The sequence below is a fragment of the Sulfolobus islandicus Y.N.15.51 genome (genome assembly GCF_000022485.1).
Classification (GTDB): domain Archaea; phylum Thermoproteota; class Thermoprotei_A; order Sulfolobales; family Sulfolobaceae; genus Saccharolobus; species Saccharolobus islandicus.
Map to the genome: position 1 here is coordinate 1 of NC_012623.1, position 114,641 is coordinate 114,641.

Below are 114,641 nucleotides of genomic sequence, written 5' to 3' on the forward strand. Positions count from 1 at the left end.
ACAGTAAATTTCCTACGTTTCTGCATCATTATTATACCCTAATTCCCCTCCTTTAATTTGTCTCTCTGTGAATTTCCTACGTTTCCAATGACAATCATTCCATTTTACGTTTTATCTAAATTATACAAACGTTTTTCTTTCTTTATGGCCTAAACTAATTTTTCAGATGAAATTAGCAGTGTGTCACTTTAAAACTAGTATTACTTTATGCAAGCGTATTACTTTGGGTGGAATATAGGGTATTTTAAGTAGAAAAACATTAGAAATTTACTGTATAACTGGGGAGTTAATTATTACCTATAATTAAAATTTTCCTGAAAAATGACCATATGACTATACTAAATCATTTCTATACGGTCACGTCACCTACTGATAATGGCAAATTATTTTTAGAGTCTATACTGTTAAGATTCTAACAGTTTTGAAAAAGATTAATAAGTAACTTTTTTAGCTTAAATATGTGTCAATGGTAATCAGACGTATGTTTATAAAGTCTACCTTAGCCGTCTCTTTTTCAATATCGTATTTATTGTATATTATTGCTAAGATATCTTTCGGATCTGGTAAACTCGCCTTTATTATAGCATTGTTACAATTATATCCTTATTTCCTAATCGATTATTTGCCTACAGTACAAGTTGTTTCGTTGTTCTTCCAATCTCTTTTATTACTTCTTTTCGCTATTTTCATTTTATTGATTACTTACATGTTATTTTTATTCTACAAATTATACAAAATGGTAAAAACTTCAATTTTGAAGTAATATTGATATAACCTGTGGTCTAGATATTACCAATACAGTCATAGGAAACAGGTTTAACAGTAGAAACATTAGAAATGAATGTGATAAGGGAAACATTGAAAGGTGGTAAAGGTGAAGTTATAAAAAACCCTAAGGTCTTTATTGATCCGTTATCTGTATTTAAGGAGATTCCGTTCAGAGAGGATATACTAAGGGATGCTGCAATAGCTATTAGGTATTTTGTTAAGAATGAGGTCAAGTTTTCGAACTTGTTTCTTGGATTAACTGGTACTGGGAAGACTTTCGTAAGTAAATACATCTATAACGAGATTGAGGAGGTTAAGAATGAGGATGAGGAATATAAGGATGTAAAACAAGCTTATGTTAATTGTAGAGAAGTTGGTGGAACACCACAAGCAGTATTATCATCCTTAGCTGGTAAGCTGACTGGTTTTTCAGTGCCTAAGCATGGTATTAATCTAGGTGAGTACATTGATAAGATAAAGAATGGTACTAGGAACATAAAGGCCATAATATATCTTGACGAGGTTGACACATTAGTTAAGAGGAGAGGGGGAGATATAGTACTTTATCAACTGCTAAGGTCAGATGCTAATATATCAGTTATTATGATTAGTAATGACATAAATGTTCGTGACTATATGGAGCCTAGAGTTTTATCATCCTTAGGTCCTTCAGTTATCTTTAAACCTTACGACGCAGAACAACTGAAATTTATCCTTTCAAAGTACGCAGAATACGGTTTAATAAAAGGTACCTATGATGGTGATATACTGGGTTATATTGCAGCTATCTCTGCTAAAGAACATGGTGATGCAAGAAAGGCAGTCAATTTGCTTTTCAGAGCAGCTCAGCTAGCTTCTGGTGGGGGGATGATTAAAAAGGAGCACGTAGATAAGGCGATCGTAGATTATGAACAAGAGAGGCTTATAGAGGCCGTAAAAGCCCTTCCTTTTCACTATAAATTAGCTTTAAGAAGTCTAATAGAGTCAGAAGATGTGATGTCTGCTCACAAAATGTATACTGATCTTTGTAATAAGTTCAAACAAAAGCCTTTATCGTATAGAAGATTTTCAGACATAATATCGGAGTTGGATATGTTTGGGATAGTTAAGATAAGGATAGTTAATAGGGGTAGAGCTGGTGGAGTTAAGAAGTATGCTTTAGTGGAAGATAAGGAGAAGGTGTTAAGGGCACTTAATGAGACTTTTGAAGATAGTATTGGTATTGGTGATTTTGTTGATGATGTGGGAGAAAATTAAGAGGCTAGAAGAAAGATTGTATGAACTAAGAAAGGAAATTGAGGAAGTTGAAAAAGAATTAGAAGAATTACCAAGCGGACATCTTGAGGTAAAGACGATTAACGGAAATGTCTACTATTACTTAAGGTATTGGGAGGATGGTAGACTAAGAAGCAAATATATTGGCAAGTTCGCTAGTGATATTAAGGAAAAACTTTTAAAGAGCGAGCAATTAAGAAGAAGATTAACACAATTAAAAGAGGAAGAAAAGAAGTTATCCAATATTATTGACAAAATAGAAAAGATTATTACTGATTATTAAATATGTCCTTTTATGTACGTTTTACTTTAAGATAATCTTAAATAAACTGTTCTCTATATATATATATAGAATAGTGATACCTGTGATAATAGCATCAGCTCAGACATCGGTTTCCCAAGCGTTATCTGGGATAGCGACTAGTATTATTGACGCAATACCTTCTATAATAGTGTTTATAATAATACTAATAATAGGTTATATAATAGCTAATATAGTATCGTATTCCATTAGGGCATTTTTAGGTAGGATCTTCAGAGAAGAACACGTTAGAGCTAGTGTTGACATTATAGCAGGTACGATAAAGGCGTTAATCATATTAATTGCACTATCAATAGCTCTTTCTTTTCTACAGCTAGGAGCAGCTTCTGGATATGTTCAACAGATAGCTAATTATTTGCCTAAGTTAGCTGGGGCTATAGTACTCCTTACCATAGGCTTAACTCTAGTTAATATTTTAGTTGATTACATGCAGAGGCAAATAGGAGCTAGATCTCAAGATGATTTAATAACTGCGATATTTAACGTTCTGAGGTTTGGTCTATATGCTGCAATAATAACTGTTGCTGCAGCCTTAGCAATTTTTAGTGTTATACCGTATGTCGATCCTTATGTATTTTATGCAGTAATATTAGGTGCAGTAATATTATACGCAGCATATGCTTTGATTGATAAAGTGCTAGTTCCCTTTGCGAACTCTAATCCAGACCTAGCCTATGTAGCAAATTATGGTAGACTGATATTGTATATAATTGTACTACTAATTGCAATTGCTATAATAGTTGAACCCTTCGGAAACGTTACATCGATAATATACGCTTTATCATGGGGTCTGGCGATAGCTTTTGCCATAGCATTAATTCCTCTAGTTATAGCTTTAGTAAAGAAATTCTTAGCAGAAATTAAGTGATTCTTTATAACAAGCTATTTTTTAACTCTCGTTTACTTATATTTTTTATGAGTGGAATTTTCTCGAAGGGACTAGAGGAACTTAAAAATAACGGTTGGTTAATATTAGAGGATGGGAAGAAGATTAAGAAGGAATTTAAGTTTAAGGATTTTAAGCAATCAATAGATTTCTTGAAAGATATACAACCATCAGCTGATGCTTTAGATCATCATCCTGATGTTTGTATCTATTATAATAGAGTAATAGTGGAGTTAACAACCCATGATATGGGAGGATTAACAGATCTTGACTATAAATTGGCTATAAAAATTGATGAACTTTATAAAATGAAAACTAGTAATTTATAGTAAGAATTGACGTGTAAAATGACAATAGTGTTTTTGTACATTAATCCTTGCACTATTTATCAAAATTTTAAGAAGTTAGAAAGAACTCAATACGTTCTCTTCCACCAACTTTAACTCCTTTATTTACTTTTATCTTTAGGAAGTTTTCTAATATACTTATTTGACCTTTCATTTTAACGTTTAGTATTTTTCCAGGAAATCTCCATATTGCCTCATATGGATATTCCGTGATCTCCTCCTCATAGAAGTTTTCGTACACGTTTAATCCTTTCCTTAATTTTCCCCTAAATGTTATTATAAACTCAATAACGGGATGGGTTATATCTAAAAGGAAAATGTCTGTACTAACTACTTTAGCCCTTGTTGATCTATCGTTTATTATTATTTTTTCGACATCTAAAAAACTCTGCATGTTTCCCTTAACTACCTCTATCTCTTTATCCAGCATTTCCCTTGTTAGACTTGCGTAATAATTTTCAGGATCGTAATAGTAGAAAAAAGTGTATTGCGTTACGTTACCTAACTTATCCATAACGAAATTTCCTAAGCTGAATATCGGAGTTATTTTTTCGCTCATCTTTTCCTCCTTTTCCGCCCTATCTCTACTTGCAAATAGGGCTGTAAAACTTCTTTTAGTGCTGGACATTCATTTAACTTTCGTTTTAACTCAGTTAGGAAACAGCATAGCGCTCCTAATCTCTCCATACTTGTAAACTTTATCGAGTTCTGTGGTCTCTCAGTGGATATTGTTAAGAATTTGGCTTGTCCAGATAATGCCTTTAAGTAGAGTTTTCCCGTAGAAGCTAATTCCGTAGTTGTCCATTTTCCCTCAGTGGATTCTGGTAATTTTATTTCATTCCAAGAAATGTTATTGCACTCAGTTTGACATTCAAATTCCTCATCTGTACTAATTAAGTCTACAACCTCTGCCTCTGCAATCTGTGCTGTGGGTGATAAGAAGTTTGATGTAGCAGTTTTCAATTCCTCTTTTTGATATGCACAACATGCCAGAGTTTGTAATTCATCCACCATTTCGAAATCTCTTAGATTTATGTTATTTGTCCCTCTTACAGTGGATATTGTGAGTAATGTAATTGATTTAGGAAGCATGAGTACTTCGAATTTAAAATAATTTGAATCAGCTATTCTTATAATATAGGTTTTGTTTTCTTCATTAGATAACTTTCTAAAACTTTCAAATTTCTCTCGAAGGAGGGTAGAATCACAGTTAGGTACAAGAAATGAGAAACCTCTTATTTCTCTTATCGACTTCGTTGAACACTTCATCGTGTATATTATACACTATTAAGGTATTTAACTTTAAGAGCTATCCAGTTCGTTAGCTTTTCGAATATCAGCATATGCTTCATCTTCTCTTCCTAATTTCATTAGAGATTTAGCTCTCCTTACGTACGCACTTCTATATAATGGATTGATATTGATCGTTTTCGAGTACATATCCACTGCTTCTTGTAATAATCCCCTACTTTCCTTTAATTCTCCTAAACTAAAGTATACTTCTGCATAGTATGGGTTTAGATTAATTGCCATTTCCAAATCACTTTCAGCCTCCTTATAGTTTCCTAATCCTCTTTGAGCCAAAGCCCTATAAAAGTACAATTCAGCGTCAGTAGGATATTTCTCAATTGCAAAACTTAAGTCAATTATAGCATCATTATATCTGCCTAATTTAAGTTCCGAGATTCCCCTTATCTTATATATTAAAGGATCCTCATCTTCTATAGTCTTAGTCTCATCTAGGGCTTTTTCATAGTTTTCCAATTTTAAATAAATTAGTCCTCTTAGTTTACTAGACTCCTTCGAGTTATCATCTAAATATGTTAGTGCATCTCTATAAAGTCCTTGAGCTATAAGTACTTTTGCCATTCCAATTTTATCTTCAGCCTTCTGAAAATTCTCGTAAGCTTCTTGTAGTTTCCCTAGTTCAAAGAGTATTTTCCCTTTTAGGGAGTAGGCTTCCTTTAGATCTGGATCCTGGGTGATTAACTCATCTAATAATTTTAATGCGTAATTTAAGTTCCTGTTTTTATATTGGGTATAAGCTTCCTTTAGGCTCATACTCTCACTTAATATATCAATTAATCTTTTTGGTAAAATAAGCATTTTATACGATCTTGCACACTTCATTACGGTTAAACAGTTACAAATACAAAAATCGTGTAATGAGGCAAAGGTTTGATACGTTCTTAACCTAAAATTGAATTTACTTTTAGGTTACGTCAGAATGAGAATCAGAAGTATTAAGAATATTCTCTATTTAGATACGTATTGTACTTAAGAAGTTAAATTAAAAAGACAACAAATCATTAGTGATTTGTAGAAGGAGTTTTAGGGACGTTATAATTAGTCCAATATCGTAGATTTCTGTATTGAATTCAACATTAACCGGCACATGAAAATGTTTTTGAATTCACGTATTCTTTCACGACATGCATTAAACGAAGCAATAAGATTATTCATGTATAACATGTCTGTATATTCATATAAGATTTCGAAGAAAAGTATTTTAGCATGTTATGTTTTATGGGCATCTACTCTTGTCAACTGTGATGTGAGTCGATAGGAGAGATTCTTTAGCTTGAAAGTAATCATCAGAACCGAGTTCGTTCTTCATCAGTCAAGATATGCCAGCTTCATCATATAATCCAGTGCTAACGCACTCATTTCCCCATCCTCTCATTAGCCCTTCTCTAATCATTTTTAGGTACTCTTCGCTTGGTTTCTCTCTATCATCTTTGTGGCTTGAGACGTAGGCATATGCAAAATACTCCTTACCATTTCTATCGTAAACTTTCACAACTTCTCTAATATACTTTATTAGGTGTTGTTCGGCTTTATCTAAGGAGTTTAAAGTATGAAGAAACACCTTTTGCAAATATCCACATATTATGCCGTTTTCGTCTTCTAGTAGGTTTGCGCAATAACCGTATTTGCAAGGTACGTTAAATATCAGCCTATAGCCTTTCATATAGGCTGGAATTTCACTTAACATTATGTCAACTCCACGCTGACGTAAAATCTTCTCATTAGTATTTTCAGCATACGCAAAATAGTTCACAATTATGGGCATTCCGCTCCACGCTGAGTAATCACCGTCTTCTATTTTCTCCATATCGTTTGCTATTTCTCTGTTGTATCTGTAAAAATATACATTATCTAAGTAATATTTTCTTTTCTGATCAAAATATACCCTAGCTTTTTCTCTTACATATAAGTCATCTGGGGATCCTTTATAATCCTCTACTTCATCAAGTAATTTAATTAAATTTTCATCTATCTCATAAACTTCTCCCCAAACTATACCATCACCTTTAATTATACCTGGGTAATTTCCTAAATCGTACATTTCATAACCTTCTATATAACCTAAGCCTATAAACCTTGATTTAGCTACTAGATGATTTAGCTCGAAACCATATCTTAAACTTCCATATACGAATAGGTACATAACTATTCACCTAAAAATGACTCTAACCAAAGTTCAACTTCATCTATGTTTAAAACTTTTATGGGTTTATCGTTTTCCATGAGCGTTGTAGAATCGTAGTATGCTAATCCATTTCTTATCTTAAACTTTATAACATAGTATCGTTGATTTGGAATCTCTCCTTCTCCTCCTGCTTCTTCTATCGTTGGTGGGTAAAATATTGCTAGCAATTCTTCTCCGTTTTCCCTAACGTCAAAACCTCTTCTAGTAAGCATATCTATCAATTTTTTATACTCTGCTGGTTTCAATATCACTCACCTTCTTTCTTACCATCAGTTTCATCCCCTCTCTTTTCACTACTACTATATCTTCGTTTTTCTTTATATCCTCTAGAGCTAAGGCTCGCCAATACTCACCCTCTACTATTACATACCCTTCTTGTCCAGATTTTATATCATCAACTGCTTTTCCAATTTTTCCCTCATAGGAGTATAAGTTTCTTCCTCTAGTTTTTATAACAACATTAATAACTCGATATGTTAAGAAACCTAGTAGGGCCAACGTGGGAATATCTATTATAGGGTCGGATATGTAACCAGTAATGACTAAAATTGCGATTAAAACTGCGATAATTATCAAGGTGATTGCTACTGGGTGTGCCACAGATTTTTTATTAGCTTAATTGGTATATATTTGTGATGTATAAGGTTCTGCTCATAATAATTCTATTGTTGCCATTATCAATGCCCTTAACAATACATACCATTTCACAACCTTCTTCGCTGGCTTTTCCTTCTGGAGTAACCAGTTATCCTTTGAATACAGTAATCTATACAGATTTCGTTATGGGTAAGATCAATATTTCATATTTAAATATAGGTAGCTCATATTTACCTGGAGGAGAATATTTCACTACTGGGAATGCATCTCTTCAGTTAAATGCTATGGTATTAGGAAAGTATTGGGCACAAAATGTAATCCTATTTCATCAAATATCAAATAATACCTTTTATGCCACACCAATAGTAAATCTTTGGAATCTTTCCGGTCCCTTTAGTAATACAACAGGAAATTCGTTAGTATATCAAGGCCTTGGTGTAATTTGTTATCAAGGTCCAACGTTCAAGGTAAATTTACCCCTTTCCATAAGTCTATTTATGGAAATAGTTAATTCTACATTAGACTTTGGATATAATATAAATGAAGAAAGGGGGATTTACTTCAGATATCCCCTAATAGGCTTATTCCAGTTAGGTGGTCTTTCATTACTAGGGTTGCCAAATGATCTAGAGTTAGTTTGGGGAGGACCAGGTGGTGGAAGTGTGGTTTTTATGAACGTGAGTAGTGTAGCCAATTTGTATTATTTCAATGGCAATGGTTTAAGTATTGTACCCAACGCTTACTCTATTGGATTTGATACCGCAGAGGCGGCATTTGGGGTTAAGATATACTCCACTTTTCCTAGTCTATTCTCGCCTATAGCAATTGAGACAAGTGGGCTTAACGTTCCTTCAGTATTATGGCCAATCCCTCCCCACGTTTTGGTTAATCAGACTAGTGATAGAATCACTGTGAAATTGTCAATAAGTAATAAGTCATTGTCTGGGCAAGCGGTTTATTTGGAAACTGGATTCCCTCCTTCAGTAGTATCTTCTACACTAACAAACTCTTCTGGAATTGCGGTATTTCCTAATAACAATTACTCGTTTTACGTAGTTTATTTTCCGGGTAACTTTACGCTATCTTCGGCATATTATTTTTCCTCGCCAATCCTTAATTCGCTTTCTAGCAAGTTTCATTCATACTACCAAGATTTATTGAATTTCCTTAACTCTGCCCAAAATTCCTTTAAGAAGGGTATAAAGTCTATATTGTCAAAGCAGGAGACTTCCATAACTACTACCACGTTAACTTCCACTACTTCAAGCTCTCCCCAATTTGGGGTCAACTTGTATATTATACTTTACATCTTAGCTTTTGTAATAGGTATGGTTATTTCAGCAATATTAATAAGGTTCAAATTATAGTTATATATTTGGAGGTAGTAGGATTTGGCAATTAATGTAGGAGACATAGTAGGCATAGTATTTCTAATCATTATAATAATCATCTTTATTGCCATGTCATTTAGAGTAGTCAGAGAATGGGAGAGAGCCGTTGTGTTGAGATTAGGGAGATTTTTAAGAATAAAAGGCCCTGGAATCATATTCCTTATACCCTTTGTTGATAGACCATTAATAGTAGATCTAAGAGTAAATACTGTTGAGGTTCCACCTCAAACTATCTTAACTAGAGATAACGTTACTGTAAGTGTAGACGCTGTAGTGTACTATAAAGTGGTTGACCCACAAAAAGCAGTATTAAGTGTTTACAACTATAATGTAGCAGTACTAAATTTAGCTCAAACCTCATTAAGGGATATTGTTGGACAAATGGAATTAGATGAGCTATTAAGTAAAAGGGAAGAAATCAATAAGAGGATACAAGAAATATTAGATGTTACAACTGAAGGGTGGGGAATTAAAGTCACCGCTGTAACTATAAGAGATATTAGATTATCTCAAGATTTGTTATCTGCTATGGCAAAGCAAGCTGAGGCAGAGAGATTAAGAAGAGCGAAGGTAATACTAAGTGAAGGTGAGAGACAAGCTGCAAGTATTTTAGCTGACGCATCTACTTATTACAAGGATAATCCATCAGCATTACAGTTAAGGTTTTTGGAAACATTATCAGATATTTCACAAAGAGGAGGTTTAATAATAGTAGTTCCGGCAGGAAATGAAATATACCCTACTCTAGGTACTAGTGCTGCATTATCAACTCTCTCAAAAAAGTTACAAACTGAAACCAAATAGTCAGCTGGACTAGGAGTCTTCATCCATCATTTACGTCTTTCTCATCATTAGTTCTGCCAGCTTATCGTTCATATCTAAATAGTTTTCTCTAGCTAAGTTAAATAGTAATGCATATTTTTTTGCATCTTGTGAATTTATTTCCGAAAGTTCGTCAGCTAGTTTATTCAATAACGTAACTTCTCTAATACCTTGCATAGCCCATGTGTTCAAATATTTAATTGGTGTAAAGTCAGGTTCCTTTTCACTTAACATATCTATTCTGACTATTGGTGATGTTATATTATACTGGTAATAGAGAGAGTATATTGAGAGTGAGTAGTTAAATGCCTTTTTATATTGGTTATAAGCCTTTGAGATTCCCTTTAGATCATCTAGTATTATCTGATTATTTATTAACGAATCCCAATTTATCCATCCTAGAAAGATTGGTTTATTAAACTCAGACTTTTCGAGTCTATATTTATACATAATATTAGATATTATGTAATTCTCCCTTGCCTTAATCAGCGCCGGATAGCTATTTAAAAATTCCTTGATCAATATTCTATGGGAGAAGTTCTTTACTATTCCCATGATTAATTTGTTCTTACCCTTTAATCTTCTGAGTACTGTAGAACGATATAGTGCTAACTTATCCAGCGATAAGATATTTTCTATCTCAACGTCCTCTTCATAATATGTGGGAGGATCCACTATAGGTCCATCGACAAATATCACGTCACAATCCTCGCACTTCTCAATTAAACCAGTTTCTAAACTAAGCATAAATAGAATGGATTTATTGGATATTACGTTCTTATCATAGTAATTCTCTATTATTTTGAAATCTTCAGCTATCTCAGACGGAACACTCTTTTTATCCTTCTTTTTCCCTAAGATCTTCACAGCTCTAGCTAGGATAAGAGTTACATCACTTAGCTCTATTTCATATTTACTTCCATCTACTGCACATGCTATGTGGTCAGGATCTATAATCTCTTCAAGTATTCCTATTTTTAATTCCGAATTATTTGATGTAATATCGTCAAAAATCAAGTTAGTTGCCATGTTTATCTTTCCTCTCTCATCAACATCCTTGGTAGCTAACTCATTTACCTTTTTGATTATCTCATTAATATTCAAACTTTCACCTTTATCGAAATATTTCTCTCTACAAGCATTTTCATAACCTTAATAGCCTCTTCTAAATTATCTTTACTAATCTTTATTTCGCCTTTGTCTATTAGTATTATCAGTATGTTAATCTCATTCTCGTTTAGATTTAATTTTCCTAACTCGTTAACGATAATCTCATATAGTTCATTAAGGTGTTGTTTAGCTTGTATTTCGACTTCATTTAGCTTAGAAAGTGATTTCTCCTTAGGTATACTAAAAGTTTTTACATCTTTCTGAATTTTAAGAAAATGATACAAAATTTTCGCATACAATTTTAGTCTATCATTTATTTCCTCGATGTTCTTAATCTTATCGTCTATTATCTTATTCAGATCTTGTTCTACATCCTTTTCTAAGCTGTCAATTTTTCCTTTTATCTTCTCTACGTATCTAATTATTTCTTCTGCGGAATTGAGCTTGCCTAGCCTCTCTATATCTGCTTTAATTTCCTCAAGATTATCTTCATATTTATTTAATTCGTTTATCTTCTTCTCTAAGCTCCTTAATTTCTTTAGAGACTCCTTCAGACTTTGTTTAGATACCTCTAATTCCTCTATCATCTCAGTAATTTTTCTATCTTCTTCTCTAAGCTTTTCTACGTCTAAATTCTGCTTATATTGGGTCAATTTTTCTATAAACTCATCCAAATCCATGTTCTTCTAGAACCTCCTTTATTTCTTGAATCAATTGCGTTATCTTTTGCGTGTTTCTCTCCACGTTCTCCCTCAACTTAGGTAATTCTGGACTTATCTTTTCTAACTCATTTACAATCGTCTCAATATTATTTAATTGAATACCGACCTTACTTAATGATGTAATTTCATCTACTATTGTTCCTTTTAACTCTTCACCAACGATTGCTATGCCATTTAGTGCCTCTTTCAGTAATTTGAATAATATGAAATAAAGATTCGAGTTGTCTTCGACATGAATTGTAGTAAGTAAGTAATCGAGGTATCTTTTGAAAGACTCCGTTTCTCCCCTTTCATTTATCTCCTGAATTCTTTTCGCCAACTTATCCATGTGTATTTTGAAATTGTCTTTAAGTTCTCGAACTATCTCACGTACTTTCTCTATTTCCTCTATTTTCTCGTTTATCTTAATATATCTTTTAGCCTTTTCCACAACTTCTAATTTCTTAGAGATTTCCTCCACGATCTTGTCCGTTTCAATTACTGATTTCTCGGTCTCTCTTAATAATTCCAGATAAATATTCGATAGGTAGAGATAATCATAACATAGCCTTATATCCTTATTTTCAGTGCAAGATTTCTCATATGTTTCTATGGCTTCTCTCATTTCTTCAAGACTCCTTACTGCAGCTCCCCTCTTTTTAGCAGTTATGAAGTATCCATAAGCTGAGTATGGATTATCTAGTTTTTCCTTTATTTTTCGTATCTGGTCATTTATTTTCATATAAATTGAATCTTTATTTAAATATTTGGCGACTTCACCACTAACTATTGAAGAGTAAACTAGGAAATCTAAAGTGGGATTTTGTCCAATTTTTTTATCAGGATTAAAAATTTGGTAAGCGAAGGCTAAAGGATTATTTTTATTATCCTTTCTTCTTGTATCTTGTGGGTTTACATAGTACATTATATAATTAAATACAACATCCTCCGCTTCTTGTTTGTATTTTTGTCTAATAAGTCCCGCAAATAGCTTAGAAAATGAGGATAACGAGTCTCCAGCTAAGTCTTCGAAATCTATGTAATTAGTTCTTATCTTTATTATATAATTATTATAGAAGTAAGTAATAACGTCTTCAATAAATGTGTTTGATGTTTCTATATCCTCTAAATGGAATTGCTTACTTCCATACATTCTGAATTTCTCATTAATGATGTCATTTACTTTGTCGAACACTTCATCAGCGTTTGCCATCTTAATTGAAGGGTAGAATATTATCCAATTGAACGATTGTATTAATCTCTTATTTTTAGGTATTGGAAGTTGTTTCAAATTAAGGTTATCTTTTATTTTTAGCAGTAGAGAGGATATCGAATTTTTCAAGTCACCTAGTCTTAGTTCTATGGAATCCAGTCTAATTCTACTTTGCCCATAGATCTTAGAGAATAGTAGATATAATAACTGTCTTTTCTTTGGTGTGGTGATTTTTAGTTCGATCAAAGGTATTGATAGTTCGTCTAAAGTTTTAGACAATTCTTCCTTTCCTATTTGAGGCTCTATTAGAATAATTCCGTGAATTATATCATCGCTTTCTTTAATCTCTTTTATTAGACTCTTAATTTCATCCTCGTTAGATGGTTTTGCTAAAATAATTGTAATTTTGTCATTTCTATCGACAATTTTTAAAAACCTTATGTAGTCTCTGGTTCTGTTAGCACTATCTATTTTTATTCCTAGAACCTCCATAAAATATTCTAGTGATTCAAGTTCCTTCTCTCTATCTGTAATATATGTATTTACGAACTGTAGAGCTTTATCTCGTATTTCCCTAGACTTGAACTCTACTACTAGTCCTCCTATATTCGTATTCGCTACACTCTCAAAGAAGTTCCAAGATAATGCATAGGCTTCAGTTTTACTGAATAGCGTTAGTTTTTTAATATTCTCCTTTAATTTGCTTGTATCTATACTTTCGTACACTACACTTTCTATATTATCAGATATAAATACGTGAAAGTCATCTTGATAGTATGTTAAAAGGAAGTCCTCTACGTATTCTTGTCCTTTAGGGAATATCTCAATCCATTTTAGGTATGGTAGTAGTACTCCCTTCACTACATGACCTTCTAATTGTTTTATGATTAGTTTTTCGTCAGTGAATATTCTACTCATTAGCACTCTATATAAATTACTTGATTCTTGAGAGTCCAATTCGTTCTCCATTTTCGTCAATGTATCTAGCTTGATGGTCTCCCCTTCTGAATTTAGGCTAATTCCTTTCTCTGATCTGGCTAGTTCGTTGAAAATTCTATCTATATTAGGAAGATTGTCGCACAATATATCGTTGAAGAACCTTACGTATTTTCTTCTTTCTTGGTCTATTACCCAGTACGGCAAATCCATGTATTGGAGTATTTTGAAGTCCTTTACGTTAGCCATCTTTAGCATGCATTTTAACATCAATAGAAACTCTAATTTAGATGGATTTTCTATACTAACTTTCCTTATTCTTTCTAAGAGTGAAGGGTATGTCTCTGAAAATAGGTTATAAATTAATCCTCCAGTTCCAAATATTTTAGAATATGCACTAGGAGTCATGGAAAGATATACTATTGAATTTCCGGTTGAGTTGGCTAATTCCTTTACCTTACTCCAAAAATCCTTTATCTCGTTTTGATATTCTGCAAAGTAATCTACAGAACTCTCTACCTCATCAATAAGATATATGTTATTTCTGAACGTTAACAAGTCCTCAGTTTTACTTAAAAGTTCTACAAAAGGTACTTTTATTACGCTAATATTTTTGCTTTTGGCGTATTCCTCAATAATGTCAAGGAATGTGCTTTTTCCTTGACCCCAATCGGCTACAAGGGATATTATTTCTGGGGACTGTTTAGTCTTAGATATCCTGTCTATCTCATCCTTAACCTGCTTGAAAAATCTCAGTCTATTAATGTATAATGGGTTCTCGCTAATGCAAGAGAAAATTTGATAGATGTAAGACGAGTCAGAGGCAGTCTCACTTATTCTCTTGTAACAACTCACATTTTCACCCTTCGCTTAAAATTAAATCAATTCTTTCCACGTTTCCAGCGTATGATCCCAACCTAGCATCCCACGGTATTCTTATCAATGCTGGACTTTTCATTATTGACATAAGCCCACTTACTATTACGTGTCCAGTCTCTAGTGATGTCAAATTCCTAGTCAACGATTCTGGTAAACCTCCCGAAGCAGACATCACATACCTTACATCCTCGTGATATATTCTATGAAAGAAGAAGGTGTTAATCATCGACAATACGTATTTATCTATAAATGCCGGTCTTTGACTTACGAGAATTAAAGAAGCTCCAAATTTTCTTCCTTGGGTTGCCAATGTTACCAATACGTCTTTTGTCAAGTTGGCGTTTACTGGATAATCAACAGAAGGTATGTAGTTTTGTGCCTCTTCTATTACAAATCCCAAGAACCTTTGATTGCCGTTATATTTGGATTTTGTGAGATAATTGAAGATCAATCTGGTTATGTAACTCACGATAAGCTGTTTTGTAAGGACGTCTATACCTGGTGAACCCTCAGCAGAGAAGTCTATTATTGCTAAACCTCTATTCCTCCAAATCACTTCTAGTGTATTTTCAGTTAAAGATGCAGAAGAGTTGACCAGTTGTAGTCTGTTAATCACCTTGTTTTTGAATATTTCTAGTGCACTCGCAATTCCTCTAGCCGTGCTTGTTGTTATTCCTATATCTTTATTTTGAGCCATAGTAAGGATCTCATTTCTTAGGTTCTCAATTCCTATTGCAGTTCCTAGAAGGGTATTGTACTCCTTACTATCGTGATTTGCTAGTACTTGCTCTAGGAAATTTAGTTGCAAGGTGTTATAGGAAGCTTCTCCGTATTTTAGAGACATAATGAATTCTGATAATTCTCTAGGAGTGAATATGGACAAATCTATTGTGAGTTTAATGTCATTTTGTTCCTTAGGATCCTTTAGTATATACCTTTTTATCCAGCCCCTTCCCGTAGATACGATGTCTAGATTTGTCGAAGCTAAATCTATGTAGTCTCCATTCGCATCAATTACAATCATCGGTAAGGCTGTGATATTATCTCCTATTTTTATGTTGGATAGAAGCTTGATTAAATATCTCATATTATAGCTTTTTCCACTTCCTGTCTCCCCAAAAACTCCTATATGCATCGTTATCGCATTAAGGTCTAATAATAATGGTATTTCAGAACCCGCTAAAGCACCGTACTCAATTAATCCTTTCTTGCTTTTTATACCATAAAACGAAAGTAGGTCTTTTTCACTCTTTATTTCTGGTAGTTTTCTTACGAAAGAACCCGGTTTAGGAGTAGTGCTATGATCATATTTTTTTATTAAGTGCAAAGTAGCCTTTATTATTGTATTCATATCTAGAATCTCGTATATCGATGGTTCTTTTAGTATTGACTTAGCTATATCCCCCCTTTCGTCAAAGAACTCGTTCAGAAATTCATAATTCTCAACCCTGACTAGCGAAAGTTTCTCAGAATCATCAATTAATAACAATTGCCCTATGTTTATTTCTTCGTCAGCTCTAATTAGCCCTTGCAATTCATTTGCTTCGCTTTTCTGCAGTACTATTCCTATGATCTCTCCCTTTTCCATCAACATTTAACATTATTTAAGAACGTTTTTAAACGATTAAGCTACTGGAATTATGATGAAATGCTTGTTATCACATTAGCTATGGTTTTAAAGGCTAATCTACCATATGGGTAAATTGTTATTTTTAAATTTGAGATTTCAGCTGCCCTTTTGACTATTTCGTAGTGATGCCTAGGTAGTATACCTATTAACCTATTGTGTAACATACTTACTTTTATGAGGGGTTTCGTTAATAACATTATAAACTCTTCTTTCTCCTCTTTACTCATAAGTCTCGGCGGGTAATCATAATTATTAAAAGGATAGCATTCCTCTAATTCTTTAGGCACTAAAAGCATTGGTTCCGATACTGAATAGACTTGTACTTTTTCTTCTAAATTATATTTGTTTAATGTAGCATAGGCTATTTTGTGGGTTGGCGATAATGAATAAGGCTTAACTACTGTACAAGGCAATAGCAATCCAATTTCCTTGTCCGAATTCCAATTTTCCAGGAAATAGTGATGCCATCTCATTACTACTGGGTGTCTGAATAAATCATCCGTATTATCTTTTTTAGATATTCTAGTAAAATCAGGCTTTAGATATTCATATAGTCGCTCGCATGCAGAGCTCATTTACCTCTTCCTCTATCTCATCTTCTGGGAAACTATCTAGCTTTTTAGAATACTCTATTAATGGATTGTTAATCTCATATTCTGAATTTAAGAGTACCCAAGCATTAATTAGACTTCTATCTACCCAATTATCAAGTCTGATTGGAAACGGATAGTTTGTTCTATCTAAGAATGATAATAAAGTCTCTAATTCCTCTTCACTCGCTCTCCTAGTGCCCCAAACTATTTTTCTTTCACCAACATATCTTTCTCCTTTGCCGGGTATAATTACCATGCCATGTATTCCCTTGATTCTGTAGGTTGAGGTATCTACACTATTAGCGTTAAAGTAGACTTTTCTCATGAATGGTGATCCAGCTCCCAATACGTGAATTTTTCCTTTCCATAATTTTCTCACTAGATGATATATTGTAACTGCGAGTTTTTTGTTTCCACTTTTATTGAGGGTAGGAGGTATAATTCCACCGAATGCCACTAGATCAGTATATTGGGAGTAGAAGTCTATGGACTTCTTTATTGATTCTACATCATAAGCGTGTATAACTGGTACTATTTTCTTATCAAAAACCGCGTACAGATACTCGAAGTATTTGTAATTTAATTCTGAAGGTTTATGACAAGGGTTTGACGGTATATCGAGGCTCATGTATTGTGTAGCATCTAAAATTTTATATTTCTCAACCACTTTTTCTATTTCAACCTTTATCCCTTTTACCATTATTTGATATCCTCCAGAGTCTACCCATGTCTCATTTTCCCAGGATAGATTATTCCAGTTTAGTTGGTTAACCATTAATGGTTGTTTAAACGTCCAAACTGGGATTTTCAAGTCAGGTATACCTAGTATTATCTTCATTTTTCATGGTATTGGTATTACTATCGGGTTATATCTTCATTTATAATAATACCTTATTGGGAAGTTCATTTTTCTACATTTTAGTTAACGAAAATATCACATTTATATTATAGTATATCAGGGAAACAACCCATCATCACGTTTCAGTTAAGGTTGGTTTCCTCATACATAATAATCATTATTTTTAGTTACTATTATCAGTTACGCTTCAGTGACTGTTAGATATTAAACACCGGGTTATTGTGTCTAAAGGAGCAGAAATCCTTATATTGTTTACAGTATTTGTATTTACGCTAAATATTATTAGTAACGCATACGTAGTTAATGTAAAAATTTTAAGTCCCTTTCCGGTTACATTACTGTTTTCTGACTCCCATGGTGTCAAATTAGTTTCTTCCAATCAAACTCTAAACGTCAATAGTTCAAATTTAAGGATTCAGGCTTTTGTTTTAGCCCCCTATTCCTATTCTATACTTATTAATGGCAATAATACTAATGAATTAAACGTTAATCTGTCCAATTACTCTGAATTCAACCTCACAGTAATCGTTATTCCTAGTTATGCCTTTTTGAAAGTTGATGTAGTTGGAAAGGGTACAGTTTATATTGAATTAAATAATGGTACTATTATTGCAGTTAGGAACTCTTCTGTGGTTAAATTATATAATGGGTCTAACGTTCTTCTTGAGGCTAGTGGAGATCTTCTTAATTGGTCAAATGGTGGTAATACCATGACTATTTGGTACACGGTTAATGGTAACTCAACAATTACAGCGTTTTTTGGTAATTCTAGTATTCTTCTAAAGTCTGGTACTGTTAAACCTATAGTAAATTACACAGAAGTAGGACTTAGTTTGTTTGCGATAGGATTTTTCGTATTATATAAAATATATTCTAGAAAAGACCAAGATACTAATGTTTGATAACAAATTTTAAATGTGAACTCGTTACTAAAAATATTAGAATGAATGAGAGATTAAGGAATTCTCAAAGTGGTTATTTGAGGAAAGCGGTAAATCATCCAATAAATTGGTATACCTGGTCTAACGAAATATTTGAAATTGCGAAAAGGGAGGATAAGCCGATACTTATTGATGTAGGTGCTGCTTGGTGCCATTGGTGTAACGTTATGGATGAAGATACCTATTCAAACCCAGAAATAGTTAAGATAGTTAATGAAAATTTCATTCCAGTTAAGGTTGATCGAGATGAAATGCCCGATCTGGATAGACTTCTACAAAACGCAGCCATGGCCATAACAGGTGAGTCTGGGTGGCCTTTAACCATATTCATGACACCCGAGGGAAAGGTCTTCTTTGGTGGAACTTACTTTCCTCCAGAAGATAAGTATGGAAGAATAGGCTTTAAGAAATTATTGTTAGAGATTTTGAGAATATGGAGAGAAGACAGAAATCAAATATTCTCATCTTCAATAGACCCTAATATGCTAATTGCTAGGAATACTGGTGGAGTTCTAAGTTCAAGTGTTCTAGATGACACGTTTTCCTATATAACATCCTATTTTGACATTGAGTATGGTGGATTAGGATTTGGCGCTAAATTTCCCCATCCTTTTGTGGATTTACTATTCCTCAACTACAGTGCTACTAGAGGAGATGACTTAGGTAAAAAACTTGGTCTATTCACCTTAAGGAAAATGTATTATGGCGGGATTTTTGATCAGGTTGGTGGAGGATTTCATAGATATACTGTTGATAGAGAATGGAAGTTACCTCATTTTGAGAAACTACTTATAGATAATGCCGAATTGATTTACGATTATTTTACTTATTATACTGCAACTAATGACATAGAAATTCTTGATGCCTTAAGAAATTCAGTAGATTTTGTTTTAAGAGAACTATACATGGATGGGAAAGGTTTTGCTAATAGCTTAGATGCAGATAGTGAAGGTATGGAGGGTAAGTACTATACGTGGACTGAGGATGAGCTTAAAGGTGCTTTAGGAAATGATTATGGTATTGCGATAAGGGTATTCGACCTAAAGAATACTGTAGAAGTTGAGGGCAGGAAAGTTCTATTGAGAACAACTGAACTTAGGGAGCTATCTAAGGTAACAGGTTTACAGGCAAATGAGATAATAGAGAAGGTAAGTGAGATAAGGGCCAAACTATTGACGTATAGAGAGCAAAATAGGAAAATGCCATATAGAGATGATAGTACATACACTTATCCTAACGCAAAGCTTACTGAATCTATACTGTTTTCCTCATTAATTTTAAACAAGGGTATTGAGGAGGCTAAGCTTGTTCTGAGTAAGTTAGGAAAAAGTGTTAGCAGGAGGTTAGATGGTGGAAAAGCTGGATTACCAGAAGATTATGCTGCAGCACTTTTAGCAAGTATCTCCGCATACGAGGTATTAAGTGAAGAAAAGTATTATGATTTGGCAATTGAACTCGGTAGAAACATTGGAGGTATTAGGCCTAATAATTTCACTGACATGCCTAATGAGTCTGCAAATTCAATGTATATTAGGGCGTTATTCAAATTATCTCTATTATCTGATGAGTTTAAAGTTGATGAAGGGAAAATTAAACCTCTAATTCCCTCTCTAACCGCTGAAAATTCTCAATTTATTGCTGGGATAGTTAATACTATCTCGAGTTACATTAATGGTATGGCTCATATCGTAGTGGTTGATGAAAAGGACGGACTAGCTGAAAGACTGCATAGAACTGCGTTACTTACCTATTATCCCTTTAAATTAATTGAAAGGGTAGATGACAGTAGAACTGATTACGTTAGTTCAGTAATAAGGGCTATGATAAAATATAATGCGGGAAAGAGTAGAGCATATGTTTGTATAGGCAATACGTGTAGTATGCCAGTAAGTGAAGAGGAAAAGATTAAACAATTACTTAAAACTAAGCTTTAACATTTTTATGTATGGGAAGGTTAGACAATAAGAAAGTAGCTATTATAGGTGTAAGCGAGGGTTTAGGTTACGCCACTGCCTATTTCGCATTAAAAGAGGGTGCGCAAGTTTGCATAAATTCGAGGAATGAGAACAAGCTAAAGAGAATGAAAAAGACTCTAAGTAAATATGGTAATATCCATTATGTAGTTGGTGACGTCTCTAGTACTGACAGTGCTAGGAATGTCATAGATAAGTGCGCATCTCTCCTTAACGGAATAGACCATTTAGTGGTTACTGTTGGTGGGTATGTTGAGGACACAATAGATAATTTTAGCGGATTAGAAGAGATGTTAACTAATCACATAAAGATTCCTCTTTATGTTATCAATTCATCCATAAGGTTTCTTAAGGAAGGCTCTAGTGTAGTCTTAGTATCATCAATGAGTGGTATTGGCAAAGCTTCTCCTGACCAATTATCTTATGCAGTAGCTAAAGCTGGCTTGGCTAAGGAGGTCGAGATTTTAGCCTCTGAATTATTAGGGAGGGGAATTAGGGTTAACGGTATTGCTCCAACTACCATAAGCGGAGAATTTGAACCTGAAAGAAATTGGAAAAAGCTTAGAAAATTGGGTGATGATATGGCACCTCCAGAGGATTTCGCTAGGATCATTATTTGGCTTTTAACTGACGAATCAGATTGGGTAGATGGTGTGGTAATACCAGCTCACGGTGGTGCAAGGCTAAAATAGGTGTCTATAGTGAGTAATGTTGAAAATTTGATTGAAAGCGTAGGAGAATTATGGAATAGGTATGTTAAACACGAATTCGTACTTAAGATGAGAGATGGATCTCTTCCATTAGATATCTTTAGATATTACCTAATACAGGATGGAAAATACGTAGAGGACATGCTAATGGCATTGCTTATTGCCTCAAGTAAAGGTCCTATTGATAAAGTTACTAAGATACTTAATTTAGTTTTTTCCACTCTGAATAAGGGGTTAGAAATTCATAGTAAACTTTATTCTGAGTTGAGTATTTCTAAAGATGAGATAGTTAAAACTAGATACAATCTAATAAATTACGCTTATACGAGACATTTATACTTCTATGCTAATCTAGATTGGAATAAATTTTTGGTTGCATGGACTCCATGTATGTTTGGATACAGTATAATTGGTGATTATGTAGTTGAGTCCCCTCACCAACTCTATAAAACGTGGGCCTCATTTTATGCTTCAAATGAATATAAAAAGAGAGTTGAAGCTATTCTTCATGCCTTAAATGAGGTAAATATTACTGAAGGTCTTCTAAGTATATTTGTAGATTCTGTAAGGTTCGAGATAGGCTTCTGGGAGGCCTCTTTAAGAAAAGACCCTATGGTGTACTAAAAATGAGCTGGATAAGAGATACCAGTTTTCTTATGGAGTGTGTCAAGAATGGGAGCATAAAGATTGAAATTAATGTTTCTAATTATTCCATGTCCTTTAATCTCCTTAACGGAAAATATAATTTATCGTTATTTTCATCAGATAATATTAGAATATCATATGATGGTAATAGGCTAATTGATATGCATAACTTAAGAGTTTTGAAGGATCATGATGCCAGAGTACACATTTCTAATATGATTAATAATATCAAGGGAAATATGTCAAATGAGATAAACAACTTGGCTATAATGTATAATATTCCAGTGAAAATTCTAAATGATAACCTAGAAGCAATATTTAATCTTAATTTCTCATTGTTAAGCTGTTTAGATTACGGTTTAGATTATTTTCTAATCCATTTGACTAATGACTTTGCAAAGCAGTCTTCTCAATTTGATGTAATAAAGAAGTTGAAATTAATACTAGCCAATGAAAAGGGATGTATTAAGGCTATTTTAGCCTTATCTAACACCTACGAATCGGATTCTTTTTTGTTTTCTAATGATTGTATAAGTTTTCAGGTTAACGTGAATGGATTCTCTAAATTCTTGATGGATTATAGGACGCTCAATGCAAAATATACGGAAGTTATAGATTATCTTAAACAACGATTATCTCAGTAACTAGAATACTTCTGTATGTCGTATCTGATAAACTCAAGCCCTAATTTTTGTAATAGTTCTCTTGCATGAGTAGTTAAATCCGGAGCTACGAGTATCCCTCTTACCTTGTCTTCTTTTGTTTCTCTTATGTGTAAGTAGTATCTATATAATTGTGAGACTGCACTTAATTGAGCTTTACTTCTCTTTACTTCAATTATTACGAAATTACCTTTTTTATCTAACCCCACCAGATCTATTTTCCCATAAGGTGTATTATACTCTCTGGTTAATGGGACAAACCCTTCTTCGATCATACTGGGATTTTGAATAATAGTATTTACTATGTCAATCTCCCTTCCTTTAATCACGAAATCCCCATCCTTTACTTCAGCTGACGTTATATAAAATACTTCTTTCAAATCTATCTCTATTACTTCTTTTGGTCTTTTTCTTTGAGCTACTATCTTCAATGGATAATCATTCATTATCTCTATTTTAGTTCCTGGTGGTTGCCAGTTTAACGGTTCCCTTTTCACACTTTCATGTATTATCACTGTACCATCCGGTTTCAATATTATTAACCTAGGAGATTCCGAGGCTACTGATTCAGCTCTTCCCTTATAATTCACCTTACATGTAGCGAAGATTACTACGAGTTCTCTATAAATTCTCTCTGTTAAGAAGGAATAAATTTCCGTATTGCTAGGATTCAGTAGTACCGAGTACACAGTATTACTTATCCTCAATGCTTAAATACCTTACTTTATCACTCGATACTAATGGAATATTATGATCTAATACTTTACCTCCTTGTATTTGGGGCTAATATGTTAATAATTCTGCAGACATATAACGAAATCAAAATGCGGAAGACAGTTAAAGGAAGCTTCATAGGTAAAGTATCAATAATAGTTCCAATAAAGGGCATAGATACTGGATTAGAAAGGAACATAGAGTCTTTGCTTTCGCAAGATTACCCATATCCTTATGAGGTAATATACGTTGTAGAAAAGGGGGATGAGGTGGAAAATGTTCTAAAAAAGTACAACGTCAAGATCGTTTACTCAGATTTCAATTGTGATTCATGTAGTGGGAAAATTAGGGCCCAGATTTCAGGTCTTTTAAGGGCCTCTAATGATGTTATAGTTTTCGCAGATTCAGATACATGGTATCCTAGATATTGGCTTAGAAACTTAATTTCACCATTAGATAGATATGAAGCAACTACTACGTTTTCTTGGCCTTCCCCTTCTAGAATCACCTTAAGCAATCTTATAAGAGCTGGATTTTGGACCTTAGGCTTTGAATCTCAATCACTTCAGAGCTCTAGATTTTTATGGGGAGGCTCAATGGCGCTAAGAAGGGAATTCTTTGATAATGAAGTTCTAGACGAGCTTTCTAAAGAATGGTGTGACGATTGCACATTGACTAGGATAATTAAGAGAAGAGGTGGTAAAATAGGTTTCGTTATGAGCGCAATTCCCCTTAATGTTTATGACGAGGATAGTCTCATAAGATGGTCATCTCGACAGATAATTACTATTTTAGCTTACTCGCCTAGAGGAGCAAAGGCGTATTTGGTAGCAGGAACGTTTTTCACTTTAATTCTGATTTACTCTCTCGTTTATCTCAATATAATTACCTTTACCCCCTATTTACTATGGATAGTTAAGAATGTAATTAGAGGAGCGAAATATCCTAAACAAGCGCTGATTGCGTCACTTATGACTATAGTAGCAATACCTTATGCGTTATTTCTTGTGGTGTTTAACTGGAATAGAAGAGAGGTTTATTGGAGGGGTAAAAGATATATAGTAAAACCTTTAAGGGAGAAGTGAAAGATACAAAGATGATGCTGATGTTCTACCCCTAAAGATTGATGATTGGAGGTGTGACACTGAGATGATGAGGTCGAGTGCTATAGATAGATGATATAAGGACCACTTCTGATAATATAATATATGCAGAGTACCTCAGTGGAAATTTACCTAAACATTTATTCGTTCAGGCATGAGCTAGAGCACTTTACCATAGAAGAGGAAAGGGACGAGTGGTCAATCGTAAAAGATAAAGCCAATGAAAAGTATATTGTAAAAGAGTTTGCTGATTACGGTATTTTAATATATCCTGTTTATGATCTTAAAGATGATATATTATCTTCATTTTCCATCCAGCTCCCATCAGTTGGCAAACTTAAAGAAATTCTCTACACTCCAGAAAAATGGATTGATAGGTTAGATTTAAGAATAAACGATAATAGTATAGAAGTCACTTCATTAATATTAGATTATTTAACCGGAATAGATATTATAAACTCGTTGATATCCAGCTTCGGCTTCCAATATGCACAATTAGATGATAACTCCTTGATTATTAAAATACGCATATCTAGACCCTTAAATCGTACTTTATTGGATTCCCATATTAGAGCGATTTATCATATGCTGAAATTATACTACAGTGTGAAAAAGGCACAAGAGGAAATTGCATCTAAGGTTACTCTAAGTTATATAAAAAGCATATAAAAACGTGTCCACTTTTGGTATACTATGCTATGGCTAGTAATGACTACGGGAAAATGTAACCTTAAATGTGATTATTGTGGAGGTTCTTTTCCAGCTAATGTTGTACCTTATGGTGTTAAATATGATATCAATTTACTTAAAAGACTGGTAGAGAATGACAAGGAGTCCACAATAATATTCTACGGTGGAGAGCCATTGCTTAATTACAAATTTATAATGACCGTTTTAGATAACGTAATAGCTAAGAGATATGGCATACAAACTAATGGTATTGCAGTAAGACTTCTTCCTGAAAAATATTGGAGAAAAATTAATGTTGCGTTGTTATCTATAGATGGTAGAGAGGAAACTACTGACAAGCATAGGGGTAAGGGTATTTATAAAGCGGTTTTGCGATCAGCGAAATACCTTAAGGATCTAGGCGTTGAAACTATAGCTAGAATGGCAGTTACACAAGATAGTGACATCTTTGCTGATGTCATGCATTTAATAGATTTAGGTTTATTTGATAAGGTACATTGGCAATTAGATGTAATATGGAGTGAGGAATGGGATTTTAAAAGTTGGTCTTTTTCGTACTTGCATGGGATAAAAAGGCTGACTGAGTATTTCCTTTCAGAACTAAGGAAGGGAAGGGTTGTTAAAATAATACCCATATTAGGTGTAATTAGTGCTCATTTCTTTGATGGGTATAAGGGTTCTCCGTGTGGTGCAGGATATTCATCAGTCACTGTCACTCCAGATGGGAGAATACTTTCTTGCCCAATAGCGGTAAGGGAAAAATGGGCTGAATTGGGTAACGTAAATTTAGGGTATAGACTCTTAGAGGATCCATTACCAGATGATTGCAAGAGATGCGAGTTTAAACGATATTGTGGTGGGAGATGCTTATATGCGCAAAAGGAGAGATACTGGGGTGAGGAGGGATTTAAAGTTGTTGACGAAGTTAACAAGGAATATCTTCGTACGGTACTCTCAATAATACCAGAAATTGAAAAGCTTATCAGAGATGGTAATATAAGACTTAGCGATTTGTATTATAATCCGTTACTTGATTCAACTGAGATCATTCCTTAAAAACTCTTTGCACACAATATATTATATGAGTGTTAAATTCGAGGAAAGTAGTAGATTGTTAGAGACTATAAAGAGTATGCTAGCCTCTGCTACTTCTTCTATTTTAATAGTTACATATAGTATTGATCAAGAAGCCGCTTCCGAAATACTGACTAGAGCAGCGAGCGGAGTTAATACAGTCCTAGTAACAGCTGATAAGGATTGGGCACGATGGTTGAAAAATCAGTCTGAGGCTTATAAAAAAGATGAAGAGAAGAGATTATATAGGGAGCTGAGAAGAAATGAAAGTATTTACGTGCAAATAATTTATTTTACTTCAATCATTTCTATAGCCATTGCTATAATAGATATTATCCTTTATTTCATGATGGGTAGCCTCATCTATTATGATGTTCCTTTATCTTTAATTGCAATAGGGTTTTTGATTTACTATGGAATAAGAAAGAGGAGGGAAGCTTTATCTCAAATAAGTATATTGAGGGAGAGTGTTCAGAACTTCGTACAAGAGGTCAGTCAAATCAGAGATAAGATCAAAGAAAAGTTGAAAATTATAGAAATCGATAGTCAAGTTTCCTTTTCAATTGTTTCTTGTGATGATAAAACTATTTTATTTTCTGCACCTCTTAAGTTTTCAATGGATAAACCTTCTGTTCATGTAGTTATGGAAATCTCTAAACAACTCGCCGATCAGCTAGTTAATCTTATACTAAAAATAAGCTAATAATATCATAGAGTAGCTTAATGTCTAATACGTAATAATATCAGTAATTGATAGCAGAGCACTGTTTAGTATTTTTATAATACTAATACTTTTTAAAAACAAAATTCCTGGATGAAAATAAAATCTTTTCTAGATATGCAAATTATTACTTCCTACTAATTCACTATATAACTCGTCAATTTTTCTCACTAACGTATTATTACTAACTCCTCTCACGAGGGCCATTATTGCTGATCCCCCAGCTCCTACTCCCTCCTTTACATAACCTTTTTCATACGCTCTTATTCCTTCATAAGCGGAAATGGAAAGATCTAACATGCTTGCTAATACTTTAACTCCTACTTGTTTTGCTAAACTTAACATATCTGCAAACTTATCTTCCACTATCCACTTTGTGGTACCAATTGTAATATCCTTTAACTTATTCTTATCGAATTCGTTTATTATAGCAGCTGCAGCTGTCATTTGAGTTCCTCCAGCTAGTAAAATCTTTCCTTTAAATCCTAAAGATGTTCCAGCTACGCCCAATAGGACGGGATCCGAAACTTTAGCTAATCTTTGTAAGGAATCTGTTGGCAAATTCCTTAAAGCTTCTTCAACAACTTTTCTTTTTAATTCCTTCGGATTATCAGGAGACGCAGAACTCACTTTATCCATAGCATCATAACCTAATGCCAAAAGAGTAGCCATGGCCGTGGTTGTACCCGCTGGTATCGATTCTCCTATCATAATAAGTTCATATTCGTTAGATAATTCTTCGCCTAATTTGATACTGTTCTCCATTATATTATTAACTTTTTCCATGGAGAGTGCTTGTTTCCTGATATCTTTTCCAGGCTCACCTTGAAGATCTATATATGGAATCTTGGGTAGTATTCTACTGCCTGCATTTACTACAATTTTTAAAGGGTTTATGAAGGATAGTGACGCTCTTGTTAACAAAGCAGGAGTTGGTATTCCAGTAGGACTAACTGGAATAGTATTTATACTTTTACATTTACCTAGAAGTACGTATTCGGCGTCAGCGGCAGGGGTAAAGTGAGTTAACTCTGGAGTTGCCCCAGCTATAGTTAATCCTGGGATTAAACTGACGTCAGTAGTTCCTATTACCAATATGTAGGCGAAGTCTTTATTTAGGATAAAAGTTTCTGCTCCATAATATTCCTTAATCATTTTCGGTGCATATAAATAATTTCACGTATATAAAAATTTGTGAGCTTCTGGGAGTATTATAGAATGATTGAAAGTGGAACATTAGTAAGTCTCGAGGAATTCAAAAGTAATCAGAAATTAAAGGAAAGTGTTAAGAATGGGATAAAAGGTTTAGTTAAGTTACTTTTTCAAGAAGCTGGTAAGATAATTAAATTTACCTCTAATGACGATTTGATATTTCAATTGATGAAGTTAGGATTAATTTCAGCTACTTTGGCTCAAGAACTTCTTGACATTCTTAAAATTGTAAATAATCTAGATAGTGTTGATGACGAAATATTACACAGTATGCTTGTAAGAATTATGGAAGTTATTGAAGAGGCAATAAATAGTATAGATAAATATATGGGCTAAAAATTCTAGTTAAGTTTTCTCTCGATTTCTAAAATTTTCTCAATGGTCTTTTGAACCTCTTCCTCTGTATTATAGAAGTGTGTTGATATTCTTATTCCTTCTCCTCTCGGCGACACCACTATGTCTTCCCTTAATAGTTCCTTTACAACTTCTTTCGGTTTTTTAACCTTTACTACGACAATGCCAGCCCTCTTTTCCTCTGGAGTGATTACCTCCATGTTATGGTCCTTCGCTAGTCTTATTGCAAATTGGGAAAGATACGTTACTGAACTCTCAATCAATTCCATATTTTCACTTATTATTTCGCAAGACTTAGCAAGCGATAAGTTTGCAGCTATATCTACTGTACCTATTTCAAACCTTCTAGGACCTTTCTCTAATGTAAACTTATTTGGATTAAAATCCAAGTAATCAGCACTAGTTTTCCATCCGTAAAACGGTGGATCTTCTATTAGTCCTCTTTTAACATAGATAAATCCGGACCCTTGTGGACTCATTAACCATTTATACCCTCCTGCAATAGCGAAATCCACATCAAGTTCCTCTACATTTATTCTGACTGCACCAGCACTTTGTATAATATCTAATAGGACCAATGCGTCATTCTCCCTTGCAGCTTTCACAATTTTTCTAACGTCCACTTTCAAGCCGGTATTAAAACTAACATGGCTTATTGCAACTAATCTAGTATTTTTATTAATATTTGATATTATATCTTCCTCAAAGTTATAAGGATTAGTCTTTACTACATTTACCTTGACTCCTTTCTTTGCTAATTTCAAAAATGGATATACTACAGTTGGGAACTCGAGATTATCTGTTACTATATTATCATCTTTTTTCCATTCTAGACCATGTGCAACTAAGTTTACACCATAACTAGTATTTGGAATTAGTGAAATCTCATCTGGATATGCTCCTATCAAATTGGCTATTTTAGACCTTATGTGATATAGTTCGTCCTCTTCCTCTTCATTAGCAGCTATACTTCCTCTATTTGCAACTTCATATAAATATCTGTAAGCCTCAAATAATGACGGTAAAGGTGTCGGTGATACTGCTGCATGGTTTAAATAAACATATTTTCTCGTAACAGGTAAGTTTTCCCTAAATTCTCTCGGATCTCTTAATCTCACTTTTGATCTCCTTTAATATTTCTGGGTCTTCCAATATAGTTTCATCTATTTCTTTTTCCAATAGTAAATCCCTCAAAACTCTCCTAACTATTTTACCGCTTCGAGACTTGGGTAGTCTTTCAACCTTGTATATTTTGTCAATAACGTATATGGGACCTAACATCTCCCTTACTTTAGTTACTATTGTTTTTTCGTCTATGTTTCCCACGTAAAAAACTACTAATTTTTCACCCTTTATCTTATCCGGTATTCCTACAGCAGCTGATTCAACTATTCCTTCCAAAGAATTTATTACACTTTCTACTTCTCCACTAGTTATTCTATGCCCAGCTATCTTTATCATATCATCATCTCTACCAACTATTTTCACATAACCCTTTTCGTTAATTATAGCTAGATCCCCAGTATCATGGCCGTTGAATTTTTCAAAATAGCTTAAAAATTTGGCTTCGTCTTTCCAAATCCCAATAAATTGAGTAGGGAATGGTCCTCTTGCTATTAGGTGGCCAACATGTCCTCTTAAACTTTTCCCATATTCGTCCACTGTATCTATAACTGCACCAGGGAATGGTAATCCTGCATACCCTATTTTTGGTTCCACACTATCTAACGCATATGGATAACCTATTACGTAACCCAATTCAGTTTGTCCATATACATCTACAACTTTATCAGAGAATCTTAATGCGTATTTCCATGCTGTTTCATCCATTATCTCCCCAGCAGTGGCTATGAACTCCACTCTTGGCAGTTTTACATCCAATTTCTGCAAAGTTCTAAGAAGTGTTGGGGATGTAAATAGTACTTTAGGCTGTAACTCGTCAATTATTTTCGGTAATCTATCTGTTGGATAGTCTGGTGCTCCCTCTATAAATGCTAATGTGGAACCATGCATTAGAGTTCCATACATTATTCTCGAGAACGTTATCCATCCAACATCTGCAGTTGTTAGAACTATATCATTGCTTTTTAATGAGAACATTAACTCAAATACTGTGTAATCCCCTACCATCCAAGCTCCATGTGGTAAGATTATACCTTTAGGTTTTCCAGTTGTTCCAGAAGTGTACATTATCTTTAATGGTTCATTACTTTCTATTTTCTCAAATTCTTTATATTCTCTTGGATAGTCAAATTGTGGATCCCTTGGAAATATTATGTTGGCTAAGTTATTATACAATTTTATTTCCTTTCCCCTTCTGAATGTCTTATCTGTGGAGATTACTAATTTAGGTTCTAGATTTGAAATTCTACTTACTATAGCATTTATTCCTAATCCTGCAAAAACGAGTGTATAAATTACTCCTATTCTAGCTGCAGCTAATATTGTAGCTATCGTATATATTGAGTTAGGCATGTAAATTGCAATCCTATCTCCTCTTCTTACCCCTTTATCTAATAATAATCCAGCAATCATTGAGCTCATATTGTTTAACTCATTGAAGGTGATTTCATCTCCTTTGTATTTATGCTCTTTATAAAATATAAGGGCCTTACCAGTGTGATTAAGAGCGTTATATGCAATATTTGTAGTACCGTTAACGAACCATTTAGCTATGGGTAGTTGTTTATTTTTTTCTATGACTTTTTCCCATTTCTTAAAGAATGATAGTTTATTGGCAAAGGTTTCCCAGTAAGTTTCTGGTTTTTCTAAGGAAAGGTCGTAAAGTGTGTAGTAGTCCATATCTTTTACTTATTATAGCTTTTTAATTTGTTTTTATGATTAGAAGAAACAGTGCTATTATTCCATTATTCTTCTTTTTACCACTTTTCCACCACAATATGGGCACTCTCTATAGTCTATGTCAAATTCTTTTTTACAGTCAATGCAGACATATTTGAATTTAAAAGATTTTTCTACTTTTTTATTGATTTTGATTGAAGAGAATTGTATTCCAACATGTTTAAGTATATTTTGTACTGATAAGTCATCAGTAAATACGATTGACGGTTGCAGATCTAGTGCAAGTGCAATCACTGATATATCTGTATTAGATAGTTTTCTCTCTTTGGTAAGATTTAGTACTTTAGTTACTTTTTCCACACTCCTTGTAGAAGGCTTCATTATTATTACCTTTCCGGACGATATGGCAATTTCTAGGTTAAATCTAGAATATTTATCCTTTATTTCATTTATGACTTCCTGCGTGGTATAGACTCTATCTAATGACAATTGTAGTCCAGCTAGAAACGCTGAGGTATCAAATATGATATGCATGTAATACTTCTCCTATTAAGTCTAGTTTGAAAAATCTTAAGATTTTTGCCTTGCGTTGGGAAACCCTTACCGTAATTTCTTGGTTAGTTTTTATCAATGTTACAACCTCGCCATCTACTACCGCTCTGGCTGTTTGCGGATATCCCTTATCCTCTAATCTTAAGGTTAGGGGCTTTGGTGGTATTACAACCGATCTTAGATAGTAGAAAATTGGATTAACAAATATTATCTCTATCGCACTTAGGTCTTTATATAATAGAGAGTTGGTTGCAGACATACCCCAACCGCTACTTCCTTGTGGTGTGGAAACTAAAACCCCATCCCCTTCCACTGAGACTCTTTCTGTATCAAAACTTATTCCAACCTTTATGGCCTCTGGTCTATCGTATAAGATTCCTACCTCGTTAAATCCTAATTCTACCTTGTCATTATATATCATTTCTAATAACATATATTCTTCCTCTTCATAATCTCCCTTTTTTAATCTCAAAAGAGCCTCCTCAAACTTATCTACTGGAACGTCCATTAATAATCCTCTTCTCCCTGCCTTTACAGCGATCACTGGTTTATTTTGCTTAACGGCTCTTAATAGAGTTCCATCTCCACCTACTGCAATAACATAATCGAAATCCTTATCGACTACTTCAAAGCCCAATTTAGTAGAAATATTCTTAATTTTTTCTATTATGTTATTAAGTTGTGAAGTAGGTTTGCTCACTATCTTAACTCTCATTTTGTCCACATATATACTTGAAAGTTATAATATTCTTTTCCTTTTCCCCGGGGGCTGTATAGGAAAAATTTAATATCGTAATTTTTGAATCATCCATTACAACAATGAAAGGCATAAAAATCATAGTCGCCAGGGTTATTTACGCTATACATTGGTTTTATCTCGCACCTCTAATACCTTTTCTCGCAAGTAAACTCAATTTATCATTACAGATTGTTGGTTTAATTCCTTTTTCCTTCTTTTTGGGCTCTGGTATTATGCAAGTACCTTCTGCCTATCTTTCAACTAAAATAGGATTGAGGAACACTTTACTCCTAGGTCTTATTATAATGAGCATATCACCATTATTAATATCATTCTCGTCTAATTTTATTGAATTATTGATATTTTACCTAACAGATGGTATTGGTGCCTCAATGTTCTTTTCCACTGGGGGTGGGATTTTGGCTTCATTGAATAGGGACTCCCCTGGGCTAGCTTTAGGTATATATAATGCATCTTTTGCAGTTGGAGGACTTATAGGTTTAAATTGGTATACCATGTTTGGGAACTATTTATCATTTTACGGCCTATCAATTTTGACATTTCTCTCACTTATTATTAATTTAAATAACCCGAACCTAAAACCAGGCTGGAAAATAATTAGGGATAATAGAATCGTAATTCTAGGGATTTCAATAGCTGGAATATGGGGAGTTTATTATGTTATAGGAGAATTATATCCGACGTTTGCATATTATTACTTGCATCTAAATTTAGTTGATTCAAGTTTGTTTACATCGCTCTTGCTTATTTCGTCAGTTATAGGCGGAAGTTTAACATTTTTAGCAGATAGAAAGATCAAGAAGTTCAACCTCCTTATAATTTCCTCACTTCTAGGATCAGTCCCTTCTCTTCTTCTCTATACTAAGGTATATTTACTAGGTATAGTAATAACTGGTATTTTTAATGAACTAGCAATATCGGTGCTGTACTCGATAATAGCTAGTTTACAAAGAGACGCAAATGCAACCATGGGATTAGCCGTAGTTAATTCATTAAATATTTTAATTGGAATGAATTTTGAACCTCTAGCGTCATATTCAGGTTATTATATGTGGATTGTTGTTAATATCATCGGGCTGGTACTCTTTTCACTTATAATGTTAGTTAGGCAGAATATCTCAATTTAACTCTTACCTGAAATACTTTACTCTCATTGATCAACTCCAGATTTCCGCTTTCGTTCAATAGGCGTATTTTAAAGATTTTCTGCTTTGGTCCACCATTAACTCTTATTGTTATCCAAGGATTAACTCCATATACTAAAATGGATACTTTTCCATCTATTTTGACAGTTTTAGTGCTTGAAGGTAACAAGAATATTTCCTCCTCTCTGTAATTCTCCCCAACGTATTTTGTCCCCTCAGTTATAATGATATTATAATATCTAAACCATAAATAAGTCAGAATAGGCAATGGTAATGCTAAAATTACTATACCAAGTTGTGTCTGATCAGTCATATATAACTTTACGTTATTTGGTAATAAAAATTTGCACTAAGGTTTAAATAGTATAAATACTACAACCTAATAGGTGGTTTGTAAGTGAATGAGTACGATATGGTTATAATCGGTGGTGGTCCAGTAGGTCTATTTGGAACTTTTTATGCAGGATTAAGAGATATGAAAGCATTATTGATAGATGCTCAAGATGAGTTGGGAGGTCAATTGGTTTCATTGTATCCGGAGAAAATTGTATATGATGTTGGTGGTTTAGCAGGGATTCAAGCCTATGAATTAGCTCAAAGGCTAATTGAGCAAGCTAAAATGTTTGGTCCAGATATAAGAGTTAATGAATGGGCAGATATGATAGAAAAAACCAGCGATAACATGTGGATAGTTAAAACTGATAAAGGTTCATATAAAACTAAGACTATTTTTATTGCAGCAGGTATAGGGAAAATAGTACCTTCAAGGTTAGGAGCTAAAGGAGAGATTGAGTATGAGAATAAAGGGGTTTATTATACCGTAAGGAGAAAGAAAGACTTTGAGGGTAAGAGGATATTAGTAGTAGGTGGTGGAGACTCTGCAGTTGATTGGGCATTAAATTTAGCCCCAGTAGCTAAATCCGTTACATTAATACACAGAAGAGATCAATTTAGAGCTCATGAGAGAAGTGTAAAGGAGCTTTTTAGGGTTGCTAACGTTTACGTCTGGCATGAACTAAAAGAAATTAAAGGGGATGGTAATAAGGTAACTCAAGCTATAATATTTGATAATAGGACAAAGGAGGAGAAAGTGCTTAATGTAGATAGTGTAATTATAAGTATAGGATACAAAGGTGATCTTGGTAACATTCCTAAATGGGGAGTAAACATGAAGGGAAGGGATATAGTTGTTAACGGTAAGATGGAAACTAACTTACTTGGTGTTTACGCTGGAGGAGACATTGTACAGCTAGAAGGTTCTCCCAAGTTAGCGCTAATAGCTGTGGGTTTTGCCCATGCCGCTATTGCTATAAGTGTAGCGAAGAAATATGTGGAACCTAGTGCCTCCTTATTTGCTGGTCATAGTTCGGAAATGGACAAATTTAAACCTAAGTAATTATTCTTTTTTCTAAATGCGATGAAGACTGAAAGGCTTAACGCGTATTTCCCTGGCGTGAGAAGTTATTACATTATAGGCGAGATAGCTATAGTAACTCCTAAACGAGTTAACGTTGATTATAATTTAGTTGCTCAGAAGATTATGCAAGCTCATCCTAAGATAAAGGCCGTATATCTTAAAAAGAAGGTAAAAGGCGAATTAAGAACAAACGAATTAGAATTTCTATCTGGAGAAAGAATATCCAGCACAATCTACAAGGAGAACGGAGTATTATTTTATGTAGATATAGTCACGGTTTATGTTAATCCTTCTCTTTCTGGGGATAGACTAAAAAATGTGGAACTTGTTGAAGAAGGAAGTATTATATTAGATGCTTTTACTGGTTATGGTGCTATTGCACTAAATATAGCTCATAAAAAAAGGGCTTATATTGTTGCTGGGGATGTTAATATCAACGGATTGTATATGCTCAAGAAGTCTTTAAGTCTGAATAAGATAAAAGGTATGATAGATATCGTTCAATATGATGCGCATTATCTGCCATTTAGGGACAAGGTCTTTAAGTTATCTTTTGGAGATAATCCTACTTTGATAATTGATTTCAAAGAAGAGTTGTGCAGAGTTTCTGAAAATGTCGTATTTTACATTTTGTGCGAATCCAAAGATAAGGCAAATTCAAGTTTAGGTAAAACTGAGTGGGTTAAGATCAACGACTATTCTAAGAATCTCTTTATCTTCAAGGGGGTTGTCAGATGCTAAAATATGAACTTCTCCCTCAACTTCAGTTTTAAGCAAGTTAATTATTTCTCTATTTATATCTCTTGATGCTTTATCTGATCTTATCATTACTGTTGATCCTTCTATAAAAGTAGATTTTCTGAATATAATCTTATTTTGATTCTCAAAAGTAAATTTAGATGAACCTCTACCGTGAATTATGTCAAAGAGCTCTTTCACCCTAATCACCGCGTAAATAAACCTTTCATCGTTTCTAGCAATCTTTTTGAAGCTTTCACTTAGATCTCTTGCACCTTTATTGGCTAATATTCCTATTATACAGTCTCCTCTAGTCGTAAGATAATGATCCTTAGTTATTTCTAATGTGGTCTTATGTAATCCTCTAATGTTATAATGCCCCTTGATCTTTATCTTGTCTATTGCTATCAATTTTGGCTAGTATAAAAGTATATCCTCTTACCTCTATAAGTTTAGCTCCAACCATCTCTGCAACTCTTTTTGCGAATTCTTTTCGATCATCAATTTCCTTAATTCCTATTTTTATCTTTATCACTTTATGTTCATTTAATCTCCTTTTTATTTCATTTAGCATACCTTCAGTTACACCATATTTACCTATTCTTATATCTGCCCTTTCAGCCCTAGTTTTCTTTATTAGATCCTTTATTTCTTGAGAGTACATATCTCCTTTGCCAATTACAAATAAGACATGTTCTAATTAAAATCTTTGACCTAATTCTCCTTCTCTCGGTCACACCAGTAATAAGGGGTGTATAACATTTTCTACAAAACATGCGTTTGTACTTTAAAGGAATTTTAATTCTACCTTTTCTCGAATACATTTCGGCTAATTTTATATATTCTCTTGCTAACTCCAAATCTCCCTTCCTTGCAGTAATGTAAGCCAGCTCAATAAGCTCAATAATTCTCTTCTTAATCTTGTTTTTTATTCTCACGATAACTACTAAACCCCCTTTATGTTAAAATATTCTATGCATTTAAATATTGTCTTACTGGAAGCTAGTCTAGAACTAGTTCCAAAAGAAATAGTTAACCATCCAGCTGTTATTAAGAACGCTAAAAGAAGGGATAAAAAACCTGAAGAGACTTTACTAGACATTTCCTTACACTATCATGCAATGAAAAGTTTAGAAAACAGCCATAAAAGAGGCAGACCTGATATTTTACACCAAGCCTTACTTGTAATTCTAAACGATCCAGTAATTAAAGGTGACCTATTTATACATACCATACAATCTAAGATAATTAAGGTAAATCCCAATATGAGGCCACCTAAAAATTATTTGAGATTTATGGGTTTAATGGAGCAACTATTGAAATATGGAAGAATCCCTATTAATGGCGATGAGAGTCTAATGGAAGTTACAAATCTTACACTAGAGGAAATTGCAGCTAGATATAATTTAATATTACTATCAGAAAAGGGGGAAAAAATAAATCCAGAAGAACTCTGTAAGTTAGATGAAAAATGGATTTTAGGAATAGGAACTTTTCCTCATGGAGACTTTTCTGAAAAAATTTTGAGTTTAGCTAAGAAAATTTATTCTATAAGCGAATTTCAGCTAGAAACACAACAAGTTTTGTGCCGAATCTTCTCTGCTTGTAACTCTATTTTAGGTTGGCCTTAGCTTTGATAGTAACTATTCCACCTGGTACCACATCTACATCTTGTATTGACAAATCATATGCCTCTGCGATTTTTGAGAATATCTTTCCTGCACATAAGGTAGAGATTAAACTAAATCCGGTTCCAGTTATTCTAAATTCTATTACATCACCAGCATTTTTAATTGCTACATTTCTTATGGGCAAGATAATTTTAATTGCATTATAAAAATCAAATAATTCATCTAGCGTTGAGGCTTTTGATCTCAAGAATGACCCTATTTGCTCTCCTACTTCTTCACACATATTTTCATACTGCTTACTGTCTTTTTCATAAGCTAATTTGGTTAAATTCTCAAGGAACCAACTCGTTACCGGAACTATATCTAATGCCTTTGATATTGTATAATAATCCACTAAACTTTCTAATGTATTTGCGTCTTCACCCTCCTTTAAAAGTTTCAGTAAGGCCTTAAGAGCAGCGTTAGTCAAAGAATAAATGGTATAACCCCTCTTTTTTGCCTCGCTTTCCAATTGCTCTATTAGGTCAGCTTCAGCTGCTATATTAACTCTTGGCATAAATCTGTCTATAGAAAGTTTGTAAAAAGACTATTTATATTTAGTCGTGCTATCGTTTAAACTTATTTTAAAAAACTATGAATGAGGTGTGAAAGCAATTAAATCAAAAATTATGAACAATATTAATAATACTATAAAGACTCCTAAATACCAATTATTATCAGCAAATAATGTCTTAATTAGATTAGCCCAACTCTTTATTTCACTTTTCTTTTGGCTCAAGTAAATCCACCACCTTAATTTATGTTTTCTCATTTATAACTTTTGCTCTAATATATATGCGAAAATTTATTTATGAAATAAATCATATATACTAGGAGATAAGACATAAGACTATTAATTTAACGTATTAGATATTTATGAAATAAATATATTGAATCTAATTCTCATGTGCGATGATGACTGCCCGTTAAACACTGATTTGGTACTGAAGACTGCTGAAAGCTTTTAAACGTGGCTTAAGTCATTATTAACGATATCAAGAGGGCGAATTCTTCTGGCCGAGAGGTGGTAGTAAAAGTTGCAATGAAGATCTACTCTTTATGAAAGAATTTCGTTAATAAAGCATATTCCTTTGCAACTCGCTCCTTGGATTTATCTCTAGAGTAGGTTGTGATACGATATTAGAGTATCTTAGGCTCTTAAATGTCCTAATAATATTGTAGTTCCAAACCGATAAGCTACCCCTTCAAGGAGAAAAATTTGATATAACGTGTAGTTAATTGAAACATGACTATTTTTACTGGTAAGTTATAAATACCCATATTATTCAATAAATATTGTATAAGAGACTCTGTTTTCCTATAAGTTATGGTGTGGTGATGAGGATTGATTTCAGTTAAAGTCCTAAGAAGACTCTCTATCATTTTTCTTTTTAGTAGCATTTTTCTTATTCCAATATTTCTGCTTGAATTTATCGTTGGAATACTATTTAAATCATATATACTAATAGCAGACTCTTACCATACGCTAATAGATTTTTTAATATCACTTCTTTTTTATTTTACTTTAGTCAAAATAAATACTAGATCTAGAAGATTTCCTTGGGGTCTCTATAATCTTGAAAGTCTTGTAATTTTGGCTACATCTATATTTATAGTCTATTTATCAGCAAATTTAATACTTAGTATGTTTGATAGTTCTATAACTTTTTCAATTTCACCATGGTATTCGATTATATTATTCGCAAGCAGTATTTACTCACTCGCGTTATACTTCGTAGAGAGGCGATATGCTGAGATACAAATAGTAAAAAACGACATGGTTCACTCCTTTTTAGATAGTATAGCTGAAGTAGTCTCTGGCATAACGTTAATCGTACAAAATATGGTTTTAATAGATGTAGTAACGTTAGCAATTCTTACATTTACCTTAAGCGACGTAATTAGAGAGATTAAGGATTCAATCCTATCGATACTTGGTGCTTCAATAGATTCTCCAATGAAGTTTCAGCTAATTAATGAACTTAGGTCAAAGAACATACCTATAATAAACTTGTATTTAAAAAGGTGTGGCTCTTTCTATGCGGTATATGCTTATATAGGTTTACCTAAAGATATAACTCTAGAAAAAGCTTATAAAATTAAGAGAAAAACTAAGAGGATAATCAAGAAATACGATAATATAGCTTGCATTGACGTAATACTCGTACCCTTAACCGAAATTAAGAAAAAGAAAATATTAGAGCAAGTCAATACTCTTTACTCTAGGTAATATTCCTCTTTCCTCACTTATCTTAAAGAAGAACTCTAATCCTCTTCTTACCTCATCAACTGGAACATTGTACTCTTGTATATCAGCCCAGATCGTCTTTCTTACTATCTCTTCATCAAGGTCCACTTTTTGCGATTCTCTCATTATTTGAACATCTCTTGGTATTATTTCATCTAAGTGTTTCTCTGCATATTTCTTACTTTTCTCGTAGGTCTCTTTAAATTTAAGTGCAAAGTCCTTTCCAACTTCTTTAGAAATTACCACCATGCCCATTGGCATTGGTGTATTATTTGAAATAGCTTTCCACATATCCCACATGCTACCTATTCTAACTACATTAATTCCCAACTTCTTTAGAGTGTACATCATCTTTATTTCATGAACTGCCACTAACACATCCCCCTCCTTTCCCAGGGCTTTTATTTCGTCCAATACTCTTCTAATTATGACTAACCTTCCATATTTTCCCATAAGTAGCTTATATAATGTAAACGCGGTAGTGTTCGGTCCATGAACTATTAGCCTGCTTCTCTTTATTTCGTTCTCACTCATTTCTTTTATTGCTAAAATTGGCATACCAGTTATACCATCCACTGCAGTTGCCACAGCATTACTTAGAATGTAATAGTCATCTTGTATGTATGGATACATTGCAGCAGATGGAACTGAAACATCCACCTCTTTCTTTAATACCGCTTCATTGATATCTTGAACAGTAGGTATTACTTCAAACTCTAAGTTGAAGCCTTCTGGTCTAACTTTTCCCTCCATTAATGGTATAAAAGGATAAAGGTCTCCAGAATCTGCAAGTGCCCCTACTCTTATTGTTACCATAAACTATAATTTAACATAACGATATATAAGTGTGATTTAAAATACGTTTATAATGTTTTCCATTAGCAACTTATAAAATCCTTGTTAATATAAACTTTAAAAGATGGTAACAATTGCTTTGGGTAGTAAAAATCCTGTAAAAATCAATGCTACTAAGGAGGCACTAGATGTTTTAAAGTTGAATTGGGATTTGATAGGAATTGAAGTTGATAGTGGGGTAGATAAACAACCTTTTTGCGATCAGACGTATGTGGGTGCTAGAAATAGGGCACTGAACGTAATAAGGGTTACGAATGCAGATATAGGGTTAGGGATAGAAGGAGGAGTTTGTAACGTCTATGGTAAATTTATAGCAAATGCTGTGGTATATGTTATAACTAAAGAAGGTTTAGAGAATTTTGCAATTTCTTCATCTTTTACCTTACCTAGTTCTATGGTTTCTTTAATACTTCAAGGAAAGGAACTGGGTGAAGCATCAGATATTATTTTTAAAACTAATAATAGTAAGACTAAAGAAGGTGCTATAGGATTATTAACTAACAATGTAATTAATAGAAAAATGCTCTATGTTCAACCTATTGTCCTCGCATTATATCCAATTTATAATACGATGATTAATAATACTCCTTTTTAACTAGTTTTATAAATAACTCGCCTATCTCTTGCAGTTTGACAGTATCGTGTTCTGAAGGTCTTGGAATTGTTGCTAGGAATACTCCATAATCTTCGTGATTTCCATCTTCATTCTCACCCTTTGGTTCGCCATATAAAGAAAATATTATAAAATCGTCAACCTTGTTTAAAATCTTTCGTACCGCACTATCTACTAATGAATAAATTTTACATTTTTCCGTAGGATCTTTATGTAGAAGCCTATCTATAGCAGTTATAGATGCTATAACGGGACTTTCTTCTATTAGCTCTAGAACTATTTGTGTTACTTTATTAATTTCCTCTTCTGCATTTACTGAAGTATCATATGGAAGACTAAGTTTGCCATAAGTCGGATTAGTTATAGGCAAATTTATTGCTACTGCATTAGTTTCTTTAAGAAGCCTAGGTTTTTCATTATTCAAATTAACTGCTGACATATCTTTTATATCCTTGAGCTCTAATACTGACATCCATGAGGTTTGCGGAAATTGTGGCTTTTTATTTAAAACAACTCCTCTATAAGTGCTGCTAAATAGTGTAAATAATGTCCTTGGATTACATTTCATGAAACTAGTATAGCTTAACCCATCTATTCCTAGTAATAAAGGGTTCATTCCTCTCACTTGTCACTCTAATAATGCCTTTATTCTTACCTCTATTTCCTCTCTGGGTACTGCTCCTAGTATTTGGTCTACGGGTTCTCCATTCTTAAAGAACATTACAGTTGGAAGGCTCATTATTCCATATCTCATTACAATATCTTGGTTCTCTTCAGTGTTTAATTTTCCAAAAGCTACTTGAGGATAATCATTGGCGAGTTCTTCTATTATTGGAGCCAATATAAAGCATGGTGCACACCATTCTGCCCAAAAGTCAACAACTACTATTTTGTTTTTAGTTATAAATTCTTCAAAGTTTTTGGAATTGAGATGTTTTACTGGCTCTTCAACCTTCTCCTTCAAGCTGTTGAGTATTTGATTTGCTTTTTTAGAGAGGATTTTTTGTAATTCTGGGTCATTTAGTTCGTCATTCATAAGAGATTATATATAGTATTCATTTAAAAAGTTTTTATCATATAAAGAGATTAGACATGCCAAAACTTATAATTGTAGGTAGTGGGATAACGGGGTTAATTACTGCACTGAAATATAGTGGAGATGTGATAATTTTAGAAAAGAATACAATTGTTGCAAATAATTCAAAAGCTAGTTTGTGGTCAATCATTCCACCTTTATGTAGCAACCATAGAGAAGATTGTGAAAAAGGTATGAGATTCTATGAAGAGATTTGCGAAAAATATGGTATCTATTGTAAAAAGACTCACATTCTTAGAGTTTCCAGTAAAAAAATAGGTGGTAAGATTGTTGATAGAAAGGAAATAAGAGGTTTTGAACCTCAACTGAATATTGAAGAAGCAGAATTTTTTGAAAATGGTCTATTCGTAGAAGGTGACGAGCTCTTCAGCATTCTTGAAACAGAATTTAACATTAAATCGAACTCAGAGGTTACGGATATATTAGTTAAAGATAATGAAATAAAATCTCTCTTAACATCAAAGGGTGAGGTAAAGGGAGAGTTCTATATTTTTGCTACTGGCTACCTAACTCCTAAATTATTCTCGAAATTAGGAATAGAGGTAAATCTGTTTAAAGGACATTTAATTATTACTAAAAAAACTAGTTTAAATGGGATATTAATTGTGAATGATAGAATTGCAGTGGAGGGAAAGAACTTATACCTTAATGGCGACTCAAAGCAAAATTCCTCCATGACAATAGATTATGATGAAATATCTAAGACCATAAATGAAATAGGTAGGGTGCTAAAGATAGACACTACAAATTTAGAGATCAGAGTAGGATTTAGAAGCGTAAGTAAAGATAGGGAACCAATTGTAAAGAAGATCTACTCAAATGCAATACTAATAACTGGTTATAGGTTCGGCTTTGCATTAGCTCCGGTACTTGCTGAGAAAGCCATACAGATGATCAAATATGGACATTAAGCTAGTTTACTCTACTTCAGATCCAGTGGGTTTGACGATAAAAAAACTTGGATATAGTTTCGAAGAGATTGATGAAGATGTAACAGATTTTCACTACAAGAATGGTGAGGCTATAGTAATTTTTTCTAGGCATGAAAGTAAGGCAAGCATTCCCTCACTAACAGTACATTATCCTGGTAATCCATCTGAAGAAGTTATGGGTGGAGAGCCTAAAAAACTCGGAATAGCTTATCCTAGGTTACTTACTTCGATTTTAAGAGAAATTAAAAAAATAGATCTAGATATAGAGAAAACTATGGAGGCTACTCATCATGGCCCTACATATCAAAACGTTCCAGTAATATTCGTAGAGATTGGTAGTGACAAGACGTATTGGACTAACGAGAGAATAGTCAGAACTTTAGTTGATTCAACTCTAAAAGGTATTGATAAGGTTGACGAGACAGATTGCAGAGATTACATTTCAGGTTTCGGTGGACCCCACTATTCTAAGCTTTTTACTAAGTTAGCTGACGAGAGTTGTATAGGCCATGTGATTTCTAAGCATTATGTTGATAAGTTGGATGACAAGGTTATAATTCAAGCTATAGCCAATTCTGTGAATAATATTAATAAAGTCGTTATCGATAGCTTAAACTTAAAGCAGAGAGAACGAATTATAGCGGCTCTAAAAAGCTTTGATATTCATATTCAGCTTAGATAGTATTTGTGGAGTTAGTAGTGGTGAACCTATACTAAGGACTTTGCAACTATCTATGTTATTTTCACATCTCAAGATAGTCAAGCTAGCATTAGGTATTCTCACTCCCCATCCACTAATATCGTCCATATCAAGTATGTACGTAACTATAGCTCTTATAGGATCGGAGTGCGATACAGCAGCTATTACATTATTATCTTTATTTATAACGGATTCGAGGAAGCTTTTCATTCTCTTTGTCATATCTTCCCAACTTTCCAGACCTTTAATCTCCATTTGTTTTTTAAAGACCTTCAACTTCCAGTGGTCATTTGGATCAAAAGTGGTGTTATTCAATTCTCCTAAGGATCTTTCTCTTAATCTTTGATCTACTATTGGAAAAATTCCTAAGGTTTCACCAATGATAAGCGCAGTCTGATATGCTCTTAGAACTGGACTAGTGTATATTTTTTCAACTTTTAATTTCATAAGTTCCTTCCCAGCATCCTTTGCTTGTGTAACACCCTCTTCCGTGAGAGGATAGGTGTTAATATCATGGCTAAGTATTTTACTAACGTTAGAGGTACTTTGCCCATGCCTAATGAAAATAATTATTGTCATCACTTAGTTGTTATATTTCCCCACTTTATTAGTTTAAACTTAAATATCATCATAAGAATAGGAGTATTGTGGTCTCATTATTTAAAAGGAACAAACATTCTACAAATTCTACTACTGATTTGAGAATTCTCTTTAGCTCAGATCTTCACGCATCGTATACAGTCGTCAAGAAGTTTATAAATGCAGGGAAAATTTACAAGGTCAATGCGTTGATAATAGGTGGGGATATAGCTGGCAAAACATTAATACCTATTATTGATCTTGGAAATAATAATTACAATATTCAAGATAAGATTGTAACATCAAGTGAATTGAATAGCTTCATCGAGAGGTTTAAGAGCGAAGGGATCTATTATGCTATATTAAGCAAAAATGAGTATGAAGAAGCGTCTCAAAATAAAAAAGCCCAAGACGAATTATTTAAGAAGGCAATAATTGCGACCATTCGTGAATGGATGAAAATTGCTGAGGAGAGATTGAAGGATTATAAAATACCTATCTTTATAAACCTTGGGAACGATGACCCAGAATATCTCTTTGAAGTATTGAAGGAGAGCGAGATATTTAAAGTTGGTGAGGGTGAGGTGTTTGATTTTAATGGATACGAAATCGTATCATACGGCTACGTTAATCCAACACCTTGGAATACGTTTAGGGAGAAGAAGGAAGAGGAGATCTATAATGACCTAAGTAAGATAGTGTCAAAAATAACTAATTATTCAAAGGCTATTTACAACTTTCATGCTCCTCCTTACAATACCAATTTAGATAATGCTCCTCTTTTAGATGAGAATCTAAAGCCCATAGTTAGAGGAGGTGAGATTGTATATACGCACGTGGGTTCTAAATCAATAAGGAGAATTATTGAGGAGACCAATCCACTATTAGGATTACACGGACATATTCACGAATCAAGAGGCTTTGATAAAGTCAATAACACAATAGTCATAAATCCAGGCAGTGAATATAATAGTGGTCTTCTTCACGCAGCTCTAGTAATACTAGAAGGAGAATCAATTAAGGCTCATCAATTTATCTTAGGTTAATTAGCTAGCTTGTAACAATCAAAATTATCTAATGGTAAGCCAAAAGGAAAGAATTAGAAAGCTAAGGAAGTGAATGATCTCTATCAAAACTTTTCAACTAATAACGCATAAGTTGTTGTATCTAACTCTTTTAGAAATTGGGAGAAATTATGTGGATTTGTATCTAAGTGATGACCAATACTTTTTTTAAGGTTCGCACTTTCTTCTATTTATGATTATATTTTATGCAATTGGTGAAAGGGATAGAGCAAAAGAATTGGTTAGAATTATAACAAAAACAAGGTGGAAGACTATATCAAAGCACGCCATAAAGATAGCAAGTTCCTCGATTGGTCCTTCTGTAGTTATATTTAAGCCAACTATGGCAGGTTTAGCTGTGGCATTATGGCTAAAACAACGTGCAGAAGAATTAGGTATGACATCTGCAGTTGGATGGTTCCAGCCTATAAATCAAATACCTCCACAAGTTGAAGATGCGATAAGAACTGATTTAAACAAGATATTGGTGAAAAAATTAGAAGTTCCATGGTCGCCGTAATTTAACTAGAAATCTCTATTTGCTTAGGTGGTAGTGTCTTTATTTCTGTGTTTTCACTACTTCTAGTCACAATTACGTAGTCTGCAATTTCAGTTAGATATTCTAATAGTCTATTGAATCTTTTCTGATCAAATGTCATTGCGGACTCGTCGATTATGAAGTAAGGAGTTTTGAAATAAGCTCTTAACGCGCTTAATACCAATATTAAAGCTAGCGTAGTTCTCTCCGACGATGATAACTTCTTTATATCAATTATAGCACCTTTTCTCCTTATAATTAATCTATAATTACCGTCAATTTCAGCTTCCATATCAAATTCGAATTTCCTTAATAATTGGTTAGATATTCTGTTAAATTCTTCCCTTGCCTTAGTTAATCTTCTTATATATTCTACTTGTAATTCATCTACCTTCTTCTGTAATTGTTCTATATGTTCCTCCTTTTCTTTCAACTCCTCTAAGACAGAGGATGGCACTCCTAATAGCTGAAGTTCATACTCATATTCTTCTCTTTTCTTTCTTAGCTCTTCTATTCTCTTTAAAATGCTTGTACTATCATCACTAGTTGCTATTGCCCCTGATAATGATTCGGATTTATTGAATCTCTCTTCAGTCTCTCTCTTCTGTCTCTCCAAATCATCTATCTGGAACTTAACTGAACCTATCCTGTTGATCAATTCTTCCTTTTTAGCTTTTAGTTTTGCGATTTCATTCTCTAGCGTCTGAAACTCCTTTAATCTAAGGTCAATTTCTTCTTTTCTTTTCTGTAATCCTATTATATCGTTACGCAAGCTATCTAGAAGTGAGGTCTTATCTCTTAATTCTCTTGATATTATTTCAGCTCTTTCTTTCCATATACTAGGATCTACTTTGCTCCCACAGACGTTACACGTATCTAAATGATGTTTATCACTTTCGTCCACTTCTTCTAATACGCGTTCAAGCACCTTAAGTTCTATTTCTAACTCAGATCTATCAGAGGTTTTCAGTTTAAGTTTCTCATTTATTTCTTCTAACTCTTTCTGAAGTTGAGTCTTTATATCGGGAGAGACTTTACTCTCCTTGTTTTGGATCTCTTCCTCAATCTTCTTTAAGGCAAATTCTAAGTTTGCTAATTCATCTTTTTTAACTTTTATTTTGTTTACTATTTCATTTATTTTATTCTGTCTTGTTAGTGTTATTGTGTATGTGGTTTTAGCTACTATATTACTACTGCTTTCTCTTTCTTTCTCCAGTTTGTCTATCTCTTCGTCTATCGCCCTTATTTTAGCTTGTATCTCTCTAATATTATTATACTTCTTCTGTAAATCATCTCTAGCATTTATCTCAGCGGTTAAGAGTTTCTGTAATTCTTCCTTTTTTGCCTTTATTTCATTTATTTTTGATGTAGCAGATATAAACCACTCTACATTACCGTCTCCAGATAATATTTGGGTTACTAACTTGTTCTCTGGAGAGAAATACGTCAGTAGCAATGCTCTATCGTCATCCATAATTAGATTTTTGTCTTCACTTAATCCATTCTTTATCCTTTTTATCCTTCTATAGTATAGTTTGTTATCCAATTCTACTTCTATATAACCACTATCTGCAAATACATTAAGTAGATCTTCTGCCTTAATACTAGATGTCAGTAAAGATATCAATGCCCTTACTAGTGATGTTTTACCGTAAGCATTTGGCGCCTCATATGATGTTACTCCTTTCTCTAAATCAAGACTATAGTCTTGCGTTATGCCACCTATATTAAATACTCTAACCTTCATCTAGTGGTATTAAAGATAAACTAGTATAAAAATTCTCTCCTACTGTCTAGTTCTAGTACAATAGAAATAATAAAAGTCATAAATACTCTTTCTCAATAACTTTAACCTTGTATAAATTCAATCAATTTCAAATTTTTATAATTTATTAAAACAGAGAAGACTTTAGATACTCGCAGTTTATTATATTTGTCAAGGTGATAGAGTTTAATGAGGAAGGTCGTATTAGATTCAGATACAGCTAGCGATGATACTATAGCCATATTGCTTGCATCTAGATATTTCCAATTATTAGGTGTGACAATAGTTGCTGGAAATGTAAATTATAATCAAGAGGTTAAGAATGCACTTTTCACTTTAGAGTACATTGGTAAGCAAGACGTACCAGTTTATTTAGGATCACAAAGACCTATTTTGGGAAATTGGAGAACAGTGGAGGAAGTCCATGGAAGTAACGGAATGAGTGATTGGGACTATCCCGAACCTACTAAAAGGCCAGAGAAAGAGCATGCAATAGATGCTATACTCAGATTGTCGAAAGAATACGACGGGGAATTGGAAATACTTGCAGTTTCCCCTTTAACAAATATTGCTTTGGCTTATCTTAAAGATCCGTCAGTTGTCAAGCGAATAAGAAAGATTTGGATAATGAGTGGTGCTTTTTCAAAGGGTAATACTACCCCTATAGCGGAGTTCAATTTCTGGGTAGATCCCGAGGCTGCTAAAATAGTTTTAGATGCAGGATTTGATATTACCGTCGTTCCTTGGGAAGTCGCTGAAACAAGTGGTTCTTTAAACGAGAGAGATTGGGAAATTATCTCCAAACTCAATACTAAGCTCTCAAAATTCTTTATTAATGTCAATAAGACATTAAAGGAATATACTACTAAGAATCAAGGTATATCTGGTAGTACTCATCCAGATTCCTTAACAGTTTCTATAGCCTATGATAGATCTATTATCTCAGAGTCTTCTCTAAAGTATATTGATTTAGAATTATGTTCAAAGTCAAGAGGAGCAATGTTAATAGACTGGTACAGTTTACATAAAAATAAGCCTAATGCTGAAATTGTATTAAAGGCAGATAGTAACAAGTTCAAAAATCTTCTATTCAGAACCCTTTCCGAGTTTTGAACAATCAGCGTATACTATAATGTTTACATTTTTTACGTCTAAACCATTTTTAACTAGCTTATCCATGAAGTTATCCATTTCAACATCTAAGTCAATAATTCTATTAGAGTCCGTGCAAAAAACATTAACGTGAGGCTTTCTATTAATTTCAAACCAAGTTATACCGTTTGCTTCAAAGGAATTTAGTATTCCAGATTCCTTTAATGTTTCTAGTGTATTATATACTGTGGATAGACTAATACTAGGTTCTGTTTTTTTAAGTTCTTCGTAAATTTGTTCCCCACTGTAATGACCCCCTCTCATTATTAGCTTTAGAATAGCTATTCTTTGTGGCGTTACTTTAAGGTTTCTTTGCCTCAACAGGTTTGCAAGATCAACTTCCATACTGTACTCATTTCTATTTTGGAGTAATTTAAAATTTCTCCTATATGCAACCCTCTTACACCTTAAATTTAGGTTTATAAAGTTAAGTGAGTATTATATAATAATGCAGAACTTTAGGGAAATATCAATTGATATAGTTCTTTCGCATAGGATACGGAACTATGACCAAATAATTCTTGAGGGCAGTAGAAAACGTGATTCGTGCGCGTTTTTCATTTATGGCTATTGTAAAAAAATTTCGTCAAAAAGTAAAGTTCTTGCTAGCTGGATATCTAATGGAAAGATTGTTCCTCATCCCTTATTCTGCTATTTATGTCCATTTTACTCGTTAAGAGACGATGATAAAACCGTAACTATTGATCTTTTCGATATTTACTTAACATATAAAAATTTAAAGACACAAATTGAAAGGGAATTAGAATTTATAGAGAGCAGACTTTCAGAGTTTTCGTTTTCCACTTCCATAGCTCTGAGGAGGAGGAGGGAGGACTTAATAGCTTTCCTTGATGATATCTCAACTAAAATTAAAATACTCATGGAAATAATAAGGGTAAGTGAGAGAGAGCATGGGGACGGAAGATATATTTAATGATCCAAAAAGTTATAAGAAATGGTACGAACTTCATAATAAGTTATACGAGAATGAGAGAAAGGTAGTTAGAAGTTTTAACCTTAAAGATTGTTTAGATTTAGGATCAGGACCAGATATTTTTCATGAGGAAATTAGGGGAAAGATTGTATCTCTGGATATATCGTTACTTATGCTAAAAGAAAGTAAAAGTGACGAGAAAGTTCTAGCTGACGCTTTACATTTACCCTTCAGAGATGACTCATTTAAATGTATATTTAGTTCTGTTACCGTTTGTTTTATAGAAGATGTAAAGGGGTTTATAAAGGAAATAGCTAGGGTAGCTAAAGAAAGGGCAGTTATTTGTTTTATTGCTAGGGACTCTCCATGGGGCGAATATTATGAGAAGCTAGGTAAAAGCGGCCATAAGTATTATTCATATGCTCACTTTATATCAAGGAGAGAGCTTTACGTAGTTATAAACGATTTCATGAAAATCTCAAGAATTAGATCTACGCTAAAAGATATGAGCGAAACGGAAACTGATGAAACTTATAATGATGATAGAGGGTCATTCATCTGTGTTGAAGCTATCCCTAAGAAATCGGAGCCCCTTTCATTGAGTCTTAATAGACACTCGGGGGCTGATCCTGCTGACCCTATCTCTAAACTTTAAAACCTTAGTTTATATTTTTTTCTAATGACTATCCTTTCTTCCAAAATGCTCCTTATTTAGTTTTTTACAATAGTGCTTTGTTGAACACTTCAATTTTCTAAGATGTCAATCTCGTCAATTTTTCTTAAATTCAAAATCGAACGTTGATTTAAAAGTAAGTTCCACGTTAACTCAGATAAAAATTGAACAATCAACAAAGCAATTATCGCCCTAAAATTTATAGGGGAGAATGAAGTAAGTGAGGGGAGGCTTTCTTATGGATTACATAGACTGGAAGTTATTGTTGCTATGATTAATATCTTTGCTATTATCCTCCTTTCACTTATTGTAGTATATACCTCCATAACGTCATTGTTAAAAGAGACTACTAACAGTTCTTTTGCTTTGATTATCTCGTCAGCCCTAGCATCAATTCTAACTTTCTTTGCATCTCCTAAAGAAAAGGACAACTTGGGTAAGAGGGGATTATATGTGCATATAATATCAGACTTTCTAGGATATATAATCGGCTTTGTTATAGGTATTCTTATCCTTATTTCCGGAATACATGAATTGGATCCCGTAGGAGCAATTATACTTGTAATACTAAATTTTGCACTTGCAATCCCATTATTAAAGGAATCTTTTTTAATATTTATGGAAGGTTCTCCAGTGAAAATTGATAATATCATGGGAGAACTTACAAAAATTTCTCCAGGTATTCATCATTTACATGTGTGGTCAATTTGTGATCATGTAAAGGTAGCAACACTTCACGTTAAAGCATCTCCAAATCTGACTATAGCTGAGGCGGATAAGATAAGGGGTTCAATCTGTAGTCTGCTTAGAGAAAAATATGGCATTTCTCATGTAACGGTTCAGTTTGAGACGACGAATGATGACGATTAATAAAACTGGCTGGGCCACCACTCAATATCTTTGTGAAGTTTACTTCCCATTAACTTTATTATTTTTTCCCTATCCATCCTTGAAAATCTAACGTCTATATGAGCTTTTAAGAGTGGAAATGGATATCCCTTAATGCTTACTCCACTCAAATGATCCATTATCTCCTTTACTATTTTCTCATCCACTCTTCCAACCATATCTATTCTAACAACCCTCTTACCATTATCCAATCTAGTATAGAAAGTCGTATATTCCATTTTTCTTAATATCTCAAGCTCGGGTATCTCAGAAATTTTTCTGATGTCTATATTTTTGATTATAAGTTTTGAAAATCCTCTTTTTTCAGTAAACAGTTCAAAAACAGTTATGTCGGGATAGTCTGTACCAAATAAATCTCTCCCCCTACTGGTTTTAGATATCCATAAAACCTTGCCATCATATTGCTCTATTATTCTACTAACGAGAAATTGATTTAGTAGCATTAGCAAATCCCTCATTTTCCTTTCATCTTTTATGCTAATAATACTATTTATGTCGACATTCTTAACTAGCTTTAGCTCTTCATCAGAGATTTGTTGAATATCGACTTTATTACCAATCTTTTTGTTTAAACTTCCATCCATAAGAATGTAATCTCCTTTACTACCATCCCTTAAAGCTACTGATAATTCCAATGCCTCCATTAATAATGATATTCTTTCTTGTGCATCGTTCCCTGGCTTGAATATACCTATTTGACCATCCTCGCTCAATGTCTTTACTCCTTTATTATCTCCGATTACGGATTCAGCTCCTACAGCATAAACTATCCCTATTCTCATAGGTTTACTGAAAGAACCACCATCAATAGCTACAAATCTGCATATTTCGCTTAACTCATTATCTCTAGTGTATTCAGTCCAAAACTCATTAACCTTTTCTTGTATTTCTTGCCTAAGGTAGCTAGCAATATTGTAAATCTGATTTTTTATCTCGTTGTGACTTTCCGCTAACTTATCATATATTTTTCTTATCAAGTCTCCTCCCTCACAAAACTTTTATTTCCTCTCTTTTCAACACGAATAACATAATCAGCTGCTTGGACTACCTCCTCGTCATGTGTTACCACTAATATCTGAGGTACACTTTCCTTTGCTGCCCTAATTATCTCTATTAAGTACGCTTTTCTTTGATCATCTAAATGAATTGTTGGCTCGTCAAGAATGAAGAAGTTAGTATTACTCATCAGTGCCTTAGCTATTGCTAACCTTAAAGCTATAGATAAGGCAATTCTCTCACCTCCACTAAGCGATACTATGGGCAAAGTATCACCGTTATTAGTGTATATTACTATATTCCCACCACTGCCCTTTCCTCTACTAGTTTTTGGCATTATCTCCATTTCTACGTTTTTAATAGATAGATCAAATTTCGATATTATATCATTTAGATTATTTTCAATTAATTGTTTTGTTGCCATGATTATATAACTCTGTAATTTTCGTTCTCCTAATGCATCTCTAATTTTCTCCAGCTTATTAATACCATTGATTATCTTTTCTTTATCTTTTAGTTGCAATTCATAATTCTTAATTCGATTACTTATTTCCTCTATGTCTTTACCTAAACTATCCAATTCGCCCTCCACTCTACTTTTTCTGTTTTCCTTCTCCTTAAGACTGGCATTATGGACATCTAAACTCGTTTTAAGTTCATTATATTTATTTTCATCAAACTGTATGATATTTAATTTTTCCCTTAGTTTCTTAACATCTTCTTGTAGTAGCTCAACTTGTCCTATATAGTCTTCTAGTACTCCTCTTTTCTTCTTCATTTCATCCAAGATTTTTTTCTTCCTCTCTAAATCTGAAATTTTATTCTCCAGCTCTTTACGGTCTAACCCTTGTAATTCGGTTTCTAGAGCCCTCATTTCTTTTTCGATTTCTACTTTTTTCTTGTTCATTTCATCTAACCTATTTTTTTTTTTCTTTCAAGTTCCTTCTCGTCATACTTAAATAGTCTCATAAACTCTTCATAATACTGTTTTAGGTCCTTTATTTCTACATTTATTTTCTTAATTTCCTCCTCTATATCCTTTAAAGCTTCAATCCTATTATGAAGATTCTCTATTTCCTCGTTTAACTTTCTAAGTTGCTTTATTACATTATCGTAATTTGCCTTATTATTTGAGAGTTTTCTATATTCTTTTTCAATTTTATTTAATTCATCAGTGGTTTTCTTTAATTCTTCTTCCAGTTCATTCTTATCTAATTCTAATCGTGAAATGTAACTTTTTGCTTCTTCTACTATTTTTTGTTTGTGTTCCTCATCTAGGGGTCTTCCACATACCGGACAAGTTTCCCCCTTAACTTGACTAAGATTATTTATTATCTCATTTTTCTCAGATATTAGGCTTTCAACTTTACCTAATTGAGCTCGAAGATCAAGTTGTCTTTTTCTTTTCTCTTCCATAATTTGTTCAAGATTACCAATTCTATCTATATCTTTAGAAAACTCACTTGCGTCTTTCTCTAAACGTTCTTTTAAATTTAGTTTGGAGTCTAAATTGGATTTCGATTTGAGATATTCTTCATGTTTTGGCTGTAATTCTTCCAGTTTTCTCTCCAATTCCTTGTATCTTAGATAATGTGGCTCAAGTTCTTTCTTTCTTTTGATAGCTTTTTCATATTCCTCAATTTCCTTTTCTAAATTAAGTATATTATTGGATATCTCTATATAACTTCTCGATAAAACTTCATATTTTTCAAATTTTAATCTAAAATTCTTTAAATTGTCAAGTTCGTTTACCTCCTTTTCAAGCTTATCCATGTTTTCCGTTTGTCTTCTTAGTTCTTCTATACTCTTGTTTAATTCATTTAATTTAGTTTCTTTTACCTTTAAGATAGTGGTCAACTCTAAGTACTGATTTCTTTTCTTCTCATAATCTTCGAATTGTTTCTTTAACTCAGTTATTTGATTTTCCAAGTTCTTTATCTCATCCTCCAGTTTTTTCCTATCTTTTTCTAACTCCAACACTCTATTTCTCTTCTCCTCCAAGTTCTTCTTAGAATCATTATAGTCTTGTTCTATCCTGTCTAACTCTCTTAACTTGTTTTCCAAATTCTTCTTAAATTCCACTATTGGACCTCTGCTATCAATAAGCTTCTCGATTGATTCCAACTTTAGAATTTTCCCCATAATGTCTTGTAAATTCTCCAAAATTTTATCCAATTCTCCTTGTCTAACTATTATTGTTGATAGGGCAATATCTTTATCAATACCCAGAATTTTCTCTATTTCATTAGAGACTACCGTTGCACTACGTGCAACTGGTATTTGATTCCGTATTAACCTATCTTCTGTAGTGCTTCTTATATCCCTTATTATTTCTATTTTATCTTTTTCATTAGAAAGATGTAAGGTAACGCTCGCCTTATTTGAACCTTTTCTTATTAAGTTGTCGTTATTTCCTCTACTATGGGTTCTAAACAAGCTGAATACTATGCCATCTATTATAGAACTCTTACCTGCTCCATTTTGTCCCACTATTACATTTATTTCGCCTAGAAAGTGTATTTCACTGTGTTCATGACTTAAAAAATTAGTCAAAGTAATTTTGTCAATTCTCATAAGTTAACACCTGTTAGTCTTTTTAATATCTCATTTACTATATCTTCAGAATCAACGTTCTTTATCATTTGTAAAATTAAATTAGCCTCGTCCTCGTTGAACTTCTCGTATTTAGTAAGGTATTCGATTATTATCTTATCTAATCCCCTATCTTGCGGCAAGGTATATGTTAAGTTGTCTACACTTTGAATAGTTTCATCTTTATATATTCTATAATAAAGTGCAATATCATTTAAAGGAAGTAACTCTCTGTAAAGTAGATCCTTTCTCATTCTTTCACCTTCTACGATAATGTGTAATATTGGCTTATTGTTTTCACCTTTATTATTTTTTAATAAATCACTTTTTATTTTCGATATGTCATTCTTCAGATTTTTTGTATTTATGGTTACAACTTTTTGTGGCCTTACTGTAGTATTTATCGTGGTAAGTGTAGGTAAGTCCTTTGAAAAGTCTATTAGGTATGCTCCTTTTCCAAATTTTTCATACCCTTCTATTTCCTCTTCTCTCATAATATCTGGAGAACCAGCTATAGCGATTATTGAACCGTCATCTTGAATAAGTCTCCACCTAGTATGCAAATGTCCTAAAGCATAATACCCAAAACCTTTAGGTAAACTTCCTAATTCCATTTGCCACGAACCATCATACGGCAATATCTGTTTTACACCTTGATGTAGTAATAGGATACTCCTACTTGACTTTGGTTTTAAAGAGGATAACGTGCTAACCAATACGTTTTTTGAAACTGTGGGAATATGGGGGATTCCGTATATTTCTATGTCTTTTATAATATATGGCTTATCATAATTCAAAATTTTGATTAAATCCAATTCAGTTAGAATATTATGAGGAATGATGTAACCTTTCCTCTTTGGAGTGTCGTGGTCCCCTGGTATTGAGAGAAATGGTATATTCGCATCTTTTAACTTTTTTAGGATTTTAACAGCTATTACTAATGCATTTGTAGTAGGATTCGAAACATCGAAAAGGTCTCCAGAATGTATTACTGCGTCAACACGTTCTTTAATAGCAATGTCAATTAGTTGTGAGAAAACATCGTAAATATCCTTTTCCCTTTCTGCTAGGGAGTGCTGTCTTTTTCCTAAATGAGTATCAGAAATATGTAGAATTTGTACCATCATCAATCACCAATTTCCGTTCCAAAGTCGGCAAAGCCTTTAGCTATTCTTTCATTTTCTTCTGCTCTCTTCCATTCCCCTATCATGTCGGGGTCTGATCCAAGCAATTTTCCTTCAAATATATCTATCTTCACAACTGCAGGTAATTTTACTATTTTACCTATAATTATAGCCTCACCAACGTCCAAGGAGGACAGTTGTTCAGCTAAATCTTCGCTTAGATTATCACTTGACTCTAAGATGTATTTTTTATCAGTAGGTTCAATTATCTTTAAAATGATCTTGTTTGTCATTTGACTTAATATATTTTCATCTAGGCCTTTAGGCCTTTGACTTACTATTGTTAATCCAACTCCGAATTTTCTGCCCTCTCTTGCTATCCTGGACGCCCAGTACTTGGTTAATGTATTCTCGTTTTTAGACAAGAAAACGTGAGCTTCTTCTATTACGGCTATTATTGGGAATTTAAGGCCACTATTTTTGCTTCTTTTAAAATCTTTCCTAGAATCAAGGATTCTTCTTAAATAATGTGAGACTACTGCATCCATTGAGTCTTCATCTAATTGTGTTAGGCTTACAACGTTTACCTTACCTCTCTTTACTTTTTCAATTATATCTGAAGATGTAAGATCAATGACGTTTGAATACCTATCCATGAATTCTTCGAACTTATTCAGTACCTCATCCTTTGCACTACTCTTTTTATCACTATTTCCTTGAGTTTCCAATTCGTCTCTCATTAGTTCATAAAATTGGCTATTTAGAGTAGAAAATGGTATTTGTCCTTCTTTTAGCTTTTTTCTTATCTCATTTGTTACCTTTATGAAAGCTCTTCTTAAAATTCTGTACTGTATAATTGCATTCTCTCTTATTTCTAGTAACGTAGAAAATTCCCTTGGGGTCATATAAAGAGGGTTAAGTTTAGGTTCAATACGATTTAGATTCTTTATATCGCTATCATAGTACTCTCCATGATAATCAAAGATAAGAACAGATCCCCCAAGTTCAGAAATTCTTTGAGAAAGAACTGCTACTGTATTTGACTTCCCAGAACCAGTAGCTGCTAAAATAGCTAAATGTCTTGCAAAGGAATTTATATTTAATTTAACCTCCACGTTTTTACCTATTAAGCTTCCTATTCTAATTTGGCCATCTTGCGAATAAATACTTTTTAACTCCTCATCTTCAGCCTCTCTAGCTGGGGTTCCAGCGAACGGGGGTATATCGGGCATTAAAAAGTGATTATTCATATCACATAACATTTTTACTTTAGCCTTTGTATAAACGGGTATGCTATTGTTGAATTGTTTTAATCTTTGAACGATTTCTATATCATTCATATTATCATCTAGCATAGGGCTACCTCTAGTCACGTTTGTTATTAGTCCAAGGGCCTTAACGTTATCATATTCTAGAACAACATAAGTTCCTAATCTAACTGGCCTTTCAGCTAGTATCAAAGCCTCTTGTGTTGTAGCTTGACCAATTACATAACCAATTATCATGTATAGATAAAATACTATTGGCTTCCTAAAATGGTTTACTCATTGTAGAAGAGTAATACCTAGAAATGGGAAAAATTTAAAAAGCAAAAATAGCTTTATAAGGCTTTGGCGACAGATTTGATTGTTTCTGAGATTTTTGCTTCTTGTTCAGCGAATGTGCATAGCATTTTTTCAATGTCTTCGTGTCCTTCTTGTTTTGCTGTCATTGCAACCTTATTATACTCACTTATATGTTGTTCTTGCTCTTCTTTAGCCATTTCATTTAAGACTTTAGAAACCTTTGCTATCGTTTCTGCAATCTTAGCCTCTTGATCCGCAAAACTGCATAGCATTTTTTCAATGTCTTCGTGTCCTTCTTGTTTTGCTGTCATTGCAACCTTATTATACTCACTTATATGTTGTTCTTGCTCTTCTTTAGCCATTTCCCCTACTACTCCTCTTAATTCTTGGTTCTTTAATAAGGTCTCGAAGATTGCCTTAGCATGCCCTAATTCTACTAATGCCTTCTCTCTTAATGCCTTAGCTTCTTCTTTTTTTCCTAATTGCTCTAATTTCTCAGCTACTAGCATTAATGACATAAAATCTTCTGCATTTGCTTTAAATAACTCCTTTAGACCCATTTCGGTTTCTTTTCCGAGAGCCATAACAAACACCTACATTAATATACTAATCCAAGGTTTATAAACTTTAATTATAGTCTAACTTAATATTGTTATCATTCCATCACACATAATAATACTGTTCTAAGTTACTAGAAAGCTTACATGAAGAAGTACTAATTAAAATTATAAGGATATTCCTCCTATTTAAGCTTAGCGTGATGAATAACTCCAATCCTGATCAATGATGTAGTAACTCGCGACTGAATTGCATTTATACCCATTTTTTTATATTCAAGTATATGATTTCGGTAAAAGAAATGAGGGCTTTGGAAATAAATAGTTCTGCTTTAGGCGTGTCTACATTAATACTCATGGAGAATGCAGGTAGATCCGTTAAAGACGAAATAGTAAAGAGATTTAACGTAAAGGATAAGGTAGCATATGTTTATGTAGGACATGGTGGAAAAGGTGGTGACGGGTTGGTTGCGGCGAGACATTTAGCCGATGAAGGTGCTAAGGTAACCGTAATTTTATTGGGAGAAAATAAACACGAGGATGCAATCCTTAATCTTAATGTCATAGAAGAGATGGACTATTCAATAACGTTAGTTGAGATAAAGGATATGGATGAACTAAAGCCAATCTCTGCTGATATTTTAATCGATGCCATGTTAGGTACGGGATTCTCTGGAAAGCCAAGAGAACCGTTTAGAAGTGCGATAAAAGCGTTCAACAATAGTAAAGGGTTCAAGGTTTCTATAGACGTTCCTTCCGGGATAAATGCTGATACTGGTGAAGCATATGAAGACGAATATGTTAAACCGGATCTGGTTGTCACGTTTCACGATATCAAACCTGGCTTATTAAAGTATAATTTCAATACTGTGGTCACGAAAATAGGTATTCCAGTAGAAGCCCAAATATATGTTGGGCCAGGGGATTTGATAGTTAACGTGCGTAGTAGACCTTATTACTCTAAGAAGGGTGATAGTGGAAGAGTACTAGTAATTGGAGGAAGTTACACTTTTAGTGGTGCTCCAACTCTAGCCGCTATGGGTGCTTTGAGAGCTGGAGCTGATCTAGTTTATGTAGCATCACCAGAGGATACGGCTAGAATTATAGCAGGATACTCTCCAGACTTAATTACAATAAAATTAAGGGGAAAGAACTTTTCTCCAGACAATTTTGAAGAATTGAAATCATGGATAGATAGAGCAGACGTAGTGGTTATAGGTCCGGGAATGGGTCTAGCTGAGGAGACTATTGAGGCTTCTAAACTAATTGTGAATTATGTTAAAGAGAAGAATAAGCTAGCTGTTATTGATGCTGATGCACTTAAGGCAATAAGTGGGTTCGATTTGTATGAAAATGCTGTAATAACACCTCATGCAGGAGAATTCAAGATATTCTTTGGAGAAGAACCGAATAAGAACATAAGAGATAGAATAAGCCAAGTAATTAGATATGCTAAGAAATGTAAATGTACGGTTCTACTTAAGGGGTATGTTGATATAATAAGTGATGGTAAAAGGTTTAAATTAAATAAATCTGGTAACCCAGGTATGACCGTGGGAGGGAGTGGGGATACGTTGACTGGTATAATAGCAACATTAATGGCTCAAAAAATCGAACCATTTATAGCCGCATATTTAGGGGTTTTCATAAATAGCCTAGCTGGAACTTTAGCATATAATAGGCTCGGAGCTCATTTGACACCTACTGATATAATAAATGAAATTCCAAATGTGATAAATAATCCCTTGGATTCTTTCAAAAGAAAATTGTATAAAAGAGTTTTAAGTTGAGTTTTGTTCCTTTATTATCTCTAATGATTTGTCAGCGTGTTCCTCTGCCTTCTTCAGATTTTTCAAGATATCTACTATTTTGCCATTTTCGTCTATTATGAAAGTCACTCTTTGGGCACTAGTCCCCCTTTCGTTTAACACACTATAAAGTTTCGATATTGTTTTCTGGGCGTCGGCAACTATTGGGAATTTAGCTCCATATTTCTCTGCGAATTTTTTCTGGGTATCAATTTTATCTACACTAACACCTATTACCTCAGCATTCAATTTTTTGAATTCGTCATAGAGTTCAGTAAATCTTTGTAGTTCCCTTGTACAACCACTAGTAAAGGATTTTGGGTAGAAGTATAATATTACTTTTTTCCCTCTAAAATCTGATAACTTAATTTTTCCGAGAGTGGATTCAGCCTCGAAATCTGGTGCTTCTTCTCCTACGTTCATACTAATTTAATTCTTGCGTAATTCGAATATAAGAATTTAGACAAAATATTTTTACTTCTTACTCGTAGTCAGTTAGTAAAATGAGAATCATACCACGTACTATGTCAACACAACATCCCGATAATGCGAAAGTACCAGAGTGGGCAAAAAGCGAAGTTATCGAAGGAGAAGATGAAGTTAAAGAAGCCTTCCTAGCTTATAGTATGTATGGAGTTCATGAGGTAATGTGGGATGCTGAGGGAAAAGACGTAGATACCCATGTGGTAAGAAAGTTATTGTCAAATTATCCAGACTACTTTAGAGAACATATTTTAGGTAAAGATGTATTTTTAACTTATAGGTTACCTAACCCAAAGGTGGAAGGTGCTGATAGAAAAGTATTTGCCGAAACCATGGAGAGCATTCCAATAACTTATGATTTGGCAGAGAAATTTTACGGTAATGGGATTACGGTACCAGTTTTTGAAGTAATTTTACCAATGACAACTAGTAATTTGGAGATAATAAGTGTGGCTAGGTATTACGAAAAAGCAGTTGCAAATGAAGATGAACTAGAACTTTACGATGGTGTAAAAGTAAAGGATTTAGTTGGAGAAATATATCCTAAAGTAATAGAAGTTATACCACTAGTCGAAGATAGGGACTCTCTTCAAAATATTGACAATATAGTGGAGGGATATTATAAGGTAATTAAACCTAAGTATATGAGAGTCTTTTTAGCCAGGTCGGATCCAGCAATGAATTATGGAATGATAACAGCTGTTCTGTCAGTAAAGATTGCCTTAAGTGAGTTATACAAACTTTCAGAATCGTTAAACTTTGAAATATATCCAATAATTGGTGTTGGTTCACTTCCATTTAGAGGCCATTTATCTCCTGAAAACTATGAAAAAGTATTGGAAGAGTATAAGGGAGTTTATACATATACGATTCAATCAGCGTTTAAGTATGACTATGATTACGACAAAGTAAAAAGTGCTATTTCTTCAATAAATAACTCACGGATTGGCCCAGCTAAAATATTGGAAAAGTATGAGGAAGATGTTCTAAGAAAGATAACGATCTTATATACTGAACGTTACCAGCCAATTATAGAAAATCTTGCAAACGCTATAAATGACGTCTCCGTGTTACTTCCTAGAAGAAGAGCCAGAAAACTTCATATTGGCCTTTTTGGATATTCTAGAAGCGCAGGCAAGGTTAGCTTACCTAGGGCAATTTCTTTCGTGGGTTCACTATATTCAATAGGAATACCACCAGAACTAATAGGAATTTCGTCTTTAAGCAATTTAGATGAGAAAGAGTGGGATATATTCAAACAGAATTACGTTAATTTTAAACATGATCTACAAACTGCTGCGAGATTCTTTAATTGGGAGTCGTTCGAATTAATTAAGGATATATGGAAAATTAGTGAGGATACTATAGCAAAGATCAAGGAAGATATCGATTACGCTGAGAGCGTGATAGGCATAAAATTAGGAGGCATAGATTACGATAGTAGAAAACATATCCTAATGTCTTCGCTATTTTTACTATCATTTAAAGAGAAAATCCTTCAAGAATCTAAGAAGTATTTATATGAGATGGCATTAATTAGAAGATCCTTGGGATGAGAATACTAGTAAACGGTCTACTACCACTGGATTCGGGTAAGACAACATTTTCATTATCCATTATTCGACTATTTAATCAAGTAGGAATCAGATTGTTTCCATTCAAGCCAATTGCCGGGCATAATGCTTGGTATAGCTTTAACACTCTCATAAGGAGTGAAGAGTTAGGAATATTGGTTGGGAATGATGCTTTAAAGTATTATGATGAAACAAAATATGATATTAGGAGAATTAATCCATTTGCTGTTCTTTTCGTTCCTATAGATTTGGAAAAGCTAAGCTACAACGTATCTCTATATAATATGATAATGGAGTATGGATTTCCATATTTAATAAGGTTAAGCGACTGCATTAATGGGATAGATCAGTATTTTGTAAACAGTAGTGCAGATATATATGTGCCGAAATCAATGCTGAAATTTACTAGAAACCTAGCCTTAAAATTTAATGCAAAATCATATGATAAAATGAGAGAGATAATAGACGCTTCTCCACAACTAGTAGACAATTGTACTATAGATGTATTTAGAAACTATGAAAACGTGATAATAGAGTCCTATAATGACTCAGCTTCTCCCACTTATAATTCGGCTGACGTAGATTACGTGTTTACAGTCTCCCCTACAAAAGCGTTTCTCATAAAAGGTGAGGAATTTAAGAAGGCCTTATCATTATTTTCAATCCCGGCATGGAATGTTAGAGTCTCCACTCTTATAAAGTATCTAAAAATAGGGAAAAGTTTTGAAATAGATGTAGGAGAAAGAGTAGCTAAAGACGAGATTCTAGATATATTACTCAAGTCTTAGAGTTTTTCTCTGCTTCAAAGGCTAATCCCTTGTCGGGTACGTACAATTTTCCAATGTGTTTTAGTACAGATGCAGCTACTCCCAATCCTCTTTGAATATCTGGATCCTTTAATAACTTGTAAATTTCCCAAATACTAGTTATGGGTTTTACATTTTCGGTTTTTAAGGCTTCTCCAGTTGCAGAAACCAATAAAGTATAATATTTGAAGTTAGTTAGATCTATTCTTGACAGATCATTAGTAATCTCATCCCAATGGTTAATTAGGCTTAATGTGAAATCGTTTATTAGAGAATTTATTATCTTTCCTAAGCTTTCTTCATCTTCTAATAGTCCAATTATGGGGTCTAAAATACCTCTGCTCCTAACTTTATCTATAAGATTTATTAAGAACTGTATATTGTATATATTGTCATCATTAATAAATAACTTAGTGGTCTTTATGATTTTATCCCAACTCGCTAATAATTCTAAGACATCATCACTAGTAAGTGACCCTATTATTTTTCCTATTGTGTTTTCATCTTCTAATATCCCTTTAATTACGTCAAGTATGCCAAGTCTATCAGTAGTGTTTATTACGTCTAGGATTTTGTTAAGACTGTTAAGTTTTTCATCTTTCAGTAAATTGTCTAAAGCATAGAATTCTCCATTAGTCACTTTAATTCACCAGCTCGCTAGGAACTTTTCTAACGCCATATCTCCTTTAGTCCAAATGAAATACTTATGGAATAATTCCTTCTTCATATGATTTATCGGTGAAGGAGCAGCTATTGAAGTAGTTCCTCCATACCATGTATCATCTTTTACAGCTACTCCAAATCCTTCAAAGGGATTATCAGCAACACATATTATAGTAGGATAATATTGATCAACTTTTACTTGTACTCCTAATCTCGTAGCTAAATGTTGTGCTGCAACATTTCCAGTCTTTACTGCTAAATAACCTAATTTAGGTACTGTAAGGGAATTTGCATCACCTACTGCGTAAACGTTATCGTACTTTATTGAGACCATATTGAGATCTGTTGGAACAAATCCACCATCATCAATTAAGTCTGGTGTAGAGTTCTTTAAGGCTGGATTCCCAGTATACGGTGGAATTAATATGGTTAGGTCAGCTTTAATTGTCTTTCCAGCCTCATCTACTATCTCATTCTCTCTAATTTCTTTTATCCTAAAGTTTTCAACTAGTTCAATCCCCATTTGCTTATACATTTCTCTAACTATCTTTCTTGACATTGTAGATAGATCCGACAAATATTCACCAGGTGAGAATACGACAAACTTTACCTTATTTAGCATTCCTTTCTTCTTAAAATACCCTGATAACATTAATGACATTTCGAATATTGGTCCTTCACAAGCTGCATCTGCAACTGGTACATAATTCTCTGGGACTTTAGGCTTTGGAGTCTTGCCTTGATAAAATAACCCAGATCCTATTGCAATTGTTCCACCTTTAAAATCCTTTAATTTTTCTCTCAATTTCAGAGCATAATCCAGTTCACAAACGCTATAACCATACTTATCCCATCCCTTAACGAGTTCGGTACCTAGATGAGCTCCCAGAGCTATAATTAGATAGTCATAGTCTTCTTCTGTCTTGTTTCCATCTGGTTTAGTGTAATATACAAGCCCACCACTAGCATCTATTTTCTCTACTGTACCTTGCTGAAAGTTCATTCTTTTTTCGGGTAGTGCTTTAGTTAGATCTACCTTTACGTCATCTTCGTCAATAACTCCAGTAGCTACATGAGGTAGTGCTGGTCTAAAGTAAGAAAATCTTGTATTGTTAATTACTTTGATTTCGGCTTTGTTTCCGGCTAATCTTTTTAGAGTATATGCAGCACTTAAGCCACCGAACCTAGCTCCTAAAACAAGTACCTTCGTCATACGTATCAATTTCATTAATTTACTTTAAAGTTTATAAAGGTTTGTTTCTATAAACTTTATTATCTCCCTTTTTCTAAAGCCATCATTAAGTATTTCATTCTGTTAAAAATGTAAAAAAGCTTATAACTTTTTGAACCAGTAATTATTCATGCAGCAGTTAATAGATAAGTTCTTAGAGGTAAAAGGACGTAAAATACATTATATTGAGAGTGGAGACGGCTCTCCAGTTCTTTTATTTCACGGTGCGAGGTTCAACGCAAGAACGTGGGTAGAGACTAATACAGTTGACTCAATTTCGAATATAGGGTACAAGGCAATTTCGGTGGACTTTCCAGGATTTGGATCTTCCGAAAAGATTGAAGGCATTAGTCTCTCAGAGTTCATAAATCTCTTCATGAATTCTCTAGGTATCAGTAAGGCAATATTGCTGGGTGCCTCGATGGGTGGAAAGGCAGTACTAGAATTTAGTCTTAAATATACTGAATCTGTTTATGGGCTAGTACTAGTAGGTGCTGTTGGTGTAGAGGAGTTTGAGGACCAAATATCAAAACTAAATAAGATTCCCTTATTATTAATTTGGGGTTCTCGTGATACTGTTTCTCCTAAAAGAAATTATGAGTTAATATTAGATAAAGTGAAAAATGCGAAACTAGAAATTGTAGGTAAAAATCACGCTTGTTATTTAGATGATCCAAATACGTTTAATGAAAAAATTGTTAATTTTCTCAAGGGGATGAAATGAGTGATAAAGAGGAATTAAGTGCTAAACTTAGGATAATATTGAGAGATATAAGATATCTTACTATTCTAAAACACTTGAAAATTGCTAATGTAGACTATGGTAAGTCGATAATGCTAAACACCAGGATTCCATTGGCTGAGATAGTTGAGATATTGGATGATCTTGAAAGATTAGGTTTAATAGAGAGAGTTCACGGTGCAACCCTAAAGAATACTGAAGCCAAATTTAAGCTTAGTTCTGAGGTACATAAGCATCACACGTATTATAGGCTCACCAGAGAAGGAGATCATCTATTAAGGCATTTAGAAGATAGAATGTTGATCGATGCATATATGGAGATCGTCAAAAATGATAATCTAGCGTTAAATATTCTTAGACTGGCAGATGAACTTAACGCAGATCATGCCCTAACGTATGCAAAATTGACTCATAAGAGGCTAGAAGAGATTACACCAAAGATTGAGGAGCTAGTTAAGATGGGATTATTAGAAGAAAAGAATTCGAAAATAATTAAATTTGCCGATAGAAAAGCCAAGCCGAAAAAGGAAACAAGGACTCACCATAAATATTACGGTCTGTCAAGGATTGGAGAATTGGTGGTTAGGGAGATGAAAAGAAGGGGGATTTTACCTAAGTAATTCTTTTACATTATGTATGACTTTGGGGACAGCTTCTGTAATATCTTCATTTATAATTGTGTTGTAGTTCTTTTTAACTATTTCACTTATTATTTCATCTATTTTTCTTCTCGCTATTAACTCAACTATTTTAGCTCTTCTGTCTATTATTCTCTTTTTAAACAACTCTTTTTGTTTCAAATAATTAAGATGATCCTCTATTTTGTTCACTATTTCACTAATTCCTTCATTTTTTATTGCTACAGCCTTAACGATAAGTGGTTTCCATCCATCTCTGTAGGAAATCTCGGAGCTATCTATGGCGAATTTTAGTGTATTAAATGTCAATTCAGCATCTGGTCTATCAGTCTTATTTAAAACGTATATATCACCAATTTCCATTATTCCAGCCTTTAACGCTTGTATATCATCTCCCGCACCAGGTATTGTTACTACTAGAATTGTGTGGACACTCTGCTCTACTTCCGTATCTGTTTGTCCAGCTCCAACGGTCTCTATTATTATTTTATCATATCCTAATCCATCTAGAGCTTCAGTAAGCATTAGTGCCTCTGCTGAAATCCCACCAAGATATCCCCTAGATCCTATACTTCTCACGAAAACGTTCTTGAGCATTGTCTTATCTTGAAACCTTAACCTATTTCCCATAAAGGAACCCATAGTGTATGGGCTAGATGGGTCTATTACTATCACTCCGACTCGATGTCCTCTAGATACGTACTCCTGGATCAGTCCCCCTATTAGGGTACTCTTCCCTGCCCCGGGGATTCCAGTTATGCCAATCACATGTGCATTCCCTGATCTCTTTGAGAGAGCTCCTAATGCGCTTATTCCTTCATCGGTCATATACTCAATCTTTGTTAATAATCTGGCTATTGCTAACTCATTTCCATTTAAGGCTTCTTCTATTAATTTTGGTAAATTATTATTCAACATCTATACCTCTTTTTTGCCTTGCTACTTTTTTAACCTTCTCTACTATTTCTTTAAGACTACTTCCAGGTAGAAATACTTCATCCACTCCCATATCTTTCAATTTTTTAATATCATCTGGAGGAATTACTCCTCCCACTATTAGTCCTACATCATTTAACCCATTTTGTCTCATTATCTCTATTACTTTTGGTATTAACTCCAAATGAGCTCCACTTAATATACTAATTCCTATGACATCTGCGTCCTCTTGTAATGCGGCTTTTACTATCTGTTCTGGAGTTTGTCTTAATCCAGTATATACTACCTCCATTCCCGCATCTTTTAGCGCCCTTGCAACCACTTTTGCTCCTCTATCGTGACCATCTAAACCTAATTTTGCTACGATCACCTTAATTCTTTTTGTCGTAATCATCATTATTACTAATACTTAAAACGTTTAAACTTTTTGCTTGTTGTTTTGTCAAACCTAGAGGTCGATAAATATGGGTAAAAATTTAATAATGTCAGCTTGTTAATCATTCATCATATGTTTAAGATGTGGTATCTTCATATCTCTATTGCAATAATTGCACTGATTCTATCCAGCTTAGTAGTGTTGGAATTTGTAAGGATGAGAAAAGAATTTAGAGGGAAGTTGACTACAGTTTTAGTATTACTTGGTAGCTTCTTAATTGCTCAATTTGGATCCTTTCTCCTAGACTTTATTATGTGGTCTAATGATAAGAATCCTATCTATATTTATCCATCTTTGATAACTGTTTCTCTCTCCTTTATTACTATACTTTTATTCTATTATTACATTACAAAGATTTAAGCTTTTTATATTTTCTAGTTACATCGTAAACTGAAATTATAGTGATTATGAAAACTACTACTAATGAAAATATGTCTGCTGAAAAGGGATGACTTATAATAAGATATATGAGAATTACAAGTGAGGAGACTAGAAAAGAAGTAAGAAAGATCGATCTAGGTACAAGTGCACTTCTAAACCTTATGTAATCTTCCAATATCACTTTAGTAACTATATATCCTTCATCAACTTCCTTAACAAGGCCATCTTCAATTAATTTCTTAATGTGGTAACTTACGACGGATGGAGAACTTAAATTAAGATCCTTTTGTATTTTCCTAATTCCAACTGGTCTTTTCTGCCTAAGAAGGTAGAGGTATATTTTCCTAGCAGTCCCTGTCAACTCCTCTTCCATTAACTACTTATAGTTTAACGTTACAAATAAGGTTTTCTATCTAAAAAATCTAGTTTCTCCCCATTCTAAATGTATTCTTCAGTTTATTCAAATAAGAAAACTGAAAGTTCTCATAACTTAATAAATGCCAAAAAGCTTACTAGGATAGGGCAGTTCTTATAATTTTTAATAATATTATAGTTGTAGCGAATAGATATATATACCATGTGAATATCGTAGTTAATGTGAAACAGTACTTAATGGTTATCGCTGGCGTATTGGTCAGCTTAGCTATTGCGTCTTTAGTAGTTTATGTCTCTCATATGTTTATAACATATGCTATAAAAAAGCCTAACATTGTGGAGCGACAATCTGGCTATGCCCCACAAATGTATGAGTTAACTGTGAATGCAAGACCTCCCAATGGGAGCTATATAAATTCCTACTTTATTTATTCCCCTCTTCAATCCTCTTTAGTAATTAACAAGGATCCAGTATTTCATGTTTATCCAAGTATAATTGATTTAAACTCATTCAATAATTCAGCTATAATAACTATTTATTACTCAGCTCACGATAGAGTAAATATAGCTGTAACTCAGCAAATTTTTAATGTTAGCGTGATTAATACTACTGTGATTAATGATGAAATTGTATCTACTCAAGTGAAAATTACGTTTTATGATGCGTCTCCAAATACGATATATTTAATTCCAATATGGAACCAATATAATGTCACGTACTATGTTCTAATATATTATGAATAAGTCAGTCCATCGACCTTTCTTCACTAGTCTAGACGATGTAGGCATCATCATGTACCCCGTTCGGCTGTGAGCCTTCACGCGTTTTATAACTTCTCGTCAGGCCCAGATAGGGAACGGGGCTTTCTCAATCTTTTATACAATCTATACAAGAATATAACAATTACTATCTGGCCTATATCCAGTTGTAATGTAGCAGCATGGTTATAACTTATTTCAACAAGAAAAGGTAGCATTTGTATCTGTGGTCTCCATACATACCATATTAGGTAATAATTAAGATAATTTAGAAATGCAAAACTTATACCAGATGCGTCTATGATCATATTGTAATAATCGTTTTTATAACCAGAGACTAATAAAATAGATATTATAAATATAATTAGCGCTATAAATGCAGAAAATGATACTCCTACCGGAATTGTGAGATTATATGTTACTCCACTACTTGCCCTATATACAAGTGGCTCATCTATTGGAACTAAGGGAGCCATGGAAAGTAGTATAATTGTCAATATTATTGATCCGACTAATACCCAAACATAATACTCAGAATCTTTCATAAGCGATAATGGGTATATAATAAATTATAACTTTATTCCTCAGCATTAAGTATATCTATATAAAATCCTTCAGCAAGTTATTTCATGTAATGTCTACTACAAAAAAATTCTATGAACTTCAAGATTTAATTTTAGCTAAGATGTCTTTAGAAAAGGTGAAATTACATATTGAAGAGAGAAAGGATAGAACTATATTCAAATGGGTTAGGAAGGAACTAACGGGGTTCTTCAGAAAATTTTCTAATGTGGAAAGGTTTAGAGATTTGGTAAACAGTATCAATAAGGGTTTAGAGGAGGAAAATTATGAGTTAATACTTGAAAACGTCAAAAGATCATTGGTTATTATATCTGACGAAATTGAACAATACTATCAAGATTTACAGAAAATGCAATAGATCTACTACTCCTACTCTATTTACGTACATAGTATATATAGCAACAAGAATAATAATTATTGCAAATAACTTTCTTAAAGTTTGCCTTGGCATTCTCGATGCAATCGCGGAGCCAGCATATCCACCTGCTACTCCTCCCACTAGGTATAATAGGCTTATTACTATATCAACATACCCATACACTGCGTATGTAATGGCTGCGGCAACGCCAAATGTACCTACTGCAATAAGTGATGTACCTACAGCCCTAAGCATATCTAACCCAGTACTAAATAGTAAACCTGGGACTACTAGAAACCCTCCTCCTATCCCGAAATAGCCTGATGCGAATCCTACTAGAAATCCTGCTGGGAGCACTTTATCTATTTTTATCCTTTCACGCAGAGTTAGTTTATGAGAGTTATTGCTTAATATACTTTTATTAGGATTGCATTTAGATTTCCACATTCTAATTGCCACCGCTATCATCAGAAAGCCGAAGAGAAATAGTATTAATGCACCTGACATTAAATGACTTAAATAAGCACCTATTATATCCCCTATTATCCCTGGAATTGTGAATACTATTCCCTCTGATACCCTAACGTTTCCTCTCTTGAAATGCATATAGGAATTAATATATGCGTTAATACCAACGGCGAGTGCAGTAGTTCCTAAAGTAAGATGTGTTATGTAACTGTATTCTGGCGTACCTGGTGCAATTCCATTTGCTAGCCCAACAAAATACAATAGAAGCGGAATTGCAAGGATTGACCCTCCTCCTCCAATAAGACCAAGACTGAATCCTACTAATATTCCAGAAATAATAGAGAGTACGTATTGCAATGGTGTCACGGTTATTTGAAATGATGGGTCTTGAAACATAATAACTTAATCTAGTTTTAACTTTAAAAAGTTTATGATTATGTAAAACTTTGTTAGTACTTTTAAAGTAAACATAGTTAAATTTGCTAAGGTTTATTTGGAATAAATGATTTTAACTCTCTATTTATGCGGAAGTCACAAATAGCTGACTTGATGTGTTGAGTTTAATGTTTATTATTAAATTCTTGTTTAAATTTACGAAATCAGAGTGGGATCTCCAATCCGTGTGGACAATAAGATGGCCTTCCCAAGTAATTATATAGTTTATCAATGATTTCTCCAGGGACAAGATAGTCAAACTGTTTGGAATATTCGCAAGCCGTTTGCTTATCTATTCCAATATTAACTAGTAGTATCTCTATAACTCTATGAGCCTTTATTAGGTAATTTATACTTCTTGTTCCATTATTGGTAATCCATACTCCATCTTCTTTCTTTTCTACTAAACCTTTCTCTTCCAAATGGGATACTTCCTCAAAAACGCTTGATGGGGCTATTTTTAGGTCTTTCGCAATCCTATTTATCTTGGCCCCCTCCCCACCGTCATTATACCTCTTTATGATAAGCAAGTATGAGAATTCTCTTCGTGATAAGTTAGACATCTGTGAAACAACTCTCAATAAAAATAAATAAAGTTTTGTTTTAAATCATATAGTCGTGAAAGACAATATTTCCGCTCTTATTACACCCTTTGATGATAAAGAGAATATAAATGTCGAAGCATTACAGCAATTGTTGGATTTTTTAACTAGAAGTGGGATTAAGGACTTTTGGGTTCTTGGAACTAGTGGAGAGTTTAATATGCTTTCTCAAGATGAGAGAATATTAATCGTCAGTAAAATACGTGAAATTACAAAAGGCAAAATATACGCTGGTATTAATGAGAATTCACTCAAAAATAGTCTAATATTGGCTAAAAAATACTATGATATTGGTGTTGATTATATTTTTTCAGTCCCACCTATTTATCATAAACCTTCAGAAAAAGGGTTAGTAACCTATTTCAACGAGTTACGTAACACGATAGATTTACCATTGTTCTTATACAACATACCCTCATTTGCTGGGTATAATGTTCCTCTTCGTATAGTTGAGAAACTAGCGGAAGAGGAAGTATTAAATGGTATGAAATACTCAACTACAGATTTCGTCTCTTTCCTAAAGTATTTGAAGGGATTAAAAGGTGTAAATAAGAACTTTAAGGTATTCATTGGAGAGGATAGGATGATCCTTTCTGCTCTTATCTATGACGCAGATGGTGCAGTTTCTGGGATCTCTAATTTAGTTCCAGAATTGGTTACTAATTTATTCTTGGAATTTGATAGAGGTAATATTCAAAAGGCTATAGAGATTCAAAGAATGGTGAACAAATTAGTAGATGTAGTAAGCTTAGGCGATTATCCAAGTGGGATTAAGATAGGTTTAAGGTATAGGGGGATTAACGTTGGCAGTGTTAGGAAACCGTTAATGGAGGACAGTAGGGCTGAAGGGGAAATATATAATGCACTAAAAGAAATAGGTATATAGGGATGATGAAGGTCGATGGGAAATACTGGATAATGAAGAGAATTATCCCCGGCTGAGAATTATGGATACCTTGGATCTTATTGCGGAAGAGGTAAGAAAATGTCAAAAGTGTAGATTATGGAAGTATAGGAAAAATGCTGTACCTGGAGAAGGTAATAATAAAGCTGAGATAATGTTCATAGGAGAAGCCCCTGGCGAAAACGAGGATATTGAGGGTAAACCTTTTGTTGGGGCTGCTGGTAAACTGTTAACGAGGCTTATAAACGAGGTATTGGGTCTAAGTAGAGATGACGTATTTATAACGAATTTAGTTAAATGTAGGCCTCCAAATAATAGGGATCCGGAGGAGGATGAAATAATTGCTTGTTCACCGTATCTACATAGACAAATTGAATTGATAAGACCTCGTATTATAATAACTTTAGGTAGGCATTCCACATCTTATCTATTCCAGATAATGAACATAAAAATGGAATCCATCGGGAAAGTTAGAGGAAAGTTTTATACTTGGAATGAGTATGGATATAAGATTCTGGTATTCCCCACATATCATCCTGCTGCAGCTCTTTATAATCCACCTATTAGAAAAATACTAGAAGAAGATTTCAGAAAAGTTAAAGAAGCATTAAGTTCAAAACCTATTACTTTAGATAATTTCTTGTATGGATCTGGGAATAAAGGGGAAAAAGGTAATAGTGACAGCAGCAAGTAAAGGTATAGGTTTAGCAATAGCCAAACGTTTTTTAGAAGAGGGCGCGAAAGTAATTATTTCATCTCATGAAGAATCAAATCTAATAAAAGCCTACAATAAACTAAGGGAGATTTATGGTGACAATGTAAGTTATATAAAGGCAGATTTGACGAATCCACAAGAAGTTAAGTATCTAGTTCATGAAGGATATAGAAAACTTGGAGGCTTAGAGGTTTTAGCTTACGTTACCGGTAGTCCAAAACCTGGAAATTTATTTTCCTTAACAGATAGGGATTGGATAGACGCTTTTAACCTACTTTTACTCAGTGCAGTTATTGCAGTCAGAGAAGCTGGTCAGCTAATGCAAAGCGGAGGTAGGATAATTCTATCTACATCAACCACATTAAGGCAACCTATAGATAACCTCGATTTATCAAATGTTGTGAGACTCTCATTAGCAGGCTTAATTAAGGTTGCGTCAAGAGAACTGGGACCTAAAGGAATTTTAGTAAATGGAATAATGCCTGGTTGGACAAAGACGGAAAGGCTGCTTCAGATTGTAAGAGATAGAGCGATGAGGGATAGTAAAAGTGAAGAGGAAGTTCTTAAGGCGATTGTCGCTGATGTACCTCTTGGTAGAGCAGGAGAACCAGAAGAGATTGCTAACGTTGTAATATTTTTGGCATCCAATCTTGCTACTTATGTTAACGGTACCTTAATACCAGTAGATGGAGGTAGCATAAAAGGAGTCTTTTAAGCGTTTTTGCAGATAATACTCCGTTTTTTCTCTAACAATAGATTAACGTTAAAGAAGCCTGTTAACGATTATATTTTATTCTGCTAAGTATTACCGTAGAGTGATCTGTAGTGAGGATTACTGAATTTTACGTGTCGAACTTTAGGAGTCTCAGTGAGGTGAATTTAAAAGATCTAGGTGGGTTTAACGTAGTCGTTGGCTATAACGGATATGGAAAAACTAATCTATTTTCATCCATCTTCTTATTTATTAAAAATTTGTCAGCCGGAATAGAAAAAAGGTCAGTAGAAGATAGGAATCAGGAGTTCATATTATTATGGCAAGGTTATGATGTTTCAAAACCTATTATGATAGGAGGAAAAGTAGAATTTTCGCCCGAAGAAGCAAATAAAATCGTAGGTAAAAATCAGAAGATAACATTAGAGATAGTAAATAAAATGAGGTATAATAATAAGTTTGTAGAATGGAATTTGGATACTCTTTATATAAACGGATCTCCTCCGGGAGAGGACGATTTGAAGGTTGCAAAGAAATTGGCTGAATACGCTTCACAAGCCATTGAGTATGTACCTATCTTCGACCAGGCGTATTTTGACGAAACGTTGAGGAGAATGACTGATATGAATAAGTCACCGATTAACTTAAGAAAGTACTGGTATGATTTCGTTAATTTGGTAGCTGCAACAATACCAGAAGTTAAAGGAATGGAATTTTGGGATGGAAGAAGATTGGTACTTAACGTGTATAATTTGCCGATATATGTAGATTTGGCTGCAAGTGGTTTCCAGAGAGTCATACTTATGTTATTTATAATCTGGCTCAGTGGGAATAAGATATTACTAATTGAAGAACCAGAGGTGAATATGCATCCAACTCTTCAAGCTAAAATCATGAAATTAATTAAGAACTGGACGGATAATAACATATTACAGTCTTTCCTTACTACACATTCCCCATACATCGTGGAAATGTCAGCGGATAGTTATGTCGTTATGAGAAGAGTTAACGGAAATTCCACTGCGATAACAGTGAAACCGACAGCAGATCTAAGGGGTACTATAAGCTTGTTAAATGCCAGTTTAAGTAGTATCTTGTTTAGTAGGATTATAATACTGACAAGTGAGTTAGCAGAACCCTCTGTAATAGTGAATTGGTTAAAGAGGCTTAACATAAATGTGGAAGATAATGGTATATCTGTCTATAAAGTATCATCAGACTTAGAATTACAACATTGGCTCAAATTGAAAAATATGTTGAACTTGGACGTGATATTCCTTGGATTATGTGACAAGCTTGATATGACCTTAAAGGATTATTGTGTTCCTTTAAGTCGTGAGGTGGAGAATTTCTATAGTAAACAAGCCCTATTAGAGGTCTTGAGAAGGCTTGGCATATATCCAGATGAGAAGGAAATAAGAGATTTAGGCAAAGAGGAAAACTTGAGATGGATTATAAATGTTTTAAGAAAAAGAGGTATAGAGTACGAGAAGCTTAGGATGTCTATAGGAGAACTTATAACTAATGCTGACACGATTGAAATACCTAAGGAAATAGAGATATTAGCAAATAAAATTAAATCCCTCCAACCAACACTATAAATTATGGATCTTAGTATCTTATTCGATATAGGCATTCTCCTTATATTTATAGGGATAATTCTTCTTTTCGTAGGTATGATACGTGAAGCTAGCAATTCATCTGATAGGAATCAAAAAACACATGTTGGTGGGGTAATTTTTATTGGTCCGATACCGATAGTATTTGGCTCATCAAAGGGTATAGCTAAATGGATGCTGATAGTCGCGGTAATATTGGTCATTCTAATGGTGATATTTTACATCTTGTAGCGTGATTATGATAAAAAATTATTAATCCTTTTTACGTAATATTACGAGTACTGCTACAATGATTATGGTAATTACTATAGAGATGGTAAATGAAAGATTAGGATTAATTACTTTGAATGGTAACGAAGTATTAGTATAGTTAAATACGTTAGGATAGGTCTCGTATGGACTTATATAATTGTTACCAACGAAGCTTAGGCTAAAAGATGGAATTTGCGTTGTGGAATTAATCATCTCAACTACTTCTTCCTTTATCAGTGTTCCATTAGGCGTGAAGTATAGAACTTGTTGTACTTGATTTTGTGAAATATTACGAACGTACTGGTATGCTATGAAGTTTCCAATAGGAGTAGAAACTTTACTTTCACCAACTAATGTGAATACGTTATTATTCCACGTAATGTTTTTTGCACCTACATTGAGCGTAAAACTGGTAGGTATGTTTTGAGGTTGGTTAATATATAATACGAAATTTACTGAATCTCCCAATAATGAAGCCGGCAACGCTAATTGTTGCCCAGCTCTCATCTGTATTTGAGTTATCTGTGCAGTAATAGTATCATTTCCCAGAACAATTGGATAACTTATTTGCAAATAACCTTCAGGGATAAGAGAGTTTGATAATGCGGAGTAGTTGTACACGGCGTACAAATACGATCTATTTAGGAAGCTTGTATATTGACTGTTGACTATCGAGTTAAGCGGAATGGTTGATAAGTTCGAGAAGGAATGCAAGATTAGTTCTAAAGATCTATTTTCTAATTTTGATACTATACCATTTCCAAGTATATTTACACTTATTTGTTGATTGTTTATATTTACTGAGTAATTGTATGAAGTATAGTTTACTCCATTAGTAATACTGAACGTCTTACCTTTATAGACTAAGGCCATCGTCTCATTTGGTGTTATTATTCCATATGAAGTATTATAAATTAGACTAGGTTCTATGAAAGGATAATAAATCGATAATGGTTGATATAACAAATTTACCTCGTACTCTCCTTTCTTAATATAAACATCATTTCCTAGTTTTAAACTACCGTTAGTGAAGTTCCCACTTATATTAACGTAAATCACATTTTGAACAAATTTGGTCACCTGGTAAGTTAGCGTATAATTATAAACATGTGTTATTGTCTTATTTGCAACAGTAGTACTATTTATTAGTTTTACAATGTATGTCATGGAAGTAGGTATAGTTATGGAATTAATGATAGTAGTGTTAGCTTGCGAAATTACCAATGACCCTAAAATTCCCCACATGGTTATTAAGGCCAAGATTGCAACTGTTGTTGATCTCATACACAATACACCACAAATTACTTAATATTAACTTTTATCGTTATTTTATGGATAGGCCGCTCGTAGCTGTAGGTTGTCTTATCGTTGAAGAAAATAAGGTTCTTTTAGTTAAAAGAAAGAACCCGCCAAATGCTGGGTTATGGGCAATACCAGGTGGTAAGGTAGAGTATGGTGAGACATTAGAGGACGCATTGAAGAGAGAGATGAGGGAGGAAACTGGACTTGAAGTAGCTGTAAGTAATATTATATCTATTGTGCAAGTAATAAATGAAGGTTATCATTATGTGATTCTAGACTTTGAGTGCAAACCAATAGGTGGGAAACTTCGTGCCTCCAGTGATGCCTCAGAAGTAGAATATATACCTTTTAATAAACTGAAAGATATACCAACTACAAAAACTACCTATGATATGTTAATTATGTACTTTAAAGGGGAAAAGCCACCATACTCCATTATTCAAATCTCCAAGTAGATTTATCCTTACTATCAAGTATTCTAACTCCAGCCTTTAGTAACTCCTCCCTTATCTTATCGGAGATTTCATACAATTTCATTTGCCTCAATTGATTTCTTATATCTACAACTGCGTCTATTACTTTATACATCTTATCGTAGGTAGGATAGAACTCCTCATCCATTACTCCAAATACCTCATTGAATTGGCTAAGCGCCTCGAAAGCTAACATAGCACCAAGGAAATCTCTACTATACTGTAAAGTGGAGAATACTAATCTCACTATCTCATGTATATATGACAGGGCGGTGGAAGTATCGAAGTCGTTACTCATTGCTGTATGGAAGCTATCTAAATTATTAAGTATTTCTCTATATACTTTGATATCATCATCTTTTGCATAGAACTTAGGTCCCTCAGATATTATGTTTCTAATTATTGCCATTGAATCCTTTATTCTCTGCAACGCGGATTTTGCTTGCTCTAGGGCTTCTTCAGAAAAGTCTATCGGTGACCTATAATGAGACGTTAAGTACCAATATCTTAAAACTGAGGGTCCCCATTTCTTTATAGCTTCGTTTAATGGTATTATATTGCCTAAAGATTTACTCATCTTTTCTTTTCTTATAGTCACAAAAGCACTGTGAACCCAATATGAGACCCATTTCTCCCCAGTTAACGCCTCAGTTTGTGCTCTTTCATTTTCATGATGTGGGAACACTAAATCGGCTCCTCCTCCATGAATATCAAATCTCTCACCTAGATACCTAGTTGACATAGTTGAACACTCAATGTGCCACCCAGGCCTTCCCTTACCCCAAGGTGATTCCCAATAAGGTTCACCTGGCTTCCATGCTTTCCATAACGCGAAGTCATAGGAATGCTTTTTCTCCTTAACGAATTCTTCTCCTTGATTCCATTCTTCTTTTTTAGTGTTTGAAAGTTCCCCATAATCAGGATAAGTATCGACGTCAAAGTACACACTACCGCTGGGTGCTACATACGCGTGCCCCTTATCTATTAGTTTCTGTACGAAGTTAATGATTTCCTTTATGTGATGTGTTACGCGAGGGTGTATATCTATTTTTACTTTGAGTTGAGATAACATGTCCAAGTAATCCTTTGTGTAATAGTTAACAATTTCATTCCAATCTTTTCCAGTATCTTGAGATTTTTTAATTATTTTATCATCAATATCTGTAATATTCTGAACCCTAATGACTGTATACCCTTTTAACCTTAAATATCTTGAAATTGCGTCAAATACAACGAAAGTTCTTCCATGACCTATATGAACGTAATCATAGACTGTGGGACCACAAACATACATTTTCACTAAATTCGGATTTATTGTATTAAATTCCTCTAGCTTTCTCCCTAGCGAATTATATACCCTTATTCTGAAATCCATTATCAACTCACACTAGTTTATTCTAAATAATTTTGAAGTTAATTGTCTAGCTTTTGGTATATTATAGAGTTTATCCGGTTTTTCATTAATTTTTTTAGCCATTTCAAGTGATGTAACTCCAGCCAATGCTAGTAGGCTAGAAATATTCTTTAAATCATTACTAAAATATGGTTTTATAACTATTGAGTTTAATACATCTTCAGTAATTTTGTCTATTTCCGAGCTTTCAACAATGACTGATACAAGGGAAGGTCCGTGAACATAGCTTTCTATTTCATTATGGTTTATCTCTGGTATTTCACCATAAAACGCAGGGTGCTTAGCGTTCTCATTTATTTCTTGTTTGAATCTTTTCGCTATTGCCAAGTATTTTGACGAGTAAATTACAGGAATTCTATTTATTAGCAATTCAGCCAATCTTGCCGCATCTGCCTTTATTTTCTCTTTAGCTTCTACTACTCCCTCTTTTAATTCAGTCTCATTTATTTTGATTCCTCTTTTTTTAGTAGTCATTTTTATTAAGGGTGTGAAAAGATATGGAAAAGCATATCTTGTCTGAAAACCTGATAGTACATTGATAAGTTTCAAACTCTTCTCTTTAGCAAACTTTTCAAGTATCCCACCAGACGTTATTATTATGACTTCAGATCCAGCTTTTACTGCATTTTCTACATCGACTATTGTCTCTGAAGTAGTCCCAGAATAACTTACGGCTACTAATGATTCTTTTCCCGTGAACTTTCTCTTGAATGAAAGTTCAACGCCTAAGATATTTGCTATTTCTCCAACGATTCCACTTCCGCCAATTCCGGAGAATACTATGTTATCGTTCTTAATTTCATGAATGGGAATTCTATATGCCTCATCAAACATTCTATCCCAATTAAGGTAAATTTCATCCACCTTTTATCACCACAGATATAGACATGGATGGAGGATTAGAGGACATGTTAACAGTTATCGTATCTATACCTAGCGACTTATTGTTTTGCTTTAGTACTATGATCATTTCCGAAACAGAGAACGCCAGTGAATCTATAATATTCTCTATATTTTCTGAAAGTTTACTTCTAGAGATCATCGAGAAAACCGCTGGTTGCACTAAGTAACCGAAGATTGAGTTAACTCGTTGTGATATTTGAAAAGTGTAAGAGAGTACATCATCCCATCTCTTTTCATCAATACTTTTAGAGAAGGATTCGAATAGAGATTTGGATTTTGACAATTGGTTTTTTAAGAACCTTAAAAGATCTAACTCATTTATTCCTAGTTCACTCTCATTTATTTTATTCAGCTCAGCCATAGTATTATCTAATCTTTCAACAGCTTTCATGTGATATATTTAGACCGTAAATATAATAAGGTTTCTGTGAATTTAATCAGTTATGGAAAGGCTTATTATTATAGGTGGTGGAGCTGCTGGAATGACAGCTTCCTCATGGGCTAGAAGGCTTAAGCCAAATATTGATATAACAGTCTTTGAATCCACTAAGATGGTCAGTCATGCACCTTGTGGTATTCCCTATTTTACTGAGGGTCTTTTTGACGATGAAAACTTATTCATGACATATACTCCAGAATATTTTGTTGAAAAGAGAAAGATAAATGTTAAGATAAATTCTAAGGTGGAGGAGGTAGATTTAAGATCCAGAACTATCACAGTAAGGGAAAATCAGGGAAATAAAAAATACGAATTTGATTATCTATTACTTTCGACAGGTGCTAAACCCAAAAAGCTAAATGCAGAGGGAGACAGAATTTTCTATGTTCATCATCCAGCAGATGCCTCATACATAAGGCAAAAATTATGGAGTTTTGATAGGATTGCAATAATTGGCGGGGGTATATTAGGCATTGAGATGGCAGAAGCACTAAGAGCTAGAGGAAAGAAACTTGTTTTGATTCATAGGGGAAAATATTTGCTTAATAAAATGCTCGATGAAGATATGGGTAAGATAATAACAGATAAAGTTGGAAGCGAAATAGAGCTAAAGTTAAATGAGAGTTTAATAAGCGTTACAGAAAGGGGAAGACTCATAGTAACAGATAAAGGAAAATATGAGGTAGATGCTACCGTAGTTGGTATAGGAGTTGAACCAAATGTCGATCTAGTTAAAGATCAGCTAAAAATAGGGGAGACTGGCGCTATATGGGCTGATAACCATATGAGAACGAGCTTCGAAAACGTTTATGCAGCTGGAGATTCAACAGAATCGATAAATATTATTACCAAAAAACCCGATTGGGTTCCCTTTGCGCCAGTAGCCAATAAAATGGGTTTCGTAGCTGGGAATAACATAGGCGGTAAAGATGTAACTTTCCCTGGAGTAATAGGGACGATGATAACTAAATTTGAGGAATACGTTATAGCCAAGACTGGTATTACTGAGAACGAGGCTAAACGTCACAACATCAAAACAGTTTCAGCTACAGTCCATCATAAGACTAGGGCTAGATACTATCCTGGATCTAAAGATATCATAGTGAAGTTAATCGCCGAGGCTAATACTATGAGAATAATAGGTGCACAGATTATAGGAGAAGAGGAGGTTCTAGGAAGGTTAAATATGATGGCAGCTGTTATTCAAAAAGGTTTCACTGCAGAAGAGTTATTCTTTGTAGAAACGGGATATGTTCCACCCGTAAATAGAGTATGGGACGCGATTACTTTAGCAGCGAGAAAACTATATACTGGCATTAGCGGGGAATAGACCTGAGCTTTCTGGGTCTTCTTTCAGTATTACCTCATATTTAAATATTACCATAATAAAATATGATATGAAAGATGGCTAAAAAGTTAGAGCTTCCGGTATTACTAAAGGACATAATCTCAAACTATATTGTGAATTATTTAACCTCTTCCAGCAGTATGAGTCCTGGGGCAGAGAATCTAGTTGGGGAGAATGATAATAGTGGAATTTTGGTCTCTCCTTTGAATGAGTTTATTAAAGTTGTAAGCGCTGAATCTAATCAATCTTTAATTTATTCATTAGATGGAAGTAGTAGAAGTTTTATTTCGTCAAAAGGAATTATTAGCGTTGCATCTGTTGTAGTTTCATCAACTATTTCTCCTATTTTTGGAGTATATCCTCCCATTTCTGGTTTCCCCGAATTGGATTTGAGAAAGCCCTTTTTAGCATTAGCATCATCTGCTCATCAGAGTCCTTTATTACCCTTCTTTTATAGCTCAGAATACGTTACAACCCTATCTCTAGACGGATCTTTCTTTACTTCAGTGAATTCTCCAGAAGAAATCGAGACTGAAATAAGGACTATTCTTGAAACCGAAGCTCTTAAAAAAATACCAAATGATGGTTCTGTTATATTAGATGGTCCATTAATACCCCCGTTGATTTTCTTGAGAAGTAAGGTTAGGGACGACGTATTGAACTTACGTTTAGAAGCCATAAGGGGGAGGAATGTGATCGGTATTGTTAAGAGGTTAGACAAAAGCCGATTATTAATTTCTAGTCTCTACAAATTGTCATCCAAATTTATGGAGAAATTTAGAATAGATCCGAGGAGGTATTTCAGTGACGAGTCGTTTATACTTGATTTAATAAAAGCTAATTTATCACCTCCTTATTCTCCCATATCTTTAGGTCCCATATTGAGAAATATAGTTAACACGCCAGTTTACGTTAATTACTTGATATATCCTCTCCACCCTTATGTTTATAAATTTGCCATATTGAGGGTAGAGAGTCTTAGTAATGATTCTAGAGTTATAGACCAGTTATCTTCATTAAAGTTCACTAAAGACGGTATTCCATTTGTACTCGCAATCGCTGATAGAACGGCAAAGGAGATAACCAACGCCATATTAAAGATTGTTATGACCTCACTAGAGAGTATGGGATTACAAGCCAGTTTTTACAGTAAGCTTGAGCAGGTGAGAATTTGAGCTCAGATGTTCCGTTATACAACGATATAAAAGACAAGATATCTAAGGCAAGGGCACTAGCCATAACGTTGGGTGATTTTATAGGAAAGGTTTCTAGATATGTTCCTAGCAGAGTTGATGAGGAAAATAATGTGGTTAACGTAACTATAGATCCCAATACTTATTATAAGTATCCTTTTCTAGGTAAGATAGGTATCTTCTTAGGAGCTATAGATATAAAGACACTGTACTTTATTTTGCTAAGAGTTATAGGTTATGAAAGAAACGATGCCTCTTCTTTATTCATTGGAGATTCTAATGTATTAAATAATATTGGACTAAGTGATGACGAACCTGGATCATTAATAACTAATGTTACTCTTAAATGTGAAATGCTAACTAAAGTAGACTTTCTTTCCTCTTCTGAGCCTGACGCTGCTGATATCATATTAGAGCCACAATCACCTGTGATAATACCTAAGCCAGAAGTCATAGAGAGATCTCTAGGTACTACCAGAGGTTTGTTAAGATTAGGATTTTTAGACGTCGCGTATAGTAAGGTTAGAGTGAGCGCAAGCCTTGATGATCTGAATTTTCATATGCTTATATTAGGTACTACGGGAGCAGGTAAAACTTCATTCATAAAAGACCTAATAGCCGGACTTAATGTGGCTAATGAAGAGGGTAGTAAGATCTTTATCCTTGATGCAACTGGTGACTATTATCATATTTTCCTTCCTCCGGATAGATCCGATAAGGTAGTTATGAGGGGCGTAGAGGAGTTTAATCAACTTTATAGTGCAATAGTTAAGGGTATAAATCTCGACATCATTTACCCTGTCAGTAAATCGTGGGTGAAAAAGTATCTAGGTGGTGCCAAATCCGCTGGATCCATAGCGAAAGTGTACTTTGACATGTTTGTGAAACCAATTCTCAATCACTTGAATAACAAGGGTATTTCCATATACGCTTCCATAATAAATAATAAAATAATTATTTCCAATGCAGAATGGTCATCTCAAGTTACAATTTATCCATTTTATTTTAGATTTAAAGATGTGAAGACAATTTTACATAGGCTTAATCCTTATTTTACTGAGCAAGCATCACATTTTATAAAAATAATGATAAGAAAAAAGGGTAAAGATATCGGAAAGCTAGAAGATCTGATAGATTTATTTAATGAGAATAGCCTGGAAGGTGTAGAAATTCATAGAAGCACAAGGGAAAACATAGTCAGAGGTTTATATTTACTAAAGGAGACCCAACTTTTTGATGTTAGTGTAGAGCGGTTTCCATTAAGCAAGATTCTTAAAGAGTCTTCGTCATCTACACTAGTTTTTGATCTATATAATAGTGAGCTTGATGATTTCTCACAGAAAATTTTAACATATTATTTCTTAGACCGTTTATTTGAATTTAGAGAGAGGCAAATGCGAAGTGGAAACGTAAAAGGAAGAAACGTGATAATCATTGATGAGGCTCATAGGTTCTTTCCATCGTCTAAAGGAGGAGAAGAGGATACTAACTATATTAGAAGAGTTGCGGGCAAAATAGCTACCATGATGAGATTAGGTAGGAGGAGGAAAATTGGTTTCGTGTTTGCCACTCATAATCCTAATGACTTAAGCGATATAATTATACAGTTAGCAAATACTAAGATTATATTTAGAATTAAGTCAGAAGTGGCTGAAACTCTAGGTCTATCTAAGACTGAGGCTAAGATTCTAAACTGGGAGAGAAATGGCGTAGCCTATTTGCTTACTCCTTGGCTTAGAGAAGGTAAAATTAAGATAAAAACTCCAGTGCCTCCTCCATTAGGTCATTATGATTTGTCTAAAACATAAATACTATTGTACTAAGTTAGACTAGTGGAGTCTAACTTAGAAAATGTTATAAATACGTTAAAGAGAAAGAAAGATAAGGAAGTTGTTATAGAGTTTTTGAAAACCGTTAGGAAATACTTGCCACCCTCAGACGACTTTTCCATAACATTATGGAAATCGGGAATTTATGAGTATATTCTAGATAGAAATGGTGTAGCAATTATGAGAATAGCTGAAGACGAGTATTTACCTTATATGTCAGCATATGAGAAAAGAATGGATTACTCACAACTTCCTGATAATCTTGTAAACAACCTTGATTGGAAAGGAGTTTTAAGGCAACTAAGGGATATAGCCTTGGAGTATGCAAAAAGAGATAAAAATTTTGACAAAATAGCTGAAATGGTTAATCATGTCATACTTGAAAATCTCTGATACTACTATTGAAACATTTAGATTTATCCATTATGAACAATCTAACTTTTTAAATAGACTACATGGGGGTGACATGCTATTCTTTCTAGTAGAGGCTGGTATGTTATCTGCTACTAAGGTTGCGATGGGTACTACGGTTTTAGCCTCACTTGACGATGTTATATTTAAAAAACCAGTTAAACTAGGCGATATAGTTAAAGTAAGGGCTGAAACGGTATATGTAGGTAATACTTCGCTTGAAGTAGAGGTCAGTGCGTTTGATAGAGATGAAGAAGTTGTTTCAGCTTACGCTACATACGTTAAAGTTGACGATTTGCTAAGGCCCGCTCCAGTTAACGTAAAGATCATAGCAGAAAGCGAAGATGATAAGAGAAAAATGGATGAGGCTAAGAGGAGAAGAGAGAATAGGCTATCTAAAATACTAAATAGGCAGAAGATGAGGTTTTATGTGGATGATATCACTGATGGATTAAGATATAGGATAAGCAATGTGGTCCACGTATCCCCAGAGTTAACATATGATGGCAGAATAATGTCAGCTGGTAAACTACTGAAACTTATGGATGATCTTGGAGGGATAATTTGTTTAAACTATATGAACTATAATAGTAAAAATATTTATGATAATGTTTTCAACGCCGTAGTCACAGTAGCGGTAAAGGGATTAGCGTTTTACTCTCCCATAAGACTTAATGATATTGTAACAATCAGAGCAGGACTTATTTATGTAGGTAATACTTCTGCCGACATCTTAATTAACGTAATTAGAGAAGATGTAAATGGTACAAAGGAACACGTAGCTACTGCATATTTTACATATGTTAGAGTTGATAAGGAAGGAAAACCCATTAAAATGCCAGAATATGTACCCGTTACGGAAAGAGAAAAAAGACTTCATGAAGAAGCACTAACACGTAGAGGTTTGCGTAAATAAATATATATTAGGAATAATGAAAGCGCGAAAGAATAGAACGAAATTTGATACCCAGACACTATATTGTTAGTAGAACCCGATAAGAATCCTCCAACAACATTTGCTATATCTTCACTGACGTTGAATATTCCAATAATTGTTGCCTTATTTCTCTTTAACCCCTTTATTAATAGTGAGAAGAAAGAGATATTATATACTGGAAATAATGGACCGAAGACCAAAAATAATAACATGGTTCCTTCATATATTTTTAATCCCATAAGAATTATGTAAACTAATGATAAAACTATTAATGATCTAGCAAATGTTACTAATAACATAAAGTATTCTTCCCTCCCTTTAACCACGCTTATTCCTTTACTGTAAATCACTTCTTCTATTAAATAAAGGAAAGTATAACTGAGGAATATAACGTAAGACGGATTTAACATTAAATAATTTAAAGGTACGAATAAGATATAGAATATTTCGGCTGCCATATTAAACCAGAAATAAGATATGATCGGAATGAGTAAAATTCTAAGTAATTTGTTCCTATCAGCAACATCATAATTAATTCCACCATCATATTTAGGAATATGAATTACATTGAAGATAAGGGAAACTGAAAAGAATATAAGTATAAGGTAGTCGTTATGATAAAAAGCAGAAAGTAAACTACCAGTAACATTTCCGGCTAATGAAATTTGAGATATTCTAGTGTTTCCCAAAACTAATTTTTCTTGGGGAGTCGTTTCAAGCAGTATTGCCGAATATATAGGACCATCTAATGCTGAAACGAATCCACTTAATTCGTAAGCTATTAATTTATCGTAGTGATATATTAGGCCAATAACTACACCAAATAACGAGAGTATTACCGCGTACTCCTTTCTTAACGTCGTCTTATCAATTAGATAACCCCATATATAAGATCCTAACGCATTTAACGCATTATAAATCCCAGTAATTACACCTAATAAGATCAACGATTTAGTCTCGCTATAGAACTCTACAGGGAATAATAGACCTATCATTGTGAAGCTCGTTATGATAAAGTATTGTCCCATATACTTTCTTATCACAATATTTCAACTAGTAAAGCAAAACGTTAATAAGAGATATGGTAGTGTCTTATCATATGAGGTTTAAAGATAAAGTTATTCTAATAACTGGAGGTACTAGAGGGATAGGAAGGGCAATTACGGAAGCGTTTTTAAGGGAGGAAGGATTACCAATAGTCCTTTATAATTCTGCGGAAAATGAGGCTAAAAAACTAAGAGAGAAAGGGGTTTTCACAATAAAGTGCGATGTGGGAAACAGAGATGAAGTTAAAAAGTCTAAAGAGGTAGTTGAGAAGGAATTTGGGAGAGTTGATGTAATAGTTAATAACGCGGGAATAATGGTCTTGATGCCATTTGAGGAATTTGATGACGAGAAGTATAACAAGATGATAAAAATTAATCTGAACGGTGCGATATATACCACTTATGAATTTCTTCCCTTATTAAAGTTATCAAAAAACGGTGCAATAGTTAATATAGCTTCAAATGCGGGTATTGGAACTGCAGCTGAAGGTACTACATTTTACGCAATAACCAAAGCAGGCATTATAATTCTTACAAGAAGGTTAGCCTTCGAGTTGGGAAAATATGGGATAAGAGTTAACGCTGTAGCGCCAGGTTGGGTAGAGACTGATATGACGTTGTCTGGAAAAAACCAAGAGGATGCTGAGAAATTGAGGGAGTTATTTAGGAATAAGACAGTTCTAAAAACTACTGGAAAGCCCGAGGATATAGCAAATATCGTATTGTTCTTATCGAGTGATGAAGCGAGGTACATTACTGGGCAAGTCATAGTTGCAGATGGAGGGAGAATAGATAATTTAACTCATTCGTTATAATCTTCTAAATGTGAAGATAGTAAGTTGGAATGTTAATGGTATACGTGCAGCTTTAAAGAAGAATCTAATAGACTTCATAGAAAATAACATGTTTGAAGTGATAATGTTTCAAGAAACTAAAGGTGATATAGTTCCACTTGATTTTATTATGATGGGTTATGAAGTAATTTCGTTTCCAGCAAAGAGAAAAGGATATAGTGGGGTGATGACATTAACTAAGATAAAGCCCATAAATGTGATTAAAGGTCTTCAAATTAAGGAATTCGACGATGAAGGAAGAACAGTTACCTTAGAACTGAAGGACTTCTACGTGATTAATGCATACTTTCCTAGGGCAGGAGATAACCTAGAAAGGTTGGACTTTAAGCTAAAATTTAATAATGAAATTGAAAATTTTGTTCTTAAATTAAGAAAAGCTAAACCGGTAATACTTTGTGGAGATTTTAACATTGCACACCAAAATATTGATGGAGCTTTTTCTAACCCAACAATTCCCGGACTTACACCACAAGAGAGATCGTGGTTCTCTCACTTTCTCTCTTTAGGTTTCATTGATACTTTTAGATATCTACACCCAAATGTTAGAAAATATAGTTGGTGGAGCTACATGGGAAAGGCTAGGGATAAGAATTTGGGACTAAGATTAGATTATTGTATAGTGTCGGAAGAGTTAAAAGATAGGATAAAAATGGCTGATATTTTGATAGATATACAAGGCTCAGATCACGCACCTATTATCTTAGAATTAACGTAAATTATATTCTATAGTAGTATAGATTGTTCTAGCGTTAGTTCTTTGTAATAGCATGTCATACAAGAGGTTAACTAACCATGATGGCATATTATTTATTTTAGGTAATATGGCGTACTGCCTAGCGAGTTTTAGATTATTCAAGTAATTTCCTCTACCCATTTGAAATTCTTCTATCGCCTTTTCTATTAACTCATAGTATTCTTTAGGATATACGTAACTATCGAATAGAAGCTTATAGGCTGTTGCGCCCAAGGCAAATACGTCCATACTAGGTAATGCCCCTTTATTCTTTAGCATAGCAGCTTCTATTTGATCTATAGGGCGATAGAATTCCGTAAATTCAGCTACACTTTCGCCTATTCTATTGGCTGAGCCCAAATCTCCTAATTTAACCACCACTTTACCACTAGTTAAATTACTGAGGATTTCTTTCTCTTTACTACCAGGGAATTTAGTGAAATAGATATTTTGTGGTTTTACATCTAAATGAACATAACCAGATGAATGGATAATATCTAACGCCTTTGCTACATCTCTAATTAATATTCCAACAATTCTATACCAATCTTTACTTCTACTTATGTTTAAAAGCTGTAAAGCATTACCGCCCTCCATTAATTCTATTATTATATAAGGTGGCCTAGTTAGGTAGAAATAGCTCTTCCCTTTCTCAATTTTCATTATATTGCTAATATCTATTTCACTTATTGCAAATAACTGTACTGCATTTTGAGTTTTATATCCAATCCTGTAAATTGATAAATTCCCTACTAAGATCAAATATTATATTACTAGCACTAATCCTAGTCTGTCCAGGGGTGCTCTTACTAATCTTCGGAATTTTCATCGCATATAACATATTTCCCCTCTTGACTTTTAACACGTATGAGCTACCACCTATGGCTATTATATCAATAACTTCGTATTCATTTATCTTATTTCCTATCCATAACTTTGGATCCCAGTTGCTAATATCTGGTATTTTGCTAATTTTTGTGAAATAAATTTCCAATAAGTTACTACTTATAATTCCACTATTAGGCTTTGGCATATAAGTATTATATCCTTCTAAAATACTATCAACATAGAAGCTAGGTTTTTCCTTGTTAATTTTTACTTTTGCTTGAGAGTCAGAAAAAGTGTATTTTTGTCCTTCAATATTAATTTTCCACTTTAGGTTATTTGGCAAGCCATAAACTTTTATCAAGACAGTCCTTAGACTTACTCTCCACGCTAATAATTGTATAGTGTTGCCTATCTCATAAAATCCTATCAAAACCCAACTCATTAGAAATTTTGGAATTAATTCCACAAAAAAGAGATTATACACATACAATACGATGTAAGATACTGATAGTGAAATAGCTATAATTCCATATTTTCTTAGAGTCTTGTATTTATAAGCCTTATAAAGAAATATGGAAGCTAGAAAATAAGATATGGCAGAAAGTGGTAGTAGAGAAGGGAAAAATATGAAAGGAGAGTATAATGTAAATGTATAGAGTATTCCAGCTAATGTGGAATATCCAATTGAAGGAAGGGAGCCTAAGGCTATCCCATACATTATGTATCCAAGAAGGGGAATGATAGTTGATACCAATATACCATTTTTAGCGAGAACGAATCTCACTTCATTACTTTTTACTCCTCGTCTCATTATTTTCGTGTGTGAGTTAAAGTTAAAAATTTCTATTATGGCCCTTGGATGAGATTGGCACGAATAAATTATTCCAATTAAGATAGGTTGTTTTCCATAGATAATAAGGTCTTATTGTTATTAGTATCATAGGGTAAGGCAGAATTTATTTATCTAAGTAAATCCCCTAGTGGAGATTTCCCTTTAAATTTTTGTGTCTAAGTAAAATTTATTAATCAAAAGTTTAGAGTGGCAATATGGAAAGAAAGCAGGTCTTTGTGAGGGAAACTTCTGGTCTCATAAAGCAAGTATCCCTTACTGATGCGGTAATGCTCAATTTAGCTAACATGTCAATAGGCATAGCCTTATTCCAATCCATATCTCCCTATATAACACAAGGTGGAGTGCTATGGATAGCATCATTGATAGGTATGTTCTTAGCGTTACCTCAAGCGCTAGTTTACACCATATTCAACAGAAAGGTTGGAAGAACCGGTGGGGATTACGTATGGATATCAAGGAATTTAGGCGGAATAATAGGTACAATTTTCGCAGTAGCGTATCTTTTAGAATCAACTGCATTTTACGCTATCATCTCATTCTTCTCGGCGTCATCAATTAACTCTGCGTTGCTGACAATTGGCTATCTTAATCATCAAAATACGTTAATTTACGTTGCTGAAAATGTGATCGTTAATCCTTATGCCACTCCAACGCTTCAACAAAGGCTAATATTCTATGGAATTTCAGCACTTGCGTTTGTAATAATAGTGCTTATAAATATTCTACACTCCAAATGGGGGTATAAGTTAGTTACAAGTTTAGGAACGTTCTCAATTCTTACTGTAATGCTCGCGATGATAATAATTGCAATTAACGCTAAGCATTTTGATTCTTCAGTCATACCTTTACTTAAGGACTTTAACGTAACTGTATCATCAAACCTGCCTAAAACTATATTACCTTATTCAATATCATTACTGGCTACACTTTCTCTCTTACCCCTCTTTTCACTGTACACATATCCTTGGATGAATGCAGGTCCTGCAGTATCTTCAGAGTTTAGGGGAGATAAGGTCTCCAAATTCAATGTGTTCTTCTCGCTATTAATTACTGGAATTTTAGTAACATTAGGATTTCTGGAAATGGATGTTGTTGGTGGGTATTACTTTAATTTAAACGCCTATCCATCTGCGATTTATAACTTTTGGACAGTGGCTATGGCGTTATCCTTAAATCCAATTATAGAATGGATATTGGGACTTGGGTTAATACTCTGGAATTACTTCGTCTTATCATATGGTGTCTTAGTATTTTCAAGATATGTATTTGCCCTATCATTTGACAGAGTGTTTCCTGAGAAATTATCGCAACTTAACGCACATGGATCTCCAGTTTACGCTCACCTCCTAGATATAACCCTAACGCTATTATTCCTCTTAATTCCAGTATTTTCAATAGATGCTGCCATATCACTATATGGTGCTTCTATAGTTGGAATGTTGTATTTCTTGGCAGTAGGTATTTCAGCCATAATATTTGGACAGAAGACTAAAAGTAGATTAATGAAGATTGCAGGTATCTTAACGACGATTTATTTCGTATATCTGACCTATGAAGCTGCGACAAATCCCTTGTTCGGTTTCTCAACGACGTCTGGTGTTAATATTATCACTTTGTCATTTGTTCTTGGGTCTTTTGTATCGGGCATAATAATCTGGAGTGTAACTAAGTACATGAATTCAAAGAAAGGAATAGATCTATCATTAACTTTTAAGGAAATTCCTCCAGAGTAGATCAAACATTTTCTCAGAGAAAGCAATCAGTTTCTCAATATCCTTTTCGTTAAGCTCCAAGGGTATTGAATATCCTAATCTAATTTTGATGTCGTCTAACAATCTGATGATATCCCTTTCTTTAATTCTAATTTCGGAGAGTCTATCATCATGTGAATATCTCGATACTACTCTAAAAAGCACATCAAAATCAAGATACCATGGTATGTCAGCCCCTAACTTGATTAATGTTGCATTTAACATTAAGTATAGAGACTCTTCGGCAGCTATTGCTGCTATTTCATAAAATCCTGAATTAAAATTGAATTTTGATGCACGTAAAAGCTCATTTGCCCTTTGGAATAATGGTTCTAAGTTCATAATATTAACAATTAAATTACGCTTTTTAAGTTCTTTACGCCTAGTCTTTACTTTATTGACAGTTTATCCATAATTTCCTTGGGCATCTCAGTTGATTTCCATATTTTTGGATTAATTGCTATTTGTATTAAATACCCTTCAGTTGTCAGTTCCCCATCCCTTAAAATTCTAAAGTCAAACTTTATCGTTTTATTAGACAAGATTTTTGGGTTTAATAAAATAGTAAGCCTATCACCTAACTTCACTGGTTTACGATATATGGCATGGGATTCCGCTATAACAAACCATAAATCGTCATTGACTATGGGATATGGTATTCCAACTTTTTCTTTAATAAATTTTTCTATCGTATTGGTAAAAAATCTATAATATGCGGCGTAGTGTGCTATACCTTGAGCGTCAGTATCATATATTCTAACTACGTCTTCAAAAATATATTCGATATTCTCCATATTCTATGCGTTATTCATCATGGTTTTTATCTTTTTACTCTAAAACGCACTAGGATTTAGGAAATATGGCCATTATTGTAAGGTCACCGAATTCATTGTTTTCATTCAATAACGATATTAAGTTATCATAATCCCTCCTTCTCTCATCATCGTAACTGAGTTTCTCAAATACCACTATTCTACAGTTTAAATTATTATCATAGAGGAATTTAGCTACTTTTTGTGGCCCATCTTTGTAAGGTTCTGGTATTACCACGGCTACACGACCCATCTTCAATATGTTAAGAAGGTCATTCAAAGATTTCGATATATCTCCCCTTACATGTAAGGTTACAAATCCAATAAAATTTATGTCAAGACCCAGTCTAGAAAGGGCAATATTTAGAGAGGATACTCCAGAGATTATATTTACCTTAACACCTTTACTTGTAGCTATGTTCCTTATCTTTTCCACAAATTGCCAGTCAGATACTGAAGGATCTCCATGATCAAGTATTGCAACGTTCTCAGTTTTCCCTATTTCAATAATCTCTTCTAGCGTTTCGCTCTCTATTTTATATGTTAATACCACCGTTCGTTTACCTTCTAATATTGGCCAAAATCTTTCTAAGACTGATTTCCATCCAGCTACTATTGAACTATCCTTTATGGCCTTATATCCCTTTAATGTAAGATACTCTGGATCTCCAGGGCCTACTCCAACGATGTAAACTGGAATTTCACTCACCCTCATAAGTTGCTACTGCAATAGTGGAATTTCTACTTATGGCTATTTTTCTCAATATCAATTTTGAATTAATTCCACCAGCTATTAGGGCGGAAATTTCAGCTACTCCTTTCAAGCCAACTTCAATGAGGGTTTTGCTAGGAGGAGTAAGGCATGGATTTGTAAAGTTGTTTATCTCCTCCTCGTTTACTAATCTAAATTTAACATTAATTTCATCGGCAATTTTCTTGACCTCTTCTCGAATAGACGCAATTATGCCAATCCTCTCTCTTTTTAAGTTAAGCCTTTCTAGTACCTTGTATATTCCATCTCTAATCTCATCTATTTTCACGTCTTTTTTAGACCCTACACCTATTGATATCTTTAGTGGTTTCAGCCATACTACTATCTTATCCTTATACTCCTTATCGTTCCTCAACGATACGATGTAATTGCACTCCTCACTATTTATCCTTATATTTTCGGGGAACGTAACGTTAATATCAACTCCATCCACACAAACATACTCATCTCTTAATAGGACTGCATTTATCTTAACTATATTTTCGGGATTTAATATTTTAGCAACTAAAATGTTCGCTATCTTTTCAACACTTAACTTGCCTTTTAATTCAGCAGCTGTGGTTATTATCGGTGTTGAGTTTAAAATTACAGATAAGTCTCTTGCGATATCGTTAGCACCCCAATGCCCACCAAGAAGGGGTATAACGTAATTTATTTTATCGTCAATACATATTATTGCAGGATCCTTGGTCTTAGACTTCGCGTATTTGCAAATAATCCTAGTGGCTCCTTCTAGTGCCATTACAAATATAATCGCATCATAACATCTCCATACTGTTTCGATATCTGCGTCCTTATACTTGAAATGGACTACGGGTATCTCAAATCTTTTTAACTTCTCCTTAACTATTTCGCCTGCTTTGAAACCGTCTTCAGAGGCTGAGATTATGGCAATTCCTCGCCATAAGTTTTCTATCATTCTTAGTCTTCCTCTACTTTCCAAGGCCTATATGAATGATTATGCTTAGGATCATATACACTAGATCTTACCATATTCTTGATCTGTTGTGGATCTGATGCTAGTCCTACTATTATTACTGAATCCCTATATATCTTAGCTTCCCTAACCTTACTCACGATGTCAGCCAAAGTTCCTTTAATTATCCTTTGCTCTGGCCAAGTTGCGCGATAGACCACTATCACTGGAGTATCATCAGTTAATCCTCCCTCCTTAAGCTCATTAACTACTCTGTCTATGATATGTATTCCAGTATAGATTACCATAGTAGCTCCAATCTTTACCATTTTGGCGAAATCTTTTATGGAACCTTGCATTGGGACTCTCAGTGAGGCTCTTGTTATAATAACAGTTTGGGAAAGCTTGGGGACTGTTAACTCAATGGGTATTACAGAAGCCGCGGCAATAGCTGCAGTGATACCTGGCACAACTTCGAATGGGATTCCAGCAGCTTCTAATGCCCACATCTCCTCAAATAACGCTCCGTAGATTGATGAGTCCCCGGATTTGAGTCTAACAACTAGTTTTCCTTCACTCGCTTTTTTGACCATTATCTCCACTATCTCATTTAATGTAAGCGATGAACTATTGTATACTTCGGCATCCTTTCGAGACCATTTCAATATTTCTGGATTTACAAGGGAACCTGCGTATACTATTACATCAGTTGTTTCTATGTATTTCTTGGCCTTTACTGTAATTAGCTCAGGATCTCCTGGGCCAGATCCAATGAAAACCACTTTTCCTACCATTATTGTCACCTTTTCTTTCTCAAAGCTATTATCATTGAGAAGTAATCCTTATCATTAACGATCTCTTTTTCCATATTAACTAACTTTTCGTCGTTCATGAAACATCTTCTAGCATAAAGTAAGTCGTATTTGTTGGAAAGCATTTGAGCTATTTCCTTAATGTTCTCGTTAGCCTTAAGTACTATTATAGTCTCGAATATTTCGCTAGCTTTTTCAATAGAGTCTAGTCTTGAAGCTGGTATTATACTTATCGAATCCTCAGAATTCGCTAAAGATATCATAGCTTTTGAGGCACAAGCGGTTACGGAAGAGACGCCGGGGATAATTTCCACGTTAACATTACATGGTAATTTATCCTTTATTCTGAAGAATGTGCTATATAACGTTGGATCACCTAAGGTTACAAATGCGGAGTCGCCTTCACTTTCATTACAGATCTTTTCTCCTATCTTTTTCAACTCATTCTCATTAACGTCCTTTGCCATGGGAAAACCTAATAGAACCAGCTTTGAATTACTTTTAGCATATTTCTTGACTATGTTCTCTGCCAGACTTCTATTGGTTCCAGTGGAATAGGGAATGAAGATAGTTCTAACCTCCTTAAGGATTTTCGCTCCTCTCATAGTTATTAACTCCTCATCACCTGGTCCTAATCCAACCACGTAAAGTTTCATTGCTTTTCACCCGAAATTATAAATATTGGATTTCTCGTCATCATTGCAGTACCTACTTTTGTTTTCATACCTTTTGCAATAATTACCTCCGTTATCTCTAAATTTATGAATCCAATGTTCTCCATCGCAGATATGGCATTATTTACAGTTTCCAATAGTATAGCGTCAATAACTACTCTTCCACCTTTTTTTATTATTTCCCAAGAGGCCGATATAATTTCCTTAATTTTCTCTGATCCACCTCCTATGAAAATCCTATCGAATTTCTCATTAATCGTAAACAATATCTCCGGCGCTTCACCTTTTATGAGTACTATGTTGTTTAAAACTCCAAACTTTTCTGCATTTCTCCTAGTTAAGTTAATAGCTTTTTCCTCCTTATCTACACCGTAAACCTTCCCAGTACTTCCAACCAGTAATGAAGCCTCTACAGTAACGCTACCCGTTCCACATCCAATATCTAAGATCATATCACCTTTTCTTATCCTCAATTTGGATAAAGCCAAAGCCCTTATCTCCTCTTTAGTCATTGGTATTTCCTCATCCCTTTCAAAGAAGTTATCTGGAATCCCTGGTATAACGTATTTCCATTCCATTTAACATCCCACCCTACTCAAAGATTCACCATCGTAATCGAAGATAATTACGCAGAAGTTTATATCACCATTAAAACTTTTTATCCTACTCAATATTTTCTCGGCTACAATTTTCATCACTTTCCTTCTCTGCTCTTTTGTCATATACGTGAAAGCTTCCTCCACTGATAGAGCGTTTGTTATTTTAGTCAGCACATCGTAGGGGAGTCCTGCTAGAACTGAAGCATGGGTTAATGATTCCAGTCTAGCGTCACCTTGTGAATAATGAGTGTTAAAAATGCCTGCATATACTTTAAGAAGTTTTGCAGGTAATCCAGCTAGTATTACCTTCCTAAAAACACTACTTGCTAACTTTATCGAATCCCCTATCCTATCCCCTACTTTTATAATGCTGTTACTATCAAATAACTTTGATGCATACTTTGCTGCGGAATTTCCTGGAGCAATCACTACGAAGTCGTAAGACTGCCTAATTACGTTAAGCTCACATTTAATATGCTCTAAGTAATCATCATCGCTAACAGGCGTCTCAATACCCGTCGTACCCAGTATGGAAATCCCACCCACTATTCCAACCATTTTATTTAAGGTATTTTCAGCAATGATATCTCCATTTGGTACTTCAATCGTTATCTGTATTCCCTTATCTGTAACTTCCCTTATTGCGTTGATTACCATATCCCTTACAGTAGGGCTTATTGCCGTCTCCCCCATGGTTGCCTTTAACCCACTCCTTGTAACTTTACCAACTCCCTTTTCTCCAACTATAACAATTTCATTACTCTCATTTAGTTTAGCACAACATCTTATCACTAACCCATCTAGAATATCTGGATTATCGCCCGAAAATTTCTTAACTTCAGCACATGCAATTCCACTATCTATCTCAACTTTTTCCACGGGTATTTCCAGTCTTAATCCTATAGGTGTCGGTATTACCACTGTGTTTCTTTTCTCTCTATTAAGTAATCCCATAACTGCTGCCTTTGCGGCTGCAGAGGCTGCAGCTCCAGTGGTTATTCCAAATCTCTTTAAAGAGTTTATTATCATAGCTCGTATTTCCTCTCGTAACCTCTTGGTGTTATCATGTAATTTTTATAACTATAAGTTAGCGAATTTCCTATTATCATTGTAGTAGTCATACCTATCTCATTCATATGTTCTTTCCACGACGACAAGGTCGTTATTACTATGTTCTCATTATTCCTATACGCACTCTTAACTAATCCCACTGGGGTATTCGGCTTCCTATGCTTTGAAACTATATCCATTACTTCTATTAATAAATTCTCATTAATTAAATTATAAAATACTATTACGAAGTCAGCCTCTGCAGCCTTGGTTACTTTATGTAAAATCTCCTCTCTTGGTATTAATAAATCACTTAGGCTTATTACGACGAAGTCGAGAGAAAGGGGGCTTCCTAGTCTAGCAGCAGCTGCTAATGCAGCAGTTACTCCAGGTATCACTTCAACGTCTAAATCCAATTTTCTTCTGGATATCAAGTCAAATACTAAACCAGCCATTCCATAGACCTGTGGATCACCACTGGATACTAAGGCAACAATATTATCTGACTCTAAGGCTTTTTCTATTGCAGTGTTAGCCCTAAATATTTCCTCTTTCATTCTGGCTCCTATTACTTCCTTTTTTCCATCTAGGACGTCAGATATTAACCTTAAGTATGTATTATATCCAATTATTACGTTTGACTTTTCCAAAACTTCTTGTGCCTTTATAGTTCTTTGTTCTTTTGATCCTGGTCCAATTCCTACAATGTATAATTTCCCCATTTTCATCCCTCCATTGCCATTTTAATAATCTCATTAATAATCGCCACTGCTATACCGCTTCCACCATAAGTCCCAGTTAATACTACAGATGGAATTTTACTCTCTATCAATGCTTCCTTGGACTCCTTGGCGTTTGTGAAACCTGGAGGTGTTGCTACTATAAATGGTATATCAACTCCTTGTTTAACCAATTTAATCGTTTCTATAAGTGCAGTCGGAGCGTTTCCTATAACCACCACTTTGCCACCTTGTCCAATTGATAACCTCATGGCAGCTGCGGCCCTAGTTATCCCCAATTCCTTTGATAACTCCTTCGTCCTTTCATCATCTATCATACAAGTAACCTTTTTCCATCTAATACCTACAGAGACCATTTTCACATCGGCTACGATTTCGCTTTCAGATCTTATTGCCTCAATCCCCATATCCAAGTTGGTCACCTTCAAGTATTTTGCTACTTCTGGATTTCCAGATGCGAAAACGGCTTTTCCTATTACTCTTTTCTCCCTCGCATCTTTAACATCTAAATTTGGTAGAATATAGTTCATACTTCTCTCTTCTATCTCATAAGGATCCTCCGTGTATTCAAGAGTTGGAAGCGCATCTAATGCCCTTGCCAATCTGTAATATAGTGCCAATCCAATCAAGGGTGATGACGAAAGCGGTTCGGTAACGTAAAACTCCACTTCCTTTCCACTTATCTTACTTACCTCCCAACTGTTCAACCTTTGGATTCCTAGCTCTCCCATGATGTCTCTAAAAACATGATTTCCTCTTCCTAGAAACACTAACCCTATTATTACTCTCCTATACCCTTCTTTAATGATCTCATTTAGTAGAGATCTCCAGTCAGGCTTGGCGAATTCGTTGTAAGTTAAGTATATAGGTATTGAGATTTTTTCCTTCAAGTAATTTATCATTCCTTCAATATCACTATTATACGTCTCCCTTCTCGAACCATGACCTATTAACATTATTGCAGTATTGGATTGTCTATCCACATATTCATTTCCTTTATCCAGTATTTAAGGATTGTTAATATACGTGCTTTGTTGATCTCTTCAATTTATTTCATAAGCATGATATGATACACTGAGAATTTTTCAGTAATTAATATTTATTTCAACGTTATTCGCAAGCTCACACCCTAATACCCGGAGCTCTACCAACTAAAGAATTAGCCAAGTGGACCATCCATGCATAAGCCCAGAACTTGAGCTTAGCCTCAACCACTTGTCCTAAAAAACTCCTACGGGGCAATCCACGCAAAACAAGAGAACGAATAAAACCAAGTATTACAAGAGAAAAGGAAATAAACAAGTAAGGAGAAAAACAACATAAGCTCATAGAAAACATGGGGATAAAACCCCATCTACAAGGCTAGCTGTGAAGCCCCTAGAACGATCTAACAAGAGGGGATAAAAACCCCCGAGTAGGAGGTTGTAACAAAATACTCTAGGGGCTGAAACACTTAACACTATGCAAAGAAAACAAGGTATTATGAGAACAAAAAATATCTCGAGAAACGCGTAATACACAAGCATGGAATTAAAAGTTACAAACAAGGCCTTCGCAATTGATATTTCACAAAGCAAACTAACAGCAGCAAAGGGAGAACTAGTAGTAGAACAAGAAAAATCAGCAGTATACGTCAAGGAGGTAAAGGAATTCAACCACGACAACGAGGGAATAGAGGAACTAATTAAATTCCTAGGAGAATATAAGGAAGGAATAATAGAGGCAACTGGAATATATTACTTCTACCTACACGAAAAACTAACGGAAAAAGGATACAAGGTAACAGTAATAAACCCACTACACCTAACAGAAATACTAGGGAAAAAGACAGACAAACTCGACGCACAAAGGTTACTAGTAGCACACATGACCGGAGTAATCAAGGGATCATACATACCAACAGGAGAAATAATGGAGCTAAGAGAACTAACGAGATATAGGGAAAGCTTAGTAGAGAAGACAACACAAGTAAAGAACGAGATAAGGAAAATATTAGAATTCGCGGGATATAAAATACAACCATTCGACAAGAAGGGAAGAAAACTACTTGAAAAGCTAGTAAAGGGGGAGGGACTAAGCAAGGAAGAGAAGGAGGAACTAAAAGAAAAACTAGGGAGAAACTTAAACGACGCGGAAAAACTAGCGTTAAAACAATTAGTTGAACTGTTAAAAAACTTGGAGAAAATGATTAAGGAGGTTGAGGATATGATAATTTCCAAGATTCCAAAACCAGTAATTGAGTTGAGTAAGATCCCCGGAATTGGTTTGATTAGTGCTGCAACTATTTACGCTGAGTTCGGTGATGTTTCCCGTTTTTCCAGTTCTAAGGCTGCTAGGGCTTATGCAAGCTTTGCACCCAAAACTAAGCAGAGTGGTGATAGCGAGTCTCACTCCGGTATGATTAGGGGTAATAAGTATTTGCGTAGAGCTCTCTACTTGGTTGCCAAGGTTGCTAGGGGTCTTGAGCCTTTTAAAGGGTATTATGAGAGGCTTATTGCTAGGGGGAAGAGTGTTACTCAAGCTACTTGTGCTCTTGCCGGAAAGCTTGCAAGCATTTGTTATCATGTTATAAAGGACGGTGTTTACAAGGGAGTTGTCAAGAAGAGTTTTAGGATTCCTAGGGGTAAGGAAGTTAATGTCAAGGACTTCGACGTGGGAGACGCGCTAGACTCGTTATCCCCATAGGTTTGTTAGAGGCGTCAGCATGTAGTGCCTTGTAGCCCTAACAGATTCCCCAAAAGTACGCTTCACAGCAGATAATAAGGACTCAATCCTCCACCTAACACCGTAACCCTTCTCCTCCCTCCAACGATTATAACCCAACCTCTTGAACTCCCTTACAGCCTTTCTCCTAGCAGGATGGCCACGCCTAGTAGAAGCGTTCTTCCTAGGTGGGGCAACAACCTCAACCCCAGTCTTGTAAACCTCATTAGCATCATAAGCTTTATCTCCATAAAACTTCTTTCCCTTATCTTGTAAATCCTTAACTGTCTTAACTGCAGTCTCAACCTCGTTGCTGGTTACTTCAGCGTTTATTACGTTGAATTGGTCCTTATCCATTACTATTTCGATCTTGAGGAATTTTGAGTCCTTGGTTTTTCCCCATTTTGCTATAATGTATTGTCCTCCCTTGTTTGTGCTTATTCCCGTTGCGTCTGCTATTACTTCAAGTTGGTCATTTGCCTCTGGGAATTTTATGTTCATGTTTCTTACTCTTTCCCATATTGTTGAGTAGTCTAGGCTTGTTGGGATGATTTTCAGTCTCTCTAGTGCTCTCAATACTCCTTCTATGGCCCTATAAGGTAGGAACAAGTGCAGGAACGCTAGGAAGTCGTTGAACTCCTTTGGCGCCTTGTAGGTTTTCTTGGCATTCCTATTCTCTTCTGCTAGTAATTCCCACCAGTGTTCGAAGACGTAGAAGGGGAACATTAGGGTATATCTCGTTATAACGTTCTCGTCGTACTTGTGCCAATCCCTCTTGTACTTACTCTTTCCCATGAGTAATACTCGGTATAATTATTTATAAATTTTTGTATAATTCTGAAGTAGCCCACAAAGCAGTGTGACTATCAAAGTTTATAAACCTTCACATTAACATTTTATTGAAGGGTGCCACTATGAAGTCTATGAGCAATGTGAGGCGGAGTAAGGCACCCAATGAAACTCCCCATGTCCTTGAAGGGAGTTAGTCCCGTAGACGGCATGGGGAGGGAAGAAGAGTGATGAGGCCGAGTGATTAATAGTCACGATGAAGGCCGAACTCTAATTTTTATGCTTAGTTTATATTTTGTGTATTCCCTATGTATTATGCCCTATGTATTATGTGTCATTAGCTTTGATACCTATTGATTATAAAATTAAAAATAAAAATTATTTATAATAATGATTATTATATAAAATGTTTACATCGTATAAAAATGTTTATCGTTTTATAAATTTATCAACTACATCTTTATAATCATTACATGAAACACTATGTTTAGATACTAAAGGCCATTTTCCATGATATATATAACACTCTATGCCAATATTTTGTCTTAATCTAATTGCAAGCCTGCCTGGCATTTTACATTTATTGCAAATAACCTCTATCTTAGTATTAATGAATTTACTTTTCCTTTCCACACATTACTCCCAATGATATTAATATTAAATTTTATTCCCTTTCTTTGATTTGTGGGTTAGTTGAACTTTCTTAGTTCTTAAGCTAGATGAATTGCAATAAATTCTAAACTAATCCAGATTAAAAGTTAGTTATCGTTCTCTCTGAGAAAAATTGAATGATTCATAAAGAACCTTTTCTTTCATCTAATTAGATAATTTAATAAAAAAACTACTTATGTCTTATTATCGTTAACAACAATGTTAGTGAGAATGGCCATGATGTTCATGGGAATGATGTTCTCTCATGTGTTTCTCTGCTTCTTCTTTTGATTTGAATGTCATTCCACATGCCTCACATTTGTATTCCTCTTTTGCCATTCATATTTCACCTAAATTAACATATCTTTAAAAAATATAAAGTTTACCACCATGGTGGTAAATGAAAAAGCTTAAATAACTGTATATATGAATATATGTTCATAGGTGAAAATATTGAAGAAATATGATCTTTTAATTATAGGTTGTGGGGCAAGCGGATTTGCTGCTGCAATAAAAGCTTCAGAACTTACGGAGGGTAAGATTAAAATAGGGATGGTCTGCAAGGGATTATTGGGTGGAACATGCGTTAATGTAGGTTGTGTCCCAAGTAAATATTTAATAGAAATTACAAATAAATATTACTTATCCAGAAAAAAATTTATTGGATTAGAATTATCTGCAAAAATAAATTTCACTGATATTATGGGTGGATTAAAAAAGGTTGTTAAGGAATTAAGAGAAGAGAAGTATGAGAAAGTTCTTAATTATTATTCCAATGTGGATTTAATAAAAGGAGATGTAACTTTCATTGAACCTAATAAAATAAGAGTTAATACAGAAAAAGGAGAACAAGAATTAAGTGGTTCTAAAATTATAATAGGGGTAGGCTCCACATGCTTTGCCTCTAACATGGCTAGGCGATGGCTTGAAGAGCCGAAGGAACTACTTGATTGGGGTCAACTTGAGGGCCTTCACCACCTCCTCCCCTATACCTAGTCTTCTTAGTCTCACCCTTGTATTCCCCATCCTTGAGTACGTGATAAACTATCCTACATATCTTGTTGGCCAAGGCTAATGTAGCCTTTTTGGAATTACCTGTCCTCTTCAACAAGGCTTGATAGAAGCCATTAAATTGGACCGTGTTCTTAGCGGACCTTGCAACAAGGAATAGAACGCGGGATAAGTGCTTATTCCCCTTGATGAGACCGTTGTGAAATTCGGTCTTCCCGCTCTGCTTAGTCCTTGGAGAAACTCCAGCATAAGAAGCAGCTTGTTTCGAAGACTCAAACCTGCTCACGTCTCCAAGCTCAGCGTAAATTGTGGCTGCAGAGATTGGGCCTATTCCGGGTATCTTAGTCAACTCTACTGCTTCCTCGGGTAGGAACTTCATTATCTCGTTCTCCACTTCCTTGATTTGTTCTTCTATAATGTTCAGTAGGTCCAGGAGTTGTTTTAGGATGAACGCTTCTATTCTAGTTAATTTTCTTCCCAATAATTTGGAGTACTCCTTGATCTCTTCGTCAGTTAGCTTCTCATCAGTGGCTAGTTTTCTCACTATTTCCTTTGTCTTCTTTTCGAAGGGAGGTAGCTTGTATCCTGCTGTTTCTAGAACTTTCCTTATCTCGTTCTTTACTTGTGTCTTTCTCTCTACTAGTCCTTCTCTGTGTCTTGTCATTTCTCTTAGTTCTTGCATTTCTCCCGTTGGTATGTACGATCCTTTTACTGTGCCTGCAGCGTAGGCTATTGCGAGTCTTATGGAATCGTTCTTGTCTGTCTTCTTGCCTAGGACTTCAACTGTTTGTACAGGGTTTATCACGTTTACTTTTAGTCCCTTGTCTCTCAGTACGTTGTATACGTGGTAGAAGTATACTCCTGTTGCTTCCATTATTCCTTCTTCGTATCCTTCTAGGAATTTTATAAGTTCTTTGAGTCCTTCCTCGTTGTATTTGAATTCTCTCGTATCAGCTTCTTTTACTGTGTTGTTGTTTATTTCCATCTTGGTTGCAACAAGTCTTGATTCCCCCACATCTATTGCAAATACTTTAGGCTTTATCTTCCTTTCCATGTGTAATACTCTTTTTCTGATTCTTGAATTTTTCTATAATAATACGCGTTGTATTGTTAATTTTGTTAGGAGATAGTGCGAACTAACTATGAGAACGTCCCCTTAAATTTTTGCACACTCCTACTCGGGATGTTGTCCCACATGTTAGATCGCGGGGGACGTATAGCCAGCCTACCCCATGGGGTTTTATCCCCATGTTCACTTTCGGCTTGTGTTATTTTCTTGTTCTCTTTATAAAAGTTTTACTCTTGTAAAGCTTGTCTTCTTGTTTAGGAGTGTTGTTCGTGAAAATCGCCGTAGGAGGTTCTAGACCAGCGATACCCCCTATACAAGGACTTCAAAATGTAGGTTATATAACAAGTGATACGGTTTGGGATTTAAAAGAACTTCCACATTCTCTATTAGTGATAGGAGGTGGAGCTATAGGACTTGAAATAGGGCAAGCTTTAGCTAGATTAGGATCTGAGGTTACAGTAGTAGAGGTTATGGATAGAATACTGCCTAGTCCTTATTTTGAACCAGAAATTAGCTATGCATTAACTGATTATTTAGAAGATGAAGGACTAAATATTTACACTAAATCTACAGTGACTATGGTTAGTAAAGAAGGAGACACGAAAGTAGTAGAGATTAGTACTAAGCGTGGAAAACAAAGACTAGAAGTGGATGAGATATTAGTAGCTACAGGGCGTAGACCTAATACAGAGAATTTAGAGCTTGAAAAAGCTGGAATAACAACAGATCAAAAAGGCTATATTTTAGTAGATAAATTCTTACAAACATCTAACCCTATAGTATATGCTGCTGGCGATTGCATAGCTAAAAGTTTAATGCTTGAAACTCTTGCAGCCAAGGAAGGTGTATTAGCAGCTACTAACGCTATAAAAGGGAATATAGAAACCATAGATTATTCTACCACGCCAATAGTAGTATTTACAGATCCTCAAGTTGCTTCTGTTGGTTTAACGGAAGATGAACTTATGAAGAGGGAAAAAGTATGCTCTTGTAGAATCTTAAAATTAGATTATGTTGCTAAAGCTAGGTTAATCGGAGATACTAGGGGTTTCGTTAAACTAGTTGTTAATCCTAAAGATGGTACAGTAGTTGGTGTTCATATCCTTTCTCCCCTAGCCTCTGAAATAATAATGGAAGGCGTAATGCTTGTAAAAAATAAAGTTAAATTAGAAGAATTAGTAGAAACTACTCATGTATTTCCTACAATATCAGAAAGCATAAAGTTAGCTGCACAATCCTTTATCAGAGATCCATCTAAGATGAGCTGCTGCGTGGAGTGAGTCTTATGACAATAAAAAGAAGTAAATATTATACGATAAGAAGAACGTTTATTTGCAATTCTGGTTACGGAATTTTTGAATGTGAAGATGAAACTAAATGCGCCCTAATAGCCTGTACTTACACAAGAGATGAGACTACATGAGCGAAGAGATTCTCAATAAGATAACTTCACATAGACCAACTAACTTTAAGATAATTGAGCAAGATAGTAAGGAAATATATGTCTATTGCGCATTGGATGTACTTCTATATGCTGCACTTACTTGTAATGATATTATAGTAGAAACTACATTATCGGGTGAAAATACCAGGTTTAAATTAGATGCTAACAGTGAACTTATATTATCATTTATAAATCCACATGATGCAGAAAAACTTCCACCTTCATATAATACACCATCAACTATTTGCCCTTATTCAAGATTTTTCACTAATTTAGAGGAATTCGAAAGCTGGAGAAACACTCTCCCAGAAGAGATTAGACATTTAGTTATTCCCATAAGTGTAAAGGAGGCCCTCTTCATAATCAAAAGATACGTTATCTCTTCATTAGATAATGGATGAGATTATGAATTCCTCACTTTTCATAAGTAATACTATAGTATTAATTGTAGGATTGATACTGATAAGTTTAGGACATAGTAATGGATTAAGGGCAGTAGCAGGAGCATTAGTTATCTTAATATTTAGTATAATATTTAGTAAGATATTTAAGAATTTTTCTGTGAATTTCATTTAAATATGAAGAGGTCATAATAGTTGAATTTTTTGTTAGATTACTGGTATGTATTCCCTATTTCAGCGCTTACATCTTTATTTAGAAATAAAACAAGATATAAATATGCATCACTATTATGTATACTCCTTATTTTAACTGTGCCTCCTTTATTTCCACCAAGTCCTTTAGGACTATTGGCAATTACTAACGTTCAAATTAACGATTACATTGCATTAAGGAAATTCATCAAACAAAAAATTAATCGTTTATCTTCTCTTAACTTTACAGAATTAGTTGAGATTCTTTTACCTGTAAGTATCGGATCCTTATTGTTATTATTTTATGGATGTAAGGAAGGGTTTGTATTATACTCTTTTGCTTCGACATCATTTACATTGTTATATATGCTAAGATTACGCATTAAAAATCTAGGTAATACAGGGCCAAAAGAATATAATCCCTTAGGAATTATGATAGCTAAATATTTCTCTTTAATAGTACTTTCAACTTCTTCATATGGATTTCCCTATTGTCATTTAGAAAGATACAAACTTGAAAAATTAGCCTTAGCAACGCTAAGTGCAGCGTTAATTAACGTAATAATAACATTAATAAAAATAGGTCCATCATTTCTCCAAATTAACTTGCTAATATTAATAATTGGAGGAACCATGACTGGTAATTACATTTCTAATGTATGGGGAAAAGAAGAGTTACAAGCACTATCTACTTTATACCATTATATATCGCTTATAATAGGTTTTATTACAATATTCTTGGAAATATTTTTAAAAATTATTTAAAAGTAAAAGTTAGGAAAAATTTGTATTTTAATAATTAATATATCGGCTTTAATTCTCATATTCTCTGACCATTTTCTAAAGTATATTTTGTCTTAAATTTATCCTCAACAACTAATGTGAGAATTAGTTAGCTAATCGAGTTTATTACCCTTTATCAATATAGATATTGTAGTATTTATTATAGTTAACTCTAAGAATAAATCACTACGAATCTTAAGTAGCAATTATTTACTAAATAGAAGCCTAGATTTAAATTCTGCTTTTTATAATGTTTTGTTATTGAGATTGATTCCCTTAAAATTTTATAAATTCTAAATCTTACACATAATTGAAGATTAATTTTTCGTTAAGTGTGATAAAATTGAGCATAAAGCATTATAAAAAAGATGATTAATATAAAATGAGACCCTACTGCTTCGCCTCTAACAGACTTGGGGGGAATCGAGAATCTATGCGTGTTAACCATGTTTCCTTATATATTCTTTGTGATCATAATACCTTGTTTTCTTTTTATAGTGTTAAGTGTTTCAGCCCCTAGGGTAATTTGGTTACAACCTCCTACTCGGGGTTTTATCCCCTCTTGTTTTCTAGGGGCTTCACAGCCAGCCTTTCAAATGGGGTTTTATCCCCTTGATGTAATTGGGCTTATGTTGTTTTTCTCCTTACTTGTTTATTTCCTTTTCTCTTGTAATGCTTGGTTTTATTCGATCACTTGTTTTGCGTGGATTCCCTATATAGGTTTATTAGTCGGGGAGAGTAATACTCTCCTCGACTGGGGAAACATGGTCGACGTGAGTTCTGAAGCAAAGTCTTCGGCTACGGGCGTGACTCACCCCTACCGTCGGACTGAACATTGTGATAAAATTCACGAATATAGGTGTGACAAAGAGGTAGGGGTAATAGGAATAGATATATCAAAAGAACATTTAATAACTAGTAGGGGGAGGGTGAGAAAATACGAGAACAACTTGAAGGGTTATGAGGAAATCCTCAAGATGAAACCTTGCGTAATAGTCCTAGAGTTGTGGTAAAAATGAGCCTAAGTTTATTAATGCTTGATCATTGTAAAAAAGCCCTAAGCCACTAAATAAATAAGCAAACCATTGCGCGCCTAAATAGCTATATAATCCCAAGGATAGCGCAAAGGCTATCCATAACGCCCAATAATTGACAAATGCAACTAGGGGATGTGATGATCTAGCTTGAAATACGTAATCTCCACCTGATCTAGGGGTTGAGATTGACGCAACGTAAAAAAGAAATGCCATTCCTAAAGTGGGTAATAGTGATATTAAGTAAGATACGGTCCAATTTGCCCCCGGAGCGAGATAAAGCCATGATACTATTAATATAGGTATTCCACCCGTTACCAGTCCAAATGTAGCGAAGAACGATGCCCAAGGACTAACTTCTCTTACTAAACCAGAGGATTGTCTTATGAAAACAGATTGGTTTTTATCTGGCATTTTGAGTAGTGTGGTATGTAAAGTGCTTAAAAACCTTACTACTATCAAATTTTTAAAGTATTTAAAGTTATATGTGGATTCGAATTTTCTTTTTTTAACAAAAATACCTTACCTCGATGACGAGAAAAATTATATTGATTCCTTCAATTTCTATTTGACAATATTTCCAATTGCCACTTATAAGTTATTGTACTAGTATAAGCTGTAACTATTTTAGAAATTATTACAACTTTCTTTTCCTTGACAAGGATGGTCAATTTCATATAGGTGAGTAGATGATCAGCTTTTAAGCAGTGCTAGGAAAGTTAGTTATATGGAAGAAAATTTTGACGCTAGTGTATTGGAAGCTCCAATAATTAATGTGATTCCTCCCGGTCCTAAATCACTTAAGTTATTAAAAGATCAAGAAGAGTATGAGACTTCAGCTGTAAATTACCCTAAATACTTTAAGATAGCAATTGATAAAGCTCAAGGTTCTACCATAACTGATGTTGATGGCAATGTATACATTGACCTGGTTACCGGGATATCCGTGGTTAATCTAGGTCATAACAATCCCTTTATCAGAAGGAGAGTTCAAGAGCAATTGGAAAAAGTATGGCACACCTTAGAAATACCAACGGAAATAAGAGTTAATTTTAGTAAAAAGTTATTATCTACTTTAGGATTTAAGGCTAAACTGTTGTTTACAACAACAGGTGCTGATGCTGTCGAGGCAGCAGTGAAAATAGCCAGATACGTGACTGGAAAGAAAACTATAATTGCCTTTGAAGGTTCGTATCATGGGATAACTGCTGGCACTTTAGGTTTAACTGGTGCTAATAGATTTAAGGAGTTTAATCCTTTCTTTGACGACAGAGTGGTAAAGTTTCCTTATCCCTATCCTTATAGATGCCCATTTAAGGACTGTTTAAATGAGATATTACGCTTACTAGATTACGCGATGTCAAATCCTGGATATTTAGGTGGTGATGTGGCTGGGATATTAGTTGAACCAATTCAAGGTGAAGGAGGCTATGTAGTTCCACCTAAGGGTTTTCTCAAGGGTCTCAAGGAATTAGCTGAAAAGTATTCAGTCCCGTTGATAGTCGACGAAGTTCAAACTGGTGTAGGAAGGACTGGAAAAATGTGGGCGTATCAATGGGAAAATATTGAGCCAGATATAGTTGTAATTTCCAAGGCAATAGGTGAAGGAATACCAGTTTCAATGGTAGGCTATAGGGAAGAGTTCAATAAACTACCCACTGGCTTTCATCTTGGTACTTATAGGGGAAATCCCTTAGGATTGGCGGCTGGATTAGCTTCTTTAGAGTTTATAGAGAAATATAACATTCTCCCAAGGGTAGAGAGGTTAGGTAAAAAGATTCTAGAGGAGTTGAGTGAAGTTGAAAATTCACACGTAGGCGATATAAGGGGATTAGGCTTCATGATAGGAATAGAGTTAGTTAGAAATGGAAATGAACCTTGGAGTGAAGGGACAAAGATTGTCATAGAGGAAGCGTTAAAAAGAGGGTTATTGGTGTATAAGGCTGGAAGATGGGATAATGTGATAAGACTTATGCCACCATTAACAATCCCAGAGCCATTGCTTAATAAGGCAGTAGAAATTTTAAAGAGAATCCTTAATTCAATTTAGCATTTTTTAAAAACTGTACAACTGTTTGAATATTAAAGCTTATTATTCTTATTTTATTTTATTCCTATTGATTTCCTATGGAAAAGCATAAAAAGGGAGTGTTCTTAAGGGAGTCGTCTGGTTTAGTAAGAGAGTTTGGCATATTAGACGCCTTATGGTTTAATATTGCCTTACTTGGGCTACTATTTTCCACATACTATGTAGCTTCCACTGGTCCTCTAGTTGGCGGGAATCCTTTATTAGGATTAATATTACCTATACTTGGATTTTTCCTAGTAGGAATGATATTCTCATATGTTGGCTCTAAGGTTCCAAGAGTTGCCGCTGATTATGTTTATGTCAGTAGGAATTTACATCCTGCATTAGGTTTCGTAGGAAATGCTGGATACTTTTTAGCAACTGTGCCTTTATTCATGGGAATTACTGGAATAACATTACAAACATTTGGTCTAATACCCCTATTAACAATCCTAGGCTACTACACTCATAATCTTTCCCTAATAGCAATAGGTTCGCAAATAGATAGTAATCCGTATTTGATAATGACCATAGGTGCTACTGAGATAGTTATTATGTCCTTGATTCCAATCTTTGGAAATAAGGTATATAGAGTGTTTCAATGGTTGGCAATTCCTCTGGCGTTGATAGCTGCCATAGGAATGATCATAGTAGAGGCAGTAGTTCCACACTCCTTAGCTATAAGTAGGCTAAACGATTTCGCGTTAACCTACGCAAACGTTACAAACTTATATGCCAATGTAACATCATCAAATGTTCCAGTGCCAGCATATTATAATATTTACAATATCACTTCATTAAACCCGGTCTACGTAGTGGGATTCTCTTATATAATTAATACTGTGTATATAGCGGGTGAGGTAAGGAACCCAAAGAGAAGTATGCCAATAAGTATTCTAGGTACTCTAATTATAACTGGATTCATATTTACAGCAGCATTAGCTCTTGAGTATAACCAATTTGGATATGACTTCACAACTAAAATGATGTATTTAAGTATAGCTCAAGGAACTTTACCAATACCCACCCCATATTTAGATTTGTTGGAGGGTGTGGCTAGTGGAAATGTTGTATTAGGTGTACTGTTCGCCTTAGCTAGTATTTTACAACTGCTCATGTACTTGTCAGCAGCGTCTTTCGTGGGAAGTAGATTACTATTCTCTTACGCGATGGATAGAATTATGCCGGATTTCGTAGGCGATGTTAGTGAAAAAAGACATGTTCCCATTAAGGCAATAATACTATCAATGATAGCTGGACTCATAGGCTTAACAGTGTTTACGTTACCTGTCACTTCGGCGGGGGCATTCTTGCTTTCAAGCGTTGCAGTTGCGATATTAATGCTATTTCCAATGACCATACTGTCAATAGCTGTTTTGAAGACTGAGAAGGGTGAAAACAAGATAAGAACTGTTGCAATACTATCCATAATTTATCTAATTTATACGTTCTATCAATATCTAACAGTACCAGCCATAGGTGCAGATTCCGTAGTAGGTTATGGTATACTTACTGGTTCAATAGTAATCTTATTTGGAATATTCTATATTGCAAAATTCGTGCGAGCTAGACAAGGAATTGATTTTAACTTAATCTTCAAGGAAATTCCTCCAGAGTGATTAAAGTTGAGTAAAGAAATTAAATTACTTTTTGTCACTGATATACATTTTTGGATGTCGTATTTAAAAAGGCTATTAACGCTGCAAATATGTTTAAAGTTAATTATTTGGTCCTTGGAGGCGACTTAGCAAGCAAGGGCGTTTTTCCACTATACAAAAGAGGGGATAAATTCTATGATGTTAATAGTAATTTACTAACAAAGGACAAGCTTGAAGAAATTAAGAAAAATGGGATAGATGATTGTTCAAGAGATGCAAAAAGAAGAGACGTTTTGCCGTTGACAATAGTTTCAGATAAACCGTGAATTTTATGTCATTTGATATCATTTAACATTCCTAGCTCTTCTCATGAAAGTTTATAAATTTTGTAGTTACATACTAAAATGTAGAAGAGAGCCCTACAGTGAACTCGATGAGCAATGTGAGGGGGAGGATGGGTTCGATGAGGCTCCCCATGTCCTTGAAGGGAGTGGTTTAACTACCGCTCCCGTAGACGGCATGGGGAGCTGGACAGGGGGAATGAGGACGAGAGGTTGAATACAAATTCATGAAACCTCAATGAAAGTCCGACCCCTATTCGTCTTGTCCCTATTAAACCTACAAGTTGACCTAATTTGTACAGTCTTATTAGTGATTCTGTTTCCTTTTCCCTTCCGAATGGATTATTTGTTGGTTTTCCGTAAACAAACCACAATCTACTGGTACCACTAATTTTAAAGATTTAGTGAGAGTACGCTCATTCCTTCATAGATGATATTCGCAGCTAACATTGTGGTGATTTCGCTTACATCATATGGTGGGGCAACTTCTACAACATCAAATCCAACTAGTTTATCAAATCTCAGCTTTCTGATAATTTCTATAATTTCGAAGCTTGTCAAACCACCCACTTCTGGCGTACCAGTCCCAGGGGCAAACGCCGGATCTACAACATCTATATCAATGGAAACGTGTGTGGGACCAGATAGGGAATTTATTTCCCTTATAACAGAATCTAAATTATACTTTAAATCTCTAATTGTGAAACTCTTCACTCCTAACCTCTCCTTATCTTTAAGATCTTCTTTCGAGAACGTTGAGGCCCTAATTCCTCCTTGTATAGCTTCTTTGATTAAGCCCTCTTCAATTGCCCTCCTCAACCACGTACCATGCGTATGTTTCTTACCCCAATAGGAATCCCAGAAGTCGTAATGTGAATCCAAGTGTATGATATTTATTTTTCCATACTTCTTATGTAAAGCCCTTAAAACGGGTAACGTGATTGAGTGATCTCCACCAGTTATAAAGGGCACTAGGTTTTTTGATGATATTATTTCATAAAGATTCGTTTGTATTATGTTCATTGTATCCTCAATGTACCCCGGAATAATGTTTATATCACCCATATCACAAGCGTTAAGCTTATCAAAAGGATAAGTATCTAGGAATTGATTGTAAGGTCTTAATAATCTAGATCCTTGTCTTATTCCCATTGGTCCAAATCTGGCTCCCGGTCTATAAGTTACAGCATCATCGAAAGGTATTCCTAAAAACGCCGCCTTTATTTCCTCATCTCTTCCGCAAATTGGTAATCTACCGAAGGTAGAAATTTGTGTGAAGCGTGGAGATTTTAACGCGTCTATTTGCCTCATAACTATATCTTACTTTTATGATATTTTTAATTTAACGTTATAAGATAGTCCTTCTTATAAACGAGTCTTTACTTCTTTGCCATAACTAATGTTATTGTGTAATTTCTCAATATTTCGTCCCTCAAAAGTTTAATTAGACTTTATGATACAAATTTCATGAGTTAGGAGAGTTAATTAATTAATTAGGTAATTCTTTCCTTATTACTCACCAACTTTTTAGCAGTGCTAAATATTTCAACCAGCATATTCATTGTTAGCCTTCCAGTTTTCATATTCCTTGGACTTGGATGATAGCTTCCTATTAGCCATATTATTGACATATCTGGCTTTGTAACCTTTACTAAAGCACCATGATAAAATTTTACGTTAGGAACGCTATATCCAATTTTTTTAAAAACGTAAATGATTGAATCCCATGCGACTTTACCAAATGCGATATAAACTTTTGCGTTTTCTAGCATCCTTACCTCCTCTTCCAAGA

General features: G+C 34.3%; 125 protein-coding genes and 5 pseudogenes (1 of these 130 running past the window's edge). 63 read left to right on the forward strand and 67 right to left on the reverse strand.

Annotation, left to right across the window (positions count from 1 at the left end):
* The first annotated feature begins 466 nt into the window (after positions 1-466).
* The 5 genes from YN1551_RS17280 (at position 467) to YN1551_RS00020 (ending at position 3,580) form a co-directional block, all read left to right on the forward strand.
* Positions 467-763: a hypothetical protein gene (locus YN1551_RS17280; protein ID WP_012712698.1), complete on the forward strand. Its 297-nt coding sequence runs from the start codon at positions 467-469 to the stop codon at positions 761-763.
* A 74-nt stretch (positions 764-837) separates the two neighbouring features.
* On the forward strand, positions 838-2,025 hold the full coding sequence (locus tag YN1551_RS00005; RefSeq protein WP_012716907.1) for a Cdc6/Cdc18 family protein: 1,188 nt from the start codon (positions 838-840) through the stop codon (positions 2,023-2,025).
* Positions 2,006-2,326, forward strand: a complete 321-nt coding sequence (locus tag YN1551_RS00010; protein WP_012710182.1) for a hypothetical protein — start codon at positions 2,006-2,008, stop codon at positions 2,324-2,326. Before YN1551_RS00005 ends, YN1551_RS00010 begins: the two co-directional genes overlap by 20 nt.
* A 73-nt stretch (positions 2,327-2,399) precedes the next feature.
* Positions 2,400-3,233, forward strand: coding sequence for a mechanosensitive ion channel family protein (locus tag YN1551_RS00015; RefSeq protein WP_012710183.1), 834 nt, complete (start codon positions 2,400-2,402; stop codon positions 3,231-3,233).
* Between the two features lie 47 nt (positions 3,234-3,280).
* Positions 3,281-3,580 carry a 4a-hydroxytetrahydrobiopterin dehydratase gene (locus YN1551_RS00020; protein WP_012712701.1) on the forward strand — a complete coding sequence of 100 codons (300 nt, stop codon included), beginning with the start codon at positions 3,281-3,283 and terminating at the stop codon, positions 3,578-3,580.
* Between the two features lie 67 nt (positions 3,581-3,647).
* On the opposite strand, the gene YN1551_RS00025 is transcribed toward YN1551_RS00020, so the two are convergent.
* From YN1551_RS00025 to YN1551_RS00050, 6 genes are all read right to left on the reverse strand, one after another.
* Positions 3,648-4,157, reverse strand: coding sequence for a hypothetical protein (locus YN1551_RS00025; protein WP_016731155.1), 510 nt, complete (start codon positions 4,155-4,157; stop codon positions 3,648-3,650).
* Entirely contained in the window at positions 4,154-4,867 is a 714-nt protein-coding gene (locus YN1551_RS00030) for a hypothetical protein (RefSeq protein ID WP_012715394.1), read from the reverse strand. The genes YN1551_RS00025 and YN1551_RS00030 overlap by 4 nt, the downstream gene beginning before the upstream one ends.
* A gap of 33 nt (positions 4,868-4,900) precedes the next feature.
* Positions 4,901-5,728 carry a tetratricopeptide repeat protein gene (locus YN1551_RS00035; RefSeq protein WP_012712703.1) on the reverse strand — a complete coding sequence of 276 codons (828 nt, stop codon included), beginning with the start codon at positions 5,726-5,728 and terminating at the stop codon, positions 4,901-4,903.
* Positions 5,729-6,218: 490 nt separating this feature from the next.
* Positions 6,219-7,049, reverse strand: a complete 831-nt coding sequence (locus tag YN1551_RS00040; protein ID WP_012716908.1) for a gamma-glutamylcyclotransferase — start codon at positions 7,047-7,049, stop codon at positions 6,219-6,221.
* Positions 7,050-7,051: 2 nt separating this feature from the next.
* The gene (locus tag YN1551_RS00045; protein WP_014511759.1) at positions 7,052-7,303 is read right to left on the reverse strand and encodes a hypothetical protein; all 252 of its coding nucleotides are present in this window, start codon (positions 7,301-7,303) and stop codon (positions 7,052-7,054) included.
* A 13-nt stretch (positions 7,304-7,316) separates the two neighbouring features.
* Positions 7,317-7,691 carry an NfeD family protein gene (locus YN1551_RS00050; RefSeq protein WP_012710190.1) on the reverse strand — a complete coding sequence of 125 codons (375 nt, stop codon included), beginning with the start codon at positions 7,689-7,691 and terminating at the stop codon, positions 7,317-7,319.
* 35 nt (positions 7,692-7,726) lie between these two features.
* On the opposite strand from YN1551_RS00050, the gene YN1551_RS00055 reads away from it, so the two are divergent.
* Positions 7,727-9,055 carry a thermopsin family protease gene (locus tag YN1551_RS00055; RefSeq protein ID WP_012715395.1) on the forward strand — a complete coding sequence of 443 codons (1,329 nt, stop codon included), beginning with the start codon at positions 7,727-7,729 and terminating at the stop codon, positions 9,053-9,055.
* Positions 9,056-9,079: 24 nt separating this feature from the next.
* Positions 9,080-9,883, forward strand: a complete 804-nt coding sequence (locus YN1551_RS00060; RefSeq protein ID WP_012710192.1) for a slipin family protein — start codon at positions 9,080-9,082, stop codon at positions 9,881-9,883.
* A 30-nt stretch (positions 9,884-9,913) separates the two neighbouring features.
* Here the strand turns inward: YN1551_RS00060 and YN1551_RS00065 are convergent, their stop codons facing one another.
* Genes YN1551_RS00065 through YN1551_RS00090 form a run of 6 tightly spaced genes read right to left on the reverse strand, consistent with a single transcriptional unit; the run spans position 9,914 to position 17,801 of the window.
* A complete protein-coding gene (locus YN1551_RS00065; RefSeq protein WP_012716909.1) occupies positions 9,914-11,005 on the reverse strand; it encodes a DNA double-strand break repair nuclease NurA in 1,092 nt (363 codons plus the stop codon).
* Entirely contained in the window at positions 11,002-11,691 is a 690-nt protein-coding gene (locus YN1551_RS00070) for a V-type ATP synthase subunit I domain-containing protein (RefSeq protein WP_012710194.1), read from the reverse strand. The genes YN1551_RS00065 and YN1551_RS00070 overlap by 4 nt, the downstream gene beginning before the upstream one ends.
* Positions 11,678-14,716: a coiled-coil domain-containing protein gene (locus YN1551_RS00075; RefSeq protein ID WP_012716910.1), complete on the reverse strand. Its 3,039-nt coding sequence runs from the start codon at positions 14,714-14,716 to the stop codon at positions 11,678-11,680. The genes YN1551_RS00070 and YN1551_RS00075 overlap by 14 nt, the downstream gene beginning before the upstream one ends.
* A gap of 4 nt (positions 14,717-14,720) precedes the next feature.
* A complete protein-coding gene (locus YN1551_RS00080) occupies positions 14,721-16,334 on the reverse strand; it encodes an ATP-binding protein (protein WP_012716911.1) in 1,614 nt (537 codons plus the stop codon).
* 44 nt (positions 16,335-16,378) lie between these two features.
* Positions 16,379-16,945, reverse strand: coding sequence for a DUF5591 domain-containing protein (locus tag YN1551_RS00085; RefSeq protein WP_012710197.1), 567 nt, complete (start codon positions 16,943-16,945; stop codon positions 16,379-16,381).
* Complete coding sequence (locus YN1551_RS00090) at positions 16,917-17,801, reverse strand: tRNA guanosine transglycosylase family protein (RefSeq protein WP_012710198.1); 885 nt, start codon at positions 17,799-17,801, stop codon at positions 16,917-16,919. The genes YN1551_RS00085 and YN1551_RS00090 overlap by 29 nt, the downstream gene beginning before the upstream one ends.
* 242 nt (positions 17,802-18,043) lie before the next feature.
* Here YN1551_RS00090 and YN1551_RS00095 point away from each other — a divergent pair, with 242 nt between their 5' ends.
* Genes YN1551_RS00095 through YN1551_RS00115 form a run of 5 tightly spaced genes read left to right on the forward strand, consistent with a single transcriptional unit; the run spans position 18,044 to position 22,735 of the window.
* Entirely contained in the window at positions 18,044-18,724 is a 681-nt protein-coding gene (locus YN1551_RS00095) for a hypothetical protein (protein WP_012712708.1), read from the forward strand.
* A gap of 41 nt (positions 18,725-18,765) precedes the next feature.
* Positions 18,766-20,697 carry a thioredoxin domain-containing protein gene (locus YN1551_RS00100; RefSeq protein WP_012716912.1) on the forward strand — a complete coding sequence of 644 codons (1,932 nt, stop codon included), beginning with the start codon at positions 18,766-18,768 and terminating at the stop codon, positions 20,695-20,697.
* An 11-nt stretch (positions 20,698-20,708) separates the two neighbouring features.
* Positions 20,709-21,428, forward strand: a complete 720-nt coding sequence (locus YN1551_RS00105; RefSeq protein ID WP_012712710.1) for an SDR family NAD(P)-dependent oxidoreductase — start codon at positions 20,709-20,711, stop codon at positions 21,426-21,428.
* Positions 21,429-22,070 carry a TenA family protein gene (locus YN1551_RS00110; protein WP_012715399.1) on the forward strand — a complete coding sequence of 214 codons (642 nt, stop codon included), beginning with the start codon at positions 21,429-21,431 and terminating at the stop codon, positions 22,068-22,070. It abuts the gene before it with no gap.
* 2 nt (positions 22,071-22,072) lie between these two features.
* Positions 22,073-22,735, forward strand: coding sequence for a hypothetical protein (locus YN1551_RS00115; RefSeq protein WP_012716913.1), 663 nt, complete (start codon positions 22,073-22,075; stop codon positions 22,733-22,735).
* Here YN1551_RS00115 and nucS read toward each other — a convergent pair.
* Positions 22,729-23,442: an endonuclease NucS gene (nucS, locus tag YN1551_RS00120; RefSeq protein WP_012710204.1), complete on the reverse strand. Its 714-nt coding sequence runs from the start codon at positions 23,440-23,442 to the stop codon at positions 22,729-22,731. The genes YN1551_RS00115 and nucS overlap by 7 nt on opposite strands.
* A 51-nt stretch (positions 23,443-23,493) precedes the next feature.
* Here nucS and YN1551_RS00125 point away from each other — a divergent pair, with 51 nt between their 5' ends.
* From YN1551_RS00125 to YN1551_RS00140, 4 genes are all read left to right on the forward strand, one after another.
* Positions 23,494-24,552: a glycosyltransferase family 2 protein gene (locus YN1551_RS00125; protein WP_012712712.1), complete on the forward strand. Its 1,059-nt coding sequence runs from the start codon at positions 23,494-23,496 to the stop codon at positions 24,550-24,552.
* Between the two features lie 123 nt (positions 24,553-24,675).
* Positions 24,676-25,239, forward strand: a complete 564-nt coding sequence (locus tag YN1551_RS00130) for a hypothetical protein (protein WP_012712713.1) — start codon at positions 24,676-24,678, stop codon at positions 25,237-25,239.
* A gap of 24 nt (positions 25,240-25,263) precedes the next feature.
* On the forward strand, positions 25,264-26,316 hold the full coding sequence (locus YN1551_RS00135; RefSeq protein WP_012715401.1) for a radical SAM/SPASM domain-containing protein: 1,053 nt from the start codon (positions 25,264-25,266) through the stop codon (positions 26,314-26,316).
* A 25-nt stretch (positions 26,317-26,341) separates the two neighbouring features.
* Positions 26,342-27,037: a hypothetical protein gene (locus YN1551_RS00140; RefSeq protein WP_012712715.1), complete on the forward strand. Its 696-nt coding sequence runs from the start codon at positions 26,342-26,344 to the stop codon at positions 27,035-27,037.
* A gap of 129 nt (positions 27,038-27,166) precedes the next feature.
* On the opposite strand, the gene cobT is transcribed toward YN1551_RS00140, so the two are convergent.
* A complete protein-coding gene (gene cobT, locus YN1551_RS00145; protein ID WP_012716914.1) occupies positions 27,167-28,210 on the reverse strand; it encodes a nicotinate mononucleotide-dependent phosphoribosyltransferase CobT in 1,044 nt (347 codons plus the stop codon).
* 63 nt (positions 28,211-28,273) lie between these two features.
* Here cobT and YN1551_RS00150 point away from each other — a divergent pair, with 63 nt between their 5' ends.
* Positions 28,274-28,603 carry a hypothetical protein gene (locus YN1551_RS00150; RefSeq protein WP_012712717.1) on the forward strand — a complete coding sequence of 110 codons (330 nt, stop codon included), beginning with the start codon at positions 28,274-28,276 and terminating at the stop codon, positions 28,601-28,603.
* 5 nt (positions 28,604-28,608) lie between these two features.
* Here the strand turns inward: YN1551_RS00150 and YN1551_RS00155 are convergent, their stop codons facing one another.
* Genes YN1551_RS00155 through YN1551_RS00170 form a run of 4 tightly spaced genes read right to left on the reverse strand, consistent with a single transcriptional unit; the run spans position 28,609 to position 32,690 of the window.
* Positions 28,609-29,739 (reverse strand): aminotransferase class V-fold PLP-dependent enzyme, encoded by a 1,131-nt coding sequence (locus YN1551_RS00155; RefSeq protein WP_012712718.1) that lies wholly within the window; start codon positions 29,737-29,739, stop codon positions 28,609-28,611.
* Positions 29,711-31,423 (reverse strand): AMP-binding protein, encoded by a 1,713-nt coding sequence (locus YN1551_RS00160; RefSeq protein WP_012716915.1) that lies wholly within the window; start codon positions 31,421-31,423, stop codon positions 29,711-29,713. Before YN1551_RS00160 ends, YN1551_RS00155 begins: the two co-directional genes overlap by 29 nt.
* Before the next feature lie 57 nt (positions 31,424-31,480).
* Positions 31,481-31,957 (reverse strand): NOB1 family endonuclease, encoded by a 477-nt coding sequence (locus YN1551_RS00165; RefSeq protein ID WP_012715403.1) that lies wholly within the window; start codon positions 31,955-31,957, stop codon positions 31,481-31,483.
* A complete protein-coding gene (locus YN1551_RS00170; RefSeq protein WP_012710214.1) occupies positions 31,941-32,690 on the reverse strand; it encodes an NAD(+)/NADH kinase in 750 nt (249 codons plus the stop codon). Before YN1551_RS00170 ends, YN1551_RS00165 begins: the two co-directional genes overlap by 17 nt.
* A 104-nt stretch (positions 32,691-32,794) precedes the next feature.
* Between YN1551_RS00170 and YN1551_RS00175 the strand changes: the two genes are divergently transcribed.
* Entirely contained in the window at positions 32,795-33,862 is a 1,068-nt protein-coding gene (locus tag YN1551_RS00175) for an MFS transporter (protein WP_012715404.1), read from the forward strand.
* Here YN1551_RS00175 and YN1551_RS00180 read toward each other — a convergent pair.
* On the reverse strand, positions 33,840-34,193 hold the full coding sequence (locus YN1551_RS00180) for a hypothetical protein (RefSeq protein WP_012712722.1): 354 nt from the start codon (positions 34,191-34,193) through the stop codon (positions 33,840-33,842). The two genes, YN1551_RS00175 and YN1551_RS00180, sit on opposite strands and share 23 nt — an antisense overlap.
* An 84-nt stretch (positions 34,194-34,277) precedes the next feature.
* On the opposite strand from YN1551_RS00180, the gene YN1551_RS00185 reads away from it, so the two are divergent.
* A complete protein-coding gene (locus YN1551_RS00185; protein WP_012716916.1) occupies positions 34,278-35,276 on the forward strand; it encodes an NAD(P)/FAD-dependent oxidoreductase in 999 nt (332 codons plus the stop codon).
* Between the two features lie 21 nt (positions 35,277-35,297).
* Entirely contained in the window at positions 35,298-36,038 is a 741-nt protein-coding gene (locus YN1551_RS00190) for a class I SAM-dependent methyltransferase family protein (protein ID WP_012712723.1), read from the forward strand.
* Here the strand turns inward: YN1551_RS00190 and YN1551_RS15550 are convergent.
* The 3 genes from YN1551_RS15550 to YN1551_RS00200 are packed head-to-tail and all read right to left on the reverse strand — an operon-like array spanning position 35,961 to position 36,973.
* On the reverse strand, positions 35,961-36,446 hold the full coding sequence (locus YN1551_RS15550; RefSeq protein WP_012716917.1) for a DUF371 domain-containing protein: 486 nt from the start codon (positions 36,444-36,446) through the stop codon (positions 35,961-35,963). The two genes, YN1551_RS00190 and YN1551_RS15550, sit on opposite strands and share 78 nt — an antisense overlap.
* Complete coding sequence (locus YN1551_RS00195; protein ID WP_012712724.1) at positions 36,406-36,699, reverse strand: YhbY family RNA-binding protein; 294 nt, start codon at positions 36,697-36,699, stop codon at positions 36,406-36,408. The genes YN1551_RS15550 and YN1551_RS00195 overlap by 41 nt, the downstream gene beginning before the upstream one ends.
* Positions 36,659-36,973, reverse strand: coding sequence for a ribonuclease P protein component 4 (locus YN1551_RS00200; RefSeq protein ID WP_012712725.1), 315 nt, complete (start codon positions 36,971-36,973; stop codon positions 36,659-36,661). The genes YN1551_RS00195 and YN1551_RS00200 overlap by 41 nt, the downstream gene beginning before the upstream one ends.
* 21 nt (positions 36,974-36,994) lie before the next feature.
* Between YN1551_RS00200 and YN1551_RS00205 the strand changes: the two genes are divergently transcribed.
* On the forward strand, positions 36,995-37,666 hold the full coding sequence (locus tag YN1551_RS00205) for a 16S rRNA methyltransferase (RefSeq protein WP_012716918.1): 672 nt from the start codon (positions 36,995-36,997) through the stop codon (positions 37,664-37,666).
* Here YN1551_RS00205 and YN1551_RS00210 read toward each other — a convergent pair.
* Positions 37,647-38,222, reverse strand: coding sequence for a hypothetical protein (locus YN1551_RS00210; protein WP_012710223.1), 576 nt, complete (start codon positions 38,220-38,222; stop codon positions 37,647-37,649). The genes YN1551_RS00205 and YN1551_RS00210 overlap by 20 nt on opposite strands.
* A 75-nt stretch (positions 38,223-38,297) precedes the next feature.
* Complete coding sequence (locus YN1551_RS00215; protein WP_012710224.1) at positions 38,298-38,477, reverse strand: hypothetical protein; 180 nt, start codon at positions 38,475-38,477, stop codon at positions 38,298-38,300.
* Between the two features lie 573 nt (positions 38,478-39,050).
* Between YN1551_RS00215 and YN1551_RS00220 the strand changes: the two genes are divergently transcribed.
* Entirely contained in the window at positions 39,051-39,935 is an 885-nt protein-coding gene (locus YN1551_RS00220) for a cation transporter (RefSeq protein WP_012712726.1), read from the forward strand.
* Here YN1551_RS00220 and YN1551_RS00225 read toward each other — a convergent pair.
* A complete protein-coding gene (locus YN1551_RS00225) occupies positions 39,903-40,769 on the reverse strand; it encodes a menaquinone biosynthesis family protein (RefSeq protein WP_012716919.1) in 867 nt (288 codons plus the stop codon). The genes YN1551_RS00220 and YN1551_RS00225 overlap by 33 nt on opposite strands.
* 103 nt (positions 40,770-40,872) lie before the next feature.
* Here YN1551_RS00225 and YN1551_RS00230 point away from each other — a divergent pair, with 103 nt between their 5' ends.
* Positions 40,873-41,403, forward strand: coding sequence for a DUF84 family protein (locus YN1551_RS00230; protein WP_012712728.1), 531 nt, complete (start codon positions 40,873-40,875; stop codon positions 41,401-41,403).
* Here the strand turns inward: YN1551_RS00230 and YN1551_RS00235 are convergent.
* Both YN1551_RS00235 and trxA read right to left on the reverse strand, forming a co-directional pair.
* Positions 41,384-42,037, reverse strand: coding sequence for a hypothetical protein (locus YN1551_RS00235; protein ID WP_012710228.1), 654 nt, complete (start codon positions 42,035-42,037; stop codon positions 41,384-41,386). The genes YN1551_RS00230 and YN1551_RS00235 overlap by 20 nt on opposite strands.
* Before the next feature lie 12 nt (positions 42,038-42,049).
* A complete protein-coding gene (trxA, locus tag YN1551_RS00240; protein WP_012716920.1) occupies positions 42,050-42,457 on the reverse strand; it encodes a thioredoxin in 408 nt (135 codons plus the stop codon).
* A gap of 56 nt (positions 42,458-42,513) precedes the next feature.
* On the opposite strand from trxA, the gene YN1551_RS00245 reads away from it, so the two are divergent.
* Both YN1551_RS00245 and YN1551_RS00250 read left to right on the forward strand, forming a co-directional pair.
* Positions 42,514-43,428: an NAD(P)/FAD-dependent oxidoreductase gene (locus YN1551_RS00245; protein ID WP_012716921.1), complete on the forward strand. Its 915-nt coding sequence runs from the start codon at positions 42,514-42,516 to the stop codon at positions 43,426-43,428.
* Positions 43,418-44,131 carry a D-aminoacyl-tRNA deacylase gene (locus tag YN1551_RS00250; RefSeq protein ID WP_012710231.1) on the forward strand — a complete coding sequence of 238 codons (714 nt, stop codon included), beginning with the start codon at positions 43,418-43,420 and terminating at the stop codon, positions 44,129-44,131. The genes YN1551_RS00245 and YN1551_RS00250 overlap by 11 nt, the downstream gene beginning before the upstream one ends.
* On the opposite strand, the gene YN1551_RS00255 is transcribed toward YN1551_RS00250, so the two are convergent.
* Positions 44,096-44,728: a 2,3-diphosphoglycerate-dependent phosphoglycerate mutase gene (locus YN1551_RS00255; protein WP_012712731.1), complete on the reverse strand. Its 633-nt coding sequence runs from the start codon at positions 44,726-44,728 to the stop codon at positions 44,096-44,098. The two genes, YN1551_RS00250 and YN1551_RS00255, sit on opposite strands and share 36 nt — an antisense overlap.
* A gap of 68 nt (positions 44,729-44,796) precedes the next feature.
* On the opposite strand from YN1551_RS00255, the gene YN1551_RS00260 reads away from it, so the two are divergent.
* Both YN1551_RS00260 and YN1551_RS00265 read left to right on the forward strand, forming a co-directional pair.
* Positions 44,797-45,774 carry a metallophosphoesterase family protein gene (locus YN1551_RS00260; protein WP_012716922.1) on the forward strand — a complete coding sequence of 326 codons (978 nt, stop codon included), beginning with the start codon at positions 44,797-44,799 and terminating at the stop codon, positions 45,772-45,774.
* A 211-nt stretch (positions 45,775-45,985) separates the two neighbouring features.
* Positions 45,986-46,312, forward strand: coding sequence for a hypothetical protein (locus tag YN1551_RS00265; RefSeq protein WP_012710234.1), 327 nt, complete (start codon positions 45,986-45,988; stop codon positions 46,310-46,312).
* A 1-nt stretch (position 46,313) separates the two neighbouring features.
* On the opposite strand, the gene clsN is transcribed toward YN1551_RS00265, so the two are convergent.
* Positions 46,314-48,077: an SMC-like protein coalescin gene (gene clsN, locus YN1551_RS00270; protein WP_012716923.1), complete on the reverse strand. Its 1,764-nt coding sequence runs from the start codon at positions 48,075-48,077 to the stop codon at positions 46,314-46,316.
* Positions 48,078-48,284: 207 nt separating this feature from the next.
* On the opposite strand from clsN, the gene YN1551_RS00275 reads away from it, so the two are divergent.
* A complete protein-coding gene (locus YN1551_RS00275; RefSeq protein WP_012716924.1) occupies positions 48,285-49,208 on the forward strand; it encodes a nucleoside hydrolase in 924 nt (307 codons plus the stop codon).
* Here the strand turns inward: YN1551_RS00275 and YN1551_RS00280 are convergent.
* Entirely contained in the window at positions 49,182-49,592 is a 411-nt protein-coding gene (locus tag YN1551_RS00280; RefSeq protein ID WP_012710237.1) for a Fur family transcriptional regulator, read from the reverse strand. The two genes, YN1551_RS00275 and YN1551_RS00280, sit on opposite strands and share 27 nt — an antisense overlap.
* A 103-nt stretch (positions 49,593-49,695) precedes the next feature.
* Here YN1551_RS00280 and YN1551_RS00285 point away from each other — a divergent pair, with 103 nt between their 5' ends.
* From YN1551_RS00285 to YN1551_RS00295, 3 genes are all read left to right on the forward strand, one after another.
* Positions 49,696-50,181, forward strand: coding sequence for a hypothetical protein (locus YN1551_RS00285; protein ID WP_012716925.1), 486 nt, complete (start codon positions 49,696-49,698; stop codon positions 50,179-50,181).
* Positions 50,159-50,836 carry a class I SAM-dependent methyltransferase gene (locus YN1551_RS00290; protein ID WP_012716926.1) on the forward strand — a complete coding sequence of 226 codons (678 nt, stop codon included), beginning with the start codon at positions 50,159-50,161 and terminating at the stop codon, positions 50,834-50,836. Before YN1551_RS00285 ends, YN1551_RS00290 begins: the two co-directional genes overlap by 23 nt.
* 189 nt (positions 50,837-51,025) lie before the next feature.
* The gene (locus YN1551_RS00295) at positions 51,026-51,724 is read left to right on the forward strand and encodes a cation diffusion facilitator family transporter (protein ID WP_048052249.1); all 699 of its coding nucleotides are present in this window, start codon (positions 51,026-51,028) and stop codon (positions 51,722-51,724) included.
* Here the strand turns inward: YN1551_RS00295 and nurA are convergent.
* The 5 genes and pseudogenes from nurA to YN1551_RS00320 form a co-directional block, all read right to left on the reverse strand.
* The gene (gene nurA / locus YN1551_RS00300; RefSeq protein ID WP_012716928.1) at positions 51,721-52,740 is read right to left on the reverse strand and encodes a DNA double-strand break repair nuclease NurA; all 1,020 of its coding nucleotides are present in this window, start codon (positions 52,738-52,740) and stop codon (positions 51,721-51,723) included. The two genes, YN1551_RS00295 and nurA, sit on opposite strands and share 4 nt — an antisense overlap.
* Positions 52,737-55,333: pseudogene (locus YN1551_RS00305) on the reverse strand (AAA family ATPase). Before YN1551_RS00305 ends, nurA begins: the two are co-directional and overlap by 4 nt.
* Positions 55,330-56,478: a DNA double-strand break repair protein Mre11 gene (gene mre11 / locus YN1551_RS00310; RefSeq protein ID WP_012716929.1), complete on the reverse strand. Its 1,149-nt coding sequence runs from the start codon at positions 56,476-56,478 to the stop codon at positions 55,330-55,332. The pseudogene YN1551_RS00305 and the gene mre11 overlap by 4 nt, the downstream one beginning before the upstream one ends.
* The gene (gene herA, locus YN1551_RS00315) at positions 56,478-57,980 is read right to left on the reverse strand and encodes a DNA double-strand break repair helicase HerA (protein ID WP_012716930.1); all 1,503 of its coding nucleotides are present in this window, start codon (positions 57,978-57,980) and stop codon (positions 56,478-56,480) included. Before herA ends, mre11 begins: the two co-directional genes overlap by 1 nt.
* 95 nt (positions 57,981-58,075) lie before the next feature.
* A complete protein-coding gene (locus tag YN1551_RS00320; RefSeq protein ID WP_012715413.1) occupies positions 58,076-58,624 on the reverse strand; it encodes a hypothetical protein in 549 nt (182 codons plus the stop codon).
* Positions 58,625-58,881: 257 nt separating this feature from the next.
* Between YN1551_RS00320 and YN1551_RS00325 the strand changes: the two genes are divergently transcribed.
* On the forward strand, positions 58,882-60,387 hold the full coding sequence (locus tag YN1551_RS00325) for a bifunctional ADP-dependent NAD(P)H-hydrate dehydratase/NAD(P)H-hydrate epimerase (protein WP_012716931.1): 1,506 nt from the start codon (positions 58,882-58,884) through the stop codon (positions 60,385-60,387).
* Here YN1551_RS00325 and YN1551_RS00330 read toward each other — a convergent pair.
* The gene (locus YN1551_RS00330) at positions 60,379-60,828 is read right to left on the reverse strand and encodes a peroxiredoxin (RefSeq protein WP_012712740.1); all 450 of its coding nucleotides are present in this window, start codon (positions 60,826-60,828) and stop codon (positions 60,379-60,381) included. The two genes, YN1551_RS00325 and YN1551_RS00330, sit on opposite strands and share 9 nt — an antisense overlap.
* 80 nt (positions 60,829-60,908) lie before the next feature.
* Between YN1551_RS00330 and ppcA the strand changes: the two genes are divergently transcribed.
* Together ppcA and YN1551_RS00340 are read left to right on the forward strand one after the other, a co-directional pair.
* Entirely contained in the window at positions 60,909-62,444 is a 1,536-nt protein-coding gene (ppcA, locus tag YN1551_RS00335) for a phosphoenolpyruvate carboxylase (RefSeq protein WP_012716932.1), read from the forward strand.
* Positions 62,441-63,250, forward strand: coding sequence for an ATPase (locus YN1551_RS00340; protein WP_012716933.1), 810 nt, complete (start codon positions 62,441-62,443; stop codon positions 63,248-63,250). Before ppcA ends, YN1551_RS00340 begins: the two co-directional genes overlap by 4 nt.
* Here the strand turns inward: YN1551_RS00340 and YN1551_RS00345 are convergent.
* Positions 63,240-63,908 (reverse strand): helical membrane plugin domain-containing protein, encoded by a 669-nt coding sequence (locus tag YN1551_RS00345; protein ID WP_012710250.1) that lies wholly within the window; start codon positions 63,906-63,908, stop codon positions 63,240-63,242. The two genes, YN1551_RS00340 and YN1551_RS00345, sit on opposite strands and share 11 nt — an antisense overlap.
* Before the next feature lie 6 nt (positions 63,909-63,914).
* Positions 63,915-65,159 (reverse strand): NAD(P)/FAD-dependent oxidoreductase, encoded by a 1,245-nt coding sequence (locus tag YN1551_RS00350; RefSeq protein ID WP_012716934.1) that lies wholly within the window; start codon positions 65,157-65,159, stop codon positions 63,915-63,917.
* Positions 65,160-65,292: 133 nt separating this feature from the next.
* Here YN1551_RS00350 and YN1551_RS00355 point away from each other — a divergent pair, with 133 nt between their 5' ends.
* Together YN1551_RS00355 and YN1551_RS00360 are read left to right on the forward strand one after the other, a co-directional pair.
* Entirely contained in the window at positions 65,293-65,886 is a 594-nt protein-coding gene (locus tag YN1551_RS00355; protein ID WP_012710252.1) for an alpha/beta fold hydrolase, read from the forward strand.
* Complete coding sequence (locus YN1551_RS00360) at positions 65,883-66,524, forward strand: DUF2250 domain-containing protein (protein ID WP_012712745.1); 642 nt, start codon at positions 65,883-65,885, stop codon at positions 66,522-66,524. Before YN1551_RS00355 ends, YN1551_RS00360 begins: the two co-directional genes overlap by 4 nt.
* Here the strand turns inward: YN1551_RS00360 and meaB are convergent.
* Positions 66,513-67,460: a methylmalonyl Co-A mutase-associated GTPase MeaB gene (gene meaB, locus YN1551_RS00365; protein WP_012712746.1), complete on the reverse strand. Its 948-nt coding sequence runs from the start codon at positions 67,458-67,460 to the stop codon at positions 66,513-66,515. The two genes, YN1551_RS00360 and meaB, sit on opposite strands and share 12 nt — an antisense overlap.
* Complete coding sequence (locus YN1551_RS00370) at positions 67,450-67,875, reverse strand: cobalamin B12-binding domain-containing protein (protein WP_012710255.1); 426 nt, start codon at positions 67,873-67,875, stop codon at positions 67,450-67,452. Before YN1551_RS00370 ends, meaB begins: the two co-directional genes overlap by 11 nt.
* A gap of 111 nt (positions 67,876-67,986) precedes the next feature.
* On the opposite strand from YN1551_RS00370, the gene YN1551_RS00375 reads away from it, so the two are divergent.
* The gene (locus tag YN1551_RS00375; protein ID WP_012715419.1) at positions 67,987-68,274 is read left to right on the forward strand and encodes a hypothetical protein; all 288 of its coding nucleotides are present in this window, start codon (positions 67,987-67,989) and stop codon (positions 68,272-68,274) included.
* Here the strand turns inward: YN1551_RS00375 and YN1551_RS00380 are convergent.
* Entirely contained in the window at positions 68,261-68,668 is a 408-nt protein-coding gene (locus tag YN1551_RS00380; RefSeq protein WP_012710257.1) for a winged helix-turn-helix domain-containing protein, read from the reverse strand. The two genes, YN1551_RS00375 and YN1551_RS00380, sit on opposite strands and share 14 nt — an antisense overlap.
* A gap of 206 nt (positions 68,669-68,874) precedes the next feature.
* On the opposite strand from YN1551_RS00380, the gene YN1551_RS00385 reads away from it, so the two are divergent.
* Complete coding sequence (locus YN1551_RS00385) at positions 68,875-69,414, forward strand: hypothetical protein (RefSeq protein WP_012716935.1); 540 nt, start codon at positions 68,875-68,877, stop codon at positions 69,412-69,414.
* A gap of 83 nt (positions 69,415-69,497) precedes the next feature.
* Here YN1551_RS00385 and YN1551_RS00390 read toward each other — a convergent pair whose 3' ends face one another.
* Complete coding sequence (locus tag YN1551_RS00390) at positions 69,498-69,974, reverse strand: hypothetical protein (RefSeq protein WP_012716936.1); 477 nt, start codon at positions 69,972-69,974, stop codon at positions 69,498-69,500.
* An 89-nt stretch (positions 69,975-70,063) separates the two neighbouring features.
* On the opposite strand from YN1551_RS00390, the gene YN1551_RS00395 reads away from it, so the two are divergent.
* Positions 70,064-70,369: a hypothetical protein gene (locus YN1551_RS00395; protein WP_012716937.1), complete on the forward strand. Its 306-nt coding sequence runs from the start codon at positions 70,064-70,066 to the stop codon at positions 70,367-70,369.
* Here YN1551_RS00395 and YN1551_RS00400 read toward each other — a convergent pair.
* Together YN1551_RS00400 and YN1551_RS00405 are read right to left on the reverse strand one after the other, a co-directional pair.
* Positions 70,352-71,233: a sulfite exporter TauE/SafE family protein gene (locus YN1551_RS00400; RefSeq protein ID WP_012712751.1), complete on the reverse strand. Its 882-nt coding sequence runs from the start codon at positions 71,231-71,233 to the stop codon at positions 70,352-70,354. The two genes, YN1551_RS00395 and YN1551_RS00400, sit on opposite strands and share 18 nt — an antisense overlap.
* A gap of 203 nt (positions 71,234-71,436) precedes the next feature.
* Positions 71,437-71,835, reverse strand: coding sequence for a metal-dependent transcriptional regulator (locus tag YN1551_RS00405; protein WP_012716938.1), 399 nt, complete (start codon positions 71,833-71,835; stop codon positions 71,437-71,439).
* Positions 71,836-71,890: 55 nt separating this feature from the next.
* On the opposite strand from YN1551_RS00405, the gene YN1551_RS00410 reads away from it, so the two are divergent.
* The 5 genes from YN1551_RS00410 to YN1551_RS00430 all read left to right on the forward strand — a co-directional run bounded on the left by YN1551_RS00410 (position 71,891) and on the right by YN1551_RS00430 (position 76,055).
* The gene (locus YN1551_RS00410; RefSeq protein WP_012712752.1) at positions 71,891-72,760 is read left to right on the forward strand and encodes a dihydrodipicolinate synthase family protein; all 870 of its coding nucleotides are present in this window, start codon (positions 71,891-71,893) and stop codon (positions 72,758-72,760) included.
* 61 nt (positions 72,761-72,821) lie between these two features.
* Positions 72,822-73,472 carry a type-4 uracil-DNA glycosylase gene (gene udg / locus YN1551_RS00415; RefSeq protein ID WP_012712753.1) on the forward strand — a complete coding sequence of 217 codons (651 nt, stop codon included), beginning with the start codon at positions 72,822-72,824 and terminating at the stop codon, positions 73,470-73,472.
* Positions 73,423-74,208 carry an SDR family oxidoreductase gene (locus tag YN1551_RS00420; protein ID WP_012712754.1) on the forward strand — a complete coding sequence of 262 codons (786 nt, stop codon included), beginning with the start codon at positions 73,423-73,425 and terminating at the stop codon, positions 74,206-74,208. Before udg ends, YN1551_RS00420 begins: the two co-directional genes overlap by 50 nt.
* Positions 74,209-74,318: 110 nt before the next feature.
* Positions 74,319-75,806 (forward strand): ATP-dependent nuclease, encoded by a 1,488-nt coding sequence (locus YN1551_RS00425; RefSeq protein WP_012716939.1) that lies wholly within the window; start codon positions 74,319-74,321, stop codon positions 75,804-75,806.
* A gap of 3 nt (positions 75,807-75,809) precedes the next feature.
* Entirely contained in the window at positions 75,810-76,055 is a 246-nt protein-coding gene (locus YN1551_RS00430; RefSeq protein ID WP_012712756.1) for a TIGR00304 family membrane protein, read from the forward strand.
* A gap of 21 nt (positions 76,056-76,076) precedes the next feature.
* Here the strand turns inward: YN1551_RS00430 and YN1551_RS00435 are convergent, their stop codons facing one another.
* Positions 76,077-77,360, reverse strand: coding sequence for a hypothetical protein (locus YN1551_RS00435; RefSeq protein WP_012716940.1), 1,284 nt, complete (start codon positions 77,358-77,360; stop codon positions 76,077-76,079).
* A 47-nt stretch (positions 77,361-77,407) separates the two neighbouring features.
* On the opposite strand from YN1551_RS00435, the gene YN1551_RS00440 reads away from it, so the two are divergent.
* On the forward strand, positions 77,408-77,833 hold the full coding sequence (locus tag YN1551_RS00440) for an NUDIX hydrolase (RefSeq protein ID WP_048051810.1): 426 nt from the start codon (positions 77,408-77,410) through the stop codon (positions 77,831-77,833).
* Here the strand turns inward: YN1551_RS00440 and cysS are convergent.
* The 3 genes from cysS to YN1551_RS00455 are packed head-to-tail and all read right to left on the reverse strand — an operon-like array spanning position 77,814 to position 80,559.
* Complete coding sequence (gene cysS / locus YN1551_RS00445; RefSeq protein WP_012716941.1) at positions 77,814-79,226, reverse strand: cysteine--tRNA ligase; 1,413 nt, start codon at positions 79,224-79,226, stop codon at positions 77,814-77,816. The genes YN1551_RS00440 and cysS overlap by 20 nt on opposite strands.
* Positions 79,227-79,238: 12 nt before the next feature.
* Positions 79,239-80,129 carry a bifunctional phosphoglucose/phosphomannose isomerase gene (locus YN1551_RS00450; RefSeq protein WP_012716942.1) on the reverse strand — a complete coding sequence of 297 codons (891 nt, stop codon included), beginning with the start codon at positions 80,127-80,129 and terminating at the stop codon, positions 79,239-79,241.
* On the reverse strand, positions 80,122-80,559 hold the full coding sequence (locus YN1551_RS00455) for a hypothetical protein (protein WP_012710272.1): 438 nt from the start codon (positions 80,557-80,559) through the stop codon (positions 80,122-80,124). The genes YN1551_RS00450 and YN1551_RS00455 overlap by 8 nt, the downstream gene beginning before the upstream one ends.
* A 52-nt stretch (positions 80,560-80,611) precedes the next feature.
* Between YN1551_RS00455 and cdr the strand changes: the two genes are divergently transcribed.
* The 5 genes from cdr to YN1551_RS00480 all read left to right on the forward strand — a co-directional run bounded on the left by cdr (position 80,612) and on the right by YN1551_RS00480 (position 86,304).
* Positions 80,612-81,937: a CoA-disulfide reductase gene (cdr, locus tag YN1551_RS00460; protein WP_012716943.1), complete on the forward strand. Its 1,326-nt coding sequence runs from the start codon at positions 80,612-80,614 to the stop codon at positions 81,935-81,937.
* Between the two features lie 74 nt (positions 81,938-82,011).
* Entirely contained in the window at positions 82,012-83,130 is a 1,119-nt protein-coding gene (locus tag YN1551_RS00465) for a DNA double-strand break repair nuclease NurA (protein WP_012716944.1), read from the forward strand.
* Positions 83,127-84,956, forward strand: a complete 1,830-nt coding sequence (locus YN1551_RS00470) for an ATP-binding protein (RefSeq protein WP_012716945.1) — start codon at positions 83,127-83,129, stop codon at positions 84,954-84,956. The genes YN1551_RS00465 and YN1551_RS00470 overlap by 4 nt, the downstream gene beginning before the upstream one ends.
* Before the next feature lie 24 nt (positions 84,957-84,980).
* Positions 84,981-85,370, forward strand: coding sequence for a hypothetical protein (locus YN1551_RS00475; RefSeq protein ID WP_012716946.1), 390 nt, complete (start codon positions 84,981-84,983; stop codon positions 85,368-85,370).
* Positions 85,348-86,304 (forward strand): acyl-CoA thioesterase, encoded by a 957-nt coding sequence (locus YN1551_RS00480; RefSeq protein WP_012716947.1) that lies wholly within the window; start codon positions 85,348-85,350, stop codon positions 86,302-86,304. Before YN1551_RS00475 ends, YN1551_RS00480 begins: the two co-directional genes overlap by 23 nt.
* Here the strand turns inward: YN1551_RS00480 and YN1551_RS00485 are convergent.
* Complete coding sequence (locus YN1551_RS00485) at positions 86,265-87,353, reverse strand: MFS transporter (RefSeq protein WP_012716948.1); 1,089 nt, start codon at positions 87,351-87,353, stop codon at positions 86,265-86,267. The two genes, YN1551_RS00480 and YN1551_RS00485, sit on opposite strands and share 40 nt — an antisense overlap.
* 53 nt (positions 87,354-87,406) lie before the next feature.
* Between YN1551_RS00485 and YN1551_RS00490 the strand changes: the two genes are divergently transcribed.
* Together YN1551_RS00490 and YN1551_RS00495 are read left to right on the forward strand one after the other, a co-directional pair.
* Complete coding sequence (locus YN1551_RS00490) at positions 87,407-88,186, forward strand: SDR family oxidoreductase (RefSeq protein ID WP_012712765.1); 780 nt, start codon at positions 87,407-87,409, stop codon at positions 88,184-88,186.
* 10 nt (positions 88,187-88,196) lie between these two features.
* Complete coding sequence (locus tag YN1551_RS00495) at positions 88,197-88,940, forward strand: exodeoxyribonuclease III (protein WP_012716949.1); 744 nt, start codon at positions 88,197-88,199, stop codon at positions 88,938-88,940.
* Here the strand turns inward: YN1551_RS00495 and YN1551_RS00500 are convergent.
* Positions 88,932-90,597 (reverse strand): annotated as a pseudogene (locus tag YN1551_RS00500) (protein kinase domain-containing protein). The gene YN1551_RS00495 and the pseudogene YN1551_RS00500 overlap by 9 nt on opposite strands.
* 236 nt (positions 90,598-90,833) lie before the next feature.
* On the opposite strand from YN1551_RS00500, the gene YN1551_RS00505 reads away from it, so the two are divergent.
* Positions 90,834-92,372, forward strand: a complete 1,539-nt coding sequence (locus YN1551_RS00505; RefSeq protein WP_012716950.1) for an APC family permease — start codon at positions 90,834-90,836, stop codon at positions 92,370-92,372.
* Here YN1551_RS00505 and YN1551_RS00510 read toward each other — a convergent pair.
* The 11 genes and pseudogenes from YN1551_RS00510 to YN1551_RS16385 all read right to left on the reverse strand — a co-directional run.
* Complete coding sequence (locus YN1551_RS00510; protein ID WP_012712768.1) at positions 92,343-92,732, reverse strand: HEPN domain-containing protein; 390 nt, start codon at positions 92,730-92,732, stop codon at positions 92,343-92,345. The genes YN1551_RS00505 and YN1551_RS00510 overlap by 30 nt on opposite strands.
* Positions 92,733-92,779: 47 nt before the next feature.
* Positions 92,780-93,184, reverse strand: coding sequence for an acyl-CoA thioesterase (locus YN1551_RS00515; protein ID WP_012716951.1), 405 nt, complete (start codon positions 93,182-93,184; stop codon positions 92,780-92,782).
* 49 nt (positions 93,185-93,233) lie between these two features.
* Positions 93,234-93,917 (reverse strand): cobalt-precorrin-7 (C(5))-methyltransferase, encoded by a 684-nt coding sequence (locus tag YN1551_RS00520; protein WP_012712769.1) that lies wholly within the window; start codon positions 93,915-93,917, stop codon positions 93,234-93,236.
* A complete protein-coding gene (gene cbiG / locus YN1551_RS00525) occupies positions 93,904-94,893 on the reverse strand; it encodes a cobalt-precorrin 5A hydrolase (RefSeq protein WP_012712770.1) in 990 nt (329 codons plus the stop codon). Before cbiG ends, YN1551_RS00520 begins: the two co-directional genes overlap by 14 nt.
* 2 nt (positions 94,894-94,895) lie before the next feature.
* A complete protein-coding gene (gene cobM / locus YN1551_RS00530; protein ID WP_012716952.1) occupies positions 94,896-95,684 on the reverse strand; it encodes a precorrin-4 C(11)-methyltransferase in 789 nt (262 codons plus the stop codon).
* A 5-nt stretch (positions 95,685-95,689) separates the two neighbouring features.
* Complete coding sequence (locus YN1551_RS00535; RefSeq protein WP_012716953.1) at positions 95,690-96,358, reverse strand: cobalt-factor II C(20)-methyltransferase; 669 nt, start codon at positions 96,356-96,358, stop codon at positions 95,690-95,692.
* Positions 96,355-96,954 (reverse strand): precorrin-6Y C5,15-methyltransferase (decarboxylating) subunit CbiT, encoded by a 600-nt coding sequence (cbiT, locus tag YN1551_RS00540; protein ID WP_012716954.1) that lies wholly within the window; start codon positions 96,952-96,954, stop codon positions 96,355-96,357. The genes YN1551_RS00535 and cbiT overlap by 4 nt, the downstream gene beginning before the upstream one ends.
* Complete coding sequence (gene cbiD, locus YN1551_RS00545; RefSeq protein ID WP_012716955.1) at positions 96,955-98,004, reverse strand: cobalt-precorrin-5B (C(1))-methyltransferase CbiD; 1,050 nt, start codon at positions 98,002-98,004, stop codon at positions 96,955-96,957. It lies immediately after the preceding gene.
* Positions 98,001-98,753, reverse strand: coding sequence for a precorrin-3B C(17)-methyltransferase (locus tag YN1551_RS00550; protein WP_016729618.1), 753 nt, complete (start codon positions 98,751-98,753; stop codon positions 98,001-98,003). The genes cbiD and YN1551_RS00550 overlap by 4 nt, the downstream gene beginning before the upstream one ends.
* Positions 98,750-99,748, reverse strand: coding sequence for a precorrin-8X methylmutase (locus YN1551_RS00555; RefSeq protein ID WP_012712775.1), 999 nt, complete (start codon positions 99,746-99,748; stop codon positions 98,750-98,752). The genes YN1551_RS00550 and YN1551_RS00555 overlap by 4 nt, the downstream gene beginning before the upstream one ends.
* A gap of 139 nt (positions 99,749-99,887) precedes the next feature.
* A pseudogene (locus YN1551_RS16385) lies at positions 99,888-99,995 on the reverse strand (IS5/IS1182 family transposase); the annotation flags it as partial.
* 294 nt (positions 99,996-100,289) lie between these two features.
* Between YN1551_RS16385 and YN1551_RS00565 the strand changes: the two are divergent.
* Positions 100,290-101,450 carry an IS110 family RNA-guided transposase gene (locus YN1551_RS00565; protein WP_012715521.1) on the forward strand — a complete coding sequence of 387 codons (1,161 nt, stop codon included), beginning with the start codon at positions 100,290-100,292 and terminating at the stop codon, positions 101,448-101,450.
* Here YN1551_RS00565 and YN1551_RS00570 read toward each other — a convergent pair.
* A complete protein-coding gene (locus YN1551_RS00570; protein WP_012716956.1) occupies positions 101,439-102,263 on the reverse strand; it encodes an IS5 family transposase in 825 nt (274 codons plus the stop codon). The genes YN1551_RS00565 and YN1551_RS00570 overlap by 12 nt on opposite strands.
* 867 nt (positions 102,264-103,130) lie before the next feature.
* Positions 103,131-103,247, reverse strand: a complete 117-nt coding sequence (locus tag YN1551_RS17820; protein WP_148206561.1) for a C2H2-type zinc finger protein — start codon at positions 103,245-103,247, stop codon at positions 103,131-103,133.
* A 114-nt stretch (positions 103,248-103,361) separates the two neighbouring features.
* On the opposite strand from YN1551_RS17820, the gene YN1551_RS00580 reads away from it, so the two are divergent.
* Positions 103,362-103,904: an FAD-dependent oxidoreductase gene (locus YN1551_RS00580; RefSeq protein ID WP_012716958.1), complete on the forward strand. Its 543-nt coding sequence runs from the start codon at positions 103,362-103,364 to the stop codon at positions 103,902-103,904.
* Here YN1551_RS00580 and YN1551_RS00585 read toward each other — a convergent pair.
* Positions 103,822-104,973 carry an IS110 family RNA-guided transposase gene (locus tag YN1551_RS00585; protein WP_012715803.1) on the reverse strand — a complete coding sequence of 384 codons (1,152 nt, stop codon included), beginning with the start codon at positions 104,971-104,973 and terminating at the stop codon, positions 103,822-103,824. The genes YN1551_RS00580 and YN1551_RS00585 overlap by 83 nt on opposite strands.
* A 284-nt stretch (positions 104,974-105,257) precedes the next feature.
* Between YN1551_RS00585 and YN1551_RS00590 the strand changes: the two genes are divergently transcribed.
* The 5 genes and pseudogenes from YN1551_RS00590 to YN1551_RS16395 all read left to right on the forward strand — a co-directional run.
* Complete coding sequence (locus YN1551_RS00590; RefSeq protein WP_187146880.1) at positions 105,258-106,268, forward strand: FAD-dependent oxidoreductase; 1,011 nt, start codon at positions 105,258-105,260, stop codon at positions 106,266-106,268.
* 139 nt (positions 106,269-106,407) lie between these two features.
* Positions 106,408-106,833, forward strand: a complete 426-nt coding sequence (merB, locus tag YN1551_RS00595) for an organomercurial lyase (protein WP_009072998.1) — start codon at positions 106,408-106,410, stop codon at positions 106,831-106,833.
* On the forward strand, positions 106,826-107,008 hold the full coding sequence (locus tag YN1551_RS16915) for a hypothetical protein (RefSeq protein WP_009073000.1): 183 nt from the start codon (positions 106,826-106,828) through the stop codon (positions 107,006-107,008). Before merB ends, YN1551_RS16915 begins: the two co-directional genes overlap by 8 nt.
* A 20-nt stretch (positions 107,009-107,028) precedes the next feature.
* Positions 107,029-107,790 carry a hypothetical protein gene (locus YN1551_RS00605; RefSeq protein WP_012716961.1) on the forward strand — a complete coding sequence of 254 codons (762 nt, stop codon included), beginning with the start codon at positions 107,029-107,031 and terminating at the stop codon, positions 107,788-107,790.
* 782 nt (positions 107,791-108,572) lie between these two features.
* Positions 108,573-108,812: pseudogene (locus YN1551_RS16395) on the forward strand (IS110 family transposase); the annotation flags it as partial.
* Here the strand turns inward: YN1551_RS16395 and YN1551_RS00615 are convergent.
* Positions 108,805-109,256 (reverse strand): annotated as a pseudogene (locus YN1551_RS00615) (amino acid permease); the annotation flags it as partial. The pseudogenes YN1551_RS16395 and YN1551_RS00615 overlap by 8 nt on opposite strands.
* 313 nt (positions 109,257-109,569) lie before the next feature.
* On the opposite strand from YN1551_RS00615, the gene YN1551_RS00620 reads away from it, so the two are divergent.
* From YN1551_RS00620 to YN1551_RS00630, 3 genes are all read left to right on the forward strand, one after another.
* Positions 109,570-110,892, forward strand: coding sequence for an aspartate aminotransferase family protein (locus YN1551_RS00620; protein WP_012712506.1), 1,323 nt, complete (start codon positions 109,570-109,572; stop codon positions 110,890-110,892).
* Positions 110,893-110,969: 77 nt separating this feature from the next.
* Positions 110,970-112,529, forward strand: coding sequence for an amino acid permease (locus YN1551_RS00625; RefSeq protein WP_012716964.1), 1,560 nt, complete (start codon positions 110,970-110,972; stop codon positions 112,527-112,529).
* Between the two features lie 50 nt (positions 112,530-112,579).
* On the forward strand, positions 112,580-112,834 hold the full coding sequence (locus tag YN1551_RS00630) for a hypothetical protein (protein WP_012716802.1): 255 nt from the start codon (positions 112,580-112,582) through the stop codon (positions 112,832-112,834).
* 408 nt (positions 112,835-113,242) lie between these two features.
* Here YN1551_RS00630 and speB read toward each other — a convergent pair whose 3' ends face one another.
* The gene (gene speB, locus YN1551_RS00640; protein ID WP_012716966.1) at positions 113,243-114,160 is read right to left on the reverse strand and encodes an agmatinase; all 918 of its coding nucleotides are present in this window, start codon (positions 114,158-114,160) and stop codon (positions 113,243-113,245) included.
* 182 nt (positions 114,161-114,342) lie between these two features.
* Positions 114,343-114,641: the 3' end of a uracil-DNA glycosylase gene (locus YN1551_RS00645; RefSeq protein ID WP_012712503.1), read on the reverse strand. 370 nt of this gene lie beyond the right edge of the window; 299 of the gene's 669 nt are visible here — the last part of the coding sequence; the start codon falls outside the window, past its right edge; the stop codon is at positions 114,343-114,345.

What these genes read in the sequence shown, in the direction of transcription:
- YN1551_RS17280 (WP_012712698.1), top strand. Translation starts at nt 467, where the DNA reads ATGGTAATCAGACGTATGTTTATAAAGTCTACCTTAGCCGTCTCTTTT.
- YN1551_RS00005 (WP_012716907.1), top strand. Translation starts at nt 838, where the DNA reads ATGAATGTGATAAGGGAAACATTGAAAGGTGGTAAAGGTGAAGTTATA.
- YN1551_RS00010 (WP_012710182.1), top strand. Translation starts at nt 2,006, where the DNA reads ATGATGTGGGAGAAAATTAAGAGGCTAGAAGAAAGATTGTATGAACTA.
- YN1551_RS00020 (WP_012712701.1), top strand. Translation starts at nt 3,281, where the DNA reads ATGAGTGGAATTTTCTCGAAGGGACTAGAGGAACTTAAAAATAACGGT.
- YN1551_RS00025 (WP_016731155.1), bottom strand. Translation starts at nt 4,157, where the DNA reads ATGAGCGAAAAAATAACTCCGATATTCAGCTTAGGAAATTTCGTTATG.
- YN1551_RS00030 (WP_012715394.1), bottom strand. Translation starts at nt 4,867, where the DNA reads ATGAAGTGTTCAACGAAGTCGATAAGAGAAATAAGAGGTTTCTCATTT.
- YN1551_RS00035 (WP_012712703.1), bottom strand. Translation starts at nt 5,728, where the DNA reads ATGAAGTGTGCAAGATCGTATAAAATGCTTATTTTACCAAAAAGATTA.
- YN1551_RS00040 (WP_012716908.1), bottom strand. Translation starts at nt 7,049, where the DNA reads ATGTACCTATTCGTATATGGAAGTTTAAGATATGGTTTCGAGCTAAAT.
- YN1551_RS00045 (WP_014511759.1), bottom strand. Translation starts at nt 7,303, where the DNA reads ATGCTTACTAGAAGAGGTTTTGACGTTAGGGAAAACGGAGAAGAATTG.
- YN1551_RS00055 (WP_012715395.1), top strand. Translation starts at nt 7,727, where the DNA reads ATGTATAAGGTTCTGCTCATAATAATTCTATTGTTGCCATTATCAATG.
- YN1551_RS00070 (WP_012710194.1), bottom strand. Translation starts at nt 11,691, where the DNA reads ATGGATTTGGATGAGTTTATAGAAAAATTGACCCAATATAAGCAGAAT.
- YN1551_RS00080 (WP_012716911.1), bottom strand. Translation starts at nt 16,334, where the DNA reads ATGTTGATGGAAAAGGGAGAGATCATAGGAATAGTACTGCAGAAAAGC.
- YN1551_RS00085 (WP_012710197.1), bottom strand. Translation starts at nt 16,945, where the DNA reads ATGAGCTCTGCATGCGAGCGACTATATGAATATCTAAAGCCTGATTTT.
- YN1551_RS00090 (WP_012710198.1), bottom strand. Translation starts at nt 17,801, where the DNA reads ATGAAGATAATACTAGGTATACCTGACTTGAAAATCCCAGTTTGGACG.
- YN1551_RS00100 (WP_012716912.1), top strand. Translation starts at nt 18,766, where the DNA reads ATGAATGAGAGATTAAGGAATTCTCAAAGTGGTTATTTGAGGAAAGCG.
- YN1551_RS00105 (WP_012712710.1), top strand. Translation starts at nt 20,709, where the DNA reads ATGGGAAGGTTAGACAATAAGAAAGTAGCTATTATAGGTGTAAGCGAG.
- YN1551_RS00115 (WP_012716913.1), top strand. Translation starts at nt 22,073, where the DNA reads ATGAGCTGGATAAGAGATACCAGTTTTCTTATGGAGTGTGTCAAGAAT.
- YN1551_RS00125 (WP_012712712.1), top strand. Translation starts at nt 23,494, where the DNA reads ATGGAATATTATGATCTAATACTTTACCTCCTTGTATTTGGGGCTAAT.
- YN1551_RS00130 (WP_012712713.1), top strand. Translation starts at nt 24,676, where the DNA reads ATGCAGAGTACCTCAGTGGAAATTTACCTAAACATTTATTCGTTCAGG.
- YN1551_RS00135 (WP_012715401.1), top strand. Translation starts at nt 25,264, where the DNA reads ATGCTATGGCTAGTAATGACTACGGGAAAATGTAACCTTAAATGTGAT.
- YN1551_RS00140 (WP_012712715.1), top strand. Translation starts at nt 26,342, where the DNA reads ATGAGTGTTAAATTCGAGGAAAGTAGTAGATTGTTAGAGACTATAAAG.
- cobT (WP_012716914.1), bottom strand. Translation starts at nt 28,210, where the DNA reads ATGATTAAGGAATATTATGGAGCAGAAACTTTTATCCTAAATAAAGAC.
- YN1551_RS00150 (WP_012712717.1), top strand. Translation starts at nt 28,274, where the DNA reads ATGATTGAAAGTGGAACATTAGTAAGTCTCGAGGAATTCAAAAGTAAT.
- YN1551_RS00160 (WP_012716915.1), bottom strand. Translation starts at nt 31,423, where the DNA reads ATGGACTACTACACACTTTACGACCTTTCCTTAGAAAAACCAGAAACT.
- YN1551_RS00165 (WP_012715403.1), bottom strand. Translation starts at nt 31,957, where the DNA reads ATGCATATCATATTTGATACCTCAGCGTTTCTAGCTGGACTACAATTG.
- YN1551_RS00170 (WP_012710214.1), bottom strand. Translation starts at nt 32,690, where the DNA reads ATGAGAGTTAAGATAGTGAGCAAACCTACTTCACAACTTAATAACATA.
- YN1551_RS00175 (WP_012715404.1), top strand. Translation starts at nt 32,795, where the DNA reads ATGAAAGGCATAAAAATCATAGTCGCCAGGGTTATTTACGCTATACAT.
- YN1551_RS00180 (WP_012712722.1), bottom strand. Translation starts at nt 34,193, where the DNA reads ATGACTGATCAGACACAACTTGGTATAGTAATTTTAGCATTACCATTG.
- YN1551_RS00190 (WP_012712723.1), top strand. Translation starts at nt 35,298, where the DNA reads ATGAAGACTGAAAGGCTTAACGCGTATTTCCCTGGCGTGAGAAGTTAT.
- YN1551_RS00195 (WP_012712724.1), bottom strand. Translation starts at nt 36,699, where the DNA reads ATGTACTCTCAAGAAATAAAGGATCTAATAAAGAAAACTAGGGCTGAA.
- YN1551_RS00205 (WP_012716918.1), top strand. Translation starts at nt 36,995, where the DNA reads ATGTTAAAATATTCTATGCATTTAAATATTGTCTTACTGGAAGCTAGT.
- YN1551_RS00210 (WP_012710223.1), bottom strand. Translation starts at nt 38,222, where the DNA reads ATGCCAAGAGTTAATATAGCAGCTGAAGCTGACCTAATAGAGCAATTG.
- YN1551_RS00215 (WP_012710224.1), bottom strand. Translation starts at nt 38,477, where the DNA reads ATGAGAAAACATAAATTAAGGTGGTGGATTTACTTGAGCCAAAAGAAA.
- YN1551_RS00225 (WP_012716919.1), bottom strand. Translation starts at nt 40,769, where the DNA reads ATGGTAACAATAAGAGTAGGGGCACTTGCAGATTCTGGAGACCTTTAT.
- YN1551_RS00230 (WP_012712728.1), top strand. Translation starts at nt 40,873, where the DNA reads ATGGTAACAATTGCTTTGGGTAGTAAAAATCCTGTAAAAATCAATGCT.
- YN1551_RS00235 (WP_012710228.1), bottom strand. Translation starts at nt 42,037, where the DNA reads ATGAACCCTTTATTACTAGGAATAGATGGGTTAAGCTATACTAGTTTC.
- trxA (WP_012716920.1), bottom strand. Translation starts at nt 42,457, where the DNA reads ATGAATGACGAACTAAATGACCCAGAATTACAAAAAATCCTCTCTAAA.
- YN1551_RS00245 (WP_012716921.1), top strand. Translation starts at nt 42,514, where the DNA reads ATGCCAAAACTTATAATTGTAGGTAGTGGGATAACGGGGTTAATTACT.
- YN1551_RS00250 (WP_012710231.1), top strand. Translation starts at nt 43,418, where the DNA reads ATGGACATTAAGCTAGTTTACTCTACTTCAGATCCAGTGGGTTTGACG.
- YN1551_RS00255 (WP_012712731.1), bottom strand. Translation starts at nt 44,728, where the DNA reads ATGACAATAATTATTTTCATTAGGCATGGGCAAAGTACCTCTAACGTT.
- YN1551_RS00265 (WP_012710234.1), top strand. Translation starts at nt 45,986, where the DNA reads ATGATTATATTTTATGCAATTGGTGAAAGGGATAGAGCAAAAGAATTG.
- clsN (WP_012716923.1), bottom strand. Translation starts at nt 48,077, where the DNA reads ATGAAGGTTAGAGTATTTAATATAGGTGGCATAACGCAAGACTATAGT.
- YN1551_RS00275 (WP_012716924.1), top strand. Translation starts at nt 48,285, where the DNA reads ATGAGGAAGGTCGTATTAGATTCAGATACAGCTAGCGATGATACTATA.
- YN1551_RS00280 (WP_012710237.1), bottom strand. Translation starts at nt 49,592, where the DNA reads ATGGAAGTTGATCTTGCAAACCTGTTGAGGCAAAGAAACCTTAAAGTA.
- YN1551_RS00285 (WP_012716925.1), top strand. Translation starts at nt 49,696, where the DNA reads ATGCAGAACTTTAGGGAAATATCAATTGATATAGTTCTTTCGCATAGG.
- YN1551_RS00290 (WP_012716926.1), top strand. Translation starts at nt 50,159, where the DNA reads ATGGGGACGGAAGATATATTTAATGATCCAAAAAGTTATAAGAAATGG.
- mre11 (WP_012716929.1), bottom strand. Translation starts at nt 56,478, where the DNA reads ATGATGGTACAAATTCTACATATTTCTGATACTCATTTAGGAAAAAGA.
- herA (WP_012716930.1), bottom strand. Translation starts at nt 57,980, where the DNA reads ATGATAATTGGTTATGTAATTGGTCAAGCTACAACACAAGAGGCTTTG.
- YN1551_RS00320 (WP_012715413.1), bottom strand. Translation starts at nt 58,624, where the DNA reads ATGGCTCTCGGAAAAGAAACCGAAATGGGTCTAAAGGAGTTATTTAAA.
- YN1551_RS00325 (WP_012716931.1), top strand. Translation starts at nt 58,882, where the DNA reads ATGATTTCGGTAAAAGAAATGAGGGCTTTGGAAATAAATAGTTCTGCT.
- YN1551_RS00330 (WP_012712740.1), bottom strand. Translation starts at nt 60,828, where the DNA reads ATGAACGTAGGAGAAGAAGCACCAGATTTCGAGGCTGAATCCACTCTC.
- ppcA (WP_012716932.1), top strand. Translation starts at nt 60,909, where the DNA reads ATGAGAATCATACCACGTACTATGTCAACACAACATCCCGATAATGCG.
- YN1551_RS00340 (WP_012716933.1), top strand. Translation starts at nt 62,441, where the DNA reads ATGAGAATACTAGTAAACGGTCTACTACCACTGGATTCGGGTAAGACA.
- YN1551_RS00350 (WP_012716934.1), bottom strand. Translation starts at nt 65,159, where the DNA reads ATGAAATTGATACGTATGACGAAGGTACTTGTTTTAGGAGCTAGGTTC.
- YN1551_RS00355 (WP_012710252.1), top strand. Translation starts at nt 65,293, where the DNA reads ATGCAGCAGTTAATAGATAAGTTCTTAGAGGTAAAAGGACGTAAAATA.
- YN1551_RS00360 (WP_012712745.1), top strand. Translation starts at nt 65,883, where the DNA reads ATGAGTGATAAAGAGGAATTAAGTGCTAAACTTAGGATAATATTGAGA.
- meaB (WP_012712746.1), bottom strand. Translation starts at nt 67,460, where the DNA reads ATGTTGAATAATAATTTACCAAAATTAATAGAAGAAGCCTTAAATGGA.
- YN1551_RS00370 (WP_012710255.1), bottom strand. Translation starts at nt 67,875, where the DNA reads ATGATGATTACGACAAAAAGAATTAAGGTGATCGTAGCAAAATTAGGT.
- YN1551_RS00375 (WP_012715419.1), top strand. Translation starts at nt 67,987, where the DNA reads ATGTTTAAGATGTGGTATCTTCATATCTCTATTGCAATAATTGCACTG.
- YN1551_RS00380 (WP_012710257.1), bottom strand. Translation starts at nt 68,668, where the DNA reads ATGGAAGAGGAGTTGACAGGGACTGCTAGGAAAATATACCTCTACCTT.
- YN1551_RS00390 (WP_012716936.1), bottom strand. Translation starts at nt 69,974, where the DNA reads ATGAAAGATTCTGAGTATTATGTTTGGGTATTAGTCGGATCAATAATA.
- YN1551_RS00395 (WP_012716937.1), top strand. Translation starts at nt 70,064, where the DNA reads ATGTCTACTACAAAAAAATTCTATGAACTTCAAGATTTAATTTTAGCT.
- YN1551_RS00400 (WP_012712751.1), bottom strand. Translation starts at nt 71,233, where the DNA reads ATGTTTCAAGACCCATCATTTCAAATAACCGTGACACCATTGCAATAC.
- YN1551_RS00405 (WP_012716938.1), bottom strand. Translation starts at nt 71,835, where the DNA reads ATGTCTAACTTATCACGAAGAGAATTCTCATACTTGCTTATCATAAAG.
- udg (WP_012712753.1), top strand. Translation starts at nt 72,822, where the DNA reads ATGGATACCTTGGATCTTATTGCGGAAGAGGTAAGAAAATGTCAAAAG.
- YN1551_RS00420 (WP_012712754.1), top strand. Translation starts at nt 73,423, where the DNA reads ATGGATCTGGGAATAAAGGGGAAAAAGGTAATAGTGACAGCAGCAAGT.
- YN1551_RS00430 (WP_012712756.1), top strand. Translation starts at nt 75,810, where the DNA reads ATGGATCTTAGTATCTTATTCGATATAGGCATTCTCCTTATATTTATA.
- YN1551_RS00435 (WP_012716940.1), bottom strand. Translation starts at nt 77,360, where the DNA reads ATGAGATCAACAACAGTTGCAATCTTGGCCTTAATAACCATGTGGGGA.
- YN1551_RS00440 (WP_048051810.1), top strand. Translation starts at nt 77,408, where the DNA reads ATGGATAGGCCGCTCGTAGCTGTAGGTTGTCTTATCGTTGAAGAAAAT.
- cysS (WP_012716941.1), bottom strand. Translation starts at nt 79,226, where the DNA reads ATGGATTTCAGAATAAGGGTATATAATTCGCTAGGGAGAAAGCTAGAG.
- YN1551_RS00455 (WP_012710272.1), bottom strand. Translation starts at nt 80,559, where the DNA reads ATGAAAGCTGTTGAAAGATTAGATAATACTATGGCTGAGCTGAATAAA.
- cdr (WP_012716943.1), top strand. Translation starts at nt 80,612, where the DNA reads ATGGAAAGGCTTATTATTATAGGTGGTGGAGCTGCTGGAATGACAGCT.
- YN1551_RS00465 (WP_012716944.1), top strand. Translation starts at nt 82,012, where the DNA reads ATGGCTAAAAAGTTAGAGCTTCCGGTATTACTAAAGGACATAATCTCA.
- YN1551_RS00480 (WP_012716947.1), top strand. Translation starts at nt 85,348, where the DNA reads ATGTCATACTTGAAAATCTCTGATACTACTATTGAAACATTTAGATTT.
- YN1551_RS00485 (WP_012716948.1), bottom strand. Translation starts at nt 87,353, where the DNA reads ATGGGACAATACTTTATCATAACGAGCTTCACAATGATAGGTCTATTA.
- YN1551_RS00490 (WP_012712765.1), top strand. Translation starts at nt 87,407, where the DNA reads ATGGTAGTGTCTTATCATATGAGGTTTAAAGATAAAGTTATTCTAATA.
- YN1551_RS00505 (WP_012716950.1), top strand. Translation starts at nt 90,834, where the DNA reads ATGGAAAGAAAGCAGGTCTTTGTGAGGGAAACTTCTGGTCTCATAAAG.
- YN1551_RS00510 (WP_012712768.1), bottom strand. Translation starts at nt 92,732, where the DNA reads ATGAACTTAGAACCATTATTCCAAAGGGCAAATGAGCTTTTACGTGCA.
- YN1551_RS00515 (WP_012716951.1), bottom strand. Translation starts at nt 93,184, where the DNA reads ATGGAGAATATCGAATATATTTTTGAAGACGTAGTTAGAATATATGAT.
- YN1551_RS00520 (WP_012712769.1), bottom strand. Translation starts at nt 93,917, where the DNA reads ATGAGGGTGAGTGAAATTCCAGTTTACATCGTTGGAGTAGGCCCTGGA.
- cbiG (WP_012712770.1), bottom strand. Translation starts at nt 94,893, where the DNA reads ATGATAGAAAACTTATGGCGAGGAATTGCCATAATCTCAGCCTCTGAA.
- cobM (WP_012716952.1), bottom strand. Translation starts at nt 95,684, where the DNA reads ATGGTAGGAAAAGTGGTTTTCATTGGATCTGGCCCAGGAGATCCTGAG.
- YN1551_RS00535 (WP_012716953.1), bottom strand. Translation starts at nt 96,358, where the DNA reads ATGAAACTTTACGTGGTTGGATTAGGACCAGGTGATGAGGAGTTAATA.
- cbiT (WP_012716954.1), bottom strand. Translation starts at nt 96,954, where the DNA reads ATGGAATGGAAATACGTTATACCAGGGATTCCAGATAACTTCTTTGAA.
- cbiD (WP_012716955.1), bottom strand. Translation starts at nt 98,004, where the DNA reads ATGATAATAAACTCTTTAAAGAGATTTGGAATAACCACTGGAGCTGCA.
- YN1551_RS00550 (WP_016729618.1), bottom strand. Translation starts at nt 98,753, where the DNA reads ATGAAAATGGGGAAATTATACATTGTAGGAATTGGACCAGGATCAAAA.
- YN1551_RS00565 (WP_012715521.1), top strand. Translation starts at nt 100,290, where the DNA reads ATGGAATTAAAAGTTACAAACAAGGCCTTCGCAATTGATATTTCACAA.
- YN1551_RS00570 (WP_012716956.1), bottom strand. Translation starts at nt 102,263, where the DNA reads ATGGGAAAGAGTAAGTACAAGAGGGATTGGCACAAGTACGACGAGAAC.
- YN1551_RS17820 (WP_148206561.1), bottom strand. Translation starts at nt 103,247, where the DNA reads ATGGCAAAAGAGGAATACAAATGTGAGGCATGTGGAATGACATTCAAA.
- YN1551_RS00585 (WP_012715803.1), bottom strand. Translation starts at nt 104,973, where the DNA reads ATGGAAAGGAAGATAAAGCCTAAAGTATTTGCAATAGATGTGGGGGAA.
- merB (WP_009072998.1), top strand. Translation starts at nt 106,408, where the DNA reads ATGAGCGAAGAGATTCTCAATAAGATAACTTCACATAGACCAACTAAC.
- YN1551_RS16915 (WP_009073000.1), top strand. Translation starts at nt 106,826, where the DNA reads ATGGATGAGATTATGAATTCCTCACTTTTCATAAGTAATACTATAGTA.
- YN1551_RS00620 (WP_012712506.1), top strand. Translation starts at nt 109,570, where the DNA reads ATGGAAGAAAATTTTGACGCTAGTGTATTGGAAGCTCCAATAATTAAT.
- YN1551_RS00625 (WP_012716964.1), top strand. Translation starts at nt 110,970, where the DNA reads ATGGAAAAGCATAAAAAGGGAGTGTTCTTAAGGGAGTCGTCTGGTTTA.
- speB (WP_012716966.1), bottom strand. Translation starts at nt 114,160, where the DNA reads ATGAGGCAAATAGACGCGTTAAAATCTCCACGCTTCACACAAATTTCT.